Genomic DNA, 115,343 nt, shown 5'->3' on the forward strand with positions numbered 1-115,343 from the left:
CCCCTGTGGTAGCTTTGATACAATCTCTTCCATTGCCTTCATTGCCTCACCTGAACTTCTTCCCTCAGCTGGTTCACCCCATATATTTATGGATGGAAAAGCATTATATCGTTCAAGCCTCGGTGATCCATAAATCCATTTCCCACTGGCTAGAGATGAAAACGGTGTCATCTTTCCATCCTTATTGCGAACATAAAGTCTATTAATGTGTTCTGGTAGCATTCTATAAGGAGCATCTGCCTGTATATAAACCTTTTTGGTTTTTCCTGTTCTTACAAAATCATTAACATAATAACCTCCAAATGCAGAAGATATTGTCTTATGAATTGAATCAATTGGAACACCAAGAGAACCTGCTTTTTCCCAGTCTATATCAACTTTATACTCTGATACATCATCCAGTCCATTTGGCCTCACATTTTTCAATCTTGGATCCTGCTTAGCCATCTGTAAAAACTGATTTCTTGCTTCCATGAGTTTTTCATGACCAAGCCCACCAAGATCTAATAGTTCAAAATCAACACCTGTTGCAACTCCAAGTTCAATTATAGAAGGTGGTGGAAAAACAAATATCTGTGCTTTTTTAATTTGTGAAAAGTATTTCATTGCTCTCTGTTGAACAGCCTCTACCTTGAGGTCTGAACTGTCTCTTAAATGCCAGTCTCTAAGACTTATAAAGGCCATTCCAGTTGACTGCGTCCTTCCGCTAAAACTGCTTCCGGAAATGATTGTAACAGTCTTAACGGCATCCTTTTCATATGTCATAAAGTAATGCTCTACCTCTTCTAATACCTTCTTTGTTTTGCCAAACGATGAACCACTTGGCAAATCAGCCTGAACAAGAAGTATGCCCTGATCCTCATCAGGCAGATATCCTGTTGGCAATTTGGTGAGTAATATCCCGAGAGTTACCACAATTACAATATAAACTACCACATAAAAAATAGAACGCCTGAATGAACCCTCAACCATTTTTGTATAAAAATGTCTGCTCTTAAAAAATACTCCATAGAATTTCTCAAAACCTAATCGGAAGAGTCTTGCAAGAATTCCTCTCTTTTTAGCTCCTTCTGCATGCTCTGGCCTTAAAAATGTTACACATAACACAGGAGCCAGTGTTAATGCTATGAACACTGAAAGTAACATCGCTGATATTATTGTTATTGCAAACTGCCTGTATATAACTCCTGTTGATCCTTTAAAAAATGCCATCGGTGCAAATACTGCTGAAAGTACTACTCCTATTCCTATAAGCGCTGTCGTAATCTGATCCATTGACTTTATAACAGCCTCTCTTACAGGAAGTTTCTCTTCCTGCATTATCCTTTCAACATTCTCTACTACTACTATGGCATCATCAACAAGCAGTCCTATTGCAAGTACCATCGCAAACATCGTAAGCATGTTTATTGAATACCCTGCAAGCCCAAGCACTGCAAATGTCCCAAGTACAACAACAGGAACTGTAATTGTTGGTATCAGGGTTGCGCGTATGTTTCCCATGAACAGCCACATAATAAAAAATACCAGTATAATTGCCTCAACTAGTGTTTTTGCAACTTCTTTTATTGCTACCATTGTAAATGGCGTTGTATCATAAAGATAAACAGTCTTTACTCCAGGAGGAAAATTCCTGCTTAGTTCATTCATTTTCTTCTGTATATTATTTGCAATATCAAGAGCATTCGCACCTGGAAGTGGCCTGATTGCCAGACCTGCTGCTGGCATTTTTCTCTTTCCATCTGTCTCAGAATAGTATGCTTCAATATCATAGTAGTCTGTACCCAGGTCCACTCTTCCTATATCTTTTACTTTTACTGATGAACCATCTGGATTAACTTTAATAGGAATGGAAGCAAACTCTTCTGGATTTTTAAGCATGGTTTGAACTATTATAGAAGCATTCAAACTTTGGTCTTCAACCTGAGGCATGCCACCAAACTGTCCTCCTGAGACTTCTATATTATATGACCTTATTGCAGAGATTACATCATCAACAGTCAGGTTATAACTGAAAAGTTTGTTAGGATCAAACCAGACTCTCATTGCATAAGGAAATCCAAATTCTTCAACCTCACCAACTCCCTGAATACGGGCAAGAATTGGTTTAACTATTGATGACATATAATCTCTTAAATCATACGCATCTAGTCTTCCATCTTGAGATACAATTCCAACAATCATGAGATAACTTCTTGTTGCCTTACCAACATCAACTCCTCCTCTTTGAACAACCTCTGGAAGTTTTGACATCGCAAGTTGCACTTTATTTTGAACTTTGGACCATGCAACATCTGGATCTGTTCCTGGCTCAAAGGTTAACTCAATACGACATGTTCCTGCTGAATCACTGTATGCTGATAGATATATCATGTTATCAAGACCTGTCATTTCACTTTCTATTATTTGAGTGACACTGTTTTCAACAGTTTCAGCAGATGCACCGGTATAAAATGTATTAACATATATAGAAGGAGGAGCTACAGGAGGATACTGGGCTATGGGAAGTGTATATATTGCAAGACATCCAGCTGCCATTATGGCTATTGCAATAACCCAGGCAAATACTGGACGATCCAGAAAAAATCTTGATAACATTATTGATTGCCTCGATTCTCAGTTGTCTTAGGAGCATAATACACAGCTTTAACAGATATATCTGGCCTTATTTTCTGAAGTCCTTCAATTATTACTAACTCTCCTTCAGATAGTCCCGAAGAAACAAGCCATTTGTTTCCTATTGCTCTGTCAATAATTGTAATAACTCCCATTTAGATAATCATGTTACTTATTTCTTTAGTATTTTTTTATAAAAATTATATGATACCATTATCCAAATATTTTTCTACAATTTTTTGAATATTTATTACTTAAATATTCTGAGATATTCGTCTTTGTAAGGCTATTCTCCTTTTAACATTTTTTATGTTTATTTGCTTGATTAACCAAATAGAAGACATTATAAATTTTTATCAACATTTAATTTTACAAATATAGTAAAATACTTTACCAAAAAGAGCTATAAAAAAACAAGTGAAAAAAGGTATATAATGAAAATTATAGCATGGAATAATACGAAGCAAAGAATTTCAAAAAAGAACGCTTTATCGTTAATGTATTACTTCATTCTCTTAAAAGGATATTAATCTATCCTCTGCCTTTAACTTTAAAATTTATTCCTGTAAAATTTTTCAACTACACAAAAAGTATACAATTTGATTTTTTATCAACTCCAGGATTTTTATAGAAGTCTGATGTTATTGAATAGGCACGGAGGGGATCGAACCCACGACCTCTTCCGCGTCAAGGAAGCGCTCTCCCACTGAGCTACGTGCCTAAAGTTATTGAATAATAAAACATTTTATTTTTTTAAGTCAAGTTGCACCTGACATCAGGGATACCTGTTTGGACGCATTCTGTATTCCCTTTATTTTTATAATATTTCATGAAATTATATTTCTCCGTGGATTTTGTGAAAAAATGGCCAAAGCTTTTTTTAATATGTCTCGCTCCTCCATTTGCATAATAAATGGTATGAACTCCTAAATCTTCTGATATCTCTTTTACTGTCTTTGTAGAATCTAAAGTATGTTCTACTGCTTCAATTTTAAATTCTTTTGTGTAAACTCTTCTTTTAATCATTTTTATTCACATCTCTACTTATTTTTATAGTTGCCTTATCTTTTTGTCTACTAAATTGTAGCAAGTTGACAATTCTTATTATACTCCCAGATTTTTTATCTGTTGACTTATTAATAATTGATGAGGTTGGGTTTAAAAAGATACCATTAAGCCATGTAGATGAGTTTTTTGAAGTAGTGAGAAGACGATATGAAGCTTCCTCAATTATACTAACAACAAATAGACCCTTTGAGGAATGGGCCAATATATTTGGTGATGCTGTTCTTGCTTCAGCTATAGTGGATAGGCTTGTTCACCATGCTTATATATTTAAAATTAATGGTAAAAGCTACAGGATTAAAGGATTTGTAAATGATTAAAATTTTTTATCAAACTGGGGAAAATAAAGTGCCCTAAGGTGGGGATTTTTAATTGACTTTAACAAGATGTGTATTTAAAATAATGACTGAGATTATTCCAATTATTTATCCAGGAAGTGGTGACATCGAGTATTTCTTACCCCACTTATCCTCAAGTTCATTTAAGGCTTCCTCAGCCATCTCTTTATTTAAAGCTCTGTATATGAGCTTTTAGCTCAAATAATCCTGTGGTGGATTTCATCATCTTACTGCTATTGCCATTCCTTCTGTTGTTTCCTGTATCTTTGTTTAAATGATAATCTAATTCAGCTTCTAATGCTGCCTCCGTTAGCTTCTTTATTAGTGGCGTTAAAATACCACCTTTACCTGATAAGGGTTTACCTTCCTTTAAATCTTCTAATGCTTTCCTGAAATCAAATACTTGCTCTTTCATGTCAGTCCTCCATATATTTGTTTTATATTACCAGACTGACACAAAACTTTGAACGGTCTCACAGACACAATTCTCTTGACAAGTCTCAGTTATCGCTGGATTTTGGTAAAATTTTTTAGTCAAGTCTTATATACGATTTCTTTCTCATATTTATAGAAACAATCTTACTTGTTATGAATCAGGAATTATTCTAAATCTCATGAAGTAACTTTTTCTATTTCTTGCAAATACTCTATAAGTCTCTTCCATGCCCTTTTATCTGCTACTTCTCTGTAGTTTTCAGTTCCAAAGACCGTAAATGCATGCGGTGCACCACTGTAAGTGGTCATCTCATGATTTACATTAAAAGCTTCAAGCTCCTTTACCAGTTGTGTAAATTCTTCAATCGGAATCATCGTATCTGCACTTCCATGAAATACTAAAATTTCTCCTTTTGTTTTTGAGTAATCCTGACCTTCAGGAGTTTTAAGTCCTCCATGAAATGATATGAATGATTTTAAATCTATCCCTGTTCTTGCAAATTCAAGTGCGACTGTTCCACCAAAACAATAACCCATAATTACAGCATTTTGTACGTTAGCTCCCAGTTGTCTTGCCTTATCATAAGCTGCAGAAAGAAGTTGTCTCATTTTTTTACGGTCATTATAAAGCATTCCAGTTAAATTCATCTTTTCTTCAATGCTCTCAGCCCTTACTCCTTTGCCATACATATCAATCAAAAAAACAGAGTATCCAAGCTCATTTAACATCCCTGCACGTTTCATTGCATAATCATTAATACCATTCCAGTCATGTACCAGAAAAACCAGCAGAGCATCTTTGCTCACCTTTAAATAATAAGATTCGTATTTCTCTCCATTAACTTCATATAAAACTGTTTGATTTTCTTCAGAAGCTTCTGTTTTAAATGTCATTGTCTTTTTACCCCCTTTTATATTTCTCTATTCATTTTCAATAATTGCAAGATAAGTTGAGACATTTGCTATTTCTTCTTGATCTCTAATTGATTTAAAAATTTCGAGGCCTTGTTCAAGTATTTCTTTGCAAGTGCCTTATTTCCCTGATCCATATATAATAAACCAATACATTTACAGGTTATACCTTCCCAGTATCATCTGTATTATTTTGAATTCCTGTCAGTCCATCAAAAAGATATTTTTCAGCATTATCAAACTTTTTCAATTTCCTGTGTGTATTACCAAGATTAAGGTCAGTTTTCGCATAAGTATGATAGTTAGCATATTTTTCAAAGATATTCATAGCTTTTGTAAAGTATTCTATCGCTTTTTTATAATCATTTTATAAACGTAGATATTTGCAATCTTATTATACATAAAAGCTTTATTTTTTTATTGGTTTCAAGTCTTAAAGATTCTCTATAGTAATACAAAGCTTTATTAAGTTCACCTTTACTCTTGAAAATTTCTCCAATACTGTTTGCCATTGTTGCTTCCACATGTGCTTTACCAAAATTTTTCAGAGAAATTATTTTTAAAAAATTTCTAATCATTGAAATAATAATTGTTATTTGATAAAATAAATTTTATAAAAATTAAAATATTGAAAGGAGGTAAGGCAATGACTAAAAAACTTCAAATCTATAAGTGTGAAAAGTGCGGGAACATTGTAGAAGTGTTACACGAAGGAATAGGTCAACTTGTCTGCTGTGAAATTCCGATGAAGCTTATGGAAGAAAATACAGTTGATGCTTCTCAGGAAAAACATGTTCCTGTAATTGAGAGAATTGGTGAAAATTACAAGGTTAAAGTTGGAAGTGTTCCACATCCAATGGAAGAAAAACATTATATTGAATGGATTGAGCTTATAGTAGATGGAAAGGCTTACAGAGAATTTCTGAGACCTGGTCAGTCACCTGAAGCTCTGTTTAGAGTTGAAGGTGAAAATATCTCTGCAAGAGAATATTGTAATATTCATGGACTATGGTTAAAACAAAAATAAATTAGGAAAACAAAATGAAAGATAACACTAAAGATCAGGTTTATGTTTGCGGACGATGTGGATACATCTATGATCCAAAGAAAGGCGATAAAAAGGGCAAAATCCCATCAGGAGTTCCCTTTGAAGAACTTCCAGAAGACTGGGTTTGCCCTCTTTGCGGTGCATCTAAAAGATGGTTTTCACAACAATTAGGGTAGAAAAGAAGATAAGCAGAGTAATAGGAAATGATGTTTCCACCATTTTGTGGAACAGGATCAATACTCAAATATAGTTTTTAAAAATAACGCACCTAAACATTGGAGCAACATATTTAAAAAAACATCAGAAGGAGAGTTTTTTGCCTTTAAGTTTAATCTTTTACAAAAACTTCTATAGCGAGCTCAGGGCAGACAACCGCACACATTGCGCAACCAATGCAATTAAGAGGATTTGAAAATTTAGCAGCAAAATAACCTGATGAATTAAAGCTTGATGAAATCTCAATACATTTTTGGGGACAGGTTAAAACACAGTATTTACATCCTTTGCATTTTTCTGAATCAATTACTATTGTTCCCTTTTTAACTTTTGTTTGCATGAACTTAATTTTAACTATTTTTTTGCCTTTAAGTCAATTTTTTTGATATACTTTTTTATGCATCCATATGTAAAACTTGCAAAGAAAACTGTAGAAGAATATGTAAAAATGGGGAAAATATCTCCAATTCCTGAAAAAATTCCAGCTGACATGCAAAAAAAAGCAGGAGTATTTGTTTCAATCAAGAAAAAAGGTCAACTTCGTGGATGTATAGGAACATTCTTGCCTGCTACTGAAAATATATATACAGAAATAGTGCGTAATGCTATAGCTGCAGCAACAGAAGACCCTCGTTTTCCTCCTGTAGATTCAACTGAACTTGATGAATTAGAGTATTCAGTTGATATTCTTAGTCATCCAGAACCTGTACAGAGCATGGATGAGCTTGATCCAAAAAAATATGGAATAATTGTTGTAAAAGGATGGCGTAAAGGTTTACTACTTCCAGACATCGAGGGAGTTGATACAGTAGACGAACAACTCAGGATTACCAAGTTAAAAGCAGGCATTAATCCATACGATGCTGATGTTGAAATTTACAAATTTAAGGTAGAAAGATATAAATAAAAATTAATATTCATGAACTACTGAAAATGTTTTTTCTTCCCAGATTTTATTCTGAATTATGTCTATCAAAGGTAAAACTGTCTTCTTATCAATCGCAGAAATGCCTATTGCATGATATCTGTTACAAATTTGTTGTACTTCTAAAGGCGTCAGTTTATCAGCTTTATTGAAAACAAGGATCACCGGTTTTGTATCAAGACCCAGTTCTCTCAAAATTCTGTTCACTGCATCAATATGATTTTCAAAATAAGGATTTGAAATATCAACAAGATGAATAAGCAAAGATGCATCTTCAAGCTCTTCTAATGTTGCTTTAAACGCAGAAACAAGGTCATCTGGCAGATCTCTTATAAAACCAACTGTATCAGTAATTATAAGCTCTCTTTCTTCGGGAAATTTAAGCCTTCTTGATGATGTATCAAGGGTTGCAAACATTTTATCTTCAACAAAAACAGAGCTTTTTGTAAGAGCATTAAGAAGCGTGGATTTACCAGCGTTTGTATATCCTATAATTGAAACAATAGGAATTGAAAGCTCTTTTCTTCTCTTCTTTCTCTGCTGTCTTGCTAGGTTGAGTTTTTTAAGTTCGACCTCAAGATGATGAATTCTTTCATTGATTCTTCTGCGGTCCACTTCTAGTTTTGTTTCTCCAGGACCTCTACCTCCAATTCCTCCAGCAAGCCTTGACATTGCTGTTCCTTTTCCTGTAAGTCTTGGAAGCATATATCTTAATTGAGCAAGTTCCACCTGCACTTTTCCATCTCGAGAATGTGCTCTTTTAGCAAAAATATCAAGAATTAGTTGACTTCGATCAATTACCTTTACCTCTGTCATGTCAGTAATTGCTCTTATCTGAGAAGGAGTTAGATTCTGGTCAAATACTAAAAGAGTAACTCCCATATCCATTGCTTTAATAATTAGCTCTCTTAGTTTACCCTCACCCATTAGATACTTTGGATTTATTTCTTTTACTCTTTGAATAATCTTGTCTATGACAATTAAATCTGTTGATTCTGCAAGCTGTTCTAATTCTTCCATATGTTCTTCAAGAATATATTTGGGGGCATTAGAGACACTTATTAACAGTGCTCTTTCTCTGTTATCCATTGTATCTATAACTCTCGCTCGATCCATTTCTGCTTCAAGATTGCTTATGAACTCCTTAAAATTTAGTCTGAAGGAGTTAAATTTCGAAGATAAAACTTCAAATTGTTTTTCTTTGCCATATGGTAAGAGATAAACTGTGTGAATATCTTCTGGAAAGCCTTTTTCATTGGTTAAAACAGCAAGAATATCAAATCTGAGAAGTCTTAAGTCAGATATATCTTCTCTATCTGGCAGTTCTTTGTTTAAATGAGTATGAATATATCGCAAGCCTCTCAAAGGCTTTTTCCCAATCGGAAAATTTTCAAGCTCGGGAATTAAAATAGATTGAGAACTTCCGATTATAATATGAGTGATATTGCCTGACCTGTTAATTAATACTCCAATTTGTCTGTTAAGTTCATAAGAAATAGAGCATAAAGATTTTGCCAATTCTGAAGTTATAAGAACTTCTACAGGTTGTTTTTTTCTGTAAAGTCTTTCTAATCCATGAATAATGCTTTTTTTTAATCCTGTTGTATTGCCATAAATTTTGGCTATTTTTTATACACCTCCCTCTTTAAAGAATATCAAAGTTGTAGATTTTTTCTCAAATTCAAATAATCAATGACAGTATTATTCTTGAAAGTACTGATAAGATTAATGCTACTGTGATTGTTAATACAGTTATTAATATCATTTTCCTGGCGCCTAATTCTCTTAAAAGTACACCCATAGTTCCAACGCAGGGAATATAAAAGAGTGTAAAAATTGTAAAAACAATTAACTGGACATTGGTCATTACAGTATTTAACTGAGTTGTATGCATTGCCTGAAAAAGCATAATCATCGAAAGCTCCTTTCTAAGGATACCAAAAACAAGAGTAATTCCTGTTTCCTCAGGTAATCCAAGCATCCAGCTTACTATTGGAGAGACTATTTTATTTAATATAGTGTCCATTTTAAAATATTCAAGCAAACTCAAAATAATACTGCTAATCACCAAAAGAGGCCATGCAACAAGCATAAAATCCTTCAATCTCAGCCAGGTTTTTAAAAAAATATTTTTCAATGTTGGAATTCTCAAAGGCGGAATTTCCATTATTAATCCAGGAGTTATCTCAGGAATAAACTTTGTTAATATGCCCCCAAGAATCATAACGATACATATATTGAAAATATAAAGCCCGGCTGCTGCCAGTCCTCCAATATATGCTCCTACAAGTCCAAATATTATAGTACTTCTTGCTGCGCATGGGATAAAAACAGAAAGGGCTGCTGTAATAAATCGATCTCTTGGAGATTCAAGGATTCTTGTTCCCATAACTCCCGGAACATTGCATCCATACGAAATAACAAACGGGAGAATACTTTTTCCATGAAGTCCGATTCTGTGCATAATTGTATCCATTAAAAAAGCCATGCGTGGGAGATATCCTATGTCTTCAAGAATTGTGAGCCCGATAAAAAAAGGTATCAAATAAGGTATGGCAACACCAAGTCCACCTGAAAAACCTTCAAGTAATCCTTTAAAAATAAAAAAAATTAAAGAATCATTTTCAAGAAAACCGGGTAATTTCTCAATCATGGAGTCAAAAATTCCCACAAGCGGATCCTCAACTATCCTGCCTATCTCAAACACTATAAAAAATATTCCAAAGACGATAATTAATAACAGCGGATAGCCAAAATATTTATTGGTAAGAATATCATCCACATTTTCTCGCAAACTTTTTGATGGTTCTCCAACTTTTGACACTTCCTCAAATATATTCATTGTGAGAGCATGCCTTTCAGAAGATATTACACTGTCTGTATGTCGTCCATGCGTTTTTTTGATTTCTTCTCTTATTTGTTTAATTTTGTTAAAAAATTCAGGATAATTTCTGATTTCTTTAAATATTTCCTGATCTCCTTCAAGAAGTTTCAATGAAATGTATCGGCCTGGAATATTTTTAACAAGTTCTGTAGGCATCATTTTTTCAATTTCTTCAATTTTTTCTTCAATGTCTTTATGAAACAATTGAATTTTAGGAATTAATTTTTTATAATATGCTTCTTTAGCCGAGCTAAATATTTTATCAAGCCCGATTCCTTTATTTGCAACAGTTTCAATAACAGGCACTCCAAATATCTGAGAAAGCTTCTCTTTATTTATTTCAATTCCTTTTCTACGAGCCTCATCCATCATGTTAAGACAGATAACCATGGGAACCTGTAATTCGGCAAGCTGAAGTGTGAGTTCAAGACTTCTTGAAAGGGTGGAAGCATCAATTACATTTATAACAACATCTGCCTGTCCTGATAAAATGTATTTTCTTGATTCAAGTTCAGCCATATCAATGGCGGTAAGAGAATAAATACCCGGCAGGTCAACTATTTCAAATACTTCATCTCCGAGTTTAACTGTACTGACAGTATAATTAACTGTCTGTCCTGGAAAATTGGCTGTAACTGTTTTATATCCTGCAAGACCGTTAAATATGGTGCTTTTACCCGCATTGGGCTGCCCTATAAAAGCAATTTTCATTCAATTTCCTCAACCTCAATCTTTGAAGCCACTCCTTTACCCAATGCAAGATCATATCCATTAACATCTAAAAGCACAGGTCCACCTAAAAATGAGCTCTTTTTTAAAACTGCGATATCGCCAATATGAATTCCGAGGCATTGAAGATGGTGCCTGATTCCTTTACCGCCTGAAATCTTCAAAATCTTAATTTTTTTCCCATTTTCTATATCAAGCAGAGTCTTCACTAAAGCCTCCAGATGGAATTATTTGTTAATAATAATATATTTTTCAAATCCCTTTCAATCAAAGCTCTTGAATTCTTCAGGTAATCGGTGAGATAATCTTTCTAATTTTTAATAATAACACTTTTGCTCAATTATTAAGAATGTTTCAGTTGATCTAGGGATGCGGAGCTTTAGCTTGTAGCTAAAAGGTTAAAGAGAATAAAACTAAAGGTTAAAGATCGATATGATTTATAATAATTAAATGAAATCTGAAGATACAAAGCAGGAAGAATTTACTCCATTAATGCGTCAATATTTCAAGATTAAAGAACAATATAAAGATGTAATTATTTTTTTTCGTCTTGGTGATTTCTATGAAATGTTTGGAGAAGATGCCAGAATCGCATCCAAAATCTTACAAATAACGCTAACTTCAAGGGACAGAAAAGACAGAGCAATTCCGATGTGTGGTGTTCCTTATTTTGCAGCAAATTCATATATTGAAAAACTTTTACGAGAAGGATATAAGGTTGCAATATGCGAACAAATTGGTGATCCTAAAGCTTCAAAAGGTATAGTTGAAAGAGAAGTTATAAAGGTATTAACTCCTGGAACATATCTGCCAGAAGGAACAAAAGAAAATATTTACATAATGGCAGCATATCCTTTAAGAGGAAAAACAGGAATTGCAGTGGCGGATATTACTACAGGACAGTTTGTAATATATGAAAGCAGTAAAAATTTCATTGATGAAATTGAAAGATTTGAACCTAAAGAAATCTTACTTCCTTCAAGTATGAAAGACGTTTTTGAAATTGAAGGAATACATCAACACAAAACTTTTATAGAGGATTGGAAGTTTGACTATATGCTTGCATATAAAAACTTAACTAAGTATTTCAAAATAACATCTCTTAAGAGTTTTGGAATAGAAGATTTAGAGATGGCAGTATCAGCAGCAGGAGCACTTTTAAAATATCTTGAAGAAAATAAGCAACAAACTGAATTTAAAGAATTAAAATTACTGAATCTTTCTGAATTTATGCTCCTTGATAGTGCTACCAAAAAAAATCTGGAGATTTTAAATTCTCTTGATGGAAATAAAGAGGGATCTCTTTTCTGGGTTTTAGATGAGACAATGACTCCTATGGGCACTCGATTTTTAAAGAATGCTCTGTCTTCTCCACTTTTAAATAAGGAAGAAATTGAAAAAAAACTTGATGGAGTTGAAGCCTTTTACAGAGATTATGCATTAAGAAAGTTTATAGAGAATATTTTAAAAGATTTCCCTGACATTGAAAGACTCGCACTTAAAATTAAAGGAGAAAATATAAATCCGAGAGAAATCAAGGCATTAAAAGATGGACTAAAAAAAATTCCTGAAATAAAAAAACAACTGTTAAATAATGATTCTCAGGTGATTCATGATTTATTGAACTCACTTTGCGAACTTAATGACCTTATATCATTGATTGAAAGTGCCATTTCTGACAACCCTCCTAACACAATAAATGAAGGAGGGATCTTCAGAGATGGATACAACTCCATTATAGATGAACTTAGAACACTCACATCTCAGAGCAAAAACTACATTTTAAACATGGAGGCTGAGGAGCGAAAAAAGACTGGAATAAATTCTCTTAAAGTTGGCTATAACAGAATTTTTGGTTACTATATTGAAGTAACAAAATCAAATCTCCGTCTTGTTCCTTCAACCTACATAAGAAAGCAAACGCTTGCAAATGCTGAGAGATTTATAACAGAAGAACTCAAAGAGCTTGAGTCAAAAATACTTGGTGCCGAGGAAAGGCTTCAAACACTTGAACAGGAGCTTTTTATTGAACTGGTTAAAACAATGTCAACCTATACAGAGCAAATTCTTAAAAATGCCTATATAATTGGCTTTATTGATTTTCTTTGCTCTCTGGCAAAAGTTGCCTCAAAATATAATTACACAAGACCTCAGATCAATGAAGATGAAGTCATAGAAATAATTGAAGGAAGACATCCTGTAATTGAAAGACTAATTCAATTAGGGAAAATGCCTGATCAGAGATTCATTCCAAATGATTTATTAATTGGTACAGAGGAACAGAAAATTATTCTTCTTACAGGACCAAATATGGCAGGAAAATCAACCTACATGAGGCAGAATGCTCTGATTGTAGTTATGGCTCAGATTGGGTCGTTTGTTCCTGCAAAAACTGCAAATATAGGAATTGTGGATAGAATTTTTACACGAATAGGTGCTGCTGATTATCTTGCAAAGGGACAGAGCACATTTATGGTCGAAATGATAGAGACAGCCAATATTCTCAACAATGCAACATCAAAAAGTTTTATAATCTTTGACGAAGTCGGTAGAGGAACAAGCACTTTTGATGGAATAAGCATTGCGTGGTCAGTTGTTGAGTATATAGCTGAAAAAATAAAAGCGAGAACTTTATTTGCAACTCATTATCACGAGTTAACAGACATTGCATTCAATATTGATTGTATTAAAAATTACACTGTTGTTGTTAAGGAATGGGGAGATGAAATAATATTTTTAAGAAAAATAGAAAAAGGCGGTGCTGACAAAAGCTATGGCATTCAGGTTGCTCGTCTTGCAGGACTTCCGTATGAGATTTTAAACAGAGCAAAGCAGATACTGCAACAACTTGAAAAAAAGGAGTTTCAAACATTCAGGTCAAGAGCAAGACAACTTGACCTGTTTTTCCAGGATGATCCGATTATTGCTGAAATAGCCAAAATTGATATAGAAAAGCTTTCACCTCAGAAGGCTTTAAAAAAATTGAAGGAACTTAAGGAGATGATAAAAAGTGATTAAAGCTGGACTCACAGGTAATATTGGAATGGGAAAAAGCACAGTAGCAGAACTTTTTCGCAAAGTGGGTGTTTATGTTATAAATACTGACCACATTGTAGATGAACTTTTCAATCAACCTGATATAGTTGATGAAATAAAAAAACTTTTTGGCGAAGATGCATTAACTGATGGTAAAGTTAACAAAAATTATATAGCCCGGATAGTCTTTGAAAATCCTCAGATGCGAATTTATCTTGAAAATATTCTACATCCAAAAGTTTTTGAACGAATTGATGAGATAATAAAAAACATTCCAACTCATGGAGAACCATCAATTGTGCTGATTGAAGCTCCACTTATTTTTGAAAGAGGCTATCAAAACAGGTTTGATGTCATAATTACAGTATATACCCCTGAAGAAACAGCTCTTGAAAGACTTGAAAAAAAAGGTATGTCAAAAGAAGAAGCTAAAAAAAGACTAAAAAGTCAATTTCCAATTGAGATGAAAAAATCAAAATCAGACTATATAATAGATAATTCGGGAACTGTTGAAGAAACAAAAGTTCAGGTTGAAAAAATATTTCAGGAACTTATCACACTGGAGAGAAAATATGCAGGTAATTAAAGAAATTAAAAAAATTGATTATCCAGAACCTGTGATTACCATTGGTAATTTTGATGGCGTTCACATAGGACACCAGAAAATTTTCGATTATATAAAAAGAAAAGCCAAACAGATTCAAGGAGCATCAGTAGTCATAACTTTTAATCCTCATCCAATTAAAGTACTATATAAAGAACATCCATTAAAGTTAATAACAACAAATGAAGACAAAATCAAGCTAATTGCACAATGCGGAGTAGACCTCGTAATTTCTATTCCTTTTACACAGAAATTCGCACAAATCGAACCAGAGGATTTTGTAAAAAATATTCTGGTTGATAACTTAAATGCAAAATGGATTGTTATTGGCTATGATTATAAATTCGGTAAAGGCAGAAAAGGAGACCGAGAGCTTCTTACCAAACTTGGGAAAATATACGGATTCAGGGTAACAGTACTTAAAGCATATAAAAAAAATGGGAAAATATTGAGCAGTACCGCTGTACGAAATGCTCTTTTTGAAGGCAATATCAAAGAAGCAAGCCAATTTCTTGGCAGAGCATATCACATAGATGGTGAAGTGATAAAAGGTGCAGGAAGAGGCTCATCAATTCTTGGATATCCCACAGCAAACATTGTCCCAAAGCAAGAGATAATCCCAAAAGAAGGAGTATATGCAGTTAAAGTTACAATCCCTTTCCTGAATAATAAAAATTCTGATAGTTACAAAACATTAAAGGGAGTTGCAAATATAGGGAACAACCCCACATTTGGCAATATTAATATAAACTATGAGGTTCATATTCTCGATTTTAAAGAAAATTTGCTTGGTAAAACAGTAAGAGTCCATTTTATTGAAAGACTTCGCGATGAAAAAAGATTTATATCACCCGAGGAGCTTAAATATAATATCGCAAGAGATATTGAAGTGGCAGAAAAAATTTTTAAAAAAGACAGGACAAAGTTATTTTTAGATTTTTAAACTTACAGGATCTACTTCAACTTTTATTGCAATCTCCTTGAAATTTATAAGTTTTCCAAGAGCAGTAGTTAAATCTTCAGTAAGTTTTCTCTTGTCTTTAGAGCGAAGGATAAAAACAAATTCATCTGTGTTTGTATGTTTTAAAGGTCCAATAACTTCTCCTGTTATGTGAGTTTTTAAAAACTCTTTAAGTTTATCTAAGGTTTCCTTTAAACCGGTTTTTTTAAGTTTCACCATCAATTTAACAATTCTTGAAAATGGCGGAAAATCTGTCTCTTTGCGATGTTTTAGCTCATAAAGATAAAAATCTTTAAAATTATAAGAGCGAATAAATTTAAAAATATCAGCTGTGGGATTTCTTGTCTGAATAAATAAACTTCCGTTTTCTTTAACCAGCTGACTTATTGATAAAACTCTTGCAAAAGCATTTTCAAGAGTTCTGTAATCAGGGATAGAAATAAAAAAATCAAAATCTAGAATAATAGCTCCTTTAAATCTTGAATGATATCCTGTTTTTATTTTGCCTGCCTGACCCACACAAATTCCATGAACTTTTTCAGAGTTTAAGTCAATTTCGTTAATCTCTGTTTGTTTTTTTGAAAAAATCTGTTTAAGTTCATCAATAATTCGTTCCACCCCTACTCCAACTGGATGGATATTCACTCCCATGCAGTAAGGACATTGTTCATACATTTTTATAACTCTGTTGCATCTAAAACATTCAAGCAATCCTGAAGACTTATGAAAAACCATACTGTATCCGCATTGTTCACATTTAATAACTTCCCTGCATTCTGAACATCTAATAAGACTATATCCACTTCTTGGAGAGGTAACTAAAATTCCTTCTTTATGATAGAGTTTTAAATAAAGCAATACCTCTGGATGAAAAATAGTTTGATAGGGTTGTCTTAGAATCTTTATATCAGGATGTTTTAACTGATTAAAATCATCAATAAGTTCATATTTGCCCCTCAAAGCATTATAGTAAGAAGTGGTTGATGGCATGAAATCAGTAAGAACAACAGGACAACACTCAATAAATCCTCTCATTACAGCACAATCTCTTGCATGGTACCGCGGAGTTTCTTCTGCTTTATAAAGCCAGCTTGACTCCTGTGCCAACATAATTAAAGAAAGCTTCTTTACAGGAGCAAATACAGCAAATCTTGTTCCCACAATAACCTTTACTTTATCTTCGATTATTTCTTTTATTGAAGATAAAAGCTCAGCACGTTTCATTTCACTGTGAAGAAGCACAGCCTGAATGTTACAGCCTTTCAAAAAATTGAATAATTTTTGAGCATCTTTTATTTCAGGTAGCACTAAAAGTATTGTTCCATCTGAAGATGAAATTGTCGTTACAACCTCAAGCATGAGTTTCATCTCATAAAAAAAATTCGGACAATGAATGAGAAATGTTTTATACTGCCCTTCCCTTTTGGTATCAATAATTTTTGAAAGAGTTTCATTATTTAAAAAACAGGATTCTAATTGAGGCAGAGCTGTCTTTTCTTCAGACAAGCTTTGTTTTTTTGATGTTCTTTTATAATTTTTACCTTTGATTAAGTGTATGACCTCTTCAAAAAAAGTAGATCTGACAACAGAACCTATTTCAGAAATGTAATAAAAACTCATCCATTTAAGAAACTCTATAAATTTTTTATTGTAAGCTTCACCAATTATGCTATGAATTTCTTTTGTCTGCGGTACTTCATCAGGTTTTTTGTCTAGTTTTTTAATAACAATTCCATCAACTACTCTGTTTTTTAATGGAACCTGAACTGCAAATCCTGTCAAATCAATATCTTTATTAAAGTGATATGTAAGAATTTTTAACTTTAGCGGAACAGACACATTAAAATAAGGCATAAATAATTATACTCCATAAACATCCTGCTTTAGATACTTTTTCATAATTTAATAGAAATAGTTGCATTTATCAGCAATAATGTAATATATTTATAAATTATCGGGAATAATTTTTCGGAGGTTAAAATTGGTTAGGATAAGATTAATGCGTTTAGGAGCTAAAAAACAGCCCTTTTACAGAGTTGTTATAGCTGACGCAAAAAGCAGAAGAAATGGTCCTTTTATTGAAATTGTTGGAACATATAATCCAAAAACAGATCCGCCAGAAATTAATCTAAATATTGACAGGGTTAAATACTGGATTGAAAAAGGCGCTCAGCCGTCAGATACTGTTAAAAAATTAATTACACGCGTTTCTGCCTAACATACCCATTTGGGTATTTACTACTCTTTTGCACGGAGGTCAGATTATGAGCATGAAGACACTTATTGAAACAATGGCTAAGTCACTAGTTGACAAACCAGAGGAGGTTAAGGTTACCGAGATTGAAGGTGAAAAAACCACTGTATATGAGCTCAGAGTTGCTCCTAGCGATCTTGGAAAGGTAATTGGAAAACAGGGAAAAACTGCAAGGGCTATGAGGACAATACTTGGTGCTGCCGGCACAAAAGTTGGGAAAAGATGTGTCCTTGAAATTTTAGAATAGTCCTGGTAAAAACTTTGTAATAAAGGGCGTGAATTCACGCCCTTTCTTTTTATGAAAGAGTTTGACGTTTTAACAATATTTCCAGAACTAATAGAATGTTACCTCATACACGGAGTAATTGGCAAAGCATTAAACAAAGGGCTTGCAGAGGTAAAGATACATAATTTAAGAGACTTTACGTCTGATAAACATAAAAAGGTTGATGATTCTCCTTACGGAGGCGGAGCGGGGATGGTAATGCAGATAGAATCTTTCTATAATGTGATAAATTATATAAAAAGTGATGGACAACCAAGAAAAGTGGTTTTACTGTCTCCTCAGGGAAGAGTATTCAGTCAAAAAGTTGCACAGGAATTTTATAACGAAAATCAAGAATTGGTTTTAGTCTGTGGTAGATATGAAGGAATTGATGAAAGAATTAAAAATATTATTGATGAAGAAATCTCTATTGGAGATTATATTATAAGTGGTGGAGAATTGGCTGCTTTAGTTATAATAGATAGTATTGTGCGTTTGATTCCTGGTGCTTTGGGAGATGAATCTTCAGCAAAAGAGGATTCTTTTATGCGAGGGTTTTTGGATTACCCTCAATATACAAGACCCGAGGAGTTTAATGGAATGCGAGTTCCTGATGTTCTTTTAAGTGGAGATCATAAAAAAATAGCTCTCTGGAGAAAAAAAGAGGCATTGAGAAATACATTACAAAAAAGACCTGATTTATTAAAAAATTTATCTAATGAAGAAATGCAAATACTAAAGGAGCTTTGCTCTGAAATAAATAGAAACATTCTGGGGGTTCATGATGAATCAGTTTATAATTAAATCAATAGAAGAAAGATTTAAAAAACCTGAAATACCTAATTTCAAGCCAGGGGATACTGTAAAGGTTTACGTAAAGGTTAAAGAAGGTGATAAGGAAAGAATCCAGGTCTTCGAAGGTGTTGTTATAGCACGTAAGGGCGGAGGAATTAGAGAAACTTTCACAGTAAGAAAAATCTCCTTCGGAGTTGGAGTTGAACGTGTATTCCCTCTTCATAGTCCGATTATTGACAAAATTGAAGTTGTCAGAAGAGGAATTGTGAGAAGGTCCAAGCTATACTATCTCAGAACCAAGAAGGGTAAAGAGGCAAAGGTTAAAGAGAAGATGGATTATCAGAAGGCATGAGCCTTTTTGCCTTTGATGATTTATTTCGTAAACAGGGTTTAACAGTTATTGCTGGAATAGATGAAGCAGGTCGAGGTTCTCTTGCTGGTCCTGTTGTTGCAGGTTGTGTATGTTTTCTGGACAATGAAGTAATTGAAGGAATAAACGACTCAAAAAAGCTTACACTAAAGCAAAGAGAAACTCTTTTTAATGAAATACGTAAGCATGCTGCAGTTGGAATAGGTATTGTGGATGAAAATATTATTGATCAGATAAATATTCTGGAAGCTACCCGTCTTGCCATGCTCAGAGCTTTTAAAGATTTAAATAAAAATGTTGACCTTATACTCATCGATGCGTTAGAAATTCCAGAACTACAAAATATCAAACAAAAAGCGATCATAAAAGCAGACCAGAAAAGTGCTTCTGTAGCAGCAGCAAGCATTATTGCAAAAGTAACAAGGGATTTAATAATGAATAGCTACCATCAAATATATTGTAATTATGGATTTAATCAGCATAAAGGCTATGCTACAAAACAACATCTTGAGGCAATTAAAAAATTTGGACCATGCCCAATTCACAGACAGAGCTTTTCACCTGTAAGAGAATTAATGTTATTCTAAAACAATGAAGCGGCTTCATATAGATGTTAAAGGCGTTGTTCAGGGAGTTGGATTCAGGCCTTTTGTTTATAACCTTGCTTTAAAACTTAATCTCAAAGGATTTGTTACAAATACATCTCACGGAGTAACAATAGACTTAGAAGGAGAAAATATAGAGAAATTTTTATATATTCTCAGAAATGAACCTCCACCTCTTGCAAAAATATACTCTATTGAAACAGAAGAATTTCCTATCAACAACTACTCAACTTTTGAAATTGTTGAGAGCATAGATGATGCTGGATTTACTCATATTTCAGAAGATGTATCAATATGCGATGATTGTCTGAAAGAGCTTTTTAACCCTTCTGATAGAAGATATCTTTATCCATTTATAAACTGTACCAATTGTGGTCCGAGATATACAATTACAATTAAAGTTCCATATGACAGACCAAATACAACTATGTCTATTTTTAAAATGTGTCATGATTGTCTGACAGAGTATAAGGATCCTCTAAACAGGAGATTTCACGCCCAGCCAAATGCATGCCCGGTATGTGGTCCTGAAGTGAGTCTTTTTATTAAAACTTCAGAAGGATTTAAAGAAATTGCAAATCCATTTGTGGAATCGATAAGACTTATCAAGGAAGGCAAAATTGTTGCAATAAGAGGACTTGGAGGTTTTCAACTTTGTTGTGATGCAACAAATGCTGACGCTGTAGAGAATTTAAGAAAAAGAAAAAAAAGGAGTAATAAACCTTTTGCACTCATGGCTCCTTCACTACAATCTATAGGAAAATATTGTCTTTTATCTGAAAATGAAAAAAACATTCTTACCTCACCAATGAGACCTATTGTTCTTTTAAAGAAAAAAAATAAATGCAAACTTCCAGAGATCATTGCTCCAAAAAACTCCTGTATCGGGTTTATGCTACCATATACTCCTTTACATTATTTACTTTTTTACTATCCTATTGATTATACGCCTAATTTTAACAGAGCTAATCCTCACTTTGATGCCCTTGTGATGACAAGTGGAAATATTTCTGAAGAGCCAATCATAACAAAAAATGAAGAAGCCTTTGAAAAACTACAAAATGTTACAGATGCTTTTCTGATTCATAACAGGGAAATATTCATGCGTGTTGATGATTCTGTGGTGAGAGAGTTAAACGGAAAGATTTATTTTATAAGAAGAGCAAGAGGATTTGTTCCAAAGGCAATTCAACTTAAAGAAGAAATACCTGCAGTTTTAGGAGTAGGTGCTGATCTGAAAAACACCTTTACTCTTATCAAATCAAACTATGCCATAATGAGCCAGCATATTGGAGATATGGAGAACATTGAAACAGTTGAATTTTTTGAGGAAGTTTTAAATAATCTTAAATCGGTTTATAGAATTGAACCCGTTGCATTGGGATATGACCTGCATCCCGGATATTATTCATCTCAATGGGCAAAGGAGTACGGCAAAAAAACAGGTATTCAAAGATTTGCCCTTCAGCATCACTACTGCCACATTGCCTCTCTTATGGCTGAATATGGGTTAGATGAACTATTCGGGATAGCTTTTGATGGAACTGGATACGGCATTGATGGAAATATCTGGGGAAGCGAGTTTTTATACTGTGATATTAAAAATTTTCAAAGGCTTGCACATCTTAAACCTATTAGACTTCCTGGAGGAGAGCACGCCATTAAAGACTGCTCAAGAATTGCTCTATCATTGATTGGCGAAGCTTTTGGAGATGATTTTGATTTAATATCAAAACTACCTCTGTCTGAGGCAACTTCAGAGAACAAAATCAGGCAGATACTTAAATTAAAAAAAATTACACAATTTAGCCCTTCTTCATCAGGAATGGGAAGGTTTTTTGATGGAATTTCTTCATTGATTGGAGTTTCCCATTACAACAGTTTTGAAGCTGAAGCAGCAATAGCTCTTGAAAGTTCAATTTCTCAGGGAAAAGAGTTTTCCGATAAATATTGTTATGATTTCGAGTTTAAAAACTCTGAAGAAAATTCATCTATGGAAAATAGTTTAATCATTGACTACACGTTGATGATAAGACAGATAGTTGATGATCTTTTGCAAGGCGTTTCTATTTCAGATATTTCATGGAAATTTCATAATACTATCGTAAAGATTATAATTGAGTTAACAATATATTTTAAGGGAAAATACGGTTTTGACAGGCTTGGTTTGAGTGGAGGTGTTTTTCAGAATTCTTATTTAGTTAGAGAAACTATCAAGATTTTAGAAAAAAACGGAATAAAACCATTAGTTCATATAAATGTTCCAGCCAATGATGCATGCATATCACTTGGTCAGGCTTATATTGTTGGTAAAAGACTTATAAGTTAAGGCATTTCGGAAATTTTAGCACTGTTTTCATGAAACCATGTCATCCAGCAAAGTTCTATTGGACGATATCCTGTTTTCTTTGCAAGAAGTTCGACAGTTTTAATAAACCTCATATTTTCATAAACAGGTTCATATTGAGCCTGAATGAGAATGTCGTTTATCACTTTTTTTACAATTTTATCCGGCATAACTGTATCAACTCCTCCCATCATTCTCAGATATTGATAAGAAATCAGTCCAACACCTTTGATTTTTGCAACAGGGTCATTCATCCAGTTTTCTAAAAATGAATTATTTGCCCATAATCTCAAAGATTCTCTATCATTTTCTGATACGGTGGATAAGAATTTTGCAATTTCACAAGCAACATGCCAGGAGCGAATATTTTTCCATATATGAAATGCTTCTTTATAGTTAAACTGAGCAAAGGATGAAAGAGAATTTATTCTTCCAGTTTTTATAAATTCATTCTGAAAAATTTTAATTTTAGGTACAACAACATTAAAATAGCTTACTCCAACAGATGTAAACGCCATATCAAGAACCATCAATACGACATTTCCTTGCCATCGTTCAGTATTCAGACATCTGTCACAGATTTCTCTCAGTATATTAAAATTTGTCATATTACTATCAATCAATTTTTTTAATTTCATTTTTCAATACAAACAATCAACTGTTCATTATAATTAAAACACAATTCAGCCTATGAAAATTACAATGTATACTATAATTTTAAGCATTATGTTACCGATATTTCAATTTACAATAATGAATTTACTTCACAGCAAATTTATTTTTATTTTTGTGCTTTTAGTAATAATGCTCGGTATTGGTACAACAGGCTATATGATTATTGAAGATATGAATTTTATTGACACACTTTATATGACAGTAATCACACTTGCAACAGTTGGATTTAAGGAAGTTAAAGAACTCAGTCCATCTGGTAAAATCTTTACCATTTTCCTTATATTGGGCGGATTTGGAGTTTTTACATATACACTTACAACAGGAGCAAGAATAATTATTGAAGGAGAAATAAAGGAGGTTTTTAAAAAAAGAAAAATGAAAAAAAAGATTGAAGAGTTGTCAGGACATTATATAGTTTGTGGATATGGTAGAATGGGAAGTATTATAGTTAAAGAATTGATGGCAAGTAATGTTAAAGGTTGTTGTTATTGAAAAAAATAAATCTAATCTTCCTGAAAGTGACATTTTCATTTATGTTGAAGGTGATGCAACAAATGATGAGATTTTAAAAAATGCAGGCATTGAAAAAGCTGATGATCTACTAACAGTTTTGCCATCTGATGCAGAAAATCTATATGTAGTTTTAAGTGCAAGAGAATTGAATCCAAATCTACTCATCGTTGCAAGAGCGATTAATAAAGAGGCAGAACATAAACTTAAAAGAGCTGGTGCAAATAAAGTTGTCTCACCATAATATTTTATTGGAGGATTAAAAATTGCCCCTACTGTGCTAAGACCTAATGTGATTGATTTTCTTGAATTTACAACACGTTCAGAGTATTTAGAGATTCAGATATAAGAAGTCGAAGTTTCTCCACAATCAAGTCTTGTTGGTAAAACAATTGCACAGACCGAAATAGGCAGAGATATTGGAGTAATTATAGTTGGAATAAAACGAGTTGATGGAACAATGCAATTCAATCCAAACTCGCAAACATTGATTCAAGAAAGAGATATTTTGATTGTAATAGGACAAACTGAAAAACTTTTAATACTTGAAAAGATTGTTAAGGGATGAGAGTTTGAATAAGCTTTATAGTTTTTTCTGTAGCACCTGATTTTGCTAAAAAAAGTTGATATGCTTTATCTCCAATCAACTCTCTGAGTTCAGCATTTTTTACTAATTCCTTCATGATATTCAAAAGAGAATTTTCATCAGCCATCAAGCAGGCTTTTTCTGTTAAAAATTGTTCTATAAATGGAAAGTTATGCATATGTGGGCCACAAATTATAGGCTTTTGCCAGTAAGCTGGTTCAAGAGGATTCTGTCCTCCATGAGGGATAAAGCTCCCTCCTATTATGGCGATATCGGAAACTCTGTAAAGAGAGCCAAGTATTCCCATTTGATCAACAAGAATTATACAGGCTGAAGAACTAAGATTTAGATCTGATGGTAAACCGCTCAATCTAGAAAAAAATATATTATAGTTTGCCAAGGATTTTATCTTACGTTTTATTAAACCTTCAACATTCTCAAATCGTTCTGGATGCCTTGGAGCAATAAGCAAACTTACTGGCATATTGAGTTTTAAAAAAGCATCTAATATAATTTCTTCCTCTGATTCATGCGTACTTCCAGCAACTATAACAGGATGAGGAATCCTATCTTCCCATGTAAAAACAATTTTTTCTAATTCAATATCAAACTTCATATTTCCGGTTACGTAAATTTTCGATTGATCTGCACCCAGATTAATAAACCGCTCTCTGTAACCATCTTCCTGAACACATATAATGCTGAATTTATTAAGCAAAGGCTTTATAAAAAACTTAATTTTTCCGTAACCTTTATAGGATTTCTCACTCAATCTACCATTGATAAGCATCAATGGCAGATTTTGAGATACAATTCGCATTAGATTAGGCCAGAGTTCTGTCTCAGTGAGCATAACAAAAGATGGATTAAAATGCTTGAGAGTTTTATTAATGGCATAAGGAATATCAAAAGGCATATATATCACATTTACAGAACAGTCTTTAAATCTATCTCTTGCAACCTTTTGTCCGGTATCAGTAATTGTACTTAAAACAATATCATATTTTGATGTGAGCTTTTTTATAAGATTTGATACTGCAATTACTTCACCAACTGAAACAGCATGAATCCATATCGTAAGTTTTTGACTATTTTTCACTATTTTTGTATTATTGTCTTTAAAAAATCCAAACTTTTCCTTTAACCAGCGATTTCTTATACTTGATGGCCTTTTTAAATATTCTTTTGGAAGCAATATTAAAATAGAGATTAAGTATAAAAAACTATAGATTAAAAAAGCTGTCTGCATATTTCTGCAACTTCTCTTGAAGCTTCTTTTGTAATAAAGTGTCTTCTGATATTATCGAGAAAATTAATAATATTTTCTCGATAATTGTTATCATAAAGCAACAAATTTATTTCTTTTGCAATTTTTCTACTGTCAAGTTTTTGAATAAATTCTTTAACCCTGATATCACCTATCTTCATAAAATCAGCAATTACATTCGGCAGAGCAATATGTTTAACACCTTTTATAATAGTCCTACCAATCAAATATGATAAAGGATTCATCCTATAAATAACAGCCATAGGAATTTTAAGAAGAGCTGCCTGCAGAGTTGATGTTCCAGATGTAATTACTGCCACATCGCTCATTGCAAGTGCGGTAAAAGACTGTTCATTGAAAATGGTCACATTCCCTGAAGATGTAATTTGTTTTAGAATAGTTTCACTGAAATCAATATTTGGTGCTTTTGGTATTATAAAATGCGTTGTTTCACAATCAAAATATTTCATAAGTTTTAACATTAATGGCATTTTTCTTTTTATTTCACCAGGTCTGCTACCAGGCATTAGTGTAATTACTGTTTTTTGGTTGATATCAAATTTATCTCTCAGTACTTTTTTATCCTGAAGTTTAAAATCTTCTATCTTATTTATGTTCAGCTCTTTCATCATTGCCTCAAGCATGGGATGTCCTACGAATTTTACAGGAATACCTGCTTTTTTATATATCGCTTCTTCAAAAGGTAAAACAACTGCCATATAGTCAATAACTTCTTTAATTGTATTTATCCTTCCTTTTCTCCATGCCCAGATTTGTGGACTTACATAGTAAAGAACTCTTTTACCGAGTTCTTTAGCTTTTCTTGCAAGAGGAATATTAAAATCCGGGTAATCAATCAGTATAACTCCCTGAACTTCTTTTAATGCTCTTGTAGCAATCTCCATATTTCTTTTTAATTTTTTCAACTGACCAAGCACTTCAAATACTCCTAAAGAATGGGTAATTTCTCCAACAAGTTTTATTCCAGCTTGAGCCATATGTTTTCCACCTATACCAATAAGTTCAAAATCTTTATTTAAATAAGGAGCAAGCAGAGAGCCGTAAATCTCTCCTGAAGATTCTCCCGCAACTATTAAGAGTCTTGGAGACATCTCAGAATAATTTGCGATATTTCATAAACTTCCTCATCTGGAAGTTCAGGATAAATTGGCAGGGACAGAATATCCTTTGAAATTTCTTCGGCCACAGGAAAATCACCCTCTTTATAACCAAGAAAACTGAGTGCTTTCTGAAGATGCAAAGGAATTGGATAATAAACAACGGAAGGGATGTCATGTCTTAATAAAGTTTCCTTTATTGTTTCTCTGTATTGTGAAAGTATACTATAAATATGATAAACATGATAAAAATTATTCTGTTCTTCAGGTGTGATTACAATGTTACTTAAATACTTTGTGTAAAGCTCTGCTTTTTTTCTTCTCTGTTCGTTATATTCATCTAAATGTTTTAGTTTAATACGTAAAACCCCAGCCTGAATCTCATCAAGCCTTGAGTTTAATCCAACTGTTTCATGAATATATCTACCTGGAGAGCCGTGATTTCGAAGAACTCTTATCTTCTGCGCTATTTCTAAATCATTTGTTACAACCATACCACCATCACCAAAGCAGCCAAGATTTTTACTTGGATAAAAACTAAAGCAACCAATATCTCCAAAACTACCAGCTTTTTTATTTCCTATTCTTGCACCAAATGCCTGTGCAGCATCTTCAATGATTTTTAATCCATAATTTTTTGCAATCTGATTGATTTTTATCATATCAGCAGGATAACCAAATATATGAACCGGAATAATTGCCTTTGTATGTGGTGTGATTTTGTCTTCTATTTTTGAAGAGTCAATATTAAAAGTTTTCTCATCAATATCAACAAAAACAGGTTTCGCACCAACGTATAGTATTGCTTCAACAGTGGCAAAAAATGTAAAAGGTGTTGTTATTACTTCATCACCCTTCCCTATATTGAAAGCTCTCAACGCAAGATGCAGCGCATCAGTACCAGAGGCAACTCCTATTGCATCCGCAACTGAAAGATAAGATTTAATCTCTTCTTCAAATGATTTTACATTTTTACCTAGTATATAATGAGAACTTTCAAGAATATCATTTATACATATTAATATTTCCTCTTTAATATTCCTATATTGTGCCTGCAGATCAATGAATGGCTTCATATCAGTGTGTTCCTCCGTTTATTTTTTCTATTAATTTTATTGTGTTAATAATATCATCAGGTGAAGCAGCATGTATTGAATACTTTCTCTGTCTAACAGAGTTTAAAAAATCCCTTATTTCATCATATAAAGGGTGGGTGTCCTTATTTTTTACAGTAAGTTCAGTTAACTGCCCTTTTTTATCAACTTTTACTAGTGTTTTATTGATTAAGTCTGCATATAAAACATTGGCTGATTGAATAACAGAGAATTTTCTCCTGACATCAGAAGAAATCCTGCTTGCTGTAAGAGAAACTTCAACTGTATCGTTATAATTAACAAACTCTAACCATGCCCTGGCATAATCAATCTTTGAAGTGATAATACTCTGGGTAAAAACTTTTAAATCGGTTAATTTTAAATTCTCTGATTTTTTAAGAATCATCAATACTAAATCAATGTCATGAATCATGAGATCATAAGTAACATCTGTATCAATACCTCTTCCTGAAAAAGGAGAAAGTCTCTCTGCATGAATAAAAAGCGGATTTTCAACATACTCAAGAAGGCTTTTCATTACAGGATTGTATCTTTCTATCAAACCAACCTGCATTATTATATTATGTTTCGTTGCTTCATCAAAAATTTTTTCTGCAAAACCAGGATTCTCAGTCAGTGGTTTTTCTATAAAAATAGATTTTTTCTCTTTTATTAAATCCATTGCTATATCAAAATGCGTAATAGTTGGGGTTACAATAAAAAATATATCCGCAGATTTTAATAAGTTTTCATAAACGGTATAATATCGCAATCCATACTTTTGCCCGATCTCTTGAGCCCTGCTAATATCTGTATCTACGATACCAACAATTTCAACGTCAGGCATCTGAGTAAGCATTTTTATATGTTTCTGGCCAAAATAACCAGCACCTATAACAGCAACTTTAAACTTCATCTATGATTTTTTCAATCTCCTTTTTGGCTTTTTTAAAACCATATTGTCTCAAAATTGACACAATTTTTTCAGACGCTATATTTCTAAAAATTGCCTGTCTTTTTTTGCTGTCAGATATCTGTCCCTGAATCTTTTTTCTGATCTGTTTAAGATATTTCAAATATGAAGCAAATTCTTTGCCATATAATTTTGAGATTTCATTTTTTATAACTCTACTTAATGCAGGAAAATCAGTTGAAACTGCTATAGTTAAATCTCCCTTTCTTAGGATAGCTGGAACCGTATATACGATACCAGAAATATTACGCAGCTTTGAGGTCTCAACAGAGTTGATCAGAAAACTTGAGTCCTTTGCTATCTTAATATTTGTCTGTTTATCGGATGTAGCTGCTACAACTAAAATCGCATCTTCAACATCTTTTTTTATATATTTTCTTTTTATATATTTTATTTTTCCAGTACTAACTTTTTTTTGAATATAATCAGTAATATCAGGACTTATTACTGTAATCTGAGCCCCGTATTTAAGAAGAGTCTTTATCTTCCTTTCAGCAACAGCACCGCCGCCAATGACAACACATTTTTTACCTTTTATATTAATAAAAATAGGTAAAAATTCAGACATTTAGAGAATTCTTTCTGCCTTTTTTGTAAATTGACTATCAGGAAATTTTTGTTTAAGAAGGTTCACATACTGTTTCGTCATATCAATCATGTTCAGATTTTTATAAGAATCTGCAAGTAAGTATAGAGTTTCATCAAGGTCTTTAAAATCAGGATAATTTTTAACTATTCCTTCAAATCTGTCAACAGCAGCTTTATAAGAACCTTTTTTGTAGTAAAATTTGCCGATTATAAGCTCTCCCTCTGCTATAATGTTTCTGCATTTCTGAATTCTTAAAGGTAGAATCTCTTTATACGGATGTCTTGGATACATCTTCTCAAGCTTTAAAAACTCTTCCAATGCTTTCTGAGCTGTTCCTGCTCCTCTTTCAGCCCCATCTATTTGTCTGAAGTAAGCCATTGCAATACTGTACTGAGCATAAGGAGCATAAGTAGATTCTGGATAAATCTCTATAAATTTTCTGTACTCAACAATTGCAAGCTGAGGCTCATTTTCTTTTAAATATGAATCTGCTATCTTGAGCTGTGCTAAAGGAGCATACTCTTTTGCTGATTCTCTATTTTTTATTTCAAGAAGAAGTTTTCTTGCTTCTTCATACTCCTTTTTATTAATCAATTCATCTGCTTTTTGAAGATACGTAACAGGATTGAATTCCTCTTTTTTAACAGGTTCTTTGCCTCCACAACTTAACAACAATGATACCATAAAAACCATGACAAAAAATTTAAAAAACTTTTCAATTGTTGAATTAATAAGCAAAATCACCTTTTCCATAGAATTATTTAACCTGTTAATGGCTCATTTAGTCAAGATGTTCGTCTTATTTCAAAATATTGATATCCTTCAGGTTGTTCCCAAATTACTTCGATATTGTCAACTATTGCAGCTGGTGGACCCTGTTTACAGCGTTGTATTGCAAGGTTTATCTTTTTTTCTTCACCTTCGAAAACTGCTTCAACACGACCATCTGTTAAGTTTCTTACCCAGCCCTTAAGCCCCAGAGAATCAGCCACTTCCTTTGTAAAAGCACGAAAAAAAACTCCCTGAACCTTTCCACTAATAAATAAATGTGCTCTTTTCATGGTTTCTTACTCCTGCTAAATTTTTGTTAAAATGTAAGTACTTTATCAGCCTCAACAATTAATTCATAAAGATCATTCATATAGCCTATAGGACAGACTTCTGATCTCACAAGACCGTGAGTTTTCATGCACACTCCTCAAACGTACATATCTCCCTTAAACTTGTCAATCTCTGACTTAATATCGAACTGTTCGCTGCTGATCTGTTCAAAGCAAACTCCTTTACCAAGCATAAAAATGCTTACCCTATCACCCTTGTTTACAGCAGTATTTGCTAACCTCACAGCATTATAAACTTTTTCAGCATCATCTGTAGTAATAATAAATAAAATGTTCATAATCTTCCTCCTTTTTTTTAGTATCCTCTTAATTGCCTTAATCTTCTTTGAGCGTCTGCTTCCCATCCTCGTTTTCCGTCAGTGAGATTAAGTGCATTGGAGAGATTTTCAATAGCCTTACTTCTATCTCCTATTGACTGATAATCAATCCCAAGATAGTAATACAAATCGGGACTATCACTTATTAAAGATTTTGCTCTTTCCAGAATATTAATACTTTCATGCCATTGTCTCATTTGTAATAAGGCCAGTCCCTTGATAAACATAGGCTTAAAATACAGGTTATCAAGATCTATTGCTTTTTGGGCATCCTGTATGGCTTCAGGATATTTTTTTAAATAAAGATTTACAAGTGCTCTGTATGTATAAGCCATATTACTTCCGTAAACTTGAACTGCTTTATCAAGCAAATTAAGTGCATCATAATAATTTCGAGTTTTTATATATTTTTTAGCTTTTTCAACATAATCATAAGATTCTTTTGTTGTGTTCAGAATTTCTTGAATTTTATGAAATCTTTCACTGTCCTGTTTGAATCTGTATGAATCTGGATACTGTGTAGAAATCATTTTTTGAACATTATTTATTCTTGTATCTGGTAATGGATGAGTACTGAGCCACTCTACAGTTCCGGTTCTTTCCATTGTTTTAAACGTCTGAAACATTCCAAGAAGCCCTTCAGGATCATACCCGGCCTGATAGCTAAATCTCACACCAAGTGCGTCTGCCTCATTTTCCTGCTCTCGACTGAACTTGAGCTGCAGGAGTCCGGTTGAAACCTGAGCCAGACTCATAATTGCTGAAGAATATGAACTATTATGTAAAGCCACCCCAAGAATATTGAGCAGTATATTCATTCCAAACGATTTTTCAAGGAACTTTGCATGATGTCGTGCATTGATATGTCCAAGTTCATGAGCTATAACACCTGCAAGCTCGCTCTCTTTATTTATTTTGAGTAAAATTCCTCTTGTTATAAAAACAGGTCCGCCAGGAAGAGCAAAGGCATTTACCTCAGAAGAGTTTACAACATAAAATTGATAATCTATTCTTCTTGGAGTAATTGCTGCGATGCTCATTCCAATATCTCTTATATACCGTTGAATCTCTCTATCAGGATACAATCCATCGCTTTCATTTATTGCAGATGGAACTACTTTGTGTCCTATCTGAATTTCCTGCTGTGTTGAAAGAAGAGTATATACTCTCTGACCTGACAGTGGATCAATCTCTGAAACGCATGAAAAATTTAGAACTGAAAATATAGTAAGAATAAAAAGGCTAAATAATTTCTTCTTCATGAACTACTTCATTTTTAATTCTTTTTACAAGCTCTTCCAATGCTGGCAGGACCTCAGTACGAAACCTACCTGCTACAAGCACTTTCATTATATCATCTCCTATTTTTAATCTACCTTTATTTATCCAGACTCTGACTTCATAAATTCCTTCTCTTTTTTGTATTTCTTGAACTATATCACCAAGTCTTTGAGCATCATATGAGAGATACATCTCTTTTACAGACCTCCCATTTTTGGAAGTTGCTCTTACAATACCGTTATGAATAAGAATCATTCCAATTTTATCAATTTGTGGATGCTGTTTAATCTCTGTTATCCATTTATCAATCATTATTAATAGTTTAACAAAAATATCTATTTTAGTTAAGATATTTTGAGAACCCTTTTTAAAAGGAGAACCAGATGGAAGAAAAAATAATAAATGGGAAGACTATTAGAATAATGATTGGAGATATCACAGATAGGGATAGTGATGCTATTGTGAATGCAGCTAACAACCATTTAAAGCACAGTGGCGGTGTTGCTGGGGCTATTGTCCGAAAAGGAGGAAAGATTATACAGGAAGAAAGTGATAAAATTGGCTTTGTTCCTACAGGCTCCGCAGCAATTACAACTGCTGGTTCTTTAAAAGCAAAATATGTTATTCATGCAGTTGGTCCAATATGGGGAGAAGGAAATGAGGAAGAGAAGCTTAAAAATGCTGTTTTAAATAGTCTTAAAATTGCCAATGAAAAGCAGTTAAAAAGCATCTCATTTCCGGCAATAAGCTCTGGAATATATGGATGTCCTAAATATATGGTTGCTAGAGTTCTTCTTAACAGCGTTATTGAATATCTGAATAATGCTACATCAATTGAAACAGTAGAATTCTGTCTTTTTGATGAAGAAACTTATCGATACTTTAAGCAAGAGTTTGATAAAATAAAATGAGCCGGGATAGCTCAGCGGTAGAGCAGTCGATTCGTAATCGACCGGTCGTGGGTTCAAATCCCATTCCCGGCTTTTAATTTGTATGACGGTCTGCTACCTTTGTTGCACCAAAAGAATCAGGTTTTGTTACAGCAATGTATCCAGAACCAACAATCATTTTGATAACTTCTTTTACCAAAATCCTGGTTGCTCCATTTTTACCAACATCGATATGAATCTCAACAGGTAATCGTGAAACTCCATTTTCTGATAGTTTTTTCTTCAGAGCCTCTGCAATTTCCAAACTCAATGAGGCTTCAGTAAAAATCCTCAATTTTAAATTATTCATTTTTTCATATTTGATTTTTCTGTAAAAATATCTTCCGCCTGAACCTTTACGATGAATTATTATTGCTGTTACAAAAACTGTTTCCTCTCCTGGAAAAGAGTCACTTCCTACTATTAAGCTATAGTTTTTAGTTGGCTCTTCCTTGACGAATTCTATTATTTTTTCAAAAACTTGCTGAAATGTTATCGAACCAAAGGTTGGACTGACAAAAAAAGTCTTTTTTAACGAATCAATTTCCATTTAATCCCTAAATTCAAAATCTGCGAATTTTTCAATCAACTAACATTAACATATAAAATTACTAAAAAGTCAAGAAGTTTTAATGGTATAATTATATTTAATAGTAAATAATAAAAATTAGAGGTGACTTATGGGTAAGATTATTTCAATAAATATTAGTGATGAAAAAGGTACAACCAAAAAACCGGTAAGTGAAGCCATGGTTTTTGAAAATTATGGAATTGACGGAGATGCTCACGCTGGCTCTCACTGGCATAGACAGATAAGTCTCCTATCTCATGAGAGCATAAAGAAGATGAAAGACAAAGGTCTTAATCTTAATTATGGGGACTTTGCTGAAAACATTACAACAGAAGGGATTGACCTATTAAAAATTCCATTAGGAACAAAACTTCAGATTGGAGAAGTTATATTAGAAATAACACAGCATGGAAAAAGATGCCACAGTAAATGCGAAATTTTTAAAGTTGTTGGAGACTGTATTATGCCAAGAGAAGGGGTTTTTGCCAGAGTTTTAAAAGGTGGAAAAATTAAGATTGGAGATTATATAATTAAGCTATGAAATATAAAGTTGCTATTATTACCGTATCTGACAAAGGGTCTAAAGGAGAAAGAGAGGATCTGAGCGGAAAAGTTATTGAAGAAATGGTTTCTTCATGGGCTCAGGTTGTTTTCTATCAAATTATTCCCGATGAGAAGGATTTAATAAAACAGACTATCCTTGAGGCTACAACTAAAGCAGACTTAATTTTAACAAATGGTGGCACAGGGTTACACCCAAGAGATGTTACACCTGATGCAACAAGCGAGATTATTGAAAAGGAAGTTCACGGTATCACTGAGGCAATGCGATGGGAAGGATATAAAAAAACTAAGACAGCGATTCTTTCAAGGGCAATTGCTGGAATTAGAGGAAAAAGTTTAATAATAAATCTTCCAGGGAGTCCAACAGCTGTTAGGGAATCGCTGGAAGTTATAATTGATGCACTGCCACATGCAATTGATAAACTCAAGGGAGATCCTTCTGAGTGTGGTAGATGAATGAAATTTCGCTAACAGCGTCATTTATTGGTGGAGTTTTAAGTTTTTTTTCTCCATGTATTCTTCCTCTGCTTCCTGTTTATGTTTCATTATTTTCAGGGCTTTCAATTGCTGAAATAAATCAAACTCAAAAAAACTCTTCCGTAATAGAACTTCCAAAAAAATCAACAAAATCAAAGCGTCATATTCTGGGATATACTCTGATATTTATTGCCGGGTTTTCCGTAGTTTACCTTGCTTTAGGTGCAGGAAGTTCCATTATTGGAACTATTTTTTTTGAGTATCAGAATTATCTCAGAATTATTGGAGGAATATTTTTGGTTTTATTTGGATTATTGCTTATAGGACTTATAAAATCTGGTTTTTTTATGAGAGAGTTCAGGTTGAATATAAAACTACAGAGATTTGGTACGCCTGTTGGAGCATTTCTCATAGGAGTTGGCTTTGCTGCTGGATGGTCACCCTGTATTGGTCCAATACTTGGAAGTATTCTTATTTATTCAAGTATGAGCGGAAATGTTCTTGAAGGATTAAAAATGCTTGGAATGTATTCACTTGGTATTGCAATTCCTTTTTTGATTGCATCTTTATTGATTGATTCAGTAATGCGATATCTTAGAAGGTTTATGAAATTTTTTCAATTGATAAATTATATTATCGGATTTTGCCTGATAATTTCAGGCTTGTTAATGATTTCAGGCACTTCAATAGTTTGAATTTTTAGACTTTTTCTCTATATAATTATGCAAATTACAGTTTTGCGGAGGAATAATGGAACAGAATTATGATTTTAAGGAAATAGAAAAAAAATGGCAGAAAATATGGCATAAAAACCGACTTTTTGACGTAAATGAACAATCCACAAAACAAAAGTTTTACTGTCTTGAAATGTTTCCTTATCCATCAGGAAAAATTCACATAGGACATGTACGTAACTATGCTATTGGAGATGTAATTGCAAGATATAAAAGGATGAAGGGCTTCAGTGTCCTTCATCCAATGGGATGGGATGCTTTTGGATTACCTGCAGAAAATGCTGCAATAAAACATGGAGTCCATCCTGCAAAATGGACATATGAAAATATAGATTACATGAAAAAACAGCTTATGCGACTTGGACTGACATATGACTGGAGGCGTGAGGTTACAACATGTTCGCCGGACTACTATAAATGGAATCAGTGGATATTTTTAAAACTTTATGAAAAAGGGCTTGCATATAAAAAATCATCCTCTGTTAATTGGTGTCCATCATGTGGAACTGTACTTGCAAATGAACAGGTTATTGACGGAGCCTGCTGGAGATGTGAAACACAGGTTGAACAAAAGGAACTGGAACAATGGTTTTTGAAAATAACAGAATATGCTGATGAACTTCTTGATTATTGCGATAGACTCACAAGCTGGCCTGAAAGAGTTCTTACAATGCAGCGTAACTGGATAGGAAAGAGTGAGGGAGTTGAGGTTGATTTTCCAATTGAAGGAATGAATGCCAGATTGAGAATATTTACAACTAGACCAGACACAATTTTTGGTGTAACATTCATGTGTATCGCTCCAGATCATCCATTAGCTGAAACTCTCTGTGACGATAAAGAAGCATTAAAAAAAATTAAACTACTTCAACGTGAACCTGAAATTAAAGAAGGTATTTTTACTGGGAAATACGCATTAAATCCCATTAATGGAGAAAAACTTCCTGTATGGATTGCTAACTTTGTATTAATGGAATATGGGACAGGTGCTATAATGAGTGTACCAGCCCATGACCAGAGGGACTTTGAGTTTGCAATTAAATACGGTCTTCCTATAAAGACTGTTATTATTCCACAGAATAAAAAACTCTCAGAACCATTAACAGAGGCTTATGAAGAAGACGGAATAATGATTAATTCCGGAGCATTTTCAGGACTTCCATCAAAGGAAGGAAAAAAGGCAGTTTCAGATTATATTGAAGAAAAAAGACTTGGTAAAAAAACAGTTAATTACAGGCTTCGTGACTGGGGCATATCAAGACAGCGATACTGGGGAACCCCGATTCCTGTAATTTATTGTGATAAATGTGGAATTGTTCCTGTCCCTGAAGAAGATTTACCTGTAATTTTGCCTGAAAATGTCAGCCTTACCGGTAAGGGAGAGTCTCCTCTGAAGTATGTTGATGAGTTTTATAAAGTTAAATGTCCTCGATGTGGTGCAGATGCAAGAAGAGAAACAGACACAATGGATACATTTATTGACTCATCATGGTATTTTGTAAGATACTGCTCTCTTAAGGATGAAGAAGCATTTCACAGAGAAAAAATAAAATACTGGATGCCAGTTGACCAGTATATTGGTGGTATTGAACATGCTGTTTTGCATCTTCTTTATGCAAGATTTTTTGTAAAGGTGCTTCGCGACCTTGGAATTGTTAATTTTGATGAACCATTTGACAGACTTCTTACACAGGGAATGGTATGCATGGAAAGTTACAGATGTCCAGAACATGACTGGTTATTTCCTAAGGAAGTAAAAGATGAAAAATGCATTTACTGTGATAAACCTGTTCACAAAGGTAGAGTTGAGAAGATGTCAAAATCAAAGAAAAATATTGTTGACCCTGATGAGATGATAGAAACTTATGGAACTGATACTGTAAGAGTGTTTACACTTTTTGCAGCACCACCCGAAAAAGACCTCGAATGGAGTTCTCAAGGTGTTGAAGGTGCACACAGGTTTTTAAAAAGAGTTTATGCTGTTGTCTATAAGAATTATAAATGGCTTTGTGAAACTATGCCAGTTACTAAATCTGTTTCTGATTATATAGCCTATGAACTGCTGAGTCTGACACACAGAACAATAAAAAGAGTAACTCTGGATATAGAAAAAGAGTATCAATTCAATACAGCAATTGCAAGACTAATGGAATTTATAAATGAGGTTTATAGTTTTGAGCCTGAAAACGATCAACAACGCAGTGTTTTTAAGTTTGCAATGAAAAACTTTTTAATACTTCTTAGTCCTTTCGCTCCTCATATTGCAGAAGAACTCTGGATAGCTATTGGAGAAAAGGGATTTATTCTAAATGAACCATGGCCTGACTATGATGAAGAACTCGCCAAAGAGCAGATGATAGAACTTGTAGTTCAGGTAAATGGGAAGGTTCGTTCCAAAATTATGATTTCTCAAGGACTTAGTGATGAAGATATTGTGAAAATTGCTCTTAATGATGAAAAAGTTAAGCAATGGATCGATAATAAAGAAATTTTAAAAGTAATACCGGTTAAAGGTAAACTTGTAAATATAGTCGTAAAGAGCTGAACTGAACAGCCTACCAAATGAAGGTAGTCTATTAAAGTTACTATATATGAGCATTCAGAATGCCCAATAATAAAGGGACACAGCCTATTGGAAAGTGGAGACTTACTTTATCCCAATTATCTATATTTTTTGAAAATAGATTTCAAAGAGTATTAAAATTACCAAAAGATACAGGCTGACACAAAACTATGAACACTCCCGAATTTACACATAATTCTTGACACTATCAGGAATGCCGAGAAATTGACTTATTTTAAATGATTTTTATATACTGATTCTGACTGAATCAAGGGAAGAGGGGTGAGATCCCCCCGCTGCCCCGCAGCCGTATAGGGAACGAAAGTCCATTATGCCACTGGAGAAATTTCTCCGGGAAGGCGGGCAAGTAGGTTTGAGCCCTGAGCCGGAAGACCTGTTCAGTTGGGGATGTTTTACATCCTCTATTCCCCGAGGGAGGGATATAAGATGAAAGCTGAACAATTTCAATTCTGTCCATCAAAAACTTATTCAGAAATCTCTGATCTAAAAATTGAACCTTTAAAAAACAGGTTTTTTAAAATTGCATGGCAAAGGCTTGATTCTCTCACAAAACCACGTAAAAGTCTTGGAAGACTTGAGGAAATAGCAGTTCAACTTGTTGCAATCTATGAAAATTCTATGCCAGAGATTAAGAAAAAGGCTGTGCTGGTTTTTGCATCTGATCATGGAGTTACAGAAGAAGGCATTTCTGCATATCCAAAGGAAGTTACCGCACAGATGGTTTTTAATTTTTTACGAGGTGGCGCTGGAATTAATGTTCTATCAAGACATGCAGGAGCGGATGTTGTGGTTATTGATATAGGCACTGATTATGATTTTGAAAAAATTAATGGCTTAATTTCAAAAAAAGTTGTAAGAGGTTCAAGGAATATGACAAAATCTCCAGCTCTTAGTTATGAAGAGGCGGTTAAATGCATTAAAACAGGGATAGAATTAGTAATAGAGTATCATGATAGAGGATATAACCTTTTTGCTACAGGAGAGATGGGCATTGGAAATACAACACCTTCATCTGCTGTAACCGCTGTTCTTACTGGTTCAAATGTGGAAGAAGTAACAGGCAGAGGCACAGGTATTGATGAAAAAATCTTCAAAAGAAAAATTGAAGTGATTAAAAAATCAATTGAAATAAATAAGCCAGACCCTTCTAACCCTGTCGATGTTCTTGCAAAAGTTGGCGGTCCTGAGATAGGAGCATGCGCTGGTGTTGTTCTTGGCTGTGCATCACTTAAAGTCCCTGTTGTCATTGATGGATTCATATCATCAGCAGGTGCATTGATTGCATATTGCTTGAATCCTCTGGTTAAACATTATATCTTTGCAGCACATAATTCTATTGAAGTTGGGCACAAAAGGATTCTTGAGTTTATGGATTTAAAACCATTGTTTGATCTTAATTTAAGACTTGGAGAAGGCACAGGCGCAGCACTTGCAATGACAATCATAGAGGCTGGTGTGAAAATTTATCGTGAAATGGCGACATTTGAAGAAGCAGAAGTCAGTCAGGCTAAAGCAGATTAAGAATAAAGCTCATGTCAAGAATGTTTTTATCCGCATTGTCTTTTTTAACACTTTTACCTTTTAGAGTCAGGGGAATTGATATCCACGAGATTCATAAATCAGTTATTTTTTTTCCATTAATTGGAGCAATGGAGGGAGCGTTATGTGTCGTTTTAGCTTTTGTTTTAATGCCTGTTTTCTCCCCTACCCTTATTTCAATTCTTTGTCTGTTATTTCTCTTCTTAATCAGAGGAATATTTCACATTGATGGACTCTCAGATACAGCTGATGCGCTTTTTTTTAAAGAAACAGGAGATCGAGAAAAAGATATTGAGCAAAAACTTCAAATAATGAAAGACAGTACTGTTGGAGTTGGAGGAGTAACAGTTGTTGTTCTGGACATCCTTATTAAGTTTGCACTTATAAAGGAGCTGTTAGAGAATCAGATGGTTTTGATGCCTCTTATTCTCACATTCTGTCTTTCAAGATGGATATTAATTCCACTGATGTATCATGGAAAACCTGCAAGACAGACAGGACTTGGAGCATTATTTGTAGGAAAAATAACAGTCAAAGAGTTAATTTTATCTACTATGTTACCCGTTTTTCTGACGGTATACTTTGCTATCAAAAATAATTTCATTTTTTTACCATTTTTAATAATTTTTCTTTATATCCTGTCAATAGAATTTAAAAGATTTTTTGAAAAAAAATTTAATGGCTTAACAGGTGATAATCTTGGAGCAACAGTTGAGGTTTCAGAGATTATTTTACTGTTTATATTTACAGTTCTAAAATCGTGTTATCATGGAGGATAAATTGCCCAAAGCCTTGATGATACAGGGAACATCTTCAAATGCAGGGAAAAGCCTGATTGTTACTGCATTATGCAGAATTATGAGAAGAAATGGAATAAATGTAGCTCCATTTAAGGCTCAAAATATGAGTTTGCAAAGTTTTATTACTAAAGATGGAGGAGAAATTGGACTTGCTCAGGCAATTCAGGCATTCGCAGCAAAAGTTGAACCTGATATTTATATGAATCCTGTGCTTCTTAAAGCATCTGGTGAACAGGGTTCACAGGTGATTGTTCATGGTAAAGTTTACAAAACAATGAAGCCAAAGGAGTATTACTCTGAAAGAGAAAAACTATGGAAAGCTGTTACCTATTCTCTGGATTATTTAAAAACCAAACATGAGCTTTTGATTATAGAAGGTGCAGGTAGCCCTGCTGAGATAAATCTAATAGAACATGATATTGTAAACATGGCTGTGGCAGAATATTTGAATGCTCCGGTTATCATTGTAGGAGATATAGACAGAGGCGGAGTATTCGCATCAATATATGGCACTGTAAAACTGCTGAAGTTCCATGAAACCCTTATCAAAGGCTTTATAATTAACAAATTCAGAGGAGATTTTGATATTCTTGTTCCAGGAATTAAAGAGATTGAAAATCTTATAAATAAACCATGCATTGGTATAATACCATATTTGAAAAATGCTGGAATATCTGCTGAAGATGGATTTTCACTAACAAGCTCAATTAACAACCAGATATCTTTGCTTACAGGTACTATAAAAATTGTTGTTCTCAGATTGAGATATATTTCCAATTTCAGTGATTTTGATCCCCTTAAGATTGAACCAGATGTTGAGCTGATTTATTCACTAAGGAAAGAAGATTTACTAAATGCTGATATAATCATCATTCCTGGTTCTAAAAAAACTATAGAGGATTTAAAATTGATTAAAGAACTCGGAGTTGATGAACTTTTAAGAAAACTCTCTAAAAACAGGACTGAAATAATCGGGATATGTGGTGGATTTCAAATGCTTGGCAAAAAACTAATTGACCCTCATAGAGTTGAAAGTTCTTTAAAAGAAATAGATGGTATCGGGTTACTACCAGTGGAAACGATATTTCATCCTTACAAAATCACAACGCAGGTTGAAGGATATGTGAACTCTAAACCTTCAATAACAATCAAGGGATATGAGATTCATATGGGAGAAACATCCGGAGAAATTAACCTTTTCCACATTAAAAGGCTTGCCACAGGAGAATCAATTTTTGATGGCGCAACCAGGGAAAATATATGGGGCACATATATTCATGGAATTTTTGAAAATGACTCATTTAGAAGACTGATTATAAATAAACACAGAGTTAAAAAAGGATTAAAACCCGTTGAATTTATATTTTCATGGCAAAAGATAAAAGAAGATTTTATAGAAAAACTTGCTGATAATATCGCAAGCTCTTTATCGATGGAAAGAATATGGAGACTTATTGGAATATGAAATTTTTATATGTTGAAAGCTGGATAATATCCAGTGCATTCCTGATAGACATTATATTTGGTGATCCTAAAAGATTTCATCCTGTAATATGGATTGGCAATCTTATTGACAGAATAGAAAAATTTTTCAGGAAAAAACTATCTAATGAGAAATTATCCGGTGTTTTACTTTTTTTGACAGTAACAGGCATTGTATTTTTAAGTGCTTCAATTTTCATTCATTTATTAGATAAACTTACAGGGATTTCTGGTTTGTTCTCTGTTATAGCTTATTTCTTGCTTATTTTCACAGGCAGTCTCTTCATAGCATTAAGAGGACTTATTAACGAAGCTCGTAGAATAAATGATCTCCTGATAACTGGTAATTTAAAATCAGCGAGACAATCTCTCTGTGCACTTGTTGGCAGAGATGCTGAAACACTGACTGCGGGGAAAATAAAAACAGCAGTTGTAGAAAGTCTTGCTGAAAATCTATCTGATGCGGTTATTGCACCGCTGTTTTACTTTATTGTGGGAGGATTTCCATTCCTTGTTCTTTATAAAACAGTTAACACTCTTGATTCAATGGTTGGCTATAAAAACAATAAATATATAAAATTTGGATGGTTTTCTGCAAAAATGGATGACCTTTTTAACTATATTCCTGCAAGAATATCAGGTTTGATGATTGTTTTAAGCTCTCTTTTTTTACTAGGCTTTTCAACAGCTAAAAATTCATTCAGGATTATGCTACGCGATGGGAAAAAACATACAAGTCCAAACAGTGGAATTCCTGAAGCAGCAATGGCTGGTGCATTAAAAATAAAGCTTGGTGGTCCTAATTACTATGGAGGCGTTCTTGTTGAAAAGCCTTATATTGGAGAAAATTCAAATATTGTTGAATCCAGCATCAATATAAATAACAATATTATTGTAACAACCATTGATATTGTTATTTTAAGCAGTTTTCTATTCCTTTTTATAGCGCTGATAATCAGGAGCTTGCTATGATTCATGGTGGAGATATTTATACAGCTGCTGAGCTTATAGGCAAAAATTCTGAGGACATCATAGACATGAGTTCTTCTGTTAATCCCCTGCCCTTACCTTTTAAAATAAAGAAAAAACTTATTAAAAATTTTAATTTTCTAAATAGATACCCTGATACAGAAGCAAGAGCATTCAAGAAAATTCTATGTGACATTTATGGAATTCCATCTGAAAGCATTATCTGTGGAAATGGCTCAATTGAGCTTATATATATTGCAGTGAAAGCTCTAAATCCTCAGAATGTATTAATTTTAGAACCTACATTTTTAGAGTATGAAAGAGCCTGCAGAATTAATAATGTTCCTAATATTGACAGGATTTTTAGCCTCGACAGGGATGAAGTTATAAAAATAGCTGAGAAAAAGTTAAAAAATACAAAATACAGTCTTGTATTTATCTGTAATCCAAATAATCCAACTGGCTGGCTAATAAAAAAAGAAAACATTTTAAATCTTGCTGATACCGTAAAAGATACAATTTTCCTTATAGATGAAGCTTTTATTGATTTTACTCCTGAGGAAACCGTTATTCACGAAGTGGGAAAAATTAAAAATCTTCTGGTACTTCGCTCTCTTACAAAATTTTATGGACTTGCAGGATTGAGATTTGGTTATGCTGCAGCTTGTAATGAAATCATTGAACAGCTAAAAAAATTCATACAACCATGGAGTATAAACAGTATTGCTCAATGTGCAGCAGAAGAAATTATCAAAGATGAAAATTTTAAAAATATGAGTTATGAATTTTTTATAAAAGAGAAACAATTTTTTGAAAATTCCTTAAAAAAGTTGACATTAAACTATTTCCCATCAGCTGCGAATTTTTATTTTATTAAACTTCCCAAAAAAGGATTTCCAGAAGAAATTTTAAATAAAGGAATTCTTATCAGAGATTGCTCAAACTTTTATGGAGTTGATGAAAATTTCATAAGAGTTTCCATTAAAACGAGAAAACAGAACGAACTATTTTTCAGGGAGTTAAAAAAATGGTTAAAGGCTTTGTAGTTGCTGGCACCTGCAGTGGATGTGGAAAAACAACTGTTGCTCTCGGAGTATTGAGAGCTCTTAAAAACAGAAAAATTAATGTTCAACCTTTCAAGGCAGGTCCTGACTTTATAGATTCAGGGCTGCACAGAATGGCGTGTGGAAAGGCATCTATTAATCTTGATATGTGGAGTATGAATATTGATTACTGGTTTTTAAAGTATGCAACTGTTGCTGATTTTAATGTTATAGAGGGAGTTATGGGACTTTTTGATGGAGATTTCTCAACTTTCAATCTATCAAAAAAATTAAAACTTCCAATTATTCTTGTTGTTGATACTTACGGAATGGCTGAATCAATCGAAGCTTTGATTCAAGGTTATAAAGCGCTGACCGAGAAAGATGGGTTAAGCATATATATCGTACTTAATCGTGTATCATCGGAAAATCATTTATTACGAATGCTTAGAGCCCTGAAGGGCAAAGCTGAAGTAATTGGTTATCTGATGAAACAAGATTTTCACATTCCATCAAGACATCTTGGTCTTTTTACAGCTGAAGAAAATCCAATAACAGATGAGATATTTGATACCCTTGCATATGAGATAGAAAAAAACTTTGATATGGAGAGAATACTCAAACTCCGCTCTGAATATAAGCTTGAATATAAACAATCTAATTCAATTAACATTTTTAAAGATTGTTCTTCAATTGCAATTGCATATGATAAAGCTTTCTGCTTTTACTATACACACATTATAGATTCATTAAAAGAAGCTGGCTGTAAAATCTCATTTTTCAGCCCTCTGAAAGATAGTAAAATTCCAGATCATACTGACCTTATATGGATAGGAGGAGGCTATCCTGAACTTTATGCAACTGAATTGTCAGAGAATCAATCAATGAAAAATGAGATAAAAAAATGGATCAATGAAAATAAAAAGCTTTATGCTGAATGCGGTGGATTAATTTATTTATGTAAAACTTTAATAATTAATACAAAACAATATGAAATGATTGATATTTTCCCATTTGAAATCAATATGAACAAAATGTGTCTTGGTTATAGAGAAGTACTTCTGAATGAAAATGCAATTATTGGATTGAAGGGAATGCGTTTCAGAGGACATGAGTTTCACTACTCAAAAATACTAAATGATAAGTGGAAAGACAGGCTTTATACTGTTAAAGACAATCAAGCAAGAACATGGCAGGAAGGATACAGATTTCGAAACTGTCTTGCAACTTATGTCCATTTTATCTCAAATATTAACTCATAGTTTTAACACTATCAGGAGGTGAGAATTGGAAAAAATAATTATAGTGGCACATGGAAGTCCCCGAAAAGACGCTAATAATCTTGAAAGTTTTGCAAGAGCAATCGCAATTACCCTTAAAAAACGATCTGAAGATATAAAATATGCGTATCTTCAGTTTGAAAATCCTTCAGTTGAGCAGGCTATTCAGGACTGTATTAATGAAAAAGCAAAAACAATTGTAATTCATCCACTTTTTTTGTCTTCAGGAGCACATGTTGGTTCAGATATTCCCATGATTATTGAAAACTTCAGAAAAAAATATCCTGATTTGCAGATACTTTATACAAAACCTCTCGGGCTTCATGAAAAGCTAATTGATATTGTTAAAGAGAGAATTGATGAACTCAAACCATTTAAAGCAGAGGAAATTGAAGAAAAGAGTATGGAAATAATTGACAATGAGTTAAACCTTAAAAATATTCCTCCAAGCCTGAAACATATAATCAAAAGAGTCATACATGCCACTGCTGATTTTGAGTTTAAAGAAAGTATGAGATTTCATCCTGAAGCAGTTCCCACAGCCATTAAAGCGCTCAAAGCAGGAAAAGATATTCTGGTTGATGTGGAGATGGTCAGAGCTGGAATATCAAAAAAATATATTGGTAAATCAAAAATTGTATGCTACCTTGACAGAATCAATGAGTATGAAACAACGAAAACCGAAAAAGCAATTCAAATGGCTTTGAATCAGGAGAAAAATATCGGAATTGTTGCAGTTGGGAACTCTCCTACAGCATTGATAAAAGCAATTGAGATTTTTAATGAAAAGAAAATAAAAGATAAACTTCTAATTGGAATGCCGGTTGGTTTTGTTAAAGCTCTTGAGGCAAAGATGCTACTGAGCATACAGGACTTTCCATACATAACAAATCTTTCAAGAAAAGGAGGTTCAGCAGCCACTGTAGCTGTGGTAAATTCTCTTTTAAAAATTAAAAAGGAGGTTTAAGATGCATATTGCAGATGGAATTCTTAAAATTGAAGAATGCGTGGCATGGTTTGCCTTATCTTTACCCTTTATTGGTTACGGAATTAAAAAAATTAAAGACAGAAGCAAGGTTAATCCCGGATATAAAGCTCTTCTTGCATTTCTTGCAGCAGCTGTTTTTGTTATTTCATGCATTCCAATTCCAGTACCAATTGCTGGAACCTGCTCACATCCAGCAGGAACTGGCATAACAGCAATTCTTGCTGGTCCTTTTATAAGTACGGTTCTGGCAGCATGTGCGCTCTTACTTCAAGCACTATTTCTTGCACATGGAGGAATTTCAACACTGGGAGCAAATATAGTAAGTATGGGTATTATGGGTTCATTTGCAGGATATTTCAGTTTCAAGGTTTTTAAAAAATTAGGATTTAAAATTTCAATAGCTGGCTTTATTGCTGGGATCATGTCTGACTGGGTTACCTATGCTACGACCTCTTTTCAGCTTGCTTTTTCTCTATCAGGAAAAAGTGATTTTATTGAAACATTTTTTAAAATATTGATTGCATTTATTCCCACACAGCTTCCAATTGGAATTATTGAAGGATTTATAACTTCTGCATCTGTTGTTATCTTCATGAAGAAAACGAACATTCTTGACAAAACAGTAGCAAAGGAGATAAAAATATGAAACTTCTAATAATTTTTATCACTATAATCTTATTACTTTCAACAGCCTTTGCTGAAAATAAGTGGCATGGAGTTGATGAGACTGTAATTGAAAAATTTGCATCTGAAAAAGGAAGACAGGTAAAGGAACCTCTGATTCCACTTGAAGGAGATATTGAACTTTTTTGTTTTGCTCTTTTTTCAGCAATTGGAGGTTTTATTGCTGGATATTACTGGAGACAACTTAAAGATTCATTCGCAAAAAAATCTTAAATATGAAACATAATTTTGAAAGTGATGGAAGAGTTAATGTATTGGTTCTTATTGTAATCCTTTCTCTGATTTTAAGCCACAGGGGCTTTATTTTCAACAGTTTAATAATTTTTTTATGTGGATTTACTATTTTACTGCTTGATATAAGTTTTAAAAGCTTTATAAAGAGAGTTACTGAACCTGTTTTTATTGGATGTGTTGTTGTTGCAATCAAATCAGGGCTTCCATTTCATTTTTATATTGATGGTTTCTTTCTCGGTATTCAGATATTTTTAAAGATTATGGCGTCTGTATCAGTTGTTTCACTATTTTTTTACTTTACTTCATTTTATGAAATTTTACATGGCTTAAAATTTCTGAAAATACCTTCAACTTTTATTGAAATACTTTTTCTTACAGCAAGATTCATTTTTATTCTACAAGATGAGGCAGAAAGAATTTACAATGCTCAAAAACAGAGACTTGGATATACAGGATTTTGGAAAATGATTAAAAGTGTCTCAATTCTGTCTGCGTCTTTAATTTCAAATGCCTTAAGACATGCTGAACAAAGTTTTATTGCTATGAGACAAAGAGGATATGAAGGAGAAATGGTTATCAGAAGGCAAAATGGGTTTGCTTTTAAATCTCTCATACCATGCTACCCTACGACACTGATAATAATTTTATGGTTTATATTTTGATATTAATCGTTTTTTTATTCCCTTTTCTGTTATTCCTATGAACTTAAATAATTGAAGAATTACATCAATCCTTTACTGAGTTTAGCAGTTAGATTTTAAAAGTGATGGAAGAAATAATGGGCTCGAAAGGATAACCCTTCCGAGCCCAAAGGAGGATGGGGGTATGAGAGATGGTCAGAGGGGGATCAATATTTCAGGGAAAATACCGGCTATTAAAAGAAAAGCTGCTGAAATAAATCCAATATAATGATTTGCAGAACTGTATTCTTGAATCTCAGATAAACCGTCTTTATACATATAAAAAACTATTCTCAGATAGTAAAAGGCTGATAAAATACTCATCAGAAGCCCGAGAAACACTAATCCTCCATATCCTGCGGCAAAAACATTTTTAAATATATTGAATTTCACTATGAAACCGCCAGTAGGTGGAATACCTGTCAGGGACAATAAAATTACTGTCATACTGAATGCAATTAAAGGACTTTTTCTGCCAATTCCATAATAACTTACAATACTTTCTCCTCCTTTAACACTCATAATGACAGCAAAAGCTCCAATGTTCATAAAAAGATAAACAACTAAATATGGAATAACAGAGTTTAAAAGTGATTGATCAATCAATACAAATGCCATGAAAATATAGCCAGCATGAGCTATGGAAGAATAAGCAAACATTCTTTTTAAATCTGTCTGCCGCATGGCAAGAAAATTCCCCAGCATAATTGACATAGCAGAAACAATTACTACAAATCCTGTAACATCAAGCTGTTCTATGCCTTTTAAAAACATTCTTAACAATGCTGCAAATACAGCTAACTTTGGTGCTGTAGAAAAAAATGCTGTAATAGGTGTTGGAGATCCCTGATAAACATCAGGTGCCCATGCATGAAAAGGAACAAGAGCTAGTTTAAAAGCAAATGCTGAAAGCAAAAATAATACACTTAAAATCCATTTTACATCATTTCCATCAAGTGTTTTAAAAGCATCAATCGATGTGGTTCCACTAATAGCATAAAAGAAAGCTATTGAGGCAAGTAAAAATATCGATGAAATAGTTCCCAGCATGAAATACTTCATTGCAGCTTCCACACTTTTTTTATCATCTCGATAAAAACCTGCAAGAACATAACTGCTCAAGGAAAATGTCTCAAGAGCAAGATATAAAACCAGTAAGTCATTCGATATTACCATCATATTCATACCAAAAACTGCTAAAATAACAAGAAAAACATACTCTGCCTGTCTGCCGGTCTTTATAATATTGTCATTGTAGGACAATACAAGAACCACAATTCCCACTATAAAAATAAGCATCCTGAAAAGACTGCTAATTGGATCAATGCTAATCAATTCAAAAAATGATCTGGTTTGAGAAAATAAAAAGAACAAAATAAATGCACCTGTTACAAAACTTAAAATTCCAAGAAAGTACCCGACTCTGCTTTGCCTTTTAAGTACACCGCAAATAAAACTAAACAGTCCTAACAAAAGAGTAACTAATTCTGGCATTATAACCACATACTGGTTCATCCCTTACCTCCTGCCACACTGACTAAAGGTTCCAGGGCTTCTATAATAAACTTTGGATTTAATCCAAGATAAATGAAAATAAAGAAAAACACAATAAAAATTAAAAAATCTATCCCTTTTAAATCTTTCACTTCCTCGCTCATGCTTCCTCCTGGTTTTCTTAAAAACACTCTGTAAAAAAACCATGCAAGATAGACAACACCTAATGCAACACCAAAAATTGCAAAAAATCCCATAATAGTGTTATTTGCAAAAATACCACTTAAAAGCATCAATTCGCCATTGAAGTAGTTAAGGCCTGGAAATCCTCCCATAGCAAGGATACAGGCAAAGGTAAAAAATACCATAGCAGGAGTTCTTTTTGATAATGCACCAAATTTTTCTCCATCAAAAGATGCTGTATGTCTATTGAGTAAATCAGCGATATAAAATAAAGCAGCAGCAAGGATGCCATGATTAATACTCTGTAAAATTGAGCCCTGAAAACCATATATATTACCTGTAAAAGCACCAGCAGTAATAATTCCAACATGACTTAAACTCATATAAGCAAACATCGCTTTGATATCTCTTTCTGATAGTGCAAGAAATGAAGCATAAACAAATGACAAAATACATAAGAACAAAATCCAAGGCCCTGCAGAGATTAAAATATCTGAAAAAGCAGGAGTAACTCTTAAAAGACCATAAATGCCCATTTTCCCAAGCACAGCCGATAAAAATATTGTTACTGGCATAGGAGATTCATAGTAGGCATCCCTTAGCCAGCCATGAAGTGGCACGACTGGAATCTTTACTGCAAAAGCTAAAAAAAAGCCCAAAAACAGGAGATATTTAGCCTGATAACTTAGTTTCAAAGAGTAAAGCTTATCAAAATCAAAGCCTCCTGCATACACATAAACAGCTATTATTGAAATGAAAAGAAATATACTAAAACCAAAGGTATAAATCAGAAATTTCATAGACGCTGAATAAGAATTCTTTCCACCCCATCTATGAATGAGTAAAACTGCAGGAATTAGCATGGCTTCGTAAAAAAAGAAAAACACAAGAAAATTTGTTGATAAAAAGAAACCAAGCACAGTTGCTTCAAACAGTAAAAACATAGCCATATAAGATGAAACATTTTTTTTAACAGTTTTAACAGACAGTAAAATGGATATTAATGTTATAAATGCTGTAAGAAGCACAAATGGCGAATTTAGATGGTCAAGTCCAAATGAAATATTAACATTCCATGAAGGTATCCATTTATAAGAAGCTTGAAATTGGAAACCTTTAACTAAGGGATCAAGATTAATATGGCCAATAAAAGCTATAACTAAAACCAGGACAACAGATGAAATAGCAATAAAAATGCTCAACTTATCTTTCTTTAAACTCCATATCAGTATAGCTCCAAAAATCGGAACTAAAACAAGAAGAGTTGAAATTTCAATCATCCTTTAGCCTCCACTAAACTTTGAACCATTCAACACTTGTATCAAGGTTTTTAGTTTCTTCACTGAGTTTCTTTGCTATAGTTCTTACTTCTTCTATCATTTTAACCGTGTTTTCAATACTGTCTTTTATTGTTTCCATATTCTGTGCTATCTCTTCAGAAGTTGCAGAAAGTTCCTCAGTAGCAACAGCTATTCTCTGAATCATATCCATAGCTTTTTCTGTAGCAGATACAATCTCATCAAGTGCTCGCATAGCATCCTGAGCAAGAGAAACTCCTCCTTCAGCCTGAGAACTGCTTCTATTCATAGCACTCACTGAGGCTTCAGATTTATCCTGAATATTTTTTATTTTTTCAGCAATTTCTCCTGTTGCTTTTGCCGTACGCTCTGCAAGTTTTCTCACTTCATCAGCCACCACAGCAAAACCCCTTCCCTGTTCTCCTGCTCTGGCTGCTTCTATTGCTGCATTTAAAGCAAGGAGATTTGTTTGATCTGCAATGTCTTTAATTGTCAGAACTATTTCTCCAATTTCCTGTGAACCCTGTCCAAGTTCTTCAATTGTGATAGCAGCAGACTTAATTGAATTAGCTATATCAAGCATTGCATTAACAGCTTTTTTGACAGCAGTCTTTCCTTTTTGAGCTGTTTCATTTGCCTGTTTAGCAGAATCAGATGCGTTGGCTGCATTTTTTGCAACATCAATAATGGTTTGTGATATCTCTGTTGCGGCAGATGCCATGTGGTCAATTCTTGATAGCTGTTCTTTTGAACTCTTTTCTAAATTATCTGTCTCATTTGAAAGTGATACCACCATATTATTAGTATTCTTAACAACATTTCTGATATTTAAAATGATTCCTTTCAAACTTCCAATAATTCTTTTATATATTTCACCGATTAAATCACAGCTTTCTGATGTTTCTTCTCTCAAATCACCTTGTTCCAGTTTTGTAAAACAGGATAAAGCAGATGACATACTTTTTTCGTAAGATTTATAAGAGTAATAAAGCAACGCACTCAACCCTGCCAATGAAATGAAAATTAAGGCTGAATAAATTATTGAATTCCTTTTTCTAACTGCAGAAACATCTTCATTTGTTTTTTCAAATTCTTTTTTATGAGATTCAAGTGCTTTTAAAATAACATCCTTAATTTCTCTCCACAGTTTTGTTTCCTCTATAATTTTCTGAACCGCATCCTCTTTTTTCCCTTGTTCTGCAAGTTGCTGAATTTCCATTTTTTTTGCATGACCCTGCTGCCACAATTGTGCAACCTTTTTTAACTGTTCTTTCATCTCACCAGAAGAAAGTCTGATTGCCTCATCATTTGATTTCATAAAATCTTGATGCGCTTTTTGATAGTTTTTCTTTGCCTGGTCATCTTTTGAATTAATGATAATATTTCTGGTTGCCTGTTCTGTTTGTAGCCCCTGCGCATACATATCATTCAAAGATATAAGTAACATTAGGTGTTGCTTCGTAAGTTTTTCGATTTTATCCTGAAAACCTTTTTCATTAAAATATGACAGCGCAAAAAGCCCTAAAAGAACAACTAAAATCACCAGGTTAATAACTTGCAGCAGTCTTTTTATATTCATCTTTTATCCCTCCAATTAAAATAAATTTATTTAATTATAAAAAACATTAATAAAACTAACAATGCCAGGCCACAGAGCATATAAAACGCATAATCCTGAATCTTTCCTGACTGAAAAATTGAAATTTCATTACTGAATGTCTTAGCTAAGTTACTTAAAAATAATGGTATCCTAGAAACCTTGGCAGTTTCAGCAGTTTTTATCTGATTTCCAGCAGGAATAATAACTCTATCCATAAGCCTTCTCCAGAGTTTATTTATAAATCTATATTCAACAGGAACTACTGTTACATCAAGAGTTTTCATAAAACCCTTTGCACCGATGCGATAAAACCAATCAGTATCAAGATTAATTGATGGTTTGGGCTTAAGCTTTTTAAGAAATATTATAAAAGTCAAACCTGTAAAACTGAATATTGCAATTGTATCAAGTATATGCTGAATTGAATATGGTTCATAACGCATTGGATAAGGTAGATATGTATAAAACTTCTGTGGAAGTATGCCAATAATTATGCACAATGCTGATGTTATCAGCATTGCAATCTTCATATTTGCAGGAAGTTGCTTTACAGTATAATCAGTTTTTTTATCAGAAAAAAAAGTATAATATCCCATCTTGCATATTATGCTTATTACTGTTCCGCAGGTGGCAATATTGAGCAGTATATACGCAAAAGCATTGTGAATATCTCCAGCAGCAGAAATAATCGGAGATTTGCCTATAAAACCATTGGTCAAAGGAAAACCCGCTATTGAAAAAGCACCCACAAAAAAGCTGATTGCAGTTACTGGAGCATATCGAGCAAAATCTCCAAGCTCTGTCATTTTTTCTTTTCCTGTAGCATAAATTACTGAACCTGCTGACATAAAGAGAAGACATTTGTAGAGAATATGGTTGAAGGCATGGGAAGCTGAGCCATTAAGTCCGAGTGTCACGACTCCAAGACCAACTCCTGCCACCATGTATCCAACCTGACTGACAATGTGATACGAAAGAAGCCTTCTTAAATTATTTTCAAGCAATGCATAGATAACACCATAAACTGCCATCACAGAACCAAAATAAATCAAGATTTCCGCACCTGGAAATCCTCTTATTAAAGCATATACAGCAGCTTTGGTGGTAAATGGATTGAGAAAAACACTTCCATAAATTGTTGCAGATGGATAAGCATCCGGTAACCATGCATGGATTGGTGGAACAGCCGCACTTAGCATAAATCCTATTAAAATAAACCACCAGAAAAGTTCTCCAGAATGATTCATAAAAGAAAAGAAATCAAAGCTACCTGTTTGATAGATGTAAATCATCACACCGGCAAAAAGGAATAAGCCTCCAGTTATATGAACCATTATATATCTGAATCCAGCTGAAGTTGCTTCCTTTGTCTGTTGACTCCAGATTAAAAGCACAGCTAGAAAAGATAACATCTCCCAGAACAGATAAAAGCTCAGTATATCAGCTGCAAAACTTACTCCAATTGAAGCTCCTGCATACATTAATCCAGCAAGCTGTTGTACCCAGTCATCAATATGATAACAGTAGATTATTCCAATTAAACCAATAAAACTGAATATATAAGCGAAAAGCAAACTTAATTTATCAACTCTAATTATCGGTGAAATTGTATAACCAAAAAGATTTAATGATCCGTATACTCCGGGATTTGTCATTAAACACAGGATAAATCCTGACATAGCAAGTAAAACTGAATAGAAAGATCTCATATTTTTTGGAAGTACTGGCAATAGCAGAGAACCAAGAATAAGGACAAGACCAGGATGAATGAAATCAATCATAATAATCCTCTTTTCTGGTTATAACTCTACTCAGAGTTTTCGCTACAACTACGATGAATAAACTGCCAAGAAATCCAATTATTGCTCCGAATGCAGGCATTTCCTCAAATGAAAAGTAGGCATGCCCGTAATGAAGAATCTTTAAAAATAAAATTTCAGCAATTACTATCATAATACAGACTAAATAAATCACTTTTTTAGCCATTATCTTATCACCGTCCTTAGTATATTCATTAAAAAGTCAGGATAAAGGCCCCAGACAACTGTAAATAATGCAGTTATAAGAAGAGGTATAGCACAGAAATAATTTTCTTGAACTCCATGCCATCTGAGAGGATTTTCAGGTTTTCTAAAGAAAGACCGATAAACAATTGGCAAAAAATAAGCTGCATTTAAAAAAGAACTTACTATAAAAACACCAACAAGCTCAGGTCTTCCAATCTCAAGAGCACCCATTGCAAGATTAAACTTAGTTACAAATCCTGCGAAAATCGGAATTCCGATCATACTTAATGTAGCCAGGAAAAAGGAAAACATAGTGATTGGCATTACTTTACCTACTCCATCAAGTTCGCTTATTTTTTTAACATGAGTTGATACATAAACAGAGCCCGCAACAAAAAACATGGTTATCTTTGAAAAAGCATGCATGCTAATATGAATAAGTCCACCAAGAATTCCCAGCGGAGAAAACATTGCCACTCCAATTATTATGTATGAAAGATTTGCAACAGTTGAAAAAGCAAGCCTTGCTTTGAAATCATCCCTTGTCAGGGCAATCAAAGAACCAATAATTATCGTAAAAGAGGTAAGAAAAAAGATTAAATCCTGCATTTCAATTGCTTTTACTGTATTTGCACCGTAAACATAAAGAAGTACTCGTGAAACCGTGAACACTCCTGCTTTAACCACTGCTACTGCGTGAAGCAAAGCACTTACTGGAGTTGGTGCAACCATAGCAGCAGGAAGCCAGCTATGAAGTGGCATAATTGCAGATTTATTAAATCCGTAAAGATAAAGAACAAGCATTATCTGAAGAAGTAGCTTATTGTTTTGAACAATTTCTGAAGAAAAAATGCCACCTTTTCTGAAATCAAGAGTTCCAGTAAGTATATAAGTCAAAACTATTGCTGCCAGAAGAAAAATCTTCGCTGTTCCGAGAAGATAAACAATGTACTGTCTACCACCTTCAAGTCCTTCTTTATCTTCATGATGGGAAACAAGAGGATAGGTAACAATTGTTAAAGCTTCATAGAAAATAAACATGGTAAACAGATTCGCTGCAAAGGCAATTCCAATCGCCGAACTCAGTGACAGAGCAAAACAGGCAAAATATCTCGTTTGAGCATGTTCATTGAGGCCTCTCATATATCCAATTGAATAAAAAGTAGTCAGAATCCATAAAAATGATGCTCCGAAAGCGAATAGTAACCCCAGTCCATCAACTCTAAAAGCAAGCTCTATTCCCGGTAAAACTGATACAATCTTTATTGAGATTTCTTCACCTTTAAAAAATGGAGGAATCATCATAATAACAAAGGTAAATTTTAAAATTCCTGCTATGATTGAAACTGATTCTCTTAAATTCGGATTTTTATTTCCAATAAGAACAATTAATATAGCTCCCAAGATAGAGACAGATATAGCCAGAATTGGCAGACAATCAATCATCTTCCGCCTCCTCTTTAAGGTCACTTAACTGAGCTATATCAACAGTTTTTCGCAAATTAAAGTTTGCAATAAGAAGCGAAAGTCCAACCGCTACAGAGCCTGCAGCAACAGCGATGCTAAAGAGAGCAAGCACCTGACCACGAATGTCATTCATATAATGAGCTAAAGAAACAAGGGCAAGATTCACTCCTGCAAGCATAACTTCTAAAGAAATCAGAACAATTATAAGATTTCTATTAACAAGAACACTTATTGCACCCATGCTAAAAATCAATCCTGCCAGAGCCAAATACCACTCAATAGGTATCATTTCCCTGCCCTCCATGCAACAACTGCCACTGCAATCATAGGAATTAAAAGAATCAAACCAACAATAAAAAATGCCATTCCATATTCATTAAAAAGAGATATTCCTACAGCTTTTGTATTACCAACTTTCTCAATGTACTCAATAGTGTAACTCCCTTTCCAGGAAGGAGTTATAGATGAAAAAGCAGCAATAAAAACTACTAGCATTCCTAATCCAACTAAAGCCCTGCCTTCCCATAGCTCAACATATCTTTTGCTTAACTCAAGTTCCTTTGCTCCAATCAAAAAAACTGTAAAAAGAAACATAACAAGTATTGCACCTGCATATACAATTATCTGAACAACTGCTAAAAATTCAGCATTTAAAAATAGATAAATGACCGCTATATGTAAAAAAAGTAACAAAAGCCACAAAACAGAGTGAACTGGATTTTTTCTTGTAAGAGCCATCGATGTTATCCCTAAAGTAGAAATACAAAAATAAGCAAAAATGAAATAAATCATAACCATATCCTCTTTACAATTGCAATTACTATTAAATTAACTATTCCAGCAGGTATCAAAACTTTCCAGCCAATATTCAAAAGCTGGTCGAATCTATATCTTGGAAAAGTTGCTCTTACCCAGATATAAAGAAAGATGAACCCGAATATTTTTATAGCTAGCCATATGAGTCCAGGAACTTTATGAAGAACAGGAAAGAGGTCAGTTATAAATTTCGGGATAGTCCATCCACCTAGAAAACAAAGGGATACAAGTGATGCCATTATATACATGGCAACATATTCAGCAAGAAAGAACAGAGCATATCTAAACGCGCTGTATTCAGTAAGATACCCGGCAACAAGCTCTGTCTCTGCCTCAGGAAGATCAAATGGTGCTCTATTTGTTTCTGCAAAAGCTGCGATAACAAAAACTATAAATCCGATTATCTGAGGGATTGCATACATACCGAAAACAGTTTGATTTTGAGCCTGTACAATATCGCTTAGCTTTAATGACCCCGCCATCAAAACCACTCCTGCCAAGCTTAATCCAAGCGCAATCTCATAACTTAATACCTGTGATGCAGACCTTAAACCTCCGAGAAAGGAATATTTGCTTCCTGATGACCATCCTGCAATTATAATTCCATAAACTGATATCGAGGCAGAAGCAAGAATGAAAAGTATTCCAATATTTAAGTCTGCAATAATGAAGTTGTTATTAAATGGAATCACTGTAAGATTTATCATTGTAAATACAAGAATAACTAATGGTGCGATCTGAAAAAGAAATTTTTCAGCATTTTGAGGAATTATATCCTCTTTAAAAAATATTTTTATGAAGTCAGCTACAGGCTGAAGTAAACCATGAGGTCCCACTTCCATTGGGCCATACCTTGCCTGAGCCCTACCAATAATTTTTCTTTCTGCATAGGTTGTAAGAGCAACAATAGTAAGTACAACTGCAAAAACTATGGCTGTCTTGATAATAATAAAAATTATTTCATTCATTTTTAGTCTCCAGAATTTCCTTAAATCCTCTCCAGAGTTGCTGTCCCTTCAATGGATAGTCTTTTCTTAAAGGATAACCTTCCCAGTCTTCAGGCATAAGTATTCTTCTTAAATCAGGATGTCCTTTAAACTTAATCCCGAACATATCAAAACACTCTCTTTCATGCCAGTTTGCAGTTTCCCATAATTCGGTTATACTGTCAATCTCTGACTCTTCCTCATCAACTCTTGTTTTTATCCTGATGTGAATCTTTTCATAAATGCTATAGAGGTTGTATACAACCTCAAAACGAGGCTTTTCAGGAAAAAAATCAACACCACAGAGGTCTCTTAGATGATTGAATCTACATTCATTTTTAAGAAATTTTAAAATTTCTTTTATTCTTATTTTCCTTACAACCAGAGATAGTTGTCCCCTGAACAGATTTATTTCAAGAACCTCATCTGAAAAAAGTTCCTTAACTTTCTCTGCGATCTTTAATGCTCTTTTAATCTCTATTTTCTGTGCCATGTCAGAGCTCCAATTAATATTTCATATATATAGCCAATCAAAATCAGTCCAATAAAAAAAAGCATTACCCAGAATCCTTCATCTGATATAAAATCAAAAGCAACTGCCCATGGATATAAAAAGATTACCTCTACATCAAAGACAACAAACAAAATAGCAAGTAAAAAAAATCCAATAAAAAATCTCTCCTTCGGTAGTCCACTTGGAAGGTTGCCAGATTCATAGGGAATAAATTTAACAGGATTAAATCTTCTTGGAGCAAAAATTTTATTTAAAATAAGTCCGCCTAAACCAAATAATGTTGCAAGTATCAGAGCAATCAACACAGGCAGATATTTATATGGCATCCAGCTCCCGGGTTCCATCAATGGGGCTCCTTTTTACTGTTATCCTGTACTGATAAAGAATTTAATTGACTTAAATGTTGAGATTCTATATGGCTTTGCTTATCTAAATAACATAATATCGGCTCTGGATTTCTTTTACCCGCAGGCAAAATGTTCCGGTCAACTCCGGGCAGATACCAGAATTTATTCAAATATTCATTTCTGTTGTACTGCTTAACAAACTCATCCCAGTTTTTAAGAAGCACTTCCCTATCAAAATAGTTACTCTGTCTGTTATAAGATGCGTATTCATAAAATTCTGTAAGAACTATTGCATTAACAGGGCATACCTGTTCACAGTATCCACAAAAAATACATCTAAAAGCATCTATTTCATATTTGGTTAAAACTCTTGCTCCTGTTTCACTGTTTATTGAGTAATCTATATAAATACACTGGGATGGACAAACCTGTGCACATTTTGTGCATGCAACACAGCGCTCCTTTCCTGTATCTGGATTACGGACAAAAGCATGTCTTCCCCGAAATCCTGGCTCAGGTTTTCTTTTTTCTTTTGGATACCGAATTGTTACAGGATGAGTAAAGATAGTTTTAAATGTTATTATTAACCCTTTTAACAGATCTAAAAATAATAATTTCTTTACTAAAGTCCTCACCTGTCTGCTTCTCCCATAACAATATCAAGGGTTCCAATAATTGTGATTACATCTGCAAGTAAGTGCCCTTGGCAAAGCTTTGGAATTGCAGAAATGTGAATAAATGAAGGTGCTCTAACTCTCATTCTGTAAGGTCTTCCGGAACCATCACTAACTATGTAAAAGCCAAGTTCACCTTTTGGTGCTTCAATGGCTGAGTAAAATTCTCCTTTCGGCATTATTTCATTTTTTTTATCTGTAAATGAAACAAATCCATTCCAGAGAGATCCATCTGCAAGAATCTCTCGTTTCCCCTGAAAAGGCATATCAATCTGAGGCGACTGTTCAGAAATAACTTGTCCTTCAGGAATTTTTTCAATACACTGCTTTATAATGAAAACAGACTGCCTCATCTCCTGAATTCTGCACAGATATCTATCATAAGTATCACCATTTTCTCCAAGAGGCACTTCAAAATTAACTTCTCCATAGGCATCATAAGGCTCTAGTTTACGAATATCATAATAAACACCGGATCCTCTTAATACAGGGCCTGTAAGCCCTAAAGATAGAGCTTCTTCAGCAGAGATAATTCCAATACCTTTAGTTCTGGCTATCCATATCCTGTTTTCTGTTAAAAGTTCTTCATAATCATCAATTTTTTTAAGCATCGTATCAGTAAAACCATAAATTTCATCTAATACTGCTTGTTCCACATCAACTCTTACTCCTCCAATTCTTGGATAGCTCACAGTAAGTCTGGCACCGCATATTTTCTCAAAAAAAGTAAGTATCTGTTCCCTTTCTCTAAAGGCGTAAAGGAATACTGTCATTGCTCCAATATCAAGAGCATGGGTTGCAAGCCACAATAGATGACTGCTGAGTCTCGTTAATTCTGCTACCATTGTTCTGATAAATTTTGCTCTCCGCGTAGGCTCAATGCCCATCAATCTTTCAATAGCAATACAGTATCCGATGTTATTTGTCATACTTGAAATATAATCAAGTCTGTCAGTAATAGTCATTGCAACTGGATAAGTCTTACTCTCAGCAAGTTTTTCAACACCTCTGTGAAGATATCCAACATCTGGAATAATGCGTAAAACCCTTTCACCTTCAAACTCACAATAAAGCTTGAGCACACCATGAGTTGCAGGATGATGAGGTCCCATCTGTAAAACAAAAGTAGTTTCATTGAGTTTTTCTATTTCCAGCTGCCCCATTTTTCCTGTTCCTTCATAATTTTTTCCTTTAGTTTAATCAAGCCATACATTAAAGCTTCTGGTCTTGGCGGACAACCAGGAATATAAACATCAACAGGTAAAAACTGATCTGCTCCCTGTACTGTGCTGTAAGTATTAAAAATTCCACCTGTGCAGGCACAGCTTCCCATCGCAACTACATATCTGGGTTCTGGCATTTGATCATAAACTCTTTTTACAACTGGAGCCATTTTGTAAGTAACTGTTCCTGCAATTATTATTACATCTGCCTGACGGGGTGAAGCTCTAAATAGAATTCCAAATCTGTCAAGATCAAGATAAGATGCACCTGCTGCCATCATTTCTATAGCACAGCAGGCAAGTCCAAAGGTTAAAGGCCAGAGAGAATTTGATCTTCCCCAATTAACAATCTTATCAAGGTTAGTAATAATTACATTACTACCCTTGATAATCTTAGTGCCATCTTCTACTTCTATAAGATCTTTATTTTCAGTATAAAGAGGCATAGGTTTCCTTTACAAAACTTTCTCTTTTCAGTCTGGAAGCTTCACTGGCAGAGATAAATCTTAATGCCTTTGTGGTACATTTTGTAACACAGGCTGGTTCAAGCCCTCTATCAATTCTGTCTTTACAGTAGTCGCACTTTACAATTTTGCCAATTTCAGGATTCCATTGAGGAACTCCCCATGGACAGGCTGTAATACAGGATTTACAACCAACACAAAGGGAATGTTCTACAAAAACTATCCCGTCCTTTGATCGTTTTTGCATTGCTCCTGTTGGACATGCCTTTACACACCATGGATCTTCACAGTGAAAACATGGCATAAATACAAATCTCTGTCTTGGCAAGCCACCAATCAGCTTTATTTCTGTCTCGATAATTCTGCAAAGTCTTGGACCCACAGGAAGTTCATTTTTAGTTTTACAGTGAATCTCGCAAGCATAACAACCTATGCATCTGTTATGATCCTGATATATATAATAAATACTCATTTATTAACCTCCTATGCCTTACGTACTTTTATAAAATTCTCGAAAAGAACACCAGTATGACTTCCATAAGCCATCTTTTCAAAAGCACCTTTGAGGAATCTTCCCTCATTGACGCCTTTCCCAACAGAACGAGTTTTAAAGGGCACTTCATTTTCAAAACCTCGGTACATAAAAACAGTCTCTGGATGAATAAAAGGTGTAACCTTTGCTCTTATTTTTGCAGAGTAGTCATCTGATGAAATCTCAATAATGTCTCCATCTTTTATGCCAAGCTGCTTAGCTACTTGGTCATTTATCCATAAATCATTCTCAGGTATTATCTCATTGAGATATTTATTGTTGTGAGTTTGAACATGAGTATGAACAGCGATTCTTCCAAAAACTAATTTAAACTCACCTTTTTCAATATCAGGCTTTGGAGGTGACTGAAACTCCAAGAAGTATGGTACTTCCCTCTCAACCATTTTTTCTGATAGAATTTCAATTTTTTGTGACTTTGTTTTAAATCTTAAGTCGTCTCTTGAGTACATTAAGGGATCTTTACAAAGAGCTACCTGACCTGTTTTTTCAAATTCTTCAATTTTAATACCTGTCCCTTCAAGTTGATAGTTCCAGATATCTTCAATACTTTCATAGGGCATATAATCTCCAAAACCACAAGCCTTGGCCAATCCTGTAAATATCTCCCACTTACCTTTTGTATCATATAGTGGATTTATCGCCTTTCTCCGCATTATCAATGTTGGCTTTGCACCTCTCTGCATTCCAATCATATCATCTCTTTCAAGATAGGTTGACTCGGGTAGTACCACATCTGCATACCAGGCAGTACTTGAGTAGTTTGTATCTATGGCAACAAGAAGATCTAAACCATTGAGAAGCTCCTGAATATCCTTATGGGTTATACCTGCAAAAGGATCATATCTCATCACAAAAAGACCTTTTATAGGATATGGTTGTCCTGTTTTTATGGCTCTGAACAGATGAAGTATATGACCTGCTCCATCATAGAGAAAACCTTTCCCTTCCTCTGCCTCTATTCTCTTTTCCTGTGGTGCCGGCACTCTTTCAAGGAGACTATTTAATCCCTTTGCGCCCACTTCCTTCGGTGTCTTAGCAAGAATAAGCCCACCCTTTTGTTCAATGCTTCCTAAAAGTGCATTAAGAATTATGATAGACCTTGCATTATAAAAGTAGTTCATAGTTCTTGCTGCAAACCATCCTGGATACAGTATCACCTTAGGTTTGTCAGCACTGAGCTGTTTAGCTAGCTCTACTATCTCATAAGATGGTATTCCTGTCTCCTTTTCTGCCCAATCTGGAGTGTAAGGTTTTATGAAATTTTCAAGTTCTGGTAGTCCTGTAATAAATCTTTCTACAAATTCCCTATCAAAGAGATTTTCTCTGAGAATTACGTGTATTAGAGCAAGATTGAATGCATAGTCTGTTCCAGGTCTTATCTGCAAAAATTTTGTTGCTTTTGTAGCTGTTTTTGATACTCTTACATCTAAATAAGTAAGTCTCGCTCCATTGGATAAAGCTTTAATAATGTTGTTTGCCTCTCTAACACCAAGAGATTCAAGCGCGTTTCTACCATAAAAAACCATATGCTTAGTATTTGAAAAATCATACCCAACCTCAGGTCTGCCATATCCAAGAAGAGTTTGATAGGCAAGATCAACATTTTTTCTACAGAAATCATCATGACTGAAGTAATTTGGTGATCCTATTGATCTAAGAAAAACCCTTTGAATCTCTCCAAATAATCCTGCCCCTCTATCAACAAGAGCTATGGATTTTTTTCCATACTGAGATTGAATATTACCTATAGCTTCAGCTACATATTTAAAAGCTTCTTCCCAGCTGGCTCTTTTAAACTGTCCTGAACCCCTCGGACCAATTCTTATCATGGGATATTGAAGCCTCTCAAAGTCATAAAGCAAAGATATCCCTGAAGACCCCCTGGCACAGAGACTATGCTCTATACCAGGTACATTAGGATTTCCTTCTATCCAATTGATTCGTTCATCTGTAACTTCAACTCTAATCGGACACCTTACCGAACACATTCCACATACACTATATAAAGAACGGTTCATTTATATACCTCCTTCTAAAATACACCGAGTAAACTCAAAGCAAGAATCAAAAGTCCTACAACAGCTACTCGCTTAACCACAATAGGGCTTAATCTTTTAGCAATTCTTGGTCCTATGAAACCACCAAGAATTGCTGCTGGAAACATTATTAAAAAGAACACTAAATCAAAATTTCCAAAACCATAATGCCTGAGTGTGCCAGTTAATGTGTTAAAAAATATAGCAAGAAGTGAGCTTCCAACAACTACATACATTGGGAGTCTCATAAATACCGTCATAAGGGGAACCATAAATGGACCACCACCGAAACCAAACATAGAAGATAAAACTGCAATTAAAAATGCTCCAGGAATTCCTATCCAAAGGTTTGCTTTAAACTCCTGTCCCCAGAATTCTATTTTCATATTTATTTACCTCCTTCAGCTTTTTTCTTAGCTGCTTCTTCAGCTCTTTTCTTAAACTCTTTCAAAATTGCCTGTTCCTTCTTATGCTTTTCAAGATACCCTGGTGTTGTCTGCCAAAACATAAGTGCAGCAAGAATTATAAGTATCCATCCAAATATAAATTTAAACTGTGCAAGTGTTATAAGCTCAGTAAGTTTTGGGCCAATAAAAGCTCCAAGTATCATAGCTAACCCAAGAGCGATACCAAGTTTCCAGTTTATAAATTTTATTTTGGAGTAGTTATAAACTCCACTGGCCTGAGAAAATAATACTGTTGGCATGACTGTTCCAGCAACAACTGTATGTGGCAGTCCGAGGAGTACAAGAATTGGATTAAGAATAAAGCCACCGCCTGCTCCCATAAGCACTCCGAAGGTTGTTACAACTAAAGCCAGAAAAAATGGTCCAAATAAATTCACTGTTCTACCTGCGTTAGACAGATAAACATTGGGAAGAGTAACCTTGTTTTCTACTGTAACAAGACTGCTCTTTAGTTCTTTATCAACTTTTGCCAGAATAAAGTACTTTCCTGGCGCAGTATTAGAAGGTAAATCTAATTCTGCTGTAAATGTTCCATCCTGTGCAATTTTAAGCTTTGATGAAAATATTGTTTCAACACTTCTAAACTTCGCCTTAAGAAGCTGCATTGATCTTCTTTTGTTGTCTTTTTCATCCATGGGTGGAAGCAAAGTTCCTCTTGAGCCAATTATACTTGCCCATAGAGTGGTCTGGTATCTGTCAATTTTTCTCTTTGCAGGCTCTCCATAGACTGCATCAGCACCAGCGTCTTTGATAACCTTTGATACACTCCACTTACCACCTTCCTTTTTAGCCTGATCAAGAATGTCTTTGTATTTTTCTGGAACAATCAAAGTATAGAAAGCTGGCATCTCATCTGTCATGTAGAAGATATAAGGTCTTTTGCCAGTTTTTGGATCAGGGTCTGTATCAAGCCTTGCTGCTCTTACATTTTTTTCAGACCATATTTCAATATAAACATCTTTTCCCTGAGGAGCTTTACCGGTAATTGTAATTTTACCTCCTCCAGAAAGCTCTTTTCTGTCAACCTGTAAAACAATTCCTTCTTTTTGAGTCTCTGCAGATGTGACTGACTGTTGCTCTGCATAAATATTTGTTGAAAAAGCTATTGTAAACATTAAGATAATAGCCAATTTCCAAAAATTTTTCATAAATTGCCTCCTTTTTATAAGTTATCTCACAATCAACACTGACTGCGCAGCATTGGATGCTACTTTCAGTGTTACGCTTCCAAAAAGAGTTCTTTCAGTAGCATCTTTACCCTTTGAGCCAATCACAATAAGATCATAGTTATTGTCCCTGGCATGATCAACAATGACATCCGCTGGTGTTCCTTCTAAAAGTAGAGTTTCTCCTTTCACCCCCTCTTCTTTAAGAATTTTCTTAGCAACATTAAGATTTCCCTCAGTTTCTGCTTTAAAAATGGATTCAACAGTTGCACAGTCAATTCCTATCTCTAAAAAACATACCTGTGGAACAACGGATAAAACAGTAATGTGAGAGTCAAACTTTTTTGATAAGTTAATTGCTTCAGATAATGCTTTTTTGGACCATTCTGATCCATCATAGCAAACTAATATTTTCTTCATTTCATACCTCCAATTTTCTATTTTCTCATTACAAGGATTTAAAGCACCTCTTAATGACACGAAGAGAATATTTCATATGTCTCATCATCAGAAAATCGATAGTGCAATTACTTTGCCAATATGAAAGTTATTGATAAAACAGAGAATTTTTAAAGATTTGATGTGCCTGATGGAACAGAAGAAAAGTTAGCTGTCCCAAATGGGACAGCTAAGAAAAATTAGTCTAAAACTTTTTTTCTCACATAGGGAAGAAGTCCTCCCTGCAGAATGAGTTCTTTTTCTCTTGAGTTTAAGTTTGAGCAAACCTCAAAAGAGAGATTCTTCGATAAATTAATAACTCTATATTTTTGTTCTTTCTTCAAAGATTCAATAATATTTTCAATTTTTAGTACATTGCCCTGCTCGATTTTTTCATAGTCTTCAGCATTTGAAAACATTAACGGAAGAATGCCAAAATTTATCAAATTTGCACGATGAATTCTTGCAAAGGATTTTGAAATCACAGCTTTTATTCCAAGATACATTGGAGCAATAGCAGCATGCTCACGAGATGAGCCCTGTCCATAATTTTCTCCACCAACAATTATACCTCCACCATTCTGCTTTGCCAGCATTGCTCTATGATAAAAAGTTTCATCAATGTTTTTGAATATAAAAGTAGAAATCATAGGAATATTTGACCTGTATGGCAAAACCTGTGTACCTGCAGGCAGAATATCATCTGTTGTTATATTATCTGAAAGCTTAAGCAAAACCTCAGCAAATATAGTATCCTCAAGAGGCTCTTTTACAGGCACTTCTTTTATATTTGGACCTTTGATTATTTTTATATCTTTATGTTTTCTAGATAGAATTATCATATTATCATTTATCACAAAACTTTCAGGCTCTGGTATATCTTCAAGATCAATATCAGTCTCAAATGGATTAACAATTTGACCGTGCACTGATGCAAGAGCACAGACAACAGGAGATGCAAGATAAACCAGAGCATCCTTTGTTCCAGAACGTCCTTTAAAATTACGATTATATGAACGAAGAGAAATCTGTCCACTTCCAGGTGCAGCTCCCATTCCAATACAGGGTCCACAAGCTGATTCAAGAAGTCTTGCACCAGCTTGAATCATAGTCTTTACAGAGCCATCACTGGCAAGCATCTCATAAACCTGCCTTGAACCCGGATTTATAAAAAGTGTTACCTCTTCATGGACGGTTTTATCTCTGAGTATTGAGGCTACTGTTTTCATTATTTTGTAGGAAGAATTTGTGCAGGAGCCAATGCAGATTTGATCAACTTTCATTCCTTGAAGCTCTTTGACTGAAATAACATTATCTGGACTGTGTGGCTGAGCAATCATTGGTTCTATCTCGGATAAATCAAGCTCTATAATTTCTGAATACTCTGCATCTTCATCAGCTTGAAGCTCCATCCATTGATGCTCTCTACCCTGAGCTTTTAAAAACTTCAATGTGTTTTCATCACTAGGAAAGATAGATGTTGTTGCACCAAGTTCTGCACCCATATTGGTTATTGTTGCTCTTTCAGTAACCGAAAGGTCATTTACTCCGGGACCTCCATATTCAAATATTTTTCCAACTCCTCCTTTAACAGTAAGCATTTTTAAAAATGTAAGAATTATATCCATTGCTGTTACATAAGGTCTGCGAAGCTTTCCAGTTAGATAGACTTTTACAATCTTTGGCATTGTAAATTCAAAAGGCATTCCAGCCATAACAGAAGCTGCTTCCAAGCCACCAACACCAATAGCAATCATTCCTGTTCCACCACCTGTTGGTGTATGACTGTCTGTACCAAGTGCAATTCTTCCCGGTGCGGCAAATCTTTCAAGATGAACCTGATGACATATTCCATTGCCAGGTCTTGAAAAATAAGCACCAAACCTTGCTGCAGCAGTCCTTAAAAAAAGATGATCATCCGCATTCATAAAGTTACTCTGAAGCATATTGTGGTCAACATAAGACACAGCAGTAGGAACTTTTACATGGTCAAGTCCTATTGCTTCAAACTCAAGCCAGGTCATTGTACCTGTTGCATCCTGAGTATAAACCTGATCTACTCTTACGCTAAGCAACTCTCCAGTTTTTAAACTTCCGGCTGCAAGATGTGCATCAAAAATTTTTTCAACAATATTCTTACCCATCAAATCCTCCTGATTACTTTCAAATTTATTGGTCTATGTTGTAATAATGACTCTTCTTAACCTCTACAACTACATCTTTTTTCTTTATAAAAAACTCTAAAAATCTTAAAACTCTGAATTTATCAGGTTTGCCTGCAAATTAATATTTTAAGTATAATTATTATATTCAAAAAATTTCAAAAAGGAGGATTTTGTGCATTTCTTTACCTATAAAAATAACAAACTTTATGCAGAAGATATTGCTGTGTCTGAACTTGTAAGAGAATTTGGAACACCACTTTATATTTATAGTTATGCAACATTGATAAGACATATCAGAGCTTATGAGGAAGCTTTCTGTGAAGTACCGCATATAATATGCTATGCTGTAAAAGCCAATTCAAATCTTGCAATTTTAAGTCTATGTGCAGAGTTGGGTATCGGTGCAGATATTGTTTCTGGCGGAGAACTTTTCAGAGCTTTAAAAGCTGGAATTAAGCCTTTTAGAATTGTTTTTGCTGGCGTTGGCAAAACAGAGCAGGAAATTGAATATGCTTTAAAAAATAATATTTTAATGTTCAATGTTGAATCAGAAGCCGAGCTTTATAAAATAAATGAAGTTGCAAAAAAACTTAAAAAACATGCTTGCGTTGCCTTAAGGGTTAATCCAGATATTGATCCAAAGACACATAAATACATCGCAACAGGCCTTAGAACAAGCAAATTCGGAATTCCCATTGAAAAGGCACTTGAATATTATAAACTTGCCAAATCTCTTAAAAATATTAAAATTATAGGGATACACAAACACATTGGCTCTCAGATTACTGATACATCGGCCTATGTGGAAGCATTATCAAAAATTTTATCTCTTTATGATAAACTCGCAAAATACGATGTTGATATTGAATACATTGATATAGGCGGAGGTCTTGGAATTACATATAAAGATGAAGAACCTCCGCTTCCAAAGGATCTTGCAAATGCACTAATTCCTCTTATTAAATCCAAGAAGGGTAAAATAATAGTTGAACCTGGAAGGTCTATTGTCGGGAATGCAGGAATTCTTGTAACAAAAGTTTTATATACAAAAGAAACAGGATCAAAAAACTTTATAATAGTTGACGCTGGTATGAATGACCTGATAAGACCAAGTCTTTATGGTTCTTATCATGAAATTCTACCCGTAACTCCTGATAAAAGACAAAAAATAGTCACCGACATTGTCGGACCAATATGTGAATCAGGAGATTTTCTTGCAAAGGACAGAGAAATTGAAAAAATAACTCCAGGAGAACATCTTGCTGTAATGAGCGCAGGTGCGTACGGATTCAGTATGTCATCTAATTATAACAGTCGCCCGAGAGCTGCTGAAGTGCTCGTCAAAGGAGAAAACTATGCTTTAATAAGAAAAAGAGAAACATATAAAGACTTAATAAAAAATGAAATCATACCGGAGGATATACTCTAATGAATAAAATTAACTTTGTTAAAATGCACGGACTTGGCAATGATTTTATTTTGATTGATTGTCTAAAACAGGATTTGCCAGATCCTCAGGCTTTTGCAATCAAATACTGTAATCGAAGATTTGGAATAGGTGCAGACCAGCTTTTATTAATCTATCCTTCCGAAATTGCAGATTTCAGCATGAGAATTTTCAATGCTGATGGCTCAGAAGTTGAAATGTGTGGAAATGGAATAAGGTGCTTTGCAAAATATGTCTGGGATAGAGGGCTATCTCAAAAAGAAATACTGGATGTAGAAACTCTTGCAGGAATTATAAAACCAAAAAAAGTTGGAGAGCTTGTTCAGGTTGATATGGGAAATCCTGAATTTAGACCAGAAAAAATCCCTGTTGATGCAGAGGGTGATATAGCCTTTGATATTGCACTTGAAGTGTATGGCTGGCATGCAAGACTTAACTGTGTAAGTATGGGGAATCCTCATGCTGTAATATTTCTTGAAGAAGATCCTAAAAATTTTGCAGTTTTAAAATATGGACCTGCAATTGAAACTCATCCTATTTTCCCAAAAAGAACGAATGTTGAGTTTGCCTTTGTAAAAAACAGTAAAGAAATAATTATGCGTGTCTGGGAAAGAGGAGCCGGAGAAACTCTTGCATGTGGTACTGGTGCATGTGCCACAGCTGTTGCTGCAATGAAAAAAAAGCTCGTTGAAAACAAAGTAACTGTTCATCTTCTAGGTGGAGATTTATTAATTGAATGGCAAGAAAATGGACATGTTTATATGACAGGACCCGCTGAAGAGGTCTATGAAGGAACAGTAAAAGTTCCACAAATTGCTTGATAATCACAGAATTTACAATTTTTCTTGAAATCATATGTCGGTTGAAAGGGTATTTCTAAATTTTTAATTTCAGCTAAAAGACTCTTCATTATCTCAGAAATAATTGACAATCCCTGTCCTTTTTCAATTTCGTTCAATGGATTAAAAAAAGCATCATTGTCGATTACATTTCGACCAAGTAAAAAATAATAACCTTCAAGATTTTGTGGATTAATTTTATATTTTTGGGAGTAAAGAAAGACATACAGAGGAATTTGAAAACTTCCAATATATTTTGCCCATGATTGCCTGTCTTCAGTACTCAGCCTGTCGAACTTAATTTTAAGATGATCCTGTTTGCCGGTAATTTTATAATCAACAATAAAAATTTTTTCATTCACCTTTTCAACTTTATCTAATCTGCATGTAAATCTAGAGTCAAAGAAAGTTTCCTCAAAAAATTCTTCAACTGAAATTATTTCGATTTTATGTATCTTTGAAATTTCTTGATAGTAATTTATAATTTCATGTAATCTGTCCAGTGTTTGAAGCTTTAATAAATAAACTCTGCCTCGTATTTTATTTCCATATTGTTTCAAAAATATATTATCCAAAATTTTTTCTATTTCATTTATTAAATTCTTTTCATTCAAAACTCTACCTATTCTGAGTTTGAAATATTCCTTTAATGCTTCATGAACTATTATTCCGATATCACAACGATCTAAATCTGATGAAATATCTTTTTCTTTTTTGATCCCAAGAACATAGGAGTAATAAAATTTCAATCCGCATTTCAAATATTCATCGATTGCTGTTGCTGAAAATGAAAAATTTTTTAATATATCCATCATTTCATGATTTTTAACAATGTTATCAGGCATTTTTCCTGCAAGATTAACTTTATAAATAACCGAATGTATCAAATCAGATTGATTATCCTCTAATATAGCTCCTTCTTTTTTTTCTATAATCCAGATTAATTTTTCGATGAATCTTGATCTTTCATATCTATCATTTTTTATATAAGCAATGTGAACCTCTTCTGCTCCTCTAATTAATGTAGAAAAATAGTAATAAATCAGTTTTTCCCTGTCATGATACGTTGGTAATCCAAGAATTTTTCTAATTCTATATGGTAATAGATAGTCTTCAGAAAGATTTGGAAAAACTCCTTCATTTAGATCAAGAAAAATAACTTTTTTGAACTTAATATTTCTTGTTTCAAGAAAACCAAGAATTTGTAATCCATTCAAAGGAATACCTTCAAAAGGAATATTCTGAGAAGCTATATAATTTTTAAAAAAGTTAAAGTAAGACTGCTTGAACTCGAACTTTATTTTATTTATTAAAGAGTTAGAGAGTTTTTCAAACTCAGTTAAAAAAGCTTCAACGTAAGGATAAAAAAGAGGATGATATTTTGCCGTGCTTTTGTCATAAATAAATATCAGCAATTCCCGACATGCATTTATAAACTCTTTAATATTACTAAAAGAAAGAAATTTTTTTATAGCATTTTCATGAATAAATTTAATATGTTCGCTAATTTCTTCTGCTGATAAAAAAGACTCACCTATGTTTTGAATAATCTTTGATGGAACTTCCTTTTCTATCCATTCAAGTTCAATAAATAACAGAGGTTTTTCGAATTTAAAAAATTCTTCCATCTCATGGAAAACTATCCTGCTTAATTCAGCACTATTTTTAAAAAAAATATTCTTTGTATACGGATGAAGCATAAATTTTAAGTAAAAAGGAACATAAACCATATCATTTTCAATAGAGCTCAAAAGTTCAAATAAAGTTATGAAAAAGCCGTAAATTGGCGTTCTTGAAAGAGGATACCCCATAGAAATGTTATAACTTCTTTCATCTAAATATGAAATCCCCTGTCTCACAAGAGGAAAAAGATTCTCAGCATCTGGAAGAACAATCACTGTTCTTTCATCCAGGCTATCAAATTCTTTAATTATTTTACCTGCAACTTTAATTTCTCCATGTGTATCAGGACAGCTGTAAAATTTTATTTTGGTGTTTAAAGCTTCGTCATCATCCTGAAACACTAAGAAAAAATTTTCTATTTTGCTTAATTTCTCAAGAATTATTTTTTCAGTCTTTGTAAAAGCAAAAAAACCTGCAAAAATTATTTTCTGAAAACTTAAATATGAATTCAAATCTGCTTCTGCAACTGTTCTGTACCGTAAAGATCTTGTAGATAGATTTCTGTTGATTAATAACTCATAAAATTCTTTATATGTCTGTGAAAGAAATCTTAAGCTATTTCGGGAATTTACAGGTATCTCAACAAGTGTTTCCACTTCTTTCAGCTTATCAACTGAAATACCTTCGATATAAAGTTCCTCGAAAAGATTAAAGAGTTTTAAACCAATAGAGAAAAAATTATCAAATTTTTGAAAAAATGTGGTTAAAGAATTATTTTTTATGCATATTTCATAAATAATTCCGGCAGCATCTATTGATTCAATTGAATTTGTATCATTTAATTTTTTAAAAATAAAGTTTATGAATTCATCTATTGAAAAAATACGAGGTGGAATAAAGGAAGTATTTATCTTTTCTGCCAGCGTTTTTCTTAAATAATGAGATGGTCTTTTACCTGGAAACACGACTACATTTTGGGAATAATTCAAGTTTTCTGAATCAATAACTGATACTATACTTTCAATTAAATCCTGGTCTGAGGTTAGTATGATTTTTTGTCTTTCAGAAAGAAAATCTAATTTATCAATTAATTCTTTACTCTGATTCATATCCATTTTATCTCTTCCATATCAAGATAATAAAGACATCCAGTAATAGTAAAATTTTTATAAATGTCTGAAGCCAGGTTTAAATATTTTTTTATTTGTCCAAAATGTTCTTCTGATGGATAACCTGTTTTATATTCAATAACTGTAACTTTATCTTTATCAATAACCACTCTATCAATCCTGTGAATTAATCCTTTATGGTCTGAAATTTCAAATTCATTAAAAAAAATTCTGTCAGGCTTCTTAATAAATAATTCCCTCATTTGAGGATGATCAAGCATCTTCAGAATTGGCTTTTTGATTTCAGCAATGTCAAAATTTTTTCTTAAATCTCTGTTGATTTTTTCTATATTAGAATCAATTATATCTGTAAATTCTTCATTCCAGAAATCTATTGAAGAAAGAACTCTGTGTATAAAATCTCCCCTGTCCTTTTCTTTTAAATGAATCATCTCTTGTGAAACAGGAAATTCAACAGGCAGTGAATGATGTTCAATTTTCATTATTTTTCTTTCAATATTAAGAGAATAAATTTTAGATAGTTTTGACCCCAATGGTTTGTCCGTAAAATTACAAAGAATATCAAAAGGGAAATTGCTTTCTTTTTTCATTTTTCCTATTACATATAGTTCATCCTGTGCTCTTGTAAAAGCCACATATAGCGTATTTAAAGAATCTGCCATCTTTGAAACTTTTACAGAATCCTTGATCTCTTTCAACCTGTCACATTTATTTGCAAGTTTATCATTTATTTTCATTATACAAAGTGTTTCTTCATCAATTTCATTCACTATATATTCATCTGTTTTTTCTCTGGAGTCCTCCAGAAATAAAATTACAACTGGAAAACCAAGTCCTTTTGCCTTATGAACTGTCATAATGTTGATAGCATCTATATCAGCTCCCAATGTTATATCCCAGATTTTTTCATCCTCACTTGGATTTGAAAAAAACTCTATAAAATCTTTGATACTACTTAATCCTCGGCCTTCAAAACTTTTTACAAGTTCAAGAATTTTTAAAAAAGTAGCTTCTTCATCTGGCATAATCTCAAAAACTTTAAAATTGCTTAATGCTACAGACAAAAGATCATAAATAGGTAAATATCCTGTAAGTTTAAACATATTTTGAAAATGATTCTCCCATAATGAAGGAAATGCTACCTGATAGTATTTGTATAACGGGGAGTTTTGCCTGTTTTTTATAATAAACTCCTGAATAGGTTGTAATGTTTTTATACTGTAACACTTTGATAAAAATTCTTTATAAAGATCTCCAAGAATAAAAATTGAAAAAGAAAAATCATCTACAGGGCTGTCAAGAAATTTAAGAAGATTTAAAATTTCAAAAGTAACCTTTCTTCTTCTTACATCAAGACTGCTATAGGAAATAAACGGCAGAGTTAAATCATTTAACCATGAACTGATAGTAACCACATGGTCATTTTTTAATGCAAGAACTGCAATATCTTTAAAACTATATCCTCTTGCTCTGGTATCATTAATGATATCTATAAAATCTTTTTTTATTTTTGCTTCATTTTCTTCATCGTCTGAATAAAAAGTTTTAACCTCAACATAACCTTCTTGTTCATATTCTTTTTTTGAAAACTGTTCGTAACGGTCAAGCCCGGTAAGCTTAGCAGGATTGCAATAATCAGAATGATTAACTATATTTTCTTTGAAAAATTTTTCTACGAATTTTAAAATCATTCCTTTACTTCTATAATTAACACTGAGTTCTTCAACTATTTTATGAGCTGAAGGGAAAATATCTATTTTTTCAAGTTCATTCATTATTCTGTAATCAGCACCACGAAAACTATAAATTGCCTGTTTGGTATCACCAACCACGAAAAGACTACCATTTTCTGATAGAGCATTCTCTATTAACAGTTTCAGATTTGACCATTGAATAGGCGATGTGTCTTGAAACTCGTCAATAAGAAAATGATGTATTTTTTCTCCGAGCCTGAAATATATCTCTGGAACTTTGAATTCGTTAATATATTGAGAAAGCAATTTATTTATGTCTTCTATAAATATTTTACTCTCTGTCTGCTTTACTACATTTAATTTTCGTTGGAAATTTTTAAAAATATGAAGATAAGGTAAATAAAAAGTTTTAGAATATAAAAAAGCATACTCATCAACAACTTCTTTAAATTCATCCCATAGAAGAATTATATCTTCATATTTTTGGGTTAAATTTTTATTTTTTGGTTTATTTACAGGGGGTGTTGATATCCCTCTATCAAGAATCTCCTTAAAATTCCTTGTTTTAATGATTGATTCAAAAGAGTCATAAATCTGATTTTTTTTATTTCTTTCAAGCCCTGAAGATTTAAGCTCCTCAATAATCTTCTGCATCAGTTCTATTATTTTTTCTTCAGCTTCAAGTCTACGTTGCTCATCCAGTTCAGGATTAAAAAATTCTTTATTGTTAGCTGTGCTAATAGAATATAACGCTTTAATTTTTAAAAAAATTTCTTCCGCAGGATCCCAGAGAAAGTTATCCTTATTTTTTTTGATTTTTTCAATAATATTTCTAAACAACCTGATTTCAGGAGACTGTTCTTCAATATCTTTTAAAAATAAATCATAGGTATAATTCATCATTGCATCATTGTTCATGAGAATTTCAAAGTCTGGATTATAATCAAAATCCAGAGCTGAGGCTTTAAATATAGAAGTGACAAAACTATCTATTGTTTTTATTTGAAAATCGGAATAATTACTGAGTATATTTTCAAGTGCTTTTTCTGCCATAAATGACAAATCATCATCTTCTATAGATAAAATCTTTAAAAATTCCTGCATTGTCTGCTGATTTTTAAAATACAAATCCTTGATCCATCCAAGAATTCTGCTTTTCATTTCATAAGCAGCATTATTGGAAAATGTAATGGCAAGAATATGTTTCAAACTACTGTAAGGCACTTCATCTGAAAGTAAAAAAGAGACATATCTCTGTGTAAGAACCCTTGTTTTTCCGGAACCAGCAGATGCCTTAAGAATTACATAATGAGGTAATGGAAGCCTAAAAATTTCATTCATTAATTAAGTAATTGTAACATAGCAGTTATTACTTAATCTATTTGTTTAAACGGTTGACTTTATAACTTCTGCTCCTTTTCCCTTTAAATTTGCATGCGCTGCTGCTAATTTAGCTATTGGAACTCTGTAAGGAGAACAACTTACATAGTTAAGATTTATTTTGTGGCAGAACTCAATTGATTTCGGATCTCCACCATGTTCACCACATATTCCGACTTTGAGATTCTTGTTTGTCTTCCTTCCTTTTTTCACACCAATCTCCATAATCTGACCAACTCCTTCTGTGTCTATTGTAATGAATGGGTCATCTTCTATTATTTTATTATCAATATAGAAAGGTAAAAATTTTCCCGCATCATCTCTTGAAAGTCCAAACACAGACTGCGTTAAATCATTTGTTCCAAAGGAGAAAAATTCTGCTTCAGTAGCAATCTGATCTGCTGTTATTGCAGCACGAGCAAGTTCTATCATTGTTCCAACCTTATACTCAACTTTTATTCTGTATTGTTTCATAACATCTTCTGATGTTTTCACGGTCAACTCTTTCATTAACTTCAATTCATTAACATGTGCCACAAGCGGAATCATTATCTCGGGTATAACTTTGATTTTCTTCTTGGCAAGCTCACAGGCTGCTTCCATTATAGCTCTTACCTGCATCTCATATATTTCTGGATATGTAACTCCAAGACGGCATCCTCTATGACCAAGCATTGGATTAAACTCTTCAAGAGCTTTAATTTTAGATTTAATTCTTCTGATGGAAACACCCATTTCATTAGAAAGAATCTCTATTTCTTCATCTGTTTTGGGTAAAAACTCATGAAGTGGTGGGTCAAGAAGTCTTATTGTTACAGGTAATCCTTTCATTTCTTTGAAAATACCAATGAAGTCTTTTTTCTGATAAGGTTTTATTTTATCTAGTGCTTTCTTTCGCTGATCAATATTATCTGAAAGAATCATTTCTCTGAATGCCCTGATCCTGTCTGGATCAAAAAACATATGTTCTGTTCGGCAAAGTCCAATTCCTGAAGCACCAAAATCTCTAGCTACCCTTGCATCTTTTGGAGTATCAGCATTTGCCCTGACTTTAAGCTTACTAAGCTCATCAGTCCATTGCATAATAGTATAAAATTCTTTTGAAAGTTTAGGCATAACAAGTGGTGCCTGTCCAAGAATAACCTCACCAGTAGTTCCATTTAATGTAATATAATCCCCCTCTTTAACAGTAATTTCTCCAGCTGTAAAACATTTTTCTTCTTCACGAATGGTTATCTCTCCGCAGCCAACAACACAACATTTGCCCATTCCTCTGCCAACAACAGCGGCATGAGAAGTCATGCCTCCTCGTGCTGTTAATATTCCCTGAGCAACTGCCATTCCGCCAATGTCCTCAGGTGATGTTTCATTTCTTACAAGAATAACCCTTTCTCCCTTTTCTACCCATTCTTCTGCATCCTGAGCTGAAAAAACAACCCTGCCAACCGCTGCTCCAGGGCTTGCAGGCAATCCTTTTGCTATAACTTTAACCTCTGCCTTTAGATCAATTGTAGGATGAAGAAGTTGATTGAGTTGTTCAGGTTCTATTCTTAAAAGAGCTATTTTTTTATCAATAAGTTTTTCATTTACCATATCAACAGCTATTTTTATTGCAGCTGCAGCTGTTCTTTTTCCAACTCTTGTCTGAAGCATATAGAGTTTGCCTTCCTGAATTGTAAACTCTATATCAAGCATGTCCTTGTAATGCTTCTCAAGTTTATTGCATATTTTTTCAAGTTGAGAATATATTTTTGGCATTCTTCTTTTAAGTTCTTCAATTTTTAAAGGAGTTCTGATACCTGAAACAACATCTTCTCCCTGTGCATTTACCAGAAATTCAGCAAAAAATTTTTTTTCTCCTGTAGATGGATCTCTTGTAAAACCAACTCCTGTACCTGAATTTTCTCCCATATTACCAAAAACCATTGCAACAATATTACATGCTGTGCCAAGATCATCTGGTATTCCGTGAAGCCTTCTATAGGTTGCTGCTCTATCTCCATACCATGAATCAAAAACAGCTTTTATTGCCATCCTAAGCTGTTCATAAGGGTCTGAAGGAAAATTAGTACCCGTCTCTTTTTTATAAAGTTCTTTATATTTTTTAACAAGAGTTTTAAAATCTTTTGCATCAAGTTCTGTATCTAATTGAACATCTTTTGCCTTTTTAGCTTCTTCAAGTAAATCTTCAAATTTTTTCCTGTCTATATTAGTAACAATACTTCCAAACATTGTAATAAATCTTCTATAGGTATCATATGCAAATTTTTCATTTTTTGTTTTCTTTATTAAACCTTTAAGGGTTTCATCATTTAATCCAAGATTTAATACTGTATCCATCATTCCTGGCATGGAAAACTTCGCACCTGATCTAACAGAAATAAGAAGCGGATTTTCAGGATTACCAAATTCAGAATTCATTGATTTTTCAACATTTTTCAGATTATTTAAAACTTCCTCCCACATTCTGTCAGGAAATTTTTTGCCAAGACTAAAATATTCTCTACAGGCTTCTGTGGTAATTGTAAATCCTGATGGAACCGGAATTCCAAGATTGGTCATCTCAGCAAGTCCAGCTCCTTTCCCGCCGAGAAGATCCTTCATTTGAGCTGTTCCTTCTGCTTTCCCATCTCCAAAATAGTAAACATATTTTTTCCCTGACGTTAATTTTTTTGATGTTGATGCTTTTTTGAGAGGCTTTTTTTGTTTTTTAGATGTCAAGGCCATCTGAAAACTCCTCCTAAAGGTTTATTTAAATAGCTATTCATATTACAATGATAAAGAAAGTTTTTTCAAGAAAATATTGACTTTTTAAAAAAACTATTTCAAACTAAGCTTCATGGAAGAAATTTTTATTAAACCTTTAAAAAAATACGGAAGTCTCTGGATTTATAAAAATGAAATTCTATCAGACATCACGCATTTAACTCCCGGTAGTCTCCTAAGAGTTTATGAATCAAGATCAAATAAAATTATTGGAACAGGATATATAAACCCAAAATCAACAATTTCTATAAGACTTCTCAGTTTTAAAAAAGAAAATATAGATGCTGAATTTTTTCATCAAAAATTTCAACAGGCAATAAAATACAGAGAAGAATTTTTAGGACTTAAACATAGCTATCGAATGATATATAGTGAATCTGACGGGCTTCCGGGCTTGATAGTGGATAAATACAATAATTGCCTTGTAATTCAGATTCTGACCGCTGGAATGGAGACTTTTAAGGATTTAATAATCGAACTTTTAGATAAAATTACTAATCCAGAGATTATCGTTCTTAAAAATGACTCTTCATCAAGATTGAAAGAGGGTCTTGTAACAGAGAAAAAAATAGTGAAAGGAGAACTCAGCGAACTTCCAGTGATTTATGAAGATGATGTTAAATTTTTAGTTAACCCAGTTCATGGACAAAAAACAGGCTTTTTTCTGGATCAGAGAGAAAATAGGCTATTTCTTAAACAATTCATTACTGCTGGAGAAGGACTTGACCTTTTTTGCTATATTGGTTCATGGAGTATTCATCTCGCAAAAAAGGGAGCAAGTGTTACAGGAATTGACAGTTCAGAGCATGCAATAAATTCAGCGAGAGATAATGCAAAAATTAATAATTTGAATGAAAAATGTAAATTTATAAAAGCTGATGTATTTAACTATCTTAAATGGGAGATAAAAAAGAACAAACGCTATGACTTCATGGTGGTTGATCCGCCTGCTTTTGTAAAATCAAAAAATCAGAAAGACGATGCTATCGAAGGATATTTAACTTTAAATAGTTTAGCGTTAAAACTTTTGAAAAAAGATGGGATCCTTACCACATCATCATGTTCACAGCACATATCAGACTTTGAATTCTCAGAAATAATTAAGGAAGCTCTTTCACGAAATAAAAGAACAGGAAAGGTATTATATAAAGGAATCCAGAGCAAGGATCATCCAATACTTTTAACTATGCCAGAAACAGCTTATCTGAAATGTTTAATAGTTAAACTATTTGACTAAAAAACCATATTTTAATTAAACTTTTAAATTATGCGAATGAAATTTTTCATGGCAAACTGGAAGATGCACAAGACTGTTCAAGAAGCGCTTGAGTTTTTAAAAGATTTCATTCCATCTGTTCAGGGTATATCTGACAGAGAAATTGGTATAGCTCCTGCATTTGTATGCATTGACAGTATGTCAAAAGCTTTAAGGGATACAGATATAAAAGTTGGGGCTCAAAATGTTTTTTATGAAAATAAAGGAGCATATACCGGAGAAGTATCTCCAGTAATGCTTAAAGACTTAAATATTGATTATGTAATAATTGGCCATTCAGAAAGACGAAAATATTTTCATGAGACAGATGAAATAATTAATCTTAAAATAAAGGCAACTATGAGTGAAAACCTAAATGTGATTTTCTGTATTGGCGAAACACTTGAAGAAAGAGAATCAGAGAAAACATTTGATGTTTTAAAAAAACAAATTGAAAAAGGACTTGAAAATATAGAAAAATATGACTCTTTAGTATTGGCTTATGAACCTGTATGGGCAATTGGAACAGGAAAAGTGGCATCTGAATTGCAAATTGAAGAAGCTCATGCATTTATAAAAAATAGATTAAAAGATATTTATTCAGATAAAGCTGACAGAATAAGAATACTTTACGGTGGAAGTGTTAGTCCTGAAAATATTCATTCAATAATGAATATTGCCAATGTTGACGGAGTCCTTGTCGGCGGTGCCAGTCTTGACCCTGAAAAGTTTTTAAAAATTATAAAATATGAAGAACGAAAATAAATAGGGAGGAAATTTTATGAAAACATTGCTTTTAACTTTTCACATAATACTCTGTTTGGTTATGATTGCTGTAGTTCTTCTTCACAGAGGTAAAGGAGCTGAACTTGGACCTGCCTTTGGAGGAGGCTCTTCACAGACTCTTTTTGGTCCAAGAGGTGCTGCTACTTTTCTTAACAAAGTAGCAACCATTGTGGCTGTGTTATTTATGCTTTCTTCTTTCTTTCTGACCTATATTACTACAAGAAATAAATCTGTTGTCTCAGATGTCAATATTCCTCAACAAACTCAACCAGTTCAGCCAGCCCAGCAACCAACAGGAGAACAACCTCAACAAAAGTAGATGTTAAAAAAATATGGCAGATTTATTCTTTTTTTAACTTTATTTATTTTTTCCTGCCAGAGAGCCCCTGATATAAAAGAACCATTCTCTTTAACCGGAGCTTCTTCTGCTGATGCTAAAAGACTTCTACCTCTCTTTGCTTCAGACTCAGCAAGTGCCGATATAAGCGGAAGAGTTTTTAATGGACTTACAAAATATGACAAAAATCTTAATATTGTTGGAGACCTCGCTGAGAAATGGATTATATCAAAAAATGGTAAAGAAATTATTTTTTATCTCAGAAAAGGAGTTAAATGGCATGATGGTATAGAATTTACTGCAGAGGATGTTGTATTCACATATAAAGCAATTACTGATCCTCGTAATCCAACACCTTATAGCAGTACCTACGGCCCGGTGAAAGAAGTGAAAGCCATTGATAAATACACTGTGAAAATTTTATATGAAAAACCTTTTGCACCTTCGCTTGAATCATGGGGAATGGGAATTCTTCCAAAACATTTGCTCGAGGGTAAAGAACTGTTTAACTCTCCACTTAACAGAGCTCCTGTTGGCACAGGCCCTTACAAAATGAAAGAATGGGTAACAGGACAGAGAATTATCCTTGAACGAAATCAAAACTACTTTGAAGGTTTACCTTTTTTCGAAAAATTTATTTCAAGAATTATACCCGATGCATCCACAATGTTTCTTGAACTGAGATTTGGTGGAATAGATTATATGGGACTTAATCCTGCGCAATATAAATATTATGGTACAAAAGATTTTTTTAAAACATACTTCAATGTTTACCGCTATCCATCTTTTGGATATACCTATATTGGATATAATCTTGAAAATGTTTTATTTTCGGATAAAAAAGTTCGTCAGGCGATTGCTCATTCCATAAACAAAAAAGAAGTCATTGAAGGAGTTCTTCTTGGATATGGAAGCCCTTGTACAGGACCATTTCCACCTTCTTCATGGGCATTCAATCCTGATGTAACAGATTTTGAGTATTCACCTGAGAAAGCAAAAAATATTCTTTATGAACTTGGATGGAGAACTGGTAATGACGGTATTCTGGTAAAAGATGGGAAAAGATTTTCATTTATTCTGCTTGTTAATCAGGGCAATGAAGGCAGACTTAAAACAGCACAAATTATAAAAGAGCAACTAAAAAACGTTGGAATTGACCTGAATATAAGAGTTCTTGAATGGCAAAGTTTTCTAGAACTTGTTACAAAAAGGCAATTTCAGGCAGTATTACTTGGCTGGTCACTTTCTCATGACCCTGATTTATATGATATATTCCATTCTTCTAAAACTAAACCTGGAGAGTTCAATTTTGTCAGTTACAGCAATCCATATGTTGATAGATTAATTGAGCAGGCACGAGGAATCCTCAACAGAGATGAAAGGAAAAAGCTTTATTTTAAAATTCATAAACTTATCACAGAAGATCAACCTTATACATTTCTTTATGTTCCTGACACAATTATTGCTGTAAATAAGAGGATTAAAGGCATTGAACCTGCTCCTGCAGGAATATGGCATAACTATATTTTCTGGTATGTGCCAAAAAATACCATGGACTGGTATAATTAAAACTATGAGGCTTTTATATCAAAAACATAGACTGTTATTTAAAACCTTGACAATTAATTTATTATGTATTTTTTTATTGTTAACACTCTCCTATGCTCAGAATACCACTTTATCCAAAATTGAAACCGCATATAAAAATATAGATGATGCAAGTGGGAATTTTATTCAGATAAGTTATATAAAAGAACTTGGAAAAACTCAAAAATTTAATGGAAAATTTTTTATAAAGGGCGACAAAATAAGATGGCAGTATTCTGGAAATTTTTCCCAGGTAGTTTATCTCAATAGAAAAATGCTCACTGTTTATGACAAAACAAATAAACAGGCAATACAGAGCAGTTTTACAGAAGATAAATACGGACAGCTGCCTATTGCACTTCTTTCAAGAATGGCTGATATTAAAAAGGATTTTGAAGTTGCAGAAAATAAAGAAAACACTTTGATTCTGGTTCCTAAAACTAAAATGGGCAACATTAAAAGAATCGAACTGGTTATTAATGAAAACGAATTTCCAATTAAATCTCTTAAGATTACTGATACTATGGCAAATATAATAACAATTGAATTTAACAATGTAAAAATAAATACAACTCTCAGAGATTCATTATTTAATTTCATTCCCAGGAAAGATGACACAGTATTACAGTATTAAAGTTTTTCTCATTTAATTTAAAGAAACCAGAGTATAATTGGAGGTGAGGATGAGTAAAAGAAAAATTGCCATAACAATGGGAGATCCTGCTGGAATAGGTGCAGAAATTATCGTCAAAGCCTTTGCTCAGGAAGATATCTATAAAATATGCAATCCTGTTGTCATAGGAGACAGAGCGGTTATAAAAGAAGTTATCAAAACAATAAATATAGATTTTGACCCTGATAATATAGAAATATTAAATCTCAATGAAGTGAAAAACCCTTCAAAACTTCACAAAGGAAAGCCTTCTGAAGAATCTGGAAGAGCCTCATTTTCCTATATCAGGAAAGCTGTAGAACTTTACAGACTTGGAATAGTTGAAGCAATTGTTACAGCACCAATTACAAAAATTGCTTTGAAAATGGCTGGACTTCCATGGATTGGACATACAGATATGCTTGCGAGTCTAACCAATGTTGAAGATTATGCAATGGCTTTTTACAGTGAACCATTAAAATTAATACTTGCAACCATTCATGTGCCTCTTAAAGATGTTCCATATCTTATAAAAAAAGAAAAAGTTATCAAATCCATATTTTTTGGACAAAAAGCCTGCGAAATGCTTCAGATTGAAAATCCTCGAATTGCAATATCAGGTCTTAATCCACACGCAGGAGAAGATGGAATTATGGGAAGAGAGGAAATCGATGAAATTATGCCCGCTGTTAAAGAAGCAAGATCTCTTGGTATAAATGTGTCAGGTCCTTATCCAGCTGATTCTATTTTCTGGCGTGCGTCAAAAGGTGAATTTGATATGATTGTTGCCATGTATCATGATCAAGGGCTTGCACCATTTAAACTGTTAGCCTTTGATAAAGGTGTAAACTTTACTGTAGGGCTTCCATTTATTAGAACTTCTCCTGACCATGGAACAGCTTATGATATAGCATGGCAGGGGAAAGCTAATCCTGCAAGCCTCATCGAGGCAATAAAACTTGCTGCAAGGATGGTACTATGAAACTTTTTACACCCTTTGAAATTAAAACAATTAAGATGCAAAACAGAATAGTACGTTCTGCAACATTTGAAAAAATGGCTGATGAAGACGGTTTTGTCACAGAGGAGCTTATAAATTTTTATGTAACTCTTGCAAGAGGTGGAGCTGGATTAATAATCACAGGTAATGCTCTGGTTCACGTATCAGGCAGAAGTGCTCCTAAAATGATATGTATTCATAATGATTTTTATGTTGAGGGCCTTAAAAAACTCACAAATGCTGTTCATAAAGCTGGTGGGAAAATAGTGATTCAACTTAGTCACGGAGGAAGACAGTGTGCATCAATTTTTCTTGGTGGTTCACAGCCCGTAGCGCCTTCATCTATTTATGAACCTGTTTATAAAGTAATGCCCAGAGAATTAAAGCAGGAAGAAATCTGGGAAATAATAGAATCTTTTGGCAGTGCAGCCAGACGAGCAAAAGAAGCAGGATTTGACGGAGTTCAGCTCCATGGTGCTCATGGATATTTAATAAATCAGTTTCTATCTCCTTATACAAACAGAAGAAATGACTACTGGGGAGGAGACGAAGAGCGAAGATTTCACTTTCTTGAAGAAGTTTACGAAAGCATAAGATACAATGTTGGCTTTGACTATCCTGTAATGATAAAACTCAATGCCTGTGATTTTATTGAAGGAGGATTAAAACTTGAAGATAGCTTAAAAATTGCCAAAAGACTTAAAAATTTAGGAATTGATGCCATTGAGGTAAGTGGGGGCATAGTGGAATCTAAACCAGAAGAAAGACCTGTCAGAATAAAGATAGATTCTCCAGAAAAGGAAGCATACTTCAGAGAATTTTCAAAAGAATTCAAAAAAAATCTGAAAATTCCAGTTATGCTTGTTGGTGGAATTCGCTCTCGCTCTGTAGCAGAAGAAATCTTGCAAAAAAATGAAGCAGATCTTATTTCTCTTTCACGACCATTAATCCGAGAACCTGATTTACCGCTAAAATGGATGAAAGATAAAGAAAGGTCTGACTGCATATCCTGTAATGGATGCATGAGATTTATAAAATTACCTCATGTAAAGTGTATCCAACTTGAAAAAAAGCGATAAATTGCTTTAATTTAATTGATAAATTTTTAAGGAGGCTTGATTTGGGACTGAATAATCTAACACTTGTGGAATTAGGAAAAATGATTCACAAAGGAGAAGTAAGACCTCATGAAATTTTAATAGATATATTTAATAGAATACAGGAGGTAGAAGGTAAAGTAAAGTCTTTTATAACTTTAACAATTGAAAAAGCCTATGAAATGGCTAAAGATGCTGAAAATACAATTTTTACAGGTAAAAAAAATATTGCTACAGGGATTCCTATTGCTATAAAAGATAATATCTGCACAAAAGGTATCCTCACTACATGTGCTTCAAAAATTCTTTACAATTTTTATCCTCCATATGAAAGCACTGTCACAGAAAAACTTTTAAAAGAAAAATATGTTCTCGTAGGCAAAACAAATATGGATGAATTTGCAATGGGTTCTTCAACTGAAAACTCAGGATTTCATATTACCAGAAATCCATGGAATCTCGAAAGAGTTCCAGGTGGAAGTTCAGGTGGAAGTGCTGCAGCTGTTGCTGCTGATGAATGTATTGCTGCACTTGGTTCTGATACAGGAGGTTCTATCAGACAACCTGCTTCTTTCTGTGGTGTTGTCGGATTAAAACCAACCTACGGAAGAGTTTCCCGTTTCGGTTTAGTTGCTTTTGCATCGTCCCTTGACCAGATAGGTCCATTAACAAAATGTGTTGCTGATTCTGCCCTGTTAATGAATGTTATCGCTGGATACACTCATATGGATTCAACTTCCGTTCCCATAAAACCAGCTGATTTTACCGAAAAATTGGGAAAGGAAATAAAAAATTTTAAAATTGGTATTCCTAAAGAATATTTCATTAAAGGAATGGACAAAGAAGTCGAAGAACGAGTTAATGAAGCGATAAAACATCTTGAGTCTCTTGGCTGTATTCCGATTGAAATATCTCTACCCCATACTGAGTATGCTGTTGCCACTTACTATATTATAGCCACATCAGAGGCGTCTTCTAATCTTGCAAGATATGATGGAGTAAAATACGGGCTCAGGGTTGAAGGAAAAGACCTATTGGACATGTATATGAAAACCCGTAGCAAAGGCTTTGGTGCAGAAGTCAAGAGAAGAATTATGCTCGGTACATACTGCCTTTCAGCAGGATATTATGATGCTTACTATAAAAAAGCACAACAGGTTAGAACTTTAATTAAAAACGATTTTGAAAAAGCGTTTAAAGAAGTTAATTTTATTGTAACACCGACTGTTCCTTCCACTGCATTTAAAATTGGTGAAAAAATAGATGATCCATTACAGATGTATCTATCTGACATCTTTACAATTTCTGTAAATCTCGGAGGACTGCCTGCCATATCAATTCCATGCGGATTCAATAAGGACGGACTTCCAGTTGGGCTTCAAATAATTGGTAAACCTTTTAATGAATCTGAAATTCTTCAACTTGCTTTTGCCTATGAACAGTCAACTCCATGGCATACAAAGAAACCATTATTATAAAGGAGTGAAAATGCAATACGAAGCAGTAATTGGACTTGAAGTACATGCTCAGCTTTTAACACAAAGTAAAATATTCTGTAGCTGTTCCACTCAATTTGGATCAGAACCAAATACTCAAGTATGCCCTGTGTGTCTTGGTATGCCAGGTGTACTTCCAGTATTAAATAAAAAAGCTGTTGAATATACTATTAAAACAGGCCTTGCAATGAATTGCAAGATTGCTTCTTACAGTAGATTTGCAAGAAAAAACTATTTCTATCCTGATCTTCCAAAGGGATATCAAATAAGTCAGTATGAGCTTCCATTGTGTGAGGAAGGATATCTTGAGATAACAGTTAATAACGAAAGAAGAAAAATCCGTATAAAAAGAATTCATCTTGAAGAAGATGCGGGTAAAAACATACATGACCCATCTGGTTACAGTTTTGTTGATTTTAACAGAACCGGCGTTCCTTTAATGGAAATAGTATCTGAGCCTGATATAAAAACACCTGCTGAAGCAGCTTCATATATGAAAAAATTAAGAACTATTCTGAGATATCTTGGAGTTTGTGATGGCAATCTTGAACAGGGTTCCCTGAGATGTGATGCAAACATTTCTATTAGACCTGTGGGAAGCAAAGAATTTGGTGTTAAAACCGAGATAAAAAATATCAACTCTTTTCGCTTCGTTGAAAAAGCTCTGGAATACGAAATTAAAAGACAAATACGAATTCTCACTGATGGTGGTAAAATTACTCAGGAAACAAGGCTCTGGGATTCACAGACAGGCACTACTCAATCAATGCGTTCAAAAGAAGAAGCACATGATTACAGATATTTTCCTGAACCTGACCTTGTACCTGTGGTTGTTTCAAAAGATTTCATTGAAAGAATAAAAAAGGACATGCCTGAACTGCCTGACAACAAAATTGAAAAATTTATTAAACAATATAATCTACCTAACTATGACGCTGAAATTCTAACAGAAGAAAAGTCTATTGCAGAGTGGTTTGAAGAAGCAGTAAAACTGGGCGGTAAACCAAAAGAAGTATCAAATTGGATAATGGGTGAGCTTCTGAGATTACTTAATGAAGAAAACAAAGATATAACACAATGTTCTGTAAAGCCATCTCAACTTGTTGAGTTAATAGGATTAATTGAAAAGGGAACAATAAACAGAAATACTGCAAAAGAAGTGTTTGAAGAAATGTACAAAACTGGCAAAACTGCTGAAAATATTGTAAAAGAAAAAGGACTTACCCAGATTTCTGATGATGCTATTTTAATAGAAGCAATAAAGGAGGTAATATCCAAAAATCCTAAAGAAGTTGAAAGATTTAAAAATGGAGAAGAAAAACTTATAGGATTTTTTGTTGGACAGGTTATGAAAAATACAAAGGGTAAAGCCAATCCAAAACTAGTTAATGAACTTATTTTAAAGCTTTTAAAGGACTCATAAATGCCGTTTATAGGTATAATTTTTTTAATAATTATTTTTATATCAGCTAATGCTTTTGCTTTAAAATGCGATAAATGTCATAAAAATGATAATTCTATTACGCAAATATCTCAAGAAAAAGGGATAAAAACCAAACAAGACCTGGTTAATAAATTAAGAAAAGGTTCAAAGGCAAAACTTCATCAACATTTAAGTGACAATGATATTAATGAGGCAGCAAAGCAGATAAATTTGAAATAAATTATACAAAATCAAGCCAGTGTTTATATTTAGGAGATTTACCTTTTACTATATCAAAAAATAAATTCTGTATTTTCCCTGTAACCAAACCACAACTTCCTGATCCTATAATCCGTCCATCAATTTCTCTTATAGGAGTTATTTCAGCAGCTGTTCCAGTAAAAAAGACCTCATCAGATATATATAATTCATCGCGTGTAAATCTTTCTTCTCGTACTTCAATTCCTAAATCTTTAGCAATATTAATAACAGTATCCCTTGTAACTCCTTCAAGAATCGAAGTTAAAGGAGTGGTTTTTAGAATACCTTTGCGTACCATAAAAATATTTTCTCCGCTTCCTTCAGAGACATAGCCTTCTGTATCAAGTAAAATAGCCTCATCAAAGCCACACGAAACTGCTTCAATCTTTGCAAGCTGTCCATTGACATAATAACCTGCTACTTTACCCCTTGACATACTAGAATTAACATGATTACGAATAAATGAAGATGTCTTAACCTTTATTCCATTTTGAATAGCATCCTTTCCAAGATAAGCTCCCCAACTCCAGGCAGCTATTGCAACTTGAATAGGATTATTTTTAGGATAAACACCCATGCTGCCATATCCAATAAAAACTATAGGTCTTATATAGCAAGAATTGATTTTGTTAATTCTTATTGTCTCTTTTATTGCATCATAAATTTCAGTTTCAGTAAAAGGAATTTTTAGCGTAAAAATATGGGCTGATTTAAAAAGCCTTTCTACATGTTCTTTTAACCTGAAAACAGCAGGACCTTCCTCTGTCTCATAACATCTAATTCCTTCAAAGAGAGCAAGACCATAATGAAGAGAATGAGTTAGAACATGAATTTTTGCATCATCCCAGTTAACAAATTTTCCATCCATCCATATTTTTTCTGTTTTCGGAATCACGAAAAATATTAAACCATATTTTTCAAGATTAAGTCAAATATTTTACTCTACCACTCTATTGCATTTCATATTAAATAACAAAACTATCATCCCTACAGTATTATAAAAAGCTTATAAGGCTGACAAAACAAATAATGTTATAATATTTTTGATATGTCAATTACAAACAAAGCTGCTGTGTATCTCAACATGATCAAGATTGAACACAGTATTTTTGCCCTTCCATTTGCTTTTGCCGGAGCATTACTTGCTCAAGGTGGTATTCCAACATTCGAAAAAATATTCTGGATTACTGTTGCAATGGTTACTGCACGAGCATCTGCCTTCGGATTTAACAGAATTATTGACAGAAAGATTGATGCGATGAATCCAAGAACAGCAAATAGAGAAATACCTTCTGGTAAAATCAAACTCTGGGAAGCGTTTTTATTCACAGTTATATGCCTTGTAGTGTTTGTTTATTCTGCATGGATGCTTAACTCCTTATGCTTTAAACTTTCACCTCTGGCAATAGCCATTCTATTCATTTATTCATATACAAAGAGATTCACATGGGCATGTCACTTTGTTTTAGGTATAGCATTAGCACTTGCACCTCTGGGAGCATGGATTGCTATAAGAGGAAATTTTGACTGGGATATCATTCCTATGGTGTTTACTGTAATTTTCTGGCTTGCGGGATTTGATACCCTTTATGCTTTGTGGGATATTGAGTTTGATAAAAAATACGGAATATATTCAATTCCGAGAATCTACGGAGTTAAAAAGGCGATAAATTTTGCAAGATTCTTTCATTTTATTGCATGGAGCTTTTTAGTTTTAACTGGTATTGTTTTTAAACTCAATATATTTTACTGGATAGGTATGTTTATAGTTGCATATCTATTTATTCACGAACATAGAGTTGTCAGACCTGATGACCTTTCAAAACTGAATATAGCCTTTTTCAACATGAACGGTTATATAAGCGTTGCAGTGTTTATTTTTACTGCAATGAGTATTTTGATAAAGGTTTAGTTCCATCAGAATTTTGAGTTTTTATATGTTATTCTGCAATTCCGAAAAACAGATCGGAGTTTATGATGAACATTTTAGCTACATTAAGAATGACAAGATAATTTTAATAGGATCTTGAAGTTATTTATTATTTTAAATGTAACATTTAAAGCCTCATAAAGGAGAACGATTATGAACTCAATCTTTATTATTCGTGGCCAATATATTATTACCATGAACGAACATGACGAAGTTCTTAACAACTCTGGTGTTGTTGTGAAGGACGATAAAATCATTGATATTGGCGACTTTTCTGAACTTTTAAAAAAATATAAAGATTATCCTGTTCAGATATATGGCAATTCTCATTCTGTTTTAATGCCAGGCTTTATAAACACGCATACACATGCTGCAATGGTTTTATTTCGCGGAATTGCAGATGATTTACCTCTAAAACAATGGCTTAATGAACATATATGGCCAAGAGAGGCAAAATTTTTAAGCCCTGAATTTGTTTATGATGGGAGCTGCCTTGCATGCCTTGAGATGTTAAAAAGTGGCACAACAACCTTCAATGATATGTATTTTTTCCCGGAATCGATTGCAAAGGCAGCAAAAAAACTTAATATAAGAGCAGTTATAGGACAGGGAGTTTTTGATTTCTCAACTCCATTTGGTAAAAATGCTGAAGATTACTTAAATAGAGCTTTAGAATTTATCGAGAAATCTAAAACCAATGAATTAATAATTCCAGCTGTTGCTCCACATGCTATTTACACCTGTTGCAAAGAAACATTGATTAAATCCAGAGATCTGGCATTGAAGCATGATCTATTGATTCATATTCATCTTAGTGAAACATTCCAGGAAGTTGAAGAATGTATAAGAAATTATGGCAAAAGACCTGTTAAATATCTTAAAAATATAGGTTTTCTTGAAGGAAAAATTATAGCTGCCCATTCAGTATGGTTAAATGATGAAGAAATTGAAATCATGGGAAACCACAATGTTGGAGTTTCGCACTGCATTGAAAGTAATCTCAAACTTGCAAGCGGAATAGCACCTGTAGCAAAGATGCTTAAAAGGGGTATAAAAGTTAGTATGGGAACAGATGGAGCTGCAAGTAATAATAATCTAGATCTTCTTGAAGAGAGTTCTATTGCTGCAAAAGTTCAAAAAGGTATCACTGGTAATCCTACAGTGCTTGATGTAAAAACATGTATGAAAATACTGACAATATGGGCAGCAGAGGCATTAGGAATTGAAAAAGAAGTTGGCAGTATAGAAACTGGCAAAAAAGCTGACCTTGTGCTAATGAATCTTAATAAACCTCATTTACAGCCAGTTTATGATATATATTCAACAATAATATATTCTGCAAAAGCTTCAGATATTGAAGATGTCTTTGTAAATGGAGTTCCTGTCATAACGAGCGGTAAACATCAATTTGTGGATGAGGACACATTAATTGAAAAAGCAGTATGGTGGAGCAGGCAGGTTCAAAAATTATAAAATAATCTAATTTTTTAACAACTCATAAACAAGCATCTCAAGACTACATGCCCGTGCCTGTCGCAATGAAATATTTGTTTTGTAGAGAAGTCCATAAATACGACTATCAGCACTTGTTCTGTTTGTGTAATACCAGTTCAAAGCACCCAGAATCATATCTGACTCTATATCCTTTAATTTTTCAAGGATTTTAAAGGCTTTTTCTTTGTCTTTTTTTTGTATTGCATCTACAAGATCAAATGCCGTGGCATCACTCATTTCAGAAAGAATATCCTTTATATCAAAAAGCCCAACAGTCGATTTATCTGTAAGAAGTGCTATTTTTTCAATCTCTGATGAGATCAATCCTGGTTGACCACCTGTAACATCAATTAAGTAATAAATAGCATCTGATTTTAGATTAAGCTTATTTTCAGTAGCTTTGTAGGTTACCCATAACGAAAGCTCTCTTTCGTATATATCCAGATTGTAAATTTTACATTGTTTATTTTTTTTTAAAAAATCTATTTCTTTTAAAATTTCTTTGCTTGAAGTATTACAAACAATAATCAACGTAACTGAAAAAGAAGCAGTTGATAATATTTTTTCAAGCCATTCAATTCTTTTTTCACTTTTTTTAATTTTTTCAAAGTTATAAACAATTAAAATTCTTTTTTCAGAAAATAAAGATGCGGCAGTCATTAAAGAAGTTACATCAACCTCCTCCGGAGATTCATAGGTTTCAATAGCAATTGAATCAAAGTATTTTCTTACAAGCCTCAGTGCTTCAAATAAAAAATACGATTCTGTTGCATAACAGAAATATATTGTATTTAAAAGTCCTTTTTTTATCTCAACTTCAAATTTTTCAATTTCAAGCATGATTTACTCACTGAAAGTTAATTATATTAATTTTTTAAATATTAAATTTTTTTATCAGTTCTAATGATTTTACTCATCTGATGAATCTTTTTGTTGCTCATTTTTGGGTTCGACTTCAAAAATAAGCCTCCGCATCATATCATCGCATATATCCTGTATCAAGCTTTCAATTGCAAGGCTTTTATCCGCAATTATACTTTGCAAATCTCTTGTAGTTCTAAAAAAGGTTATAAATGGAGATCCAGGGTTAAACTCTTTAAGTTTATTACCTTTTGCATCATAAACCGTTGTTTTAACATTAATAACAACCTGATACTCCACAGTATTATATCCTATTTCTGACATGGTAAGAAGCTGATAATTTGTAATCTGAATATCAATCACTCTGTTTGCTGAGGATGTAATAGTAAAACCGTTATCAATAAGTTTCTGATAAGCAATGCTTCTCATTTTATCCTGGAGCCCGGGTTCAAGTGTAAGATTCTCAACATTTCTCAAATAAACTTCCTGAAATGGTAGATCAGCTTTTGTATAAATTTTATATCCGCAACTATTAATAATGAACCCAGAGATTAATAATATTAATATTAAAATTTTTTCTTTACTCATACGTTCTCCTTATCCAGAGCTTTTACAAATTTTAATAATAATTATTTAAATCAAAAAATTTTAACATGTATTATGATACCATAAATAAAATTACACTTAAAATCTAATCAGCTATTGAAAAATACGCTTTATATTGAAACCTAATTATTGAAGTTTGATTTTTAAAAAATTGGAAAATCAAAATATTTTACATTTATACAATTGTGATAAAATATTTAATGCGACATTTGATTATAATTATTTTCCTGTTGATTATTCCAGGTTTGCTTTTTGCAGAAGAATCAGCGTATGTATTTGTTGTCGATGGAAACTTATATCCTCTTTATGGATATAAAATAGTTCCAACTCACAAAGATAATCTATATATCACAAAAATAGCTCCAATAAAAAAATGGATTGCATCAGTTAAGTCACAATTAATAGTTGCACGGGATGGATATGTATATCCTGTAAAGGATTCAATTATTGTTGATAAAGCAAAAGGAATTGCTGTTTTACTGGTTGATTTTTATGGCAGAAAGTCTCTTTATTTTAATCCTGAAGAAAATTTAACAGATAGAGATATATCAGTGCTTATTGAAAATAAACAATCAGTTATTGCAAAAGTTAACAAAATATTCTCATCCGAACTTAAAAAATTTGGAATTAATCAGGGGAGAAAAATATACAGCTCATCTGACTATAATGCATTAGCAGAGTATTATGAAAACAGTGGACAATGGGATAAAGCTATATCAGTTTACGAAAAGTTACTTAAAGAAGACCCAAAAAATCAGAAAATTATAAAGAAAATTGGAATACTTTACTACCAGATAAGTGATTTTAAAAAAGCTAGAGAATACTTGTTAATGTTACCCGCAAATGAAGAAGTCATTGCAAAAGTTGCAGGAATTTATATAATTGAAAAAAATTTTGAAGGTGCTTTAAAAGTAATTAATAATTCTGGATTAAATTCTCCATATCTGCATTATCTAAAAGGTATAATCTACTATCTTTCAGATAAAAAAAATGATGCTTACAAAGAAGTCTCAATCCTGCTTAATATGGATAACCGTCTTGCACAAAATCTGAGAGATCTATTGAAATAGAAATAGCCTAATTTACAACTTTTACATCCAGAATTTTTTCTACATTAAAATGTCTTTCCTGCTTTCTAAGCATGCAGAAAGCCTTTAAACCAAGAAACTTTTTATCTCCATACTCCATATATCCAATATAACTTGGTTTTAATACCCTCTTTGATTTTATATCTGTAGATTTTAAATAAAGAATCTCAATTTCTTTTCCCTCATTGATTGCATTTTCAATTATTGAAATTTTTTCTTCAAGTGGAAGAGTTTTTTCTGCATATTTGTACTGAAATTGAGTTAGAAATCTCACAATCCTTCTATCAAGCAGAATATGTTTTTTGGAAACAGGTTTTTTAAGAATAAGACCATCAATAGAACGACACCGTGAAAGCGCAACATAAAGCTGCCCATGAGAAAATGTCCCTTTTCCTATATCCAAAATCATTTTATCAAATGTGAGTCCCTGACTTTTATGGATTGTAATAGCCCATGCAAGCTTTAAAGGATACTGAGTAAACTGCCCAACCACATCTGTTAATATTTTTTTCTTAGCTCTATCATAGTAAAATTCATACATTTCCCAAGTAAATGGAGTAACTTCAACAACTTCTCCATTGGTAAGTTCAACTACGATTATATCTGATTCTGTTTTTCGCGTTTGAATATCAACAATTTTCCCTATATCACCATTTATCCATCTACCTTTTGAATCGTTATTAAGAAGCATCACCTGTGCATCAACTTTCAATATAAGTTCCTGTGATGTGGGAAGATCTGATTCAGTGAATTCTCCATCAATATATCCATAGTATTTAACTTCTTTATTTTTTATTTTTGAAATTTTATCCGAGTTTATTTCCTCTGCTGTTTTATTGGTTGGAGTAAGATAAATATAGAAAGCATCTTCATCTAGATTAAAATCGGGCTTAACTCTTGTATTTAATTTTTCAATAATTTCATCTGTAATTGTGTTATTTCTTATTGAATTGAGAATTTCAAGAAATTCTATCTCAGACTGTCTGTAAACTTTCTCAAGTTCAACGAATTCAAACTCACATTCTTTAAAAACACTCGCATCAAAAAAATATGGCGTTTTATAAAAATCTTTAAAAATCCATCGTTCTCGTGATGTAACAACAGGAGGAAGCTGATATAAATCCCCAATAAATATCATCTGAATGTCGCCAAAAGGTTTCTTTTTAATTTTTCCGTGTATTCGTAAAAAACAATCAATACAATCAAGAATATCAGCCCTTACCATTGATATTTCATCAATAACAATACAGTCCAGTTTTTTATAGAGATGCGGATTTTTCGGTCTTATTTCTCTTATCTTGTGCATGGTTACATCAGGCTTGAAACCAAAAAATGAATGAACTGTCTGGCCTTTTACATTTACAGCTGCTACTCCTGTTGGTGCAAGTACTGCAACTTCTTTTTTCGTGTTTGCTCTGAAGTAATTTAAAAATGTTGACTTCCCTGTTCCAGCTCTTCCTGTTATAAATAAATTCCTATCTGTCTCTTCTGCAAGATGCAATGCTTTAAGGAATGCTTCATTCAAATCAATCTCTTTAAAATCATTCATGGCAAAATTTCTATTGGTGTACCGTTAGGAACAAGCTTCCATATTTCATCCATTTCTTCGTTGGTTACAGCAATGCATCCTTCTGTCCAGTCTTCAATTATATGATATTTGCCAAGATATTCAACTTTTTTTGAAAGTCCATGAATCATAATTTCACCACCTGGATTGATATGAAATCTTATTGCGTGGTCATAATCCTGTCCATTTGGATATGATATCTTCAGGGATTTATAAAAATTGCTGTTAGGATTTCTTCCAATTATATAGTACCTTCCTTCAGGAGTTTTTCCATCGCCCTGAGAAACCTTTTTACCTGTAGGATTCTTACCGAGTGCTATCCTGTATGATTTAATGATTTTACCTTCTTTCATTAAAAACATAACTCTCTTGGATTTAATAACAACAATCAGATCAGCAAATTCATTCGCTAATACAGTGTTAACAAAAAAAATAACAATTAAAACACTAAAAAGAACTATTCTTAAGAACATCTTTGCAATAACAATTCCTTTCCCTGGGTAAAATTTTTATAGATTCTTTTACGAGCAACCCAACTGTTTGCAATGCATTATGCATTGTGTCAACAACTTCTTTCACAGTGAGAGGATTTTTTGATATTCCTGCAGCATAGTTTGCAATAACAGCTACAGCAGCATAACATATCTGAGCTTCCCTTGCCAGTGAAGCCTCAGGCATAAGAGTCATTCCAATAATGTCTGCACCAATTTTTTTAAAAAATTTTATTTCAGCAGATGTTTCAAGTCTTGGTCCATTAACACATATATACGTTCCGTGTCGTATAACATTAACACCAATTTTTTTAGCTGTCTCTAACAAACATCGCCTCATTTCACTACAGAACGGTTCTGTAAAATCTATATGAACTACCCTGTCAGTATCATAAAATGTATTGTTTCTAACACCCTGCGTAAAATCTATAATCTGGTCAGGTATGACTATAGTACCAGGAACTATATTTTCCTTGAGTGAACCAGTGGCAAAGATAGCAAATAATCTTTCTATCCCAATTTGTTTGAATCCATATATATTAGCCCTATAATTAACCTTATGTGGAGCAATAGAGTGCTTCTGACCATGCCTTTTAAGAAAGCAAACTGTAGTTTTTTCAAGTTTTTGAATCTCATAAGGAGCTGATGGATCACCATATGGAGTTTTTATGGTGATTGTTTCGTTTTCTAGCTCTGATTCACTTAATCCACTTCCGCCTATTATTCCTATTTTCACGGATTATCTGCTCTTTAGTTTTTATTCTTACGCGCCCAGGAGGATTTGAACCCCCGACCTACGGATTCGTAGTCCGCCGCTCTATCCTACTGAGCTATGGGCGCTAAAAATATTATAACACAGTTTATTTGCTCTCAGATGACAGTTTTATAACGGTTTTCACGTTACCCCGTGGATTAAAATCTCCGATTATTTCTAATACTCTTGGTTTAAGAAGACTATAAAGGTCATCATAGATTTTATTTACTGCTGCTTCATGAGAAATATGCTCATCCCTGTAAGAGTTAAGATACAGCTTTAAAGCTTTTAACTCAACAATTTTTTTATCGGGTATATAGTTGATTTGTATTGTTGCAAAATCAGGGTATCCTGATCTTGGACAGAGACAAGTAAATTCAGGAAAACTGATTTCAATTCTGTAATCCCTGTCAGGATATGGATTATCCCATGACTCAAGCTGAGCTTCTTTAATGGCTTTTTCACCATACAACATCGTTTTTAAACCTCCCTATAAAGAGTCTAATACCAGATTTTTTAGAACCTCAATAAATTCGGGCAACGTATTCAATGAAGGAACTCTATATAAATCAAGCCCGAGAATGTTTGCTTTTTCTTTATAAACAATATCTATTTCATATAATGTTTCAATATGGTCAGAAACAAAGCTAACAGGAACAACTAATGTTTTTTTTATACCATTTTTAGCCAATGCTTCAATTGTTTCTTCAGTTGATGGCTTAACCCATTGAACTGGTCCTGTTCTGCTTTGATAACATATTTTCCACTGCTTTAATCTCATTTTGCTGACAATTGCTCTTACTGTTCTTTCAACTTCTGAGATATACGGATCACCTTTTTTATAAAGTGAATATGGAATTCCATGAGCACTGAAAAGAACAAAAGCATCACTTCCATATTTTTCAAATGATTTTTCAATCTGTTGTATCCACACATCAATAAAAAGAGAATAATCACACCAGGAATCTATAATTTTAAATTCAAAAATTCCATTCGCTAATTTTTTGAATCTTTCAACTGCAGATAATGTTGTAGCAGTGCAAAACTGTGGATAAAGAGAAAGTACAACAACTTTTTTTATATGAGAGTTCTTAAATTCATCCACACCATCTTCAATAAATGGATACCAATAGCTCATTCCAGCAAGAACTTTAAAACCTGATCCAAGGGCATTTTCAAGGCAGACTGCCTGGTCAATTGTAATTTCTTTGAGTGGAGATTTTCCTCCAATCCTTTCATATGCTTTTTTTACTTTGTCTGCTCTCAAAAAAGATATTAACCATGCCATAGGTTTTTGCATAATCCCAAAGCTTGCTATGTAGGGATCACTGAAAAGATTATAAAGAAAAGGTTTAACAGCCTCAAGACTGTCAGGACCTCCCATATTAAGCAATAACACACCGACTTTACTCATTCCATCTCCTGTAAAGATTATTTTTAATCCCCATACTATCAAGAAGTTTGCCAGCAACAAAATTCACAATATCATCAATACGTTCAGGTTTATGATAGAAAGCCGGTACAGGAGGTGCTATAGTAACTCCAATTCTGGCAAGCTTAAGCATATTTTCAAGATGAATCACACTGAATGGCATCTCTCTTGGTGCAATAACAAGCTTCCTATTTTCCTTAATTGTTACATCAGCAACTCTTGTTATTAAATTATCCGCATAACCATTAGCAATAGCAGAGAGTGTTTTCATGGAACATGGAACAATAAACATTCCGGCTGTTTTATAAGAGCCACTTGCAGGTGAGGCATCAATTTGAGTTTCATCGTAAATATTCATGCTGTAGTTAGTGAATCTCTTTTTAAATTCATCCAAACTTTTATATTCTGTTTCAAGTTTCATTACATGTACAGCGGAGTGAGATAAAATTAAAGATACTTCAAAATTATTAAGAAGTTCCTCAAAAAGTTTGATTCCGTAGATTATACCTGAAGCTCCGGTTATTGCTAAAACAAGTTTTCTCATTTTTATATAGTAACATTTAAATTTCTTAATAAAGAAATCATCATCAACCTGAAAATTTAATAATGTGTAAATTACTCATTTTGTTATAATAGTTTCATTAAATGAATATCTTTAGATTGAGAAAAACATATCGTTCAGCCAAGAGACTTCAGGAAATAATCAATGTTTTCATTAAACACGGATTTGGCCAGATAATTGATCAGATTCATCTTGGAAGATTTATCACTTTAAAAAAGAGACTCCGAAGTTTTGGAACATGGACTTACTATAAAGTACCCACTGTTGCTGAGAGGTTAAGAATAGCATTTGAAGAATTGGGTCCAACATTTATAAAGCTCGGGCAACTTCTTTCTTCACGTCCGGATCTTGTCACTATGAGTTATGCGAAGGAATTTAAAAAATTACAGGACAGAGTGCCAACATTTCCTATCGAACAGGTTTATCAAACAATAGAAGAAGAACTCGGAATGCCTGTTGCAAAAATCTTTCAGGATTTTAATCCAGAACCAATTGGTTCTGCATCCATTGCACAGGTTCACAACGCTATATTAATGAATGGGACAAAAGTAATTGTCAAAGTAAGACGACCAGGGATCGAAGAACAGATAATGCTTGACCTTAATATACTTCAAGGCCTAGCTAAACTTATTGAAAAATATGTGCCTGAAAGCAAATTATTTGATCCAGTTGGAATTGTTGATGAGTTTGCAAAGTCTATTACAAAAGAACTTGATTTCAGAAGAGAAGCAAGAAATGCACTAATCTTTAGAGAAAATTTTAAAGATTATAAAAAAGTTTATATTCCTTATGTTTTTAAGGAGTTTACAACTAAAAAAATTCTCGTTATGGAGAAAGTTGAAGGTGTAAGAATTGATGATATCAACTCAATCAAAGAAAAAGGTCTTGATATTGAAGGTATTTTAAATATAGTTATTGATATGTATTTTAAACAAATTTTTGATCATGGTTTTTTCCATGGTGATCCTCATCCAGGAAATATCCTTGTCACAGATGATGCGCGCGTAGCTCTTGTGGATTTTGGAATAACAGGTAAAATTGACGAAGAGTTTAAAGAATCCTATGCCAATATAGCAATCGCCATAATAAATCAGAATATTGATAAACTTATCACAGAGTATCTTAAACTCGGAATCATTCCAGATGATATTGATAGAGAAAAACTTGAAAAGGAGCTCAAAGACGATATAGAAGATATTCTGTATCCTATTTATGCTTATAGAATTGAAGAAATTCAGATATCTGAACTCATTGAGTCAATCATGAAGGTAGCTTTAAAACACAGACTTAGGTTTTTACCAGAGCTTTTATTGATTGACAAAGTTCTTATTATGCTTGAGGGTTTGACAAAAGAACTTTGCCCTGATAAATCAATTATTGAACTCATAAAACCCTATGCCAGAGAAATAATTTCAAAAAGAATTCATCCTGATTTTTATCTTAATAAAACTTTTAAAATAATACGTGAATTAAGGGATGCTGTTGAAAATATTCCATTTCAGATTAAAAAGCTCTTAAAAAAAGCCGTCAAGGATGAAATAACTGTCAGAATGTATCATGTTAATCTTCCAGAGTTTATTAAAGATATTGACAGAGCAAGTAATAAAATATCATTCAGCCTGATTGTAAGTGCTATGATACTTAGTTCTTCTATAATGCATGCAAGTCAGGTAAAGCCTTTAATATATGGAGTTTCACTTTTTGGACTCATAATAGGTGTGGTTGCTTTTTTTCTTGGTTTATGGTTGCTTATATCAATAATCAGATCGGGTAAACTGTGAATTAAATAGGCTACTGTTTTGCTTTTATTTAAAATACCATTTCAAAATTCTCTCACCAAAGAAGAGACATATTATCGCGCCTAGAGAAAGAAAAGGCCCAAAAGGAATTTTTCTATTTTTAGTTTTTTTCAAAATAACAACGCCTGCTATTGAACCAATCAGACTTCCAATAAAAACAGTAAGCAAAGCAAATTTCCAACCCAAAAAAGCTCCTACTGCTCCATTAAGCTTTATATCACCTCCTCCCATTCCACCTCTACTAATGATTGAAACCAGCAGAAGACTGCCACCGCCTACAACTATGCCAATTAGAGATTCCACAATGTTTGATGCAATATTTGAAGAGCAAGAAGGTAAAAACGATATCATCATTCCAAGAACAATTAAAGGAATTGAAATAGCATCCGGAATAATCTGAAACTCGATATCAATAAATGACAGGACTAAAAGTGCTGATATAAAAATCAAAATAAAAGGTAGCTGTAAAATTAATCCAAACTTTAAATATGAAAGAAGATAAAAAATTCCATTTAATATCTCAACAACAGGATATCTGGCAGGAATCCTGGCTTTACAGTAAGCACATTTTCCTTGAAGTAATAAAAAACTTAAGACAGGGATATTATGCCAGGGTTTGATTGGTTTGCCACAGAAAGGACAGAATGAATATGGGCTAACTATTGAAATTTTTCTTGGTAGTCTGTAAATACAAACATTAAGAAATGAACCGATCACAAGACCAAGGACAAGAAATATCAGAGATTCCACCTGCTCATGTCCTTAAGTTCGTCCATTTTCTTTTTTTTATTTTCTATGTCAGTCTCCAGTTCTTTTATCTCTCTCATCAGATTTGATAATTTTTCATGATCTTTAATGTTTAAATCACTTCCCCATAAACTATATATTTCTTTGCCGATCTCTTTAAGTAATTCATCTCTTTTACTGGCAATTTTGTTCATCTCTCCAATAAGCCTTAAAACGTTTATCTCTACCTTTAACCTTTCCGAAATAACAGAAGCCCAGAATTTAAACGTTTTAAGGCCTTGTGAAAAATCCTTTTTAATAATCTCAATCATTTTTTACCCCACCTGATCAAGATGTCTCACTTTAAAATTAACATTGAGAGAGTTAGCAATCTCTTCACATTTTTTAAGGTCAACTCTCTCCATATCAACAACAGTTACCTGAACATAAGGAACATATTTTTTAGCATCTTTTATAAATTCTATAACTTCATCATATGCGTTCGGATTTGATGGATTGCAAATTTGATTATATGTCTCTTTATCTTGAGCATTAAGACTGATTGATATTGAATCAATCAAACCTTCAAGTTCAGGTAAAATTCTCCTTCCATGAATTAGATTGCCATGTCCATTTGTATTAATTCTAACCCTGCCACCATTTTCTTTTATCCACTTTGCAATATCTTTAATCAAATCCAGTCTTAAAAAAGGCTCGCCATAACCACAAAAAACAACTTCTCTATATAATTTAGGATCTCCTATAGCTTCAATCAAATCTTTGAGTGAGGGTTCTTTCTCTAATCTTAAATTATGCCCCTTTACATAATCTGTGTGAAATCGCACACAGAATCGGCAAATATTTGTACATCTATTGGTAACATTCAAATACAGAGAGTCTCGAATTTTGTAGGCTATTTCACCTCTGGGCAGGTCTCCTATACGAAAAAGTCTGTTTACATTTACCGTTGTTATTCTATCAATATCCTCAACTGTTACTCCTTTTATTTCTGCCAGAGCCTTAGCTATGAAAAACAAATAGGACGGTTCATTTTTTCTGCCACGCATGGGTTCAGGTGCAAGATATGGAGCATCTGTTTCAATCATCAAGTATTCATCAGGAATATACTTTACAACTTCTTTAATTTTTTGAGCATTTTTAAATGTAATCACTCCAGAGATTGAAATAAAAAAACCAAGTTCTATAGCTTCTTTTGCCTGTTTTATATTACCACCAAAACAATGCATAACTCCTTTATTAACACCAGATTCTTTTAAAATTTTTATGGTATCTTCAAATGCTTCTCTTGAGTGAACAACAACAGGAAGTCCAACATCTCTGGCAAGCTCAAGCTGTCTAGCAAATGCTGATTGTTGAATATGTCTTGGTGAATAATCATAGTGATAGTCAAGCCCGATTTCACCTATGGCAATTACTTTAGGATGTCTGCTTAATTCAAAAATTCTTTTTAATATCTCATTATTCAGCTTATCTGCATCATGTGGATGAAGCCCAACAGTTGCATAAACCATTGGATAATCATCAGCAATTTTTACAGCTTGTTCGATACTTTCAGGATCAGAACTAACTGTAATAATAGTGTTTACTCCAGCATCAAAAGAACGTCTTATTACGTCAGGAAGCTCTTTTTTAAACATCTCAAGATGGCAGTGACTGTCAATCATGCTCCAAATTTCCTGAGTCTTAATGAATTTGCCAAAACAAGTGGCATAATTGATATAGCTGGAATTATCCCAAGTTCTCCTTTAAGACATTCTCTTTCAGTAAAAGAATTAACTAAACCACCAAGAACATATGGAGATTTTATGAGCACTGGAACAGGATGCCAGCTATGTGCCTTAAGTAAACTTGGAGTGCTGTGATCTCCTGTAATTACTAAAACATCAGGATTCAATGATAAAATTTCAGGTAAATAGCCATCAAACTCTTCTATTTTCTTTACCTTAGCTTCAAAGTTTCCATCTTCGCCAAATGAGTCAACCTTTTTAATATGAAGAAATAAAAAATCATAGTTTTGATAAACTTTTTTCAATAATCCTATCTCCTCTTTTATATCACCTTCAACACTAAGCGTCTCCATCCCAAGCAGTCTTGTAATCCCCCTATACATTGGATATACAGCAATTGAACATGCTTTAAGTCCATATTTTTTATCAAATGATGGAATATGCGGAATAACAGAGAATCCTCTTAACAAAATATAGTTGGCTTTTTCTTCATTTTTCAGGAGTTCTTCTGCCATTTTGATAAACTGTCTGGCTATCTCTGCAACTTCTCTGGATTCTTCGTTTAAAGGAACAGGTTCTTGAGGTGGTTGTCCCTCTTTCTGCGGGTCTGTATCTATAACCATTGCCTGTTTATCTGTTATGGTTTTTGGAAATCGCATTACAAGACAAAATCTATGCTCTTTACCTGATTTAAGAATAATTTTTACTCCATTAATCTCCTTTATCTTTTCTGAAAGTTTTTTTGTAAGTTCAATATTTTTCTCTGTTGGAATTCGTCCTGCTCTTCTGTCAACAATTATTCCATCTTTTATTGTTGCATAGTTACACCTGAGGGCAACATCTGATCTTTCAAGCTCTATTCCAAGACCAAGCGCCTCAAGAACACCTCTTCCAATCTCATACTGAAGCGGGTCATATCCAAAAACTCCAAAATGACCAGGTCCACTTCCAGGAGTAATTCCATAAGCTACAGGAATATGAAGTCCACATGCAGAGACTTTTGCGAGATTATCAATATTTGGTTTATTTGCTGCTTCAAGCTCGGTTTTTTTATTTATTGGAAGTCCCCCTACTCCATCAAGAATAATAAAAACAATTTTAGTATCATTTTTTTGAATTAAAGAAGAAATATCCATAAGTCCTCCTGTTGTCAGGCTTGAAAATATGTTATTAATATAACAAAAAATTAGTTTAAAATTAAAACATGCATTAGATTACTGAAGAAAATTCCAACCAATTTAAAAACTAAAATTGATGCTATAATAACAAAAATGTATTTTACCTGTATAAAAACTCCTATCGGTTTATTGAAAATAGAATTTGACTCCTTCTTTTCAGTTCAAAAAATTTATAAAGTTAATAAATATGAAAACACCAGCATTCCTGATACTGCCTTAAAGTTCGTTGAACAGATAGATTTGTATTTCAAAGGTAAATTAATTAATTTTAATTATCCTTTAAATATAAAACATCTTTCAGAGTTTGATAAAAAAGTAATGGAATTAATTAATCAAATTCCTTATGGTTATACTACCACATATAAATGGATTGCAAAACAACTTAACACATCACCAAGAGCTGTTGGACAGGCTTTAAAAAGAAATCCTTTGCCAATTATTATTCCATGTCATCGAGTAATAAACTCCGATGGCACATCAGGGGGATACAGCCTTGGAATAGAAGAAAAAAAATGGCTTATTAAGCATGAACAAACTATCTTATATAAGCCTCTGTCACATAAAGTCTGATCATTCTATGAGTATTGAAATAGTATGCATTCATGGCTATGGCACTTTTCATTATATTTATCCAATTGGAACGATTTTCATAGAACAACGGTAAAATTTCATTGGAAAGTTTATAGTAAATATCCTCCACATCTCGTCTAGTATCAGAAGTTTCATCCATCCCCCCAATTGCCCAACCAGTATAACCCTCTATCCATCCCTCTATCCACCATCCATCAAGAACACTTAAATTGGGAACTCCATTGTGAGCTGCTTTCATTCCAGATGTGCCTGATGCTTCATAAGGTTTCAATGGATTATTAAGCCATATATCAACCCCTGCTACAAGTTTCATTGCCATTTCCATATCATAGTTTGGAATATAAACAATTTTTAGTCTGTCCTTCATCCTTTCTTTAACTTCAAAAATTTTTTGAATGATCTTTTTACCACCTTCATCCTGTGGATGAGCCTTGCCAGCATAGATAATCTGAATTCTGCCTTCTCCAATCATTGCAAGTCTATCAGGATCCAAAAAGAGCAAATCTGCTCTTTTATAAGGAGTTACTCTTCTTGCAAATCCGATTGTAAAAGTATCATAATTAAGATTTGCAGCTGTAATTCTATTTACGTAATCTATTAAATGTTTTTTGGCTTCCACATGAGCATTCCATACTTCCTCAGAAGGGATTCTCCATGCTCTTACAAATATTTCAGGCTCATTTGCCCAACCGAAATGATACTTACTATAAAGTTTCTTAAAAGATTCTGAAACCCATGTATAAGTGTGTACTCCATTTGTTATTGCATGGATTTCATAACCGGGAAACATTTTTTCAGAGACTTCCTCATGTTTTTTGGAAACTCCATTTATAAACTCACTTAAATTAAACCCAAGAAGAGTCATATTAAGCATACCATCACCAGCAAGTTTTTTTATCAGCCACAAAGGAACAGGTTCTCCGAGCATTTTTTGTACCAATTCATATGGGAATCTATCATGTCCTGCTTCAACAGGTGTATGAGTCGTAAATACACATACATCTTTAACTTTATCTATGTCCCATACAAGGTCCTCAGACCATACTTCCTCAATTGGTTTTTTGAATTTGTTGAGTAATTCTAAAGTAAGGAAACTTGAGTGTCCTTCATTCATATGATACTTGTTTATCTGAAACCCGAGATTATCCAGAATTCTCACTCCTCCGATTCCAAGAATAATTTCTTGTTTTAAACGATATTGCAAGTCTCCTCCATACAGAAAATGAGTAATTGTTCTGTCTTCAGATGTATTTTCTGGAATATCTGTATCAAGAAATAAGACCGGAACCTTTCCGCCTGTGATGCTTTCTATAACATAAAGCCATGCAGTTACATAAACAGGTTTGCCTTCTATCATTACCTCAACTTTTACATCAAGTTTGCTCAGATATTTTTCAATATCCCATGGATCAGGATGTTCAATCTGTCTTCCAAAAGGATCAAGTTCTTGTTTAAAATATCCCATCCTGTGAATTAGAGTAATTCCCACCATTGGAATTCTTAAATCAGCCGCTGATTTAAGCGTATCTCCTGCTAAAATACCGAGACCTCCGCTATATGTATGCATCTCAGGTCTTATTCCTATTTCCATTGAAAAATAAGCAATTCTTCCTTCTTTTAAAAATTCCTCTACAACCATATTCCCTTCCTCTGTATTTTTTTTATTAGCTCATCTATTGCATGGAATCCTATAGGCTCCATATCAAAGGTAAATTTATTAACATAGCAGTCTATATGTGATTTTATAACATTTTCATCGAGCTCCTGAGCGTACTTTTTAGCAAACTTTATTGCTTCATCAAAATGAGAATAAGCATAATTTAAGCTCTCTCTGATAGTTTTTTCAAGTGTTTTGTTTATGTTTAATGATTTTTTAGCAACAATACAACCAAGAGGAATGGGCAAAGAAGTCTCATTCATCCAGAACTGCCCAAGATCAACAACTAATTTGAGTCCTTTTGATGCGTAGATAAAACGTCCCTCATGAATTAAAACACCCATGTCAACCTTTTCTTCAACAATACTATCAATAATCTGATGAAATTGCATGATGTCAAGTATATATTTTTTATCATGGAATTTTTTCTGCCAGTAAAACCACATAAGCGCTGAAGCAGTTGTCAACTTTCCAGGCAAAGCAATTTTTATAGTGGAAAGATTTTTGAGTTTATCTGGATACTTGGTAACTACTAAAGGACCATATTCTGACAGAGCCCCACCTGAAGACAGCAGGTCATAGTTTGGTTTGACATGATAAAATGCATGAGCTGAAATTTTTGAAATATCAAGAGCATTTTTTATACATAAATCATTTAAAGTTTCAACATCCTCTATAACAAAATCAAAGTTTAAGCCTTCCGTGTTTATCTTTTGCTCAATAATTCCGAAAAAAATAAAAATATCATTTGGGCATGGAGATATTCCAAATTTTAACATTTAATAATTTTAGCAGATATTGAAACATTTGTGTAATCTATGATAACTTAAAAATTAATAAATTTTAATCAGGAGGGAATAAATTTGGCAACTACAACTAAAAGATCAACAGTAAAGAAAAGAAGTAGATCAGTATTAAAAAGGATAAGACAGAATGAGACAAGAAGGCTAAGAAATCAAGCATGGAGGACTCAAATCAAAACATGTGTAAAGAAGGTTGAAGAAACCATCGAAAAAAATGACAGAGATTCAATTCAAGCTGTTTTAAATGAAACAATAAAAACAATAAGTAAAGCTGCTTCAAAAGGTGTTATTCATAAAAATACCGCTTCAAGAAAGATATCTAGATTAGTTAAAAAAGTTAATAATGCTTTACAACTATCCATGTCATCTAATTAAATTACTATCTTATACAAGGCAGTATACCATGGTGAGTCTTTGAAAAATTCGGATGATGTGTTTTTTAATACTTCAACCCTGTTCTTTTAAATAAAAGGAGGAAATCAGAATGCAAGCCCTTAAAGGAAAGGTTGCGTTTATTACAGGCGCATCTAAAGGAATTGGATTAGCAACGGCCGAAAGATTTGCTAAAGAAGGTTGTAACCTTGTCCTGTCAGCAAGATCTGAAATCCTGCTTGAAGAGATTTCCAATAAAATTGAAAATTTATATAAAGTAAAAGCTATATCAATAGCTGGAGATCTTACTAATTCTGACAATATTGAAAAAGCCTTTAAAATTCTCAAAGAAAATTTTAACAAAATTGACATTCTCATAAATAATGCTGGAAGAGGAATTTTTAACTATATTGAAAATGGCTCACTAAAAGAATGGAAAGATGTTATAGATTTGAATCTCACAGCATTAATTCACTGCACTCATCTTGCCGTAAACATGATGATTCCAGCCAGAAGTGGACATATTATTAATATTTCTTCAGTGGCTGGAAGAATTGGAATCTCTGGATGGTCAGTTTATTGTGCTACAAAATGGGCAGTTGTTGGTTTCAGCGACTCAATCCGCAAAGAATTAACAAAGTACAATATTCGTGTTACTGTAATTGAACCTGGAGTGGTTACAACAGAATGGGGAGAGAATATGCCTGAAGAATGGATAAAAGGTAGACAGGAAATGAAAGCTCCTCTTAAACCAGAAAATATTGCTGAGGCAATCTACTATGTTGTAACTCAACCTGAACATGTATCAGTGAATGAACTTTTAATAAGACCAACGGAACAGGAAAGATGAGTCTCACACATTTTGATGAAAAAGGACAGGCAAGAATGGTTGATATTACAGGCAAACCTATAACTGAAAGAGTGGCGGTTATCGAAGGATTTGTAAAAATGAAACCTGAAACTCTTGAGCTGATTTTAAATAAAGAAATTGCAAAAGGTGATGTTTTTCAGGTTGCTCGTCTAGCAGGAATTATGGCTGCAAAGATGACTCCTCATTTAATCCCCTTGTGCCATCCTTTGCCTATCACATCTGTTGAGATTGATTTTGAGCCAGATATAAAAAACTCACAGGTAAAAATAAAAACCACTGTAAAGACATCAGGACAAACTGGAGTTGAAATGGAAGGCATGGTTGCAACTTCTATAGCAGCTTTAACAGTTTATGATATGTGCAAAGCTGTTGATAAAGAAATGATTATTGGTGAGATAAAACTTATTTATAAATCTGGCGGTAAAAGTGGTGAGTTTATAAGAAAGACCTAATCGTGATCTGACCCCCCGCCACCATAAAGTTGTTTTTCAACTCGTGGGTTAAGATTTGTAAAAATAGTTATTATACTGTCTTTCTTTTTGTAAACCGTCTCTACAGGTTCTAAAATTCCAAATACCCATGGAAAATATACTGGTTTCAGCTCATAACCAAATGCATTTTCTTCATCTTTTATTGTTGAACATTTAATAGTACTTACAAAAGACGGATTTTTTAAAATTTCATTCACTATTTTCAAAGCTTCCTTATCATTTAAATTTTTAAATATTCTATATTTAAACTCTGGAGCATAGGGGCTGATAATAACTTTATCGTCAACTTTATCAAGAACTATAAATGTCTCTGGATCATTAATGAAAGCATTGGCATAAATAATTAAATCAAAATTGCCCTTTATATTTTGATCATTACATTGTTCCAGTGTAAGGGAATGTAGGGTTAAGGGTAAAATCAAAACTACTAAAACAGCTGCTATTATTCCAATTAATTTCATACATTAATTATACTAAAATTTATGGCAGCAGTACAAGGAAAAAATTTAGTCAAATATTACAAAAAATTTAAAGCTTTAAATTCTGTAACTTTTGAAATAAAAGAAGGTGAATGCTTTGGTTTTCTTGGTCCCAATGGAGCAGGAAAAACAACCCTTATGGGAATGATTTATGGATTTATAACGCCTTCAGAAGGAGAAATAGAAATCTTTAATCAAAAATTTAATAAACATACTTTATCAGAAATAAAAAAAAGAATAGGCGTCATCCCGCAGGACAACAACCTCGATCCTGATCTAAACGTTCTAGAAAATCTCATAGTCTATGCAAGATATTTTGACATTAACAGAAAAAAAGCAACCCAAAAAGCCATAGAGCTTCTTGAATTTGTAAAACTGGATGATTGGATCAGCATAAATGTAAGAAAACTTTCAGGAGGAATGCAGAGAAAGCTCATCTTTGCTAGAGGACTTATAAATGACCCTGATCTTATAATTCTTGATGAGCCTACAACAGGCCTTGACCCACGCAGCAGAAGACAGATATGGGAAAAAATTGAGGTGCTTAAACATTCTGGTAAAACTCTCATTCTTACAACACATTATATGGAAGAAGCTGAAAAACTATGCGATAGAATCGCAATGATGGATAAAGGTAAAATTTTAGTTATTGACACTCCTGAGAATTTATCTATTAAATTTGGTGGAAATCTTGAACATGTTTATTTAAATATGACAGAGGGATAGAAATGAACTTTAAAAGAGCCATTAGAGTATGGCAGAGAAATGCAACAGTTTATAAAAAACTATATCGTTCAAGTCTGACACTTAATTTTTTCGAACCAATGTTTTATCTGCTCGCACTTGGTTATGGGCTTGGAGGATTCATAAGAGAAATCAATGGCATGTCATATATTGATTTCATTGCTCCTGGTATTGTTATGTCATCAGGCATGTTTGCTGCATGCTATGAATGTACCTATGGAACATATGTAAGAATGTTTTATCAGAAAACTTTTGATGCAATTTTAGCAACACCGATAAATTTCAATGAACTTGTTCTTGGTGAGTTGCTATGGGGAGCAACAAAGAGCTTGATTTATGGAACAATTATAGTTTTTGTAATATCTTTTTTCGGAGTTGTTCAGTCTTTTTATATTGCCTTTATTTTACCGATAATTGCAATCTGCGGATTAATATTTGCAAGCCTGTCCTTGATTGCAACAGCTATAGTTCCAGGAATTGATTCCTTTAACTACTTTTACACTCTTATTCTAACTCCTCTGTTTTTATTTTCAGGAATATTTTTTCCACTTGATGGAATGCCTGAGATTGTAGTGAAAATCTCAAATATTAATCCGTTACTGCATCTTGTAAACATTTCAAGGGCATTCTGCTATGGACAAGTTTCACACATTCTTATTTATGATCTTGCAATAATTTTATTGTACGGGATTATTTTCGTTCCTTTACCTTTTATTCTGTTAAAAAAACGTTATGTTTTATAAAAAATGTTCAACATAAAAAATAAATGCGAGAGGAGGGATTTGAACCCTCACGGGCTTCCCCACTGGATCCTAAGTCCAGCGCGTCTGCCATTCCGCCACTCTCGCTTATTTTCATTTTAAATAATTCTCAGACAGTTAATCCAATGTCTTTTCTATACTGCATTCCATCAAAATGAATTAGTTCAATAGCACTGTATACTTTATTTCTTGCATCTTTTAAATCTTGCCCAAGTGCAGTAATTCCTAAAACTCTTCCACCATTTGTAACAATCTTTCCTTCTTCATCAAATCCAGTTCCTGAATGAAAAACCATTACATCCTTTAACCTTTTAACCATTTCAAGTCCGGAAATTGGTATTCCCTTTTTATAAGTCCCAGGATATCCATGAGAGGCTAAAATTACACATAAAGAGGCTTCATCTTTCCACTTAACATTCACTTTTGAAAGTCTCTGTTCTGAAATTGACATAAAAATATCAATTATGTCTGTTTCAAGTCTTGGAAGTATTACCTGAGTTTCAGGATCACCAAATCTACAGTTAAATTCAAGCACATAAGGTTTACCATTGACAATCATTAAACCTGCATAAAGAATTCCTTTATAGATAATACCTTCTGCCCTCAACCCCATAATAGTAGGTTGTATCACTGTTTCAAGAATTTCTTTTTCAAGTTCAGGAGTAATTATGGGATTTGGACTAAATGTTCCCATACCTCCTGTGTTTGGACCTTCATCATTGTCAAGAAGTCTTTTATGGTCCTTTGATGTAACCATTGGAATAATGGTTTTACCATCTGTAAATACCAAATATGAAACTTCCTGCCCCTGTAAGCATTCCTCAATTACAACTCTATCTCCAGCAGGTCCAAATACTTTTTCCTTCATTATCAATTTTAAAGCATCCATGGCCTCATCATGAGTTTTAGCTATAAAAACTCCTTTACCAGCCGCGAGTCCATCAGCTTTTATAACTATCGGAGCACCTTTAAGTCGTATGTATTCTTCAGCATATGTGTAGGAGTTAAAAACTTGATAGTTTGCAGTGGGAATTTTATATCGCTTCATGAACTCTTTTGCGAATACCTTACTGCCTTCAATCTGAGCTCCTGCTTTTGTTGGTCCAATAATTTTTCTCCCTTCCTTCAAAAATAAATCAACAATTCCCTTTGCAAGAGGTTCTTCAGGTCCAACAACTGTAAGGTCAATCCATTCGTATTTAACAAAATCTACAAAAGTTGATAAATTTTTGCTTTCAACTTCTATACATTCAGATATTTCTGATATGCCTGCATTTCCAGGAGCACAGTAAATCCTATCCACAACTCTTGATTGACTTAGCTTCCATATAATGGCATGTTCCCTTCCTCCAGAGCCTATAACAAGAACTTTCATTTTCGTTCCTCCTCGGTCTTCTTAACTAACCAGTAAATAATTCCGATAACAAGAACTGAAGCTACAAGAGTTGCAATAAAGTCAATAGAATCGTGTTTTAATGTTGATATCATTACTTCTCTTATATTCGTAACCAATGCAACACCGACAAAAACACTAATTTTAAATTTACCACCTCTAAGATGTGCAATTTCTGTATTTATAAGTTCAAGCATAACCCACAGTATAAGGACCGAACCCAGAGCTGTTACAATTGTCTGGTCCAGTTTGCCTGTGAAAATTTCATATATATCTCTTCCGCATAGATATATTACCGCTCCTGTAAGAAACATCAAACCCAATATAAGCACCACACTTGTAATGTTTGCAAAAGTTTCACCAAATTTTACCACTCTGCTTTTTGCTCTATAAGCTAAAGAATACCCTTTTATTTCTTCTTCTAAATAAGCAGATGTGATGATGTCAAGATTCATGTCGAGAATTTTATTTAAAGAAATAATGTATTTTTGTCTTTCTTTATCAGATTCTATTTCTTCACAAAGAATATCCACACATATATTTCTAACAATATCTATAGATCGATTAGTAAAATGCGGGTCAACTCCAACTTTTTCATGCTTCTGTCCTATTTTTATTATAGAATCATAAAAAAAGTTATCGTACTTACCTGAAAAAAGATTGATAAACCATAAACGCACCAGCTTCATCACATGTTTAATTAAAGAATCACTCTTAAAAACTTTTTTAGCCGAATCAGTAGCATTTACCCATTGATATAACGCATCGACAACTCTGTCAACTCTCTGTTCCATAATAGACCTGAGTTGTACAAGTCTGAGTTCATCTTCTGTTGTGAAATAATAATTGGCTTTGATTTCTCTAAATGTTCTCATCAGTGTCTGAAATGTCTTATTCCTGTAAATATCATTGCCATATTATACTGATCTGCAGCATCAATAACTTCCTGATCTCTTAAAGAACCACCTGGCTGAATTACTGCTGTAACACCATTCTGAGCTAATACATCAATATTATCTCTGAATGGAAAAAATCCATCTGAAGCAACAACTGTATCTTTTAGTGTGCTTAATGCATGCATTGCTCCAATTTTTGCTGAAAATACTCTGCTTGTCTGTCCAATCCCCAATCCAACTGTTTTATCTTCTTTTGCATAAACAATGGCATTTGATTTTACATGTTTGCATACCTTCCATGCAAAAAGTAAAGCTTTCAATTCATCATCTGTTGGTTTTCTCTTTGTTACCACTCTTATGTTTGTAAATTCATCACTGACCTTATCCCATTCCTGCACTATAAATCCTCCAAGAATTCTCTTTAAATCAAAACCAGATGGATTAATTCCCTGTGAAAGATTTTTAAATCTAAGAAGTCTTAGATTTTTCTTTGACGCAAAAATCTTAAGGGCATCGATATCAAACTCTGGGGCTACTATAACTTCATAAAAACTCTGAATTACTTCTTGTGCTGTTTTACTGTCAACGGTTCTGTTAAAAACAATTATCCCTCCAAAAGCACTTATAGGGTCACATTCAAACGCTTTTTTATAAGCAGTGTGAATACTCTCTCCAATTGCCACTCCACATGGATTGTTATGTTTTACAATGGCACATACTGGCTCATTAAATTCGGAAGCAAGAAACACCGCTGAGTGTGTATCAAGATAGTTATTGAATGACATCTCTTTACCCTGAAGAACCTCTGCGTCTATTAAAGATGGAGTTTCATTTATGCTATAAAGAGCTGCTTTTTGATGTGGATTTTCTCCATAGCGTAAAACCCTTATCATTTTAAGTGGCATTGTCCATTCTTCTTTAAAATCTTTAAAACTGGTTGTTTTATCAAAATAATCTGATATCAAAGCATCATATCTTGCTGTGTGAGAAAAAACTTTTTTTGCAAGCTCGAATCTTCTTTCAGTAGATATTTCACCTTTTTTAATTTCTTCAATTACTGAAGAATAATCATCAGGATCAACCAGAACAATTACATGTTTATAATTTTTTGCAGCTGCTCTTAAAAGTGTGGGTCCACCAATATCAATATTTTCTATTACCTCATCCAGACTAACACTTTCTTTTTTTATCGTTGCTTCGAATGGATATAAATTAACAACAACCATATCTATTGGTTTTATGCCAAGTCGTTGCATTGTTTCTATATCTTCAGAGGTATCTCTTCTTGCAAGAATGCCTCCATGAACAAGTGGATGAAGTGTTTTAACTCTTCCATCCATTATTTCAGGAAATCCGGTATAATCTGAAACATCAGTTACATCTATTCCAGCATCCCTGAGTAATTTTGCTGTTCCACCTGTAGAAAGGATATCAATACCAGCACTGGTAAGTTCTTTTGCAAAATCAACAATACCCTTTTTGTCGGAAACACTGATTAATGCCCTTTTAATCACCCCTGCACCTCCCTGTGATACTCCTGTAACGATTTTATACTGATAGGTTTTTCTTTTAGTCTTTTTATGGCTTTAATTATTGCATTTGCTGCAGAAACTGTTGTTGCATATGGAATTTTATACTGTAAAGCACCTCGTCTAAGATACATTGAATCTTTCTGAGCCTGTTTACCAAACACTGTATTTACTATAAAATTAAGTTGTCTGTTTTTTATAAGGTCAAGTACATTTGGACGCCCTTCCTGCAGTTTGTTGACAATTTCCACAGTTAATCCATTTTCTTTTAAATATTTAGCTGTTCCACGAGTTGCTATAACTGTAAAACCAAGATTAATAAATTCTTTGGTAATCGGAATAATATGTGGCTTATC

Annotated in this window: 117 protein-coding genes, 4 tRNA genes, 3 pseudogenes and 1 riboswitch (1 of these 125 running past the window's edge); of the genes and pseudogenes, 54 read left to right on the forward strand and 70 right to left on the reverse strand. The window is 33.4% G+C overall.

Features of this window, described 5'->3' with window-relative positions:
* From G581_RS0102840 to G581_RS12420, 4 genes and pseudogenes are all read right to left on the reverse strand, one after another.
* Positions 1-2,598, reverse strand: a 2,598-nt coding sequence (locus tag G581_RS0102840) for an efflux RND transporter permease subunit (protein WP_028844522.1), incomplete at its 3' end; no start/stop codon positions are given.
* A complete protein-coding gene (locus G581_RS12015) occupies positions 2,598-2,771 on the reverse strand; it encodes a permuted SH3 domain-containing protein (RefSeq protein WP_156875181.1) in 174 nt (57 codons plus the stop codon). The genes G581_RS12015 and G581_RS0102840, both read right to left, overlap by 1 nt.
* A 494-nt stretch (positions 2,772-3,265) precedes the next feature.
* A tRNA-Val gene (locus G581_RS0102850) sits at positions 3,266-3,337 on the reverse strand.
* Positions 3,338-3,505: 168 nt separating this feature from the next.
* Positions 3,506-3,642: pseudogene (locus G581_RS12420) on the reverse strand (transposase); the annotation flags it as partial.
* A gap of 65 nt (positions 3,643-3,707) precedes the next feature.
* Between G581_RS12420 and G581_RS0102860 the strand changes: the two are divergent.
* Positions 3,708-4,001 carry an ATP-binding protein gene (locus tag G581_RS0102860; RefSeq protein WP_028844523.1) on the forward strand — a complete coding sequence of 98 codons (294 nt, stop codon included), beginning with the start codon at positions 3,708-3,710 and terminating at the stop codon, positions 3,999-4,001.
* Between the two features lie 211 nt (positions 4,002-4,212).
* On the opposite strand, the pseudogene G581_RS0102865 reads toward G581_RS0102860, so the two are convergent.
* The 4 genes and pseudogenes from G581_RS0102865 to G581_RS0102880 all read right to left on the reverse strand — a co-directional run.
* A pseudogene (locus G581_RS0102865) lies at positions 4,213-4,434 on the reverse strand (IS256 family transposase); the annotation flags it as partial.
* A 197-nt stretch (positions 4,435-4,631) separates the two neighbouring features.
* Positions 4,632-5,348: a dienelactone hydrolase family protein gene (locus G581_RS0102870; protein ID WP_028844525.1), complete on the reverse strand. Its 717-nt coding sequence runs from the start codon at positions 5,346-5,348 to the stop codon at positions 4,632-4,634.
* A 181-nt stretch (positions 5,349-5,529) separates the two neighbouring features.
* A pseudogene (locus G581_RS12020) lies at positions 5,530-5,718 on the reverse strand (tetratricopeptide repeat protein); the annotation flags it as partial.
* Positions 5,719-5,728: 10 nt separating this feature from the next.
* Positions 5,729-5,944, reverse strand: a complete 216-nt coding sequence (locus tag G581_RS0102880; protein ID WP_028844526.1) for a hypothetical protein — start codon at positions 5,942-5,944, stop codon at positions 5,729-5,731.
* A gap of 68 nt (positions 5,945-6,012) precedes the next feature.
* Here G581_RS0102880 and G581_RS0102885 point away from each other — a divergent pair, with 68 nt between their 5' ends.
* Positions 6,013-6,393: a desulfoferrodoxin gene (locus G581_RS0102885; RefSeq protein WP_028844527.1), complete on the forward strand. Its 381-nt coding sequence runs from the start codon at positions 6,013-6,015 to the stop codon at positions 6,391-6,393.
* Between the two features lie 14 nt (positions 6,394-6,407).
* The gene (locus tag G581_RS0102890) at positions 6,408-6,590 is read left to right on the forward strand and encodes a rubredoxin (RefSeq protein WP_028844528.1); all 183 of its coding nucleotides are present in this window, start codon (positions 6,408-6,410) and stop codon (positions 6,588-6,590) included.
* A gap of 152 nt (positions 6,591-6,742) precedes the next feature.
* Here the strand turns inward: G581_RS0102890 and G581_RS0102900 are convergent, their stop codons facing one another.
* Complete coding sequence (locus G581_RS0102900) at positions 6,743-6,970, reverse strand: 4Fe-4S binding protein (protein WP_028844529.1); 228 nt, start codon at positions 6,968-6,970, stop codon at positions 6,743-6,745.
* A gap of 57 nt (positions 6,971-7,027) precedes the next feature.
* On the opposite strand from G581_RS0102900, the gene amrA reads away from it, so the two are divergent.
* Complete coding sequence (gene amrA / locus G581_RS0102905) at positions 7,028-7,537, forward strand: AmmeMemoRadiSam system protein A (protein WP_028844530.1); 510 nt, start codon at positions 7,028-7,030, stop codon at positions 7,535-7,537.
* 3 nt (positions 7,538-7,540) lie between these two features.
* Here amrA and hflX read toward each other — a convergent pair whose 3' ends face one another.
* The 3 genes from hflX to G581_RS0102920 all read right to left on the reverse strand — a co-directional run bounded on the left by hflX (position 7,541) and on the right by G581_RS0102920 (position 11,377).
* Positions 7,541-9,073 carry a GTPase HflX gene (hflX, locus tag G581_RS0102910; protein ID WP_083962579.1) on the reverse strand — a complete coding sequence of 511 codons (1,533 nt, stop codon included), beginning with the start codon at positions 9,071-9,073 and terminating at the stop codon, positions 7,541-7,543.
* Between the two features lie 163 nt (positions 9,074-9,236).
* Positions 9,237-11,150, reverse strand: coding sequence for a ferrous iron transport protein B (gene feoB, locus G581_RS0102915; RefSeq protein WP_028844532.1), 1,914 nt, complete (start codon positions 11,148-11,150; stop codon positions 9,237-9,239).
* Entirely contained in the window at positions 11,147-11,377 is a 231-nt protein-coding gene (locus tag G581_RS0102920; RefSeq protein ID WP_028844533.1) for a FeoA family protein, read from the reverse strand. The genes feoB and G581_RS0102920 overlap by 4 nt, the downstream gene beginning before the upstream one ends.
* 241 nt (positions 11,378-11,618) lie before the next feature.
* Here G581_RS0102920 and mutS point away from each other — a divergent pair, with 241 nt between their 5' ends.
* From mutS to G581_RS0102935, 3 genes are read left to right on the forward strand one after another with little or no spacing between them, the layout of a single operon-like run.
* A complete protein-coding gene (gene mutS, locus G581_RS0102925) occupies positions 11,619-14,186 on the forward strand; it encodes a DNA mismatch repair protein MutS (RefSeq protein WP_028844534.1) in 2,568 nt (855 codons plus the stop codon).
* Entirely contained in the window at positions 14,179-14,790 is a 612-nt protein-coding gene (gene coaE, locus G581_RS0102930; RefSeq protein WP_028844535.1) for a dephospho-CoA kinase, read from the forward strand. Before mutS ends, coaE begins: the two co-directional genes overlap by 8 nt.
* Complete coding sequence (locus G581_RS0102935) at positions 14,777-15,751, forward strand: bifunctional riboflavin kinase/FAD synthetase (protein WP_028844536.1); 975 nt, start codon at positions 14,777-14,779, stop codon at positions 15,749-15,751. The genes coaE and G581_RS0102935 overlap by 14 nt, the downstream gene beginning before the upstream one ends.
* On the opposite strand, the gene G581_RS0102940 is transcribed toward G581_RS0102935, so the two are convergent.
* Complete coding sequence (locus G581_RS0102940) at positions 15,740-17,623, reverse strand: primosomal protein N' family DNA-binding protein (RefSeq protein ID WP_028844537.1); 1,884 nt, start codon at positions 17,621-17,623, stop codon at positions 15,740-15,742. The two genes, G581_RS0102935 and G581_RS0102940, sit on opposite strands and share 12 nt — an antisense overlap.
* Positions 17,624-17,750: 127 nt before the next feature.
* On the opposite strand from G581_RS0102940, the gene rpsP reads away from it, so the two are divergent.
* The 6 genes from rpsP to hypF are packed head-to-tail and all read left to right on the forward strand — an operon-like array spanning position 17,751 to position 22,387.
* The gene (rpsP, locus tag G581_RS0102945) at positions 17,751-17,987 is read left to right on the forward strand and encodes a 30S ribosomal protein S16 (protein WP_028844538.1); all 237 of its coding nucleotides are present in this window, start codon (positions 17,751-17,753) and stop codon (positions 17,985-17,987) included.
* A gap of 52 nt (positions 17,988-18,039) precedes the next feature.
* Positions 18,040-18,270: a KH domain-containing protein gene (locus G581_RS0102950; protein WP_028841925.1), complete on the forward strand. Its 231-nt coding sequence runs from the start codon at positions 18,040-18,042 to the stop codon at positions 18,268-18,270.
* 51 nt (positions 18,271-18,321) lie between these two features.
* Positions 18,322-19,092, forward strand: a complete 771-nt coding sequence (gene trmD / locus G581_RS0102955) for a tRNA (guanosine(37)-N1)-methyltransferase TrmD (protein ID WP_028844539.1) — start codon at positions 18,322-18,324, stop codon at positions 19,090-19,092.
* Entirely contained in the window at positions 19,073-19,435 is a 363-nt protein-coding gene (gene rplS, locus G581_RS0102960) for a 50S ribosomal protein L19 (protein ID WP_028844540.1), read from the forward strand. The genes trmD and rplS overlap by 20 nt, the downstream gene beginning before the upstream one ends.
* A complete protein-coding gene (locus G581_RS10390; protein WP_051178755.1) occupies positions 19,432-20,040 on the forward strand; it encodes a ribonuclease HII in 609 nt (202 codons plus the stop codon). The genes rplS and G581_RS10390 overlap by 4 nt, the downstream gene beginning before the upstream one ends.
* Before the next feature lie 4 nt (positions 20,041-20,044).
* Complete coding sequence (gene hypF, locus G581_RS0102970) at positions 20,045-22,387, forward strand: carbamoyltransferase HypF (RefSeq protein WP_028844541.1); 2,343 nt, start codon at positions 20,045-20,047, stop codon at positions 22,385-22,387.
* Here the strand turns inward: hypF and G581_RS0102975 are convergent.
* Positions 22,384-23,043: a hypothetical protein gene (locus tag G581_RS0102975; RefSeq protein WP_028844542.1), complete on the reverse strand. Its 660-nt coding sequence runs from the start codon at positions 23,041-23,043 to the stop codon at positions 22,384-22,386. The two genes, hypF and G581_RS0102975, sit on opposite strands and share 4 nt — an antisense overlap.
* A 64-nt stretch (positions 23,044-23,107) precedes the next feature.
* Between G581_RS0102975 and G581_RS12225 the strand changes: the two genes are divergently transcribed.
* The 3 genes from G581_RS12225 to G581_RS12235 all read left to right on the forward strand — a co-directional run bounded on the left by G581_RS12225 (position 23,108) and on the right by G581_RS12235 (position 24,158).
* Entirely contained in the window at positions 23,108-23,572 is a 465-nt protein-coding gene (locus G581_RS12225) for an ion channel (RefSeq protein WP_239639020.1), read from the forward strand.
* The gene (locus G581_RS12230; RefSeq protein WP_239639021.1) at positions 23,550-23,834 is read left to right on the forward strand and encodes an NAD(P)-binding protein; all 285 of its coding nucleotides are present in this window, start codon (positions 23,550-23,552) and stop codon (positions 23,832-23,834) included. The genes G581_RS12225 and G581_RS12230 overlap by 23 nt, the downstream gene beginning before the upstream one ends.
* Positions 23,835-23,996: 162 nt before the next feature.
* On the forward strand, positions 23,997-24,158 hold the full coding sequence (locus tag G581_RS12235) for a TrkA C-terminal domain-containing protein (RefSeq protein ID WP_239639030.1): 162 nt from the start codon (positions 23,997-23,999) through the stop codon (positions 24,156-24,158).
* On the opposite strand, the gene G581_RS0102985 is transcribed toward G581_RS12235, so the two are convergent.
* The 10 genes from G581_RS0102985 to G581_RS0103030 are packed head-to-tail and all read right to left on the reverse strand — an operon-like array spanning position 24,148 to position 32,248.
* The gene (locus tag G581_RS0102985) at positions 24,148-25,425 is read right to left on the reverse strand and encodes a 3-deoxy-D-manno-octulosonic acid transferase (protein ID WP_028844543.1); all 1,278 of its coding nucleotides are present in this window, start codon (positions 25,423-25,425) and stop codon (positions 24,148-24,150) included. The two genes, G581_RS12235 and G581_RS0102985, sit on opposite strands and share 11 nt — an antisense overlap.
* Positions 25,407-26,555, reverse strand: coding sequence for a lipid-A-disaccharide synthase (gene lpxB, locus G581_RS0102990; protein WP_028844544.1), 1,149 nt, complete (start codon positions 26,553-26,555; stop codon positions 25,407-25,409). Before lpxB ends, G581_RS0102985 begins: the two co-directional genes overlap by 19 nt.
* A complete protein-coding gene (locus G581_RS0102995) occupies positions 26,537-27,637 on the reverse strand; it encodes a DegT/DnrJ/EryC1/StrS family aminotransferase (RefSeq protein WP_028844545.1) in 1,101 nt (366 codons plus the stop codon). Before G581_RS0102995 ends, lpxB begins: the two co-directional genes overlap by 19 nt.
* Position 27,638: 1 nt before the next feature.
* A complete protein-coding gene (locus G581_RS10400) occupies positions 27,639-28,571 on the reverse strand; it encodes a Gfo/Idh/MocA family protein (protein ID WP_051178757.1) in 933 nt (310 codons plus the stop codon).
* Complete coding sequence (locus G581_RS0103005) at positions 28,561-29,196, reverse strand: precorrin-2 dehydrogenase/sirohydrochlorin ferrochelatase family protein (protein WP_028844546.1); 636 nt, start codon at positions 29,194-29,196, stop codon at positions 28,561-28,563. The genes G581_RS10400 and G581_RS0103005 overlap by 11 nt, the downstream gene beginning before the upstream one ends.
* Positions 29,197-29,970 (reverse strand): outer membrane protein assembly factor BamD, encoded by a 774-nt coding sequence (locus G581_RS0103010; RefSeq protein ID WP_028844547.1) that lies wholly within the window; start codon positions 29,968-29,970, stop codon positions 29,197-29,199.
* A gap of 32 nt (positions 29,971-30,002) precedes the next feature.
* Complete coding sequence (locus G581_RS0103015) at positions 30,003-30,278, reverse strand: acylphosphatase (RefSeq protein WP_028844548.1); 276 nt, start codon at positions 30,276-30,278, stop codon at positions 30,003-30,005.
* A 26-nt stretch (positions 30,279-30,304) separates the two neighbouring features.
* Positions 30,305-30,616, reverse strand: coding sequence for a DsrE family protein (locus G581_RS12310; RefSeq protein WP_275574434.1), 312 nt, complete (start codon positions 30,614-30,616; stop codon positions 30,305-30,307).
* Between the two features lie 17 nt (positions 30,617-30,633).
* Positions 30,634-31,917 (reverse strand): M48 family metalloprotease, encoded by a 1,284-nt coding sequence (locus tag G581_RS0103025; RefSeq protein WP_028844549.1) that lies wholly within the window; start codon positions 31,915-31,917, stop codon positions 30,634-30,636.
* Positions 31,898-32,248 carry a molybdenum cofactor biosynthesis protein MoaE gene (locus tag G581_RS0103030; protein WP_028844550.1) on the reverse strand — a complete coding sequence of 117 codons (351 nt, stop codon included), beginning with the start codon at positions 32,246-32,248 and terminating at the stop codon, positions 31,898-31,900. The genes G581_RS0103025 and G581_RS0103030 overlap by 20 nt, the downstream gene beginning before the upstream one ends.
* Positions 32,249-32,319: 71 nt before the next feature.
* Here G581_RS0103030 and G581_RS0103035 point away from each other — a divergent pair, with 71 nt between their 5' ends.
* Positions 32,320-32,847, forward strand: a complete 528-nt coding sequence (locus G581_RS0103035; RefSeq protein ID WP_028844551.1) for a macro domain-containing protein — start codon at positions 32,320-32,322, stop codon at positions 32,845-32,847.
* A tRNA-Thr gene (locus G581_RS0103040) sits at positions 32,848-32,919 on the forward strand.
* A gap of 1 nt (position 32,920) precedes the next feature.
* Here G581_RS0103040 and G581_RS0103045 read toward each other — a convergent pair.
* The gene (locus tag G581_RS0103045) at positions 32,921-33,415 is read right to left on the reverse strand and encodes a ribonuclease H-like YkuK family protein (RefSeq protein ID WP_028844552.1); all 495 of its coding nucleotides are present in this window, start codon (positions 33,413-33,415) and stop codon (positions 32,921-32,923) included.
* 130 nt (positions 33,416-33,545) lie between these two features.
* On the opposite strand from G581_RS0103045, the gene G581_RS12025 reads away from it, so the two are divergent.
* The 14 genes from G581_RS12025 to G581_RS11530 all read left to right on the forward strand — a co-directional run bounded on the left by G581_RS12025 (position 33,546) and on the right by G581_RS11530 (position 47,476).
* The gene (locus G581_RS12025; protein WP_028844553.1) at positions 33,546-33,977 is read left to right on the forward strand and encodes an MOSC domain-containing protein; all 432 of its coding nucleotides are present in this window, start codon (positions 33,546-33,548) and stop codon (positions 33,975-33,977) included.
* The gene (locus G581_RS12030; RefSeq protein ID WP_028844554.1) at positions 33,974-34,456 is read left to right on the forward strand and encodes a MogA/MoaB family molybdenum cofactor biosynthesis protein; all 483 of its coding nucleotides are present in this window, start codon (positions 33,974-33,976) and stop codon (positions 34,454-34,456) included. The genes G581_RS12025 and G581_RS12030 overlap by 4 nt, the downstream gene beginning before the upstream one ends.
* Positions 34,453-35,172: a cytochrome c biogenesis CcdA family protein gene (locus G581_RS0103060; protein WP_028844555.1), complete on the forward strand. Its 720-nt coding sequence runs from the start codon at positions 34,453-34,455 to the stop codon at positions 35,170-35,172. The genes G581_RS12030 and G581_RS0103060 overlap by 4 nt, the downstream gene beginning before the upstream one ends.
* 55 nt (positions 35,173-35,227) lie before the next feature.
* A complete protein-coding gene (gene leuS, locus G581_RS0103065) occupies positions 35,228-37,756 on the forward strand; it encodes a leucine--tRNA ligase (protein WP_028844556.1) in 2,529 nt (842 codons plus the stop codon).
* Between the two features lie 266 nt (positions 37,757-38,022).
* Positions 38,023-38,190, forward strand: a riboswitch (cobalamin riboswitch).
* 31 nt (positions 38,191-38,221) lie between these two features.
* On the forward strand, positions 38,222-39,316 hold the full coding sequence (cobT, locus tag G581_RS0103075; protein WP_051178761.1) for a nicotinate-nucleotide--dimethylbenzimidazole phosphoribosyltransferase: 1,095 nt from the start codon (positions 38,222-38,224) through the stop codon (positions 39,314-39,316).
* 11 nt (positions 39,317-39,327) lie between these two features.
* Complete coding sequence (gene cobS / locus G581_RS0103080; RefSeq protein ID WP_083962581.1) at positions 39,328-40,113, forward strand: adenosylcobinamide-GDP ribazoletransferase; 786 nt, start codon at positions 39,328-39,330, stop codon at positions 40,111-40,113.
* Position 40,114: 1 nt separating this feature from the next.
* The gene (locus tag G581_RS0103085; RefSeq protein ID WP_028844559.1) at positions 40,115-41,599 is read left to right on the forward strand and encodes a cobyric acid synthase; all 1,485 of its coding nucleotides are present in this window, start codon (positions 40,115-40,117) and stop codon (positions 41,597-41,599) included.
* Positions 41,596-42,588: an adenosylcobinamide-phosphate synthase CbiB gene (gene cbiB / locus G581_RS0103090; protein ID WP_038064887.1), complete on the forward strand. Its 993-nt coding sequence runs from the start codon at positions 41,596-41,598 to the stop codon at positions 42,586-42,588. Before G581_RS0103085 ends, cbiB begins: the two co-directional genes overlap by 4 nt.
* Positions 42,585-43,631 (forward strand): threonine-phosphate decarboxylase CobD, encoded by a 1,047-nt coding sequence (gene cobD / locus G581_RS0103095; RefSeq protein WP_028844561.1) that lies wholly within the window; start codon positions 42,585-42,587, stop codon positions 43,629-43,631. Before cbiB ends, cobD begins: the two co-directional genes overlap by 4 nt.
* Entirely contained in the window at positions 43,613-44,890 is a 1,278-nt protein-coding gene (locus tag G581_RS0103100) for a cobyrinic acid a,c-diamide synthase CobB (protein ID WP_028844562.1), read from the forward strand. Before cobD ends, G581_RS0103100 begins: the two co-directional genes overlap by 19 nt.
* 25 nt (positions 44,891-44,915) lie before the next feature.
* Positions 44,916-45,875, forward strand: a complete 960-nt coding sequence (locus tag G581_RS12140; RefSeq protein WP_051178763.1) for a precorrin-8X methylmutase — start codon at positions 44,916-44,918, stop codon at positions 45,873-45,875.
* Between the two features lies 1 nt (position 45,876).
* Positions 45,877-46,542, forward strand: a complete 666-nt coding sequence (locus G581_RS10410; protein WP_038064889.1) for an energy-coupling factor ABC transporter permease — start codon at positions 45,877-45,879, stop codon at positions 46,540-46,542.
* A complete protein-coding gene (locus G581_RS0103115) occupies positions 46,539-46,793 on the forward strand; it encodes a hypothetical protein (RefSeq protein WP_028844564.1) in 255 nt (84 codons plus the stop codon). Before G581_RS10410 ends, G581_RS0103115 begins: the two co-directional genes overlap by 4 nt.
* 2 nt (positions 46,794-46,795) lie before the next feature.
* Positions 46,796-47,476, forward strand: coding sequence for an energy-coupling factor transporter transmembrane component T family protein (locus tag G581_RS11530; protein WP_028844565.1), 681 nt, complete (start codon positions 46,796-46,798; stop codon positions 47,474-47,476).
* A gap of 174 nt (positions 47,477-47,650) precedes the next feature.
* Here G581_RS11530 and G581_RS0103125 read toward each other — a convergent pair whose 3' ends face one another.
* The 20 genes from G581_RS0103125 to G581_RS0103220 form a co-directional block, all read right to left on the reverse strand.
* Complete coding sequence (locus tag G581_RS0103125; RefSeq protein WP_028844566.1) at positions 47,651-49,009, reverse strand: NADH-quinone oxidoreductase subunit N; 1,359 nt, start codon at positions 49,007-49,009, stop codon at positions 47,651-47,653.
* Positions 49,006-50,451 carry a complex I subunit 4 family protein gene (locus G581_RS0103130; protein WP_028844567.1) on the reverse strand — a complete coding sequence of 482 codons (1,446 nt, stop codon included), beginning with the start codon at positions 50,449-50,451 and terminating at the stop codon, positions 49,006-49,008. Before G581_RS0103130 ends, G581_RS0103125 begins: the two co-directional genes overlap by 4 nt.
* 13 nt (positions 50,452-50,464) lie before the next feature.
* Positions 50,465-52,048, reverse strand: coding sequence for a methyl-accepting chemotaxis protein (locus G581_RS11535; protein WP_051178766.1), 1,584 nt, complete (start codon positions 52,046-52,048; stop codon positions 50,465-50,467).
* A 26-nt stretch (positions 52,049-52,074) separates the two neighbouring features.
* Entirely contained in the window at positions 52,075-53,850 is a 1,776-nt protein-coding gene (locus tag G581_RS0103140; RefSeq protein WP_028844568.1) for a Na(+)/H(+) antiporter subunit D, read from the reverse strand.
* Positions 53,843-54,055 carry a hypothetical protein gene (locus G581_RS10425; RefSeq protein ID WP_051178768.1) on the reverse strand — a complete coding sequence of 71 codons (213 nt, stop codon included), beginning with the start codon at positions 54,053-54,055 and terminating at the stop codon, positions 53,843-53,845. The genes G581_RS0103140 and G581_RS10425 overlap by 8 nt, the downstream gene beginning before the upstream one ends.
* Positions 54,055-55,521, reverse strand: coding sequence for a monovalent cation/H+ antiporter subunit D family protein (locus G581_RS0103150; RefSeq protein ID WP_028844569.1), 1,467 nt, complete (start codon positions 55,519-55,521; stop codon positions 54,055-54,057). The genes G581_RS10425 and G581_RS0103150 overlap by 1 nt, the downstream gene beginning before the upstream one ends.
* Positions 55,514-55,831 (reverse strand): NADH-quinone oxidoreductase subunit NuoK, encoded by a 318-nt coding sequence (gene nuoK, locus G581_RS0103155; protein WP_028844570.1) that lies wholly within the window; start codon positions 55,829-55,831, stop codon positions 55,514-55,516. Before nuoK ends, G581_RS0103150 begins: the two co-directional genes overlap by 8 nt.
* The gene (locus G581_RS0103160; RefSeq protein ID WP_028844571.1) at positions 55,828-56,334 is read right to left on the reverse strand and encodes an NADH-quinone oxidoreductase subunit J family protein; all 507 of its coding nucleotides are present in this window, start codon (positions 56,332-56,334) and stop codon (positions 55,828-55,830) included. The genes nuoK and G581_RS0103160 overlap by 4 nt, the downstream gene beginning before the upstream one ends.
* Positions 56,331-57,326 carry an NADH-quinone oxidoreductase subunit NuoH gene (gene nuoH / locus G581_RS0103165; protein WP_028844572.1) on the reverse strand — a complete coding sequence of 332 codons (996 nt, stop codon included), beginning with the start codon at positions 57,324-57,326 and terminating at the stop codon, positions 56,331-56,333. The genes G581_RS0103160 and nuoH overlap by 4 nt, the downstream gene beginning before the upstream one ends.
* Complete coding sequence (locus G581_RS10430) at positions 57,319-57,837, reverse strand: NADH-quinone oxidoreductase subunit C (protein ID WP_038064892.1); 519 nt, start codon at positions 57,835-57,837, stop codon at positions 57,319-57,321. The genes nuoH and G581_RS10430 overlap by 8 nt, the downstream gene beginning before the upstream one ends.
* On the reverse strand, positions 57,822-58,202 hold the full coding sequence (locus G581_RS0103175; protein ID WP_051178771.1) for an NADH-quinone oxidoreductase subunit A: 381 nt from the start codon (positions 58,200-58,202) through the stop codon (positions 57,822-57,824). Before G581_RS0103175 ends, G581_RS10430 begins: the two co-directional genes overlap by 16 nt.
* Positions 58,202-58,840 (reverse strand): NADH-quinone oxidoreductase subunit NuoI, encoded by a 639-nt coding sequence (gene nuoI / locus G581_RS10435; RefSeq protein WP_083962582.1) that lies wholly within the window; start codon positions 58,838-58,840, stop codon positions 58,202-58,204. The genes G581_RS0103175 and nuoI overlap by 1 nt, the downstream gene beginning before the upstream one ends.
* The gene (locus G581_RS0103185; RefSeq protein WP_028844574.1) at positions 58,837-60,042 is read right to left on the reverse strand and encodes an NADH-quinone oxidoreductase subunit D; all 1,206 of its coding nucleotides are present in this window, start codon (positions 60,040-60,042) and stop codon (positions 58,837-58,839) included. Before G581_RS0103185 ends, nuoI begins: the two co-directional genes overlap by 4 nt.
* Positions 60,024-60,548 (reverse strand): NADH-quinone oxidoreductase subunit B, encoded by a 525-nt coding sequence (locus G581_RS0103190; protein WP_083962584.1) that lies wholly within the window; start codon positions 60,546-60,548, stop codon positions 60,024-60,026. The genes G581_RS0103185 and G581_RS0103190 overlap by 19 nt, the downstream gene beginning before the upstream one ends.
* A complete protein-coding gene (locus G581_RS0103195) occupies positions 60,532-61,038 on the reverse strand; it encodes a 4Fe-4S dicluster domain-containing protein (protein ID WP_028844576.1) in 507 nt (168 codons plus the stop codon). Before G581_RS0103195 ends, G581_RS0103190 begins: the two co-directional genes overlap by 17 nt.
* 11 nt (positions 61,039-61,049) lie before the next feature.
* Complete coding sequence (locus G581_RS0103200; RefSeq protein ID WP_028844577.1) at positions 61,050-63,137, reverse strand: molybdopterin-containing oxidoreductase family protein; 2,088 nt, start codon at positions 63,135-63,137, stop codon at positions 61,050-61,052.
* A 14-nt stretch (positions 63,138-63,151) separates the two neighbouring features.
* Complete coding sequence (locus G581_RS12315) at positions 63,152-63,541, reverse strand: sulfite exporter TauE/SafE family protein (protein WP_028844578.1); 390 nt, start codon at positions 63,539-63,541, stop codon at positions 63,152-63,154.
* A gap of 2 nt (positions 63,542-63,543) precedes the next feature.
* Positions 63,544-64,770: a sulfite exporter TauE/SafE family protein gene (locus G581_RS12320; protein ID WP_028844579.1), complete on the reverse strand. Its 1,227-nt coding sequence runs from the start codon at positions 64,768-64,770 to the stop codon at positions 63,544-63,546.
* A 21-nt stretch (positions 64,771-64,791) separates the two neighbouring features.
* The gene (locus G581_RS0103215; protein ID WP_038064895.1) at positions 64,792-65,208 is read right to left on the reverse strand and encodes a universal stress protein; all 417 of its coding nucleotides are present in this window, start codon (positions 65,206-65,208) and stop codon (positions 64,792-64,794) included.
* Positions 65,209-65,426: 218 nt separating this feature from the next.
* Positions 65,427-67,370, reverse strand: a complete 1,944-nt coding sequence (locus tag G581_RS0103220; RefSeq protein ID WP_028844581.1) for an aconitate hydratase — start codon at positions 67,368-67,370, stop codon at positions 65,427-65,429.
* Between the two features lie 193 nt (positions 67,371-67,563).
* Here G581_RS0103220 and lysA point away from each other — a divergent pair, with 193 nt between their 5' ends.
* Both lysA and dapF read left to right on the forward strand, forming a co-directional pair.
* Positions 67,564-68,820, forward strand: a complete 1,257-nt coding sequence (gene lysA / locus G581_RS0103225) for a diaminopimelate decarboxylase (RefSeq protein ID WP_028844582.1) — start codon at positions 67,564-67,566, stop codon at positions 68,818-68,820.
* Between the two features lie 8 nt (positions 68,821-68,828).
* Positions 68,829-69,659: a diaminopimelate epimerase gene (gene dapF, locus G581_RS0103230; protein WP_028844583.1), complete on the forward strand. Its 831-nt coding sequence runs from the start codon at positions 68,829-68,831 to the stop codon at positions 69,657-69,659.
* On the opposite strand, the gene G581_RS0103235 is transcribed toward dapF, so the two are convergent.
* Genes G581_RS0103235 through ppdK form a run of 3 tightly spaced genes read right to left on the reverse strand, consistent with a single transcriptional unit; the run spans position 69,623 to position 78,231 of the window.
* A complete protein-coding gene (locus G581_RS0103235) occupies positions 69,623-72,415 on the reverse strand; it encodes a PD-(D/E)XK nuclease family protein (protein WP_028844584.1) in 2,793 nt (930 codons plus the stop codon). The two genes, dapF and G581_RS0103235, sit on opposite strands and share 37 nt — an antisense overlap.
* A complete protein-coding gene (locus G581_RS0103240; protein WP_028844585.1) occupies positions 72,406-75,465 on the reverse strand; it encodes a UvrD-helicase domain-containing protein in 3,060 nt (1,019 codons plus the stop codon). The genes G581_RS0103235 and G581_RS0103240 overlap by 10 nt, the downstream gene beginning before the upstream one ends.
* A gap of 45 nt (positions 75,466-75,510) precedes the next feature.
* Positions 75,511-78,231 carry a pyruvate, phosphate dikinase gene (gene ppdK, locus G581_RS0103245; protein WP_028844586.1) on the reverse strand — a complete coding sequence of 907 codons (2,721 nt, stop codon included), beginning with the start codon at positions 78,229-78,231 and terminating at the stop codon, positions 75,511-75,513.
* A gap of 112 nt (positions 78,232-78,343) precedes the next feature.
* Here ppdK and G581_RS0103250 point away from each other — a divergent pair, with 112 nt between their 5' ends.
* From G581_RS0103250 to G581_RS0103295, 10 genes are read left to right on the forward strand one after another with little or no spacing between them, the layout of a single operon-like run.
* Entirely contained in the window at positions 78,344-79,507 is a 1,164-nt protein-coding gene (locus G581_RS0103250; RefSeq protein ID WP_028844587.1) for a class I SAM-dependent rRNA methyltransferase, read from the forward strand.
* 36 nt (positions 79,508-79,543) lie between these two features.
* Positions 79,544-80,290, forward strand: coding sequence for a triose-phosphate isomerase (gene tpiA, locus G581_RS0103255; RefSeq protein ID WP_239639022.1), 747 nt, complete (start codon positions 79,544-79,546; stop codon positions 80,288-80,290).
* Positions 80,291-80,306: 16 nt separating this feature from the next.
* On the forward strand, positions 80,307-80,630 hold the full coding sequence (gene secG / locus G581_RS10440) for a preprotein translocase subunit SecG (RefSeq protein WP_038064897.1): 324 nt from the start codon (positions 80,307-80,309) through the stop codon (positions 80,628-80,630).
* Positions 80,631-82,217, forward strand: a complete 1,587-nt coding sequence (locus tag G581_RS0103265; RefSeq protein WP_028844589.1) for a peptide-binding protein — start codon at positions 80,631-80,633, stop codon at positions 82,215-82,217.
* A 46-nt stretch (positions 82,218-82,263) separates the two neighbouring features.
* The gene (locus G581_RS0103270; protein WP_169368365.1) at positions 82,264-82,869 is read left to right on the forward strand and encodes a LolA family protein; all 606 of its coding nucleotides are present in this window, start codon (positions 82,264-82,266) and stop codon (positions 82,867-82,869) included.
* 49 nt (positions 82,870-82,918) lie between these two features.
* Positions 82,919-83,869: a 4-hydroxythreonine-4-phosphate dehydrogenase PdxA gene (gene pdxA / locus G581_RS0103275; protein WP_028844591.1), complete on the forward strand. Its 951-nt coding sequence runs from the start codon at positions 82,919-82,921 to the stop codon at positions 83,867-83,869.
* Positions 83,866-84,966, forward strand: coding sequence for an oxidoreductase (locus G581_RS0103280; RefSeq protein ID WP_038064900.1), 1,101 nt, complete (start codon positions 83,866-83,868; stop codon positions 84,964-84,966). The genes pdxA and G581_RS0103280 overlap by 4 nt, the downstream gene beginning before the upstream one ends.
* 41 nt (positions 84,967-85,007) lie before the next feature.
* Entirely contained in the window at positions 85,008-86,462 is a 1,455-nt protein-coding gene (gatA, locus tag G581_RS0103285; protein WP_028844593.1) for an Asp-tRNA(Asn)/Glu-tRNA(Gln) amidotransferase subunit GatA, read from the forward strand.
* 10 nt (positions 86,463-86,472) lie between these two features.
* On the forward strand, positions 86,473-87,903 hold the full coding sequence (gatB, locus tag G581_RS0103290) for an Asp-tRNA(Asn)/Glu-tRNA(Gln) amidotransferase subunit GatB (protein WP_028844594.1): 1,431 nt from the start codon (positions 86,473-86,475) through the stop codon (positions 87,901-87,903).
* The gene (locus G581_RS0103295; protein WP_028844595.1) at positions 87,904-88,143 is read left to right on the forward strand and encodes a hypothetical protein; all 240 of its coding nucleotides are present in this window, start codon (positions 87,904-87,906) and stop codon (positions 88,141-88,143) included.
* Position 88,144: 1 nt separating this feature from the next.
* Here the strand turns inward: G581_RS0103295 and G581_RS0103300 are convergent, their stop codons facing one another.
* On the reverse strand, positions 88,145-89,059 hold the full coding sequence (locus G581_RS0103300; RefSeq protein ID WP_028844596.1) for a branched-chain amino acid transaminase: 915 nt from the start codon (positions 89,057-89,059) through the stop codon (positions 88,145-88,147).
* A gap of 153 nt (positions 89,060-89,212) precedes the next feature.
* Between G581_RS0103300 and G581_RS0103305 the strand changes: the two genes are divergently transcribed.
* Both G581_RS0103305 and G581_RS0103310 read left to right on the forward strand, forming a co-directional pair.
* A complete protein-coding gene (locus G581_RS0103305; RefSeq protein ID WP_038064903.1) occupies positions 89,213-90,076 on the forward strand; it encodes a UbiA-like polyprenyltransferase in 864 nt (287 codons plus the stop codon).
* A 171-nt stretch (positions 90,077-90,247) separates the two neighbouring features.
* Complete coding sequence (locus G581_RS0103310; RefSeq protein ID WP_028844598.1) at positions 90,248-91,567, forward strand: amidohydrolase family protein; 1,320 nt, start codon at positions 90,248-90,250, stop codon at positions 91,565-91,567.
* Positions 91,568-91,573: 6 nt separating this feature from the next.
* Here G581_RS0103310 and holA read toward each other — a convergent pair whose 3' ends face one another.
* The gene (gene holA, locus G581_RS0103315; RefSeq protein ID WP_028844599.1) at positions 91,574-92,428 is read right to left on the reverse strand and encodes a DNA polymerase III subunit delta; all 855 of its coding nucleotides are present in this window, start codon (positions 92,426-92,428) and stop codon (positions 91,574-91,576) included.
* A gap of 69 nt (positions 92,429-92,497) precedes the next feature.
* Positions 92,498-93,037, reverse strand: coding sequence for an LPS assembly lipoprotein LptE (gene lptE, locus G581_RS0103320; protein ID WP_028844600.1), 540 nt, complete (start codon positions 93,035-93,037; stop codon positions 92,498-92,500).
* 218 nt (positions 93,038-93,255) lie between these two features.
* On the opposite strand from lptE, the gene G581_RS0103325 reads away from it, so the two are divergent.
* Positions 93,256-94,125: a tetratricopeptide repeat protein gene (locus G581_RS0103325; protein ID WP_028844601.1), complete on the forward strand. Its 870-nt coding sequence runs from the start codon at positions 93,256-93,258 to the stop codon at positions 94,123-94,125.
* 7 nt (positions 94,126-94,132) lie between these two features.
* Here the strand turns inward: G581_RS0103325 and G581_RS0103330 are convergent, their stop codons facing one another.
* From G581_RS0103330 to G581_RS0103360, 7 genes are all read right to left on the reverse strand, one after another.
* Positions 94,133-95,692 (reverse strand): AAA family ATPase, encoded by a 1,560-nt coding sequence (locus G581_RS0103330; protein WP_028844602.1) that lies wholly within the window; start codon positions 95,690-95,692, stop codon positions 94,133-94,135.
* On the reverse strand, positions 95,689-96,183 hold the full coding sequence (locus tag G581_RS0103335) for a L,D-transpeptidase family protein (RefSeq protein ID WP_038064907.1): 495 nt from the start codon (positions 96,181-96,183) through the stop codon (positions 95,689-95,691). The genes G581_RS0103330 and G581_RS0103335 overlap by 4 nt, the downstream gene beginning before the upstream one ends.
* Positions 96,158-96,937: an S-methyl-5'-thioadenosine phosphorylase gene (mtnP, locus tag G581_RS0103340; RefSeq protein WP_028844604.1), complete on the reverse strand. Its 780-nt coding sequence runs from the start codon at positions 96,935-96,937 to the stop codon at positions 96,158-96,160. Before mtnP ends, G581_RS0103335 begins: the two co-directional genes overlap by 26 nt.
* 30 nt (positions 96,938-96,967) lie before the next feature.
* Positions 96,968-97,041 (reverse strand) — tRNA-Arg (locus G581_RS0103345).
* 20 nt (positions 97,042-97,061) lie between these two features.
* Positions 97,062-97,430, reverse strand: coding sequence for a preQ(1) synthase (gene queF / locus G581_RS0103350; RefSeq protein WP_028844605.1), 369 nt, complete (start codon positions 97,428-97,430; stop codon positions 97,062-97,064).
* Positions 97,431-97,445: 15 nt separating this feature from the next.
* Complete coding sequence (gene hemH, locus G581_RS0103355; protein WP_028844606.1) at positions 97,446-98,369, reverse strand: ferrochelatase; 924 nt, start codon at positions 98,367-98,369, stop codon at positions 97,446-97,448.
* Positions 98,362-98,931, reverse strand: a complete 570-nt coding sequence (locus G581_RS0103360) for a UbiX family flavin prenyltransferase (protein WP_028844607.1) — start codon at positions 98,929-98,931, stop codon at positions 98,362-98,364. Before G581_RS0103360 ends, hemH begins: the two co-directional genes overlap by 8 nt.
* A gap of 101 nt (positions 98,932-99,032) precedes the next feature.
* Here G581_RS0103360 and G581_RS0103365 point away from each other — a divergent pair, with 101 nt between their 5' ends.
* Positions 99,033-100,730, forward strand: coding sequence for an ABC1 kinase family protein (locus G581_RS0103365; protein WP_028844608.1), 1,698 nt, complete (start codon positions 99,033-99,035; stop codon positions 100,728-100,730).
* A gap of 24 nt (positions 100,731-100,754) precedes the next feature.
* Here the strand turns inward: G581_RS0103365 and G581_RS0103370 are convergent, their stop codons facing one another.
* Genes G581_RS0103370 through G581_RS0103385 form a run of 4 tightly spaced genes read right to left on the reverse strand, consistent with a single transcriptional unit; the run spans position 100,755 to position 104,358 of the window.
* A complete protein-coding gene (locus G581_RS0103370; RefSeq protein ID WP_028844609.1) occupies positions 100,755-101,498 on the reverse strand; it encodes a prepilin peptidase in 744 nt (247 codons plus the stop codon).
* The gene (locus G581_RS0103375) at positions 101,486-101,806 is read right to left on the reverse strand and encodes a hypothetical protein (RefSeq protein ID WP_028844610.1); all 321 of its coding nucleotides are present in this window, start codon (positions 101,804-101,806) and stop codon (positions 101,486-101,488) included. The genes G581_RS0103370 and G581_RS0103375 overlap by 13 nt, the downstream gene beginning before the upstream one ends.
* A gap of 3 nt (positions 101,807-101,809) precedes the next feature.
* Positions 101,810-103,159, reverse strand: a complete 1,350-nt coding sequence (locus G581_RS0103380; protein WP_028844611.1) for a TatD family hydrolase — start codon at positions 103,157-103,159, stop codon at positions 101,810-101,812.
* Positions 103,156-104,358, reverse strand: coding sequence for a 2,3-bisphosphoglycerate-independent phosphoglycerate mutase (locus tag G581_RS0103385; RefSeq protein ID WP_028844612.1), 1,203 nt, complete (start codon positions 104,356-104,358; stop codon positions 103,156-103,158). Before G581_RS0103385 ends, G581_RS0103380 begins: the two co-directional genes overlap by 4 nt.
* Before the next feature lie 135 nt (positions 104,359-104,493).
* Here G581_RS0103385 and G581_RS10445 point away from each other — a divergent pair, with 135 nt between their 5' ends.
* Positions 104,494-104,970, forward strand: coding sequence for a methylated-DNA--[protein]-cysteine S-methyltransferase (locus tag G581_RS10445; RefSeq protein ID WP_051178775.1), 477 nt, complete (start codon positions 104,494-104,496; stop codon positions 104,968-104,970).
* Here G581_RS10445 and glgP read toward each other — a convergent pair.
* Positions 104,936-106,630, reverse strand: coding sequence for an alpha-glucan family phosphorylase (gene glgP, locus G581_RS0103395; protein WP_028844613.1), 1,695 nt, complete (start codon positions 106,628-106,630; stop codon positions 104,936-104,938). The two genes, G581_RS10445 and glgP, sit on opposite strands and share 35 nt — an antisense overlap.
* Positions 106,621-107,427: a 1,4-dihydroxy-6-naphtoate synthase gene (locus tag G581_RS0103400; protein WP_028844614.1), complete on the reverse strand. Its 807-nt coding sequence runs from the start codon at positions 107,425-107,427 to the stop codon at positions 106,621-106,623. Before G581_RS0103400 ends, glgP begins: the two co-directional genes overlap by 10 nt.
* Before the next feature lie 84 nt (positions 107,428-107,511).
* On the opposite strand from G581_RS0103400, the gene rpsT reads away from it, so the two are divergent.
* The 3 genes from rpsT (at position 107,512) to moaC (ending at position 109,146) form a co-directional block, all read left to right on the forward strand.
* Entirely contained in the window at positions 107,512-107,826 is a 315-nt protein-coding gene (gene rpsT / locus G581_RS0103405; protein WP_051178777.1) for a 30S ribosomal protein S20, read from the forward strand.
* Positions 107,827-107,935: 109 nt separating this feature from the next.
* Positions 107,936-108,673, forward strand: coding sequence for an SDR family oxidoreductase (locus G581_RS0103410; protein ID WP_083962587.1), 738 nt, complete (start codon positions 107,936-107,938; stop codon positions 108,671-108,673).
* Positions 108,670-109,146: a cyclic pyranopterin monophosphate synthase MoaC gene (gene moaC, locus G581_RS0103415; RefSeq protein ID WP_028844617.1), complete on the forward strand. Its 477-nt coding sequence runs from the start codon at positions 108,670-108,672 to the stop codon at positions 109,144-109,146. The genes G581_RS0103410 and moaC overlap by 4 nt, the downstream gene beginning before the upstream one ends.
* Here moaC and G581_RS0103420 read toward each other — a convergent pair.
* Positions 109,143-109,646: a hypothetical protein gene (locus tag G581_RS0103420; protein WP_028844618.1), complete on the reverse strand. Its 504-nt coding sequence runs from the start codon at positions 109,644-109,646 to the stop codon at positions 109,143-109,145. The genes moaC and G581_RS0103420 overlap by 4 nt on opposite strands.
* 21 nt (positions 109,647-109,667) lie before the next feature.
* On the opposite strand from G581_RS0103420, the gene G581_RS10450 reads away from it, so the two are divergent.
* Together G581_RS10450 and G581_RS0103430 are read left to right on the forward strand one after the other, a co-directional pair.
* Positions 109,668-110,390, forward strand: coding sequence for an ABC transporter ATP-binding protein (locus G581_RS10450; protein ID WP_038064914.1), 723 nt, complete (start codon positions 109,668-109,670; stop codon positions 110,388-110,390).
* 2 nt (positions 110,391-110,392) lie between these two features.
* Positions 110,393-111,151, forward strand: coding sequence for an ABC transporter permease (locus G581_RS0103430; RefSeq protein ID WP_028844619.1), 759 nt, complete (start codon positions 110,393-110,395; stop codon positions 111,149-111,151).
* Between the two features lie 24 nt (positions 111,152-111,175).
* Here the strand turns inward: G581_RS0103430 and G581_RS0103435 are convergent.
* The 5 genes from G581_RS0103435 to carB all read right to left on the reverse strand — a co-directional run.
* A tRNA-Leu gene (locus G581_RS0103435) sits at positions 111,176-111,256 on the reverse strand.
* A gap of 22 nt (positions 111,257-111,278) precedes the next feature.
* Positions 111,279-112,544: a phosphoribosylamine--glycine ligase gene (gene purD / locus G581_RS0103440; protein ID WP_028844620.1), complete on the reverse strand. Its 1,266-nt coding sequence runs from the start codon at positions 112,542-112,544 to the stop codon at positions 111,279-111,281.
* Positions 112,541-113,437, reverse strand: a complete 897-nt coding sequence (locus tag G581_RS0103445; protein WP_028844621.1) for a protoglobin domain-containing protein — start codon at positions 113,435-113,437, stop codon at positions 112,541-112,543. Before G581_RS0103445 ends, purD begins: the two co-directional genes overlap by 4 nt.
* The gene (gene purH / locus G581_RS0103450) at positions 113,437-114,972 is read right to left on the reverse strand and encodes a bifunctional phosphoribosylaminoimidazolecarboxamide formyltransferase/IMP cyclohydrolase (RefSeq protein WP_028844622.1); all 1,536 of its coding nucleotides are present in this window, start codon (positions 114,970-114,972) and stop codon (positions 113,437-113,439) included. The genes G581_RS0103445 and purH overlap by 1 nt, the downstream gene beginning before the upstream one ends.
* Positions 114,969-115,343, reverse strand: the 3' portion of a protein-coding gene (gene carB / locus G581_RS0103455) for a carbamoyl-phosphate synthase large subunit (protein ID WP_028844623.1). It continues 2,916 nt past the right edge of the window; 375 of the gene's 3,291 nt are visible here — the last part of the coding sequence; its start codon lies off the right edge, out of view; the stop codon is at positions 114,969-114,971. Before carB ends, purH begins: the two co-directional genes overlap by 4 nt.

Origin of the sequence: Thermodesulfovibrio thiophilus DSM 17215 (genome assembly GCF_000423865.1) — a bacterium.
In the GTDB taxonomy this organism is placed as follows: domain Bacteria; phylum Nitrospirota; class Thermodesulfovibrionia; order Thermodesulfovibrionales; family Thermodesulfovibrionaceae; genus Thermodesulfovibrio; species Thermodesulfovibrio thiophilus.

Coding starts and splice junctions, on each gene's coding strand:
- cobS (WP_083962581.1), top strand. CDS start 39,328: ATGTCAAGAATGTTTTTATCCGCATTGTCTTTTTTAACACTTTTACCT.
- G581_RS0103100 (WP_028844562.1), top strand. CDS start 43,613: ATGGTTAAAGGCTTTGTAGTTGCTGGCACCTGCAGTGGATGTGGAAAA.
- G581_RS0103190 (WP_083962584.1), bottom strand. CDS start 60,548: ATGCCTCTTTATACTGAAAATAAAGATCTTATAGAAGTAGAAGATGGC.
- G581_RS10450 (WP_038064914.1), top strand. CDS start 109,668: ATGGCAGCAGTACAAGGAAAAAATTTAGTCAAATATTACAAAAAATTT.
- G581_RS0103335 (WP_038064907.1), bottom strand. CDS start 96,183: ATGTTCTTAAGAATAGTTCTTTTTAGTGTTTTAATTGTTATTTTTTTT.
- G581_RS0103385 (WP_028844612.1), bottom strand. CDS start 104,358: ATGGATATTTCTTCTTTAATTCAAAAAAATGATACTAAAATTGTTTTT.
- feoB (WP_028844532.1), bottom strand. CDS start 11,150: ATGAAAATTGCTTTTATAGGGCAGCCCAATGCGGGTAAAAGCACCATA.
- moaC (WP_028844617.1), top strand. CDS start 108,670: ATGAGTCTCACACATTTTGATGAAAAAGGACAGGCAAGAATGGTTGAT.
- G581_RS0103045 (WP_028844552.1), bottom strand. CDS start 33,415: ATGGAAATTGATTCGTTAAAAAAGACTTTTTTTGTCAGTCCAACCTTT.
- glgP (WP_028844613.1), bottom strand. CDS start 106,630: ATGGTTGTAGAGGAATTTTTAAAAGAAGGAAGAATTGCTTATTTTTCA.
- G581_RS0102870 (WP_028844525.1), bottom strand. CDS start 5,348: ATGACATTTAAAACAGAAGCTTCTGAAGAAAATCAAACAGTTTTATAT.
- G581_RS0103325 (WP_028844601.1), top strand. CDS start 93,256: ATGCGACATTTGATTATAATTATTTTCCTGTTGATTATTCCAGGTTTG.
- nuoH (WP_028844572.1), bottom strand. CDS start 57,326: ATGAATGAAATAATTTTTATTATTATCAAGACAGCCATAGTTTTTGCA.
- mutS (WP_028844534.1), top strand. CDS start 11,619: ATGAAATCTGAAGATACAAAGCAGGAAGAATTTACTCCATTAATGCGT.
- G581_RS0103295 (WP_028844595.1), top strand. CDS start 87,904: ATGCCGTTTATAGGTATAATTTTTTTAATAATTATTTTTATATCAGCT.
- cobD (WP_028844561.1), top strand. CDS start 42,585: ATGATTCATGGTGGAGATATTTATACAGCTGCTGAGCTTATAGGCAAA.
- G581_RS10445 (WP_051178775.1), top strand. CDS start 104,494: ATGTATTTTACCTGTATAAAAACTCCTATCGGTTTATTGAAAATAGAA.
- amrA (WP_028844530.1), top strand. CDS start 7,028: ATGCATCCATATGTAAAACTTGCAAAGAAAACTGTAGAAGAATATGTA.
- G581_RS11530 (WP_028844565.1), top strand. CDS start 46,796: ATGAAACATAATTTTGAAAGTGATGGAAGAGTTAATGTATTGGTTCTT.
- ppdK (WP_028844586.1), bottom strand. CDS start 78,231: ATGGCCTTGACATCTAAAAAACAAAAAAAGCCTCTCAAAAAAGCATCA.
- G581_RS0103330 (WP_028844602.1), bottom strand. CDS start 95,692: ATGAATGATTTTAAAGAGATTGATTTGAATGAAGCATTCCTTAAAGCA.
- G581_RS0103130 (WP_028844567.1), bottom strand. CDS start 50,451: ATGATTGAAATTTCAACTCTTCTTGTTTTAGTTCCGATTTTTGGAGCT.
- G581_RS0103410 (WP_083962587.1), top strand. CDS start 107,936: ATGCAAGCCCTTAAAGGAAAGGTTGCGTTTATTACAGGCGCATCTAAA.
- G581_RS0103430 (WP_028844619.1), top strand. CDS start 110,393: ATGAACTTTAAAAGAGCCATTAGAGTATGGCAGAGAAATGCAACAGTT.
- G581_RS0103195 (WP_028844576.1), bottom strand. CDS start 61,038: ATGAGTATTTATTATATATATCAGGATCATAACAGATGCATAGGTTGT.
- G581_RS10390 (WP_051178755.1), top strand. CDS start 19,432: ATGAGCCTTTTTGCCTTTGATGATTTATTTCGTAAACAGGGTTTAACA.
- hypF (WP_028844541.1), top strand. CDS start 20,045: ATGAAGCGGCTTCATATAGATGTTAAAGGCGTTGTTCAGGGAGTTGGA.
- G581_RS12230 (WP_239639021.1), top strand. CDS start 23,550: ATGTTAAAGGTTGTTGTTATTGAAAAAAATAAATCTAATCTTCCTGAA.
- G581_RS0103310 (WP_028844598.1), top strand. CDS start 90,248: ATGAACTCAATCTTTATTATTCGTGGCCAATATATTATTACCATGAAC.
- G581_RS0103115 (WP_028844564.1), top strand. CDS start 46,539: ATGAAACTTCTAATAATTTTTATCACTATAATCTTATTACTTTCAACA.
- G581_RS0102890 (WP_028844528.1), top strand. CDS start 6,408: ATGAAAGATAACACTAAAGATCAGGTTTATGTTTGCGGACGATGTGGA.
- purD (WP_028844620.1), bottom strand. CDS start 112,544: ATGAAAGTTCTTGTTATAGGCTCTGGAGGAAGGGAACATGCCATTATA.
- cobT (WP_051178761.1), top strand. CDS start 38,222: ATGAAAGCTGAACAATTTCAATTCTGTCCATCAAAAACTTATTCAGAA.
- G581_RS0103420 (WP_028844618.1), bottom strand. CDS start 109,646: ATGAAATTAATTGGAATAATAGCAGCTGTTTTAGTAGTTTTGATTTTA.
- G581_RS0103240 (WP_028844585.1), bottom strand. CDS start 75,465: ATGAATGAAATTTTTAGGCTTCCATTACCTCATTATGTAATTCTTAAG.
- G581_RS0102985 (WP_028844543.1), bottom strand. CDS start 25,425: ATGCAGACAGCTTTTTTAATCTATAGTTTTTTATACTTAATCTCTATT.
- G581_RS11535 (WP_051178766.1), bottom strand. CDS start 52,048: ATGAATATAAAAAGACTGCTGCAAGTTATTAACCTGGTGATTTTAGTT.
- G581_RS0102950 (WP_028841925.1), top strand. CDS start 18,040: ATGAAGACACTTATTGAAACAATGGCTAAGTCACTAGTTGACAAACCA.
- G581_RS0103365 (WP_028844608.1), top strand. CDS start 99,033: ATGAATATCTTTAGATTGAGAAAAACATATCGTTCAGCCAAGAGACTT.
- pdxA (WP_028844591.1), top strand. CDS start 82,919: ATGAGTAAAAGAAAAATTGCCATAACAATGGGAGATCCTGCTGGAATA.
- G581_RS0103400 (WP_028844614.1), bottom strand. CDS start 107,427: ATGTTAAAATTTGGAATATCTCCATGCCCAAATGATATTTTTATTTTT.
- G581_RS0103200 (WP_028844577.1), bottom strand. CDS start 63,137: ATGAACCGTTCTTTATATAGTGTATGTGGAATGTGTTCGGTAAGGTGT.
- G581_RS12030 (WP_028844554.1), top strand. CDS start 33,974: ATGAAATATAAAGTTGCTATTATTACCGTATCTGACAAAGGGTCTAAA.
- cbiB (WP_038064887.1), top strand. CDS start 41,596: ATGAAATTTTTATATGTTGAAAGCTGGATAATATCCAGTGCATTCCTG.
- G581_RS12015 (WP_156875181.1), bottom strand. CDS start 2,771: ATGGGAGTTATTACAATTATTGACAGAGCAATAGGAAACAAATGGCTT.
- G581_RS0103035 (WP_028844551.1), top strand. CDS start 32,320: ATGGAAGAAAAAATAATAAATGGGAAGACTATTAGAATAATGATTGGA.
- rplS (WP_028844540.1), top strand. CDS start 19,073: ATGAATCAGTTTATAATTAAATCAATAGAAGAAAGATTTAAAAAACCT.
- G581_RS0102900 (WP_028844529.1), bottom strand. CDS start 6,970: ATGCAAACAAAAGTTAAAAAGGGAACAATAGTAATTGATTCAGAAAAA.
- trmD (WP_028844539.1), top strand. CDS start 18,322: ATGAAAGAGTTTGACGTTTTAACAATATTTCCAGAACTAATAGAATGT.
- G581_RS0102995 (WP_028844545.1), bottom strand. CDS start 27,637: ATGAAGCCATTCATTGATCTGCAGGCACAATATAGGAATATTAAAGAG.
- G581_RS12315 (WP_028844578.1), bottom strand. CDS start 63,541: ATGAAAATAGAATTCTGGGGACAGGAGTTTAAAGCAAACCTTTGGATA.
- G581_RS0103235 (WP_028844584.1), bottom strand. CDS start 72,415: ATGGATATGAATCAGAGTAAAGAATTAATTGATAAATTAGATTTTCTT.
- G581_RS0103125 (WP_028844566.1), bottom strand. CDS start 49,009: ATGAACCAGTATGTGGTTATAATGCCAGAATTAGTTACTCTTTTGTTA.
- G581_RS0103010 (WP_028844547.1), bottom strand. CDS start 29,970: ATGGAAAAGGTGATTTTGCTTATTAATTCAACAATTGAAAAGTTTTTT.
- holA (WP_028844599.1), bottom strand. CDS start 92,428: ATGCTTGAAATTGAAAAATTTGAAGTTGAGATAAAAAAAGGACTTTTA.
- gatB (WP_028844594.1), top strand. CDS start 86,473: ATGCAATACGAAGCAGTAATTGGACTTGAAGTACATGCTCAGCTTTTA.
- G581_RS12225 (WP_239639020.1), top strand. CDS start 23,108: ATGTATACTATAATTTTAAGCATTATGTTACCGATATTTCAATTTACA.
- G581_RS0103150 (WP_028844569.1), bottom strand. CDS start 55,521: ATGATTGATTGTCTGCCAATTCTGGCTATATCTGTCTCTATCTTGGGA.
- G581_RS0103185 (WP_028844574.1), bottom strand. CDS start 60,042: ATGGGGCAGCTGGAAATAGAAAAACTCAATGAAACTACTTTTGTTTTA.
- G581_RS0102885 (WP_028844527.1), top strand. CDS start 6,013: ATGACTAAAAAACTTCAAATCTATAAGTGTGAAAAGTGCGGGAACATT.
- G581_RS0103445 (WP_028844621.1), bottom strand. CDS start 113,437: ATGAGAACATTTAGAGAAATCAAAGCCAATTATTATTTCACAACAGAA.
- nuoK (WP_028844570.1), bottom strand. CDS start 55,831: ATGATACCTATTGAGTGGTATTTGGCTCTGGCAGGATTGATTTTTAGC.
- G581_RS10400 (WP_051178757.1), bottom strand. CDS start 28,571: ATGAAGTTTAAAGTTGCTGTTATAGGTGCTGGTTATTTTGGCCAGAAA.
- G581_RS12025 (WP_028844553.1), top strand. CDS start 33,546: ATGGGTAAGATTATTTCAATAAATATTAGTGATGAAAAAGGTACAACC.
- G581_RS0103380 (WP_028844611.1), bottom strand. CDS start 103,159: ATGATTGACAGTCACTGCCATCTTGAGATGTTTAAAAAAGAGCTTCCT.
- G581_RS0103005 (WP_028844546.1), bottom strand. CDS start 29,196: ATGTCTGAATTTTTACCTATTTTTATTAATATAAAAGGTAAAAAATGT.
- G581_RS0102880 (WP_028844526.1), bottom strand. CDS start 5,944: ATGATTAGAAATTTTTTAAAAATAATTTCTCTGAAAAATTTTGGTAAA.
- lptE (WP_028844600.1), bottom strand. CDS start 93,037: ATGAGTAAAGAAAAAATTTTAATATTAATATTATTAATCTCTGGGTTC.
- queF (WP_028844605.1), bottom strand. CDS start 97,430: ATGTTGTATGGTGAAAAAGCCATTAAAGAAGCTCAGCTTGAGTCATGG.
- G581_RS10430 (WP_038064892.1), bottom strand. CDS start 57,837: ATGGCACAGAAAATAGAGATTAAAAGAGCATTAAAGATCGCAGAGAAA.
- G581_RS0103265 (WP_028844589.1), top strand. CDS start 80,631: ATGTTAAAAAAATATGGCAGATTTATTCTTTTTTTAACTTTATTTATT.
- G581_RS0103360 (WP_028844607.1), bottom strand. CDS start 98,931: ATGAGAAAACTTGTTTTAGCAATAACCGGAGCTTCAGGTATAATCTAC.
- G581_RS0103305 (WP_038064903.1), top strand. CDS start 89,213: ATGTCAATTACAAACAAAGCTGCTGTGTATCTCAACATGATCAAGATT.
- lpxB (WP_028844544.1), bottom strand. CDS start 26,555: ATGTCTCCAAGACTCTTAATAGTTGCGGGAGAATCTTCAGGAGAGATT.
- G581_RS12320 (WP_028844579.1), bottom strand. CDS start 64,770: ATGAAAAATTTTTGGAAATTGGCTATTATCTTAATGTTTACAATAGCT.
- secG (WP_038064897.1), top strand. CDS start 80,307: ATGAAAACATTGCTTTTAACTTTTCACATAATACTCTGTTTGGTTATG.
- G581_RS0103250 (WP_028844587.1), top strand. CDS start 78,344: ATGGAAGAAATTTTTATTAAACCTTTAAAAAAATACGGAAGTCTCTGG.
- G581_RS0103030 (WP_028844550.1), bottom strand. CDS start 32,248: ATGATTGATAAATGGATAACAGAGATTAAACAGCATCCACAAATTGAT.
- G581_RS0103215 (WP_038064895.1), bottom strand. CDS start 65,208: ATGAAGAAAATATTAGTTTGCTATGATGGATCAGAATGGTCCAAAAAA.
- G581_RS0103160 (WP_028844571.1), bottom strand. CDS start 56,334: ATGATTTATTTCATTTTTGCTTATTTTTGTATTTCTACTTTAGGGATA.
- hemH (WP_028844606.1), bottom strand. CDS start 98,369: ATGAGTAAAGTCGGTGTGTTATTGCTTAATATGGGAGGTCCTGACAGT.
- G581_RS0102935 (WP_028844536.1), top strand. CDS start 14,777: ATGCAGGTAATTAAAGAAATTAAAAAAATTGATTATCCAGAACCTGTG.
- G581_RS0103175 (WP_051178771.1), bottom strand. CDS start 58,202: ATGGAACCCGGGAGCTGGATGCCATATAAATATCTGCCTGTGTTGATT.
- G581_RS0103015 (WP_028844548.1), bottom strand. CDS start 30,278: ATGAAAAGAGCACATTTATTTATTAGTGGAAAGGTTCAGGGAGTTTTT.
- G581_RS0103220 (WP_028844581.1), bottom strand. CDS start 67,370: ATGGGTAAGAATATTGTTGAAAAAATTTTTGATGCACATCTTGCAGCC.
- G581_RS0102975 (WP_028844542.1), bottom strand. CDS start 23,043: ATGAAATTAAAAAAATTGATTGATAGTAATATGACAAATTTTAATATA.
- leuS (WP_028844556.1), top strand. CDS start 35,228: ATGGAACAGAATTATGATTTTAAGGAAATAGAAAAAAAATGGCAGAAA.
- G581_RS0103280 (WP_038064900.1), top strand. CDS start 83,866: ATGAAACTTTTTACACCCTTTGAAATTAAAACAATTAAGATGCAAAAC.
- G581_RS0103375 (WP_028844610.1), bottom strand. CDS start 101,806: ATGATTGAGATTATTAAAAAGGATTTTTCACAAGGCCTTAAAACGTTT.
- G581_RS0102940 (WP_028844537.1), bottom strand. CDS start 17,623: ATGCCTTATTTTAATGTGTCTGTTCCGCTAAAGTTAAAAATTCTTACA.
- G581_RS0103025 (WP_028844549.1), bottom strand. CDS start 31,917: ATGAAGAAGAAATTATTTAGCCTTTTTATTCTTACTATATTTTCAGTT.
- G581_RS10425 (WP_051178768.1), bottom strand. CDS start 54,055: ATGGCTAAAAAAGTGATTTATTTAGTCTGTATTATGATAGTAATTGCT.
- G581_RS0103060 (WP_028844555.1), top strand. CDS start 34,453: ATGAATGAAATTTCGCTAACAGCGTCATTTATTGGTGGAGTTTTAAGT.
- tpiA (WP_239639022.1), top strand. CDS start 79,544: ATGAAATTTTTCATGGCAAACTGGAAGATGCACAAGACTGTTCAAGAA.
- G581_RS10410 (WP_038064889.1), top strand. CDS start 45,877: ATGCATATTGCAGATGGAATTCTTAAAATTGAAGAATGCGTGGCATGG.
- G581_RS0103140 (WP_028844568.1), bottom strand. CDS start 53,850: ATGATTGATTTCATTCATCCTGGTCTTGTCCTTATTCTTGGTTCTCTG.